Source organism: Methylobacterium sp. C33D (assembly GCF_053345825.1).
This window is the reverse complement of the sequence record NZ_JBKFAV010000010.1, coordinates 56,869-168,928: the sequence shown is the minus strand read 5'-3', so window position 1 is coordinate 168,928 and position 112,060 is coordinate 56,869. Positions and strand designations below refer to the sequence as shown.

At 69.0% G+C, this 112,060-nt stretch carries 104 protein-coding genes, 1 tRNA gene, 1 other RNA gene, 4 pseudogenes and 1 riboswitch (1 of these 111 cut by a window edge); of the genes and pseudogenes, 63 read left to right on the top strand and 47 right to left on the bottom strand.

The window, feature by feature from the left end; genetic code table 11:
• The first annotated feature begins 232 nt into the window (after nt 1–232).
• From ACLBXO_RS10405 to crcB, 9 genes and pseudogenes are all read left to right on the top strand, one after another.
• Nucleotides 233–646 carry a hypothetical protein gene (locus ACLBXO_RS10405; RefSeq protein ID WP_447685332.1) on the top strand — a complete coding sequence of 138 codons (414 nt, stop codon included), beginning with the start codon at nt 233–235 and terminating at the stop codon, nt 644–646.
• A 156-nt stretch (nt 647–802) separates the two neighbouring features.
• The gene (locus ACLBXO_RS10400; protein ID WP_331315587.1) at nt 803–2,098 is read left to right on the top strand and encodes an efflux RND transporter periplasmic adaptor subunit; all 1,296 of its coding nucleotides are present in this window, start codon (nt 803–805) and stop codon (nt 2,096–2,098) included.
• 18 nt (nt 2,099–2,116) lie between these two features.
• The gene (locus tag ACLBXO_RS10395) at nt 2,117–5,275 is read left to right on the top strand and encodes a multidrug efflux RND transporter permease subunit (protein ID WP_447685331.1); all 3,159 of its coding nucleotides are present in this window, start codon (nt 2,117–2,119) and stop codon (nt 5,273–5,275) included.
• A 327-nt stretch (nt 5,276–5,602) separates the two neighbouring features.
• Nucleotides 5,603–7,219 carry an ABC transporter substrate-binding protein gene (locus ACLBXO_RS10390; RefSeq protein WP_331315591.1) on the top strand — a complete coding sequence of 539 codons (1,617 nt, stop codon included), beginning with the start codon at nt 5,603–5,605 and terminating at the stop codon, nt 7,217–7,219.
• Between the two features lie 11 nt (nt 7,220–7,230).
• Complete coding sequence (locus ACLBXO_RS10385; RefSeq protein ID WP_447685330.1) at nt 7,231–8,211, top strand: ABC transporter permease; 981 nt, start codon at nt 7,231–7,233, stop codon at nt 8,209–8,211.
• Between the two features lie 25 nt (nt 8,212–8,236).
• On the top strand, nt 8,237–9,208 hold the full coding sequence (locus tag ACLBXO_RS10380) for an ABC transporter permease (RefSeq protein ID WP_447685329.1): 972 nt from the start codon (nt 8,237–8,239) through the stop codon (nt 9,206–9,208).
• A pseudogene (locus tag ACLBXO_RS10375) lies at nt 9,205–10,179 on the top strand (ABC transporter ATP-binding protein); the annotation flags it as partial. The gene ACLBXO_RS10380 and the pseudogene ACLBXO_RS10375, both read left to right, overlap by 4 nt.
• 122 nt (nt 10,180–10,301) lie before the next feature.
• Nucleotides 10,302–11,282, top strand: coding sequence for an ABC transporter ATP-binding protein (locus ACLBXO_RS10370; protein WP_447685328.1), 981 nt, complete (start codon nt 10,302–10,304; stop codon nt 11,280–11,282).
• A gap of 63 nt (nt 11,283–11,345) precedes the next feature.
• A riboswitch (Fluoride riboswitch) is annotated at nt 11,346–11,407 on the top strand.
• A 79-nt stretch (nt 11,408–11,486) separates the two neighbouring features.
• Nucleotides 11,487–11,918 carry a fluoride efflux transporter CrcB gene (crcB, locus tag ACLBXO_RS10365; protein ID WP_091979684.1) on the top strand — a complete coding sequence of 144 codons (432 nt, stop codon included), beginning with the start codon at nt 11,487–11,489 and terminating at the stop codon, nt 11,916–11,918.
• 37 nt (nt 11,919–11,955) lie between these two features.
• Here the strand turns inward: crcB and ACLBXO_RS10360 are convergent, their stop codons facing one another.
• Together ACLBXO_RS10360 and ACLBXO_RS10355 are read right to left on the bottom strand one after the other, a co-directional pair.
• The gene (locus ACLBXO_RS10360) at nt 11,956–12,399 is read right to left on the bottom strand and encodes an MEKHLA domain-containing protein (RefSeq protein WP_447685327.1); all 444 of its coding nucleotides are present in this window, start codon (nt 12,397–12,399) and stop codon (nt 11,956–11,958) included.
• A 6-nt stretch (nt 12,400–12,405) separates the two neighbouring features.
• On the bottom strand, nt 12,406–13,566 hold the full coding sequence (locus ACLBXO_RS10355; protein WP_447685326.1) for an SMP-30/gluconolactonase/LRE family protein: 1,161 nt from the start codon (nt 13,564–13,566) through the stop codon (nt 12,406–12,408).
• 297 nt (nt 13,567–13,863) lie between these two features.
• Here ACLBXO_RS10355 and ACLBXO_RS10350 point away from each other — a divergent pair, with 297 nt between their 5' ends.
• On the top strand, nt 13,864–14,598 hold the full coding sequence (locus ACLBXO_RS10350; protein WP_331315597.1) for a ParA family protein: 735 nt from the start codon (nt 13,864–13,866) through the stop codon (nt 14,596–14,598).
• 4 nt (nt 14,599–14,602) lie between these two features.
• On the opposite strand, the gene ACLBXO_RS10345 is transcribed toward ACLBXO_RS10350, so the two are convergent.
• Nucleotides 14,603–15,988, bottom strand: a complete 1,386-nt coding sequence (locus ACLBXO_RS10345) for a M20/M25/M40 family metallo-hydrolase (protein WP_447685325.1) — start codon at nt 15,986–15,988, stop codon at nt 14,603–14,605.
• A gap of 280 nt (nt 15,989–16,268) precedes the next feature.
• Here ACLBXO_RS10345 and ACLBXO_RS10340 point away from each other — a divergent pair, with 280 nt between their 5' ends.
• The 5 genes from ACLBXO_RS10340 (at nt 16,269) to ACLBXO_RS10320 (ending at nt 20,989) form a co-directional block, all read left to right on the top strand.
• Nucleotides 16,269–16,793: a (2Fe-2S)-binding protein gene (locus ACLBXO_RS10340; RefSeq protein WP_043074612.1), complete on the top strand. Its 525-nt coding sequence runs from the start codon at nt 16,269–16,271 to the stop codon at nt 16,791–16,793.
• Nucleotides 16,790–17,797 (top strand): FAD binding domain-containing protein, encoded by a 1,008-nt coding sequence (locus tag ACLBXO_RS10335; RefSeq protein ID WP_447685324.1) that lies wholly within the window; start codon nt 16,790–16,792, stop codon nt 17,795–17,797. Before ACLBXO_RS10340 ends, ACLBXO_RS10335 begins: the two co-directional genes overlap by 4 nt.
• A 9-nt stretch (nt 17,798–17,806) precedes the next feature.
• Complete coding sequence (locus ACLBXO_RS10330; protein WP_447685323.1) at nt 17,807–20,089, top strand: xanthine dehydrogenase family protein molybdopterin-binding subunit; 2,283 nt, start codon at nt 17,807–17,809, stop codon at nt 20,087–20,089.
• Between the two features lie 221 nt (nt 20,090–20,310).
• Nucleotides 20,311–20,748 carry an EamA family transporter gene (locus tag ACLBXO_RS10325; protein WP_331315614.1) on the top strand — a complete coding sequence of 146 codons (438 nt, stop codon included), beginning with the start codon at nt 20,311–20,313 and terminating at the stop codon, nt 20,746–20,748.
• Nucleotides 20,749–20,833: 85 nt separating this feature from the next.
• A complete protein-coding gene (locus tag ACLBXO_RS10320) occupies nt 20,834–20,989 on the top strand; it encodes a hypothetical protein (protein WP_331315606.1) in 156 nt (51 codons plus the stop codon).
• 25 nt (nt 20,990–21,014) lie between these two features.
• On the opposite strand, the gene ACLBXO_RS10315 is transcribed toward ACLBXO_RS10320, so the two are convergent.
• The 3 genes from ACLBXO_RS10315 to ACLBXO_RS10305 form a co-directional block, all read right to left on the bottom strand.
• Nucleotides 21,015–21,695: a glutathione S-transferase family protein gene (locus ACLBXO_RS10315; protein ID WP_331315608.1), complete on the bottom strand. Its 681-nt coding sequence runs from the start codon at nt 21,693–21,695 to the stop codon at nt 21,015–21,017.
• 73 nt (nt 21,696–21,768) lie between these two features.
• Complete coding sequence (locus tag ACLBXO_RS10310; RefSeq protein WP_331315610.1) at nt 21,769–23,253, bottom strand: M48 family metalloprotease; 1,485 nt, start codon at nt 23,251–23,253, stop codon at nt 21,769–21,771.
• Between the two features lie 5 nt (nt 23,254–23,258).
• The gene (locus ACLBXO_RS10305; RefSeq protein ID WP_447685322.1) at nt 23,259–24,101 is read right to left on the bottom strand and encodes a pentapeptide repeat-containing protein; all 843 of its coding nucleotides are present in this window, start codon (nt 24,099–24,101) and stop codon (nt 23,259–23,261) included.
• A 575-nt stretch (nt 24,102–24,676) separates the two neighbouring features.
• Between ACLBXO_RS10305 and ACLBXO_RS10300 the strand changes: the two genes are divergently transcribed.
• The 4 genes from ACLBXO_RS10300 (at nt 24,677) to ACLBXO_RS10285 (ending at nt 29,217) form a co-directional block, all read left to right on the top strand.
• Nucleotides 24,677–25,084: a helix-turn-helix domain-containing protein gene (locus ACLBXO_RS10300; protein ID WP_012321411.1), complete on the top strand. Its 408-nt coding sequence runs from the start codon at nt 24,677–24,679 to the stop codon at nt 25,082–25,084.
• Nucleotides 25,085–25,260: 176 nt separating this feature from the next.
• Nucleotides 25,261–26,439 (top strand): methionine adenosyltransferase, encoded by a 1,179-nt coding sequence (metK, locus tag ACLBXO_RS10295; protein WP_020091324.1) that lies wholly within the window; start codon nt 25,261–25,263, stop codon nt 26,437–26,439.
• Between the two features lie 140 nt (nt 26,440–26,579).
• Nucleotides 26,580–27,317 (top strand): tRNA (guanine(46)-N(7))-methyltransferase TrmB, encoded by a 738-nt coding sequence (gene trmB / locus ACLBXO_RS10290; protein ID WP_447685321.1) that lies wholly within the window; start codon nt 26,580–26,582, stop codon nt 27,315–27,317.
• A 184-nt stretch (nt 27,318–27,501) separates the two neighbouring features.
• Nucleotides 27,502–29,217: an HWE histidine kinase domain-containing protein gene (locus ACLBXO_RS10285; protein WP_447685320.1), complete on the top strand. Its 1,716-nt coding sequence runs from the start codon at nt 27,502–27,504 to the stop codon at nt 29,215–29,217.
• A gap of 24 nt (nt 29,218–29,241) precedes the next feature.
• Here ACLBXO_RS10285 and ACLBXO_RS10280 read toward each other — a convergent pair whose 3' ends face one another.
• Nucleotides 29,242–30,093 carry a hypothetical protein gene (locus ACLBXO_RS10280; RefSeq protein ID WP_447685319.1) on the bottom strand — a complete coding sequence of 284 codons (852 nt, stop codon included), beginning with the start codon at nt 30,091–30,093 and terminating at the stop codon, nt 29,242–29,244.
• A 340-nt stretch (nt 30,094–30,433) separates the two neighbouring features.
• On the opposite strand from ACLBXO_RS10280, the gene ACLBXO_RS10275 reads away from it, so the two are divergent.
• The 4 genes from ACLBXO_RS10275 (at nt 30,434) to ACLBXO_RS10260 (ending at nt 34,129) form a co-directional block, all read left to right on the top strand.
• Nucleotides 30,434–31,033: a superoxide dismutase gene (locus ACLBXO_RS10275; protein ID WP_020091320.1), complete on the top strand. Its 600-nt coding sequence runs from the start codon at nt 30,434–30,436 to the stop codon at nt 31,031–31,033.
• A 213-nt stretch (nt 31,034–31,246) separates the two neighbouring features.
• Complete coding sequence (gene murJ / locus ACLBXO_RS10270; protein WP_447685318.1) at nt 31,247–32,773, top strand: murein biosynthesis integral membrane protein MurJ; 1,527 nt, start codon at nt 31,247–31,249, stop codon at nt 32,771–32,773.
• Between the two features lie 70 nt (nt 32,774–32,843).
• Entirely contained in the window at nt 32,844–33,521 is a 678-nt protein-coding gene (locus tag ACLBXO_RS10265; RefSeq protein WP_331315019.1) for a haloacid dehalogenase type II, read from the top strand.
• Between the two features lie 260 nt (nt 33,522–33,781).
• Nucleotides 33,782–34,129: a hypothetical protein gene (locus tag ACLBXO_RS10260; protein ID WP_447685317.1), complete on the top strand. Its 348-nt coding sequence runs from the start codon at nt 33,782–33,784 to the stop codon at nt 34,127–34,129.
• A gap of 55 nt (nt 34,130–34,184) precedes the next feature.
• Here ACLBXO_RS10260 and ACLBXO_RS10255 read toward each other — a convergent pair whose 3' ends face one another.
• From ACLBXO_RS10255 to tlpA, 3 genes are all read right to left on the bottom strand, one after another.
• Nucleotides 34,185–35,942, bottom strand: a complete 1,758-nt coding sequence (locus ACLBXO_RS10255) for a carbamoyltransferase family protein (RefSeq protein ID WP_447685339.1) — start codon at nt 35,940–35,942, stop codon at nt 34,185–34,187.
• Nucleotides 35,943–36,119: 177 nt separating this feature from the next.
• The gene (nhaA, locus tag ACLBXO_RS10250; protein ID WP_447685316.1) at nt 36,120–37,322 is read right to left on the bottom strand and encodes a Na+/H+ antiporter NhaA; all 1,203 of its coding nucleotides are present in this window, start codon (nt 37,320–37,322) and stop codon (nt 36,120–36,122) included.
• Nucleotides 37,323–37,376: 54 nt separating this feature from the next.
• Nucleotides 37,377–38,018, bottom strand: coding sequence for a thiol:disulfide interchange protein TlpA (gene tlpA / locus ACLBXO_RS10245; protein WP_447685315.1), 642 nt, complete (start codon nt 38,016–38,018; stop codon nt 37,377–37,379).
• 42 nt (nt 38,019–38,060) lie between these two features.
• On the opposite strand from tlpA, the gene argH reads away from it, so the two are divergent.
• From argH to ACLBXO_RS10225, 4 genes are all read left to right on the top strand, one after another.
• Nucleotides 38,061–39,440, top strand: a complete 1,380-nt coding sequence (argH, locus tag ACLBXO_RS10240) for an argininosuccinate lyase (protein ID WP_331315028.1) — start codon at nt 38,061–38,063, stop codon at nt 39,438–39,440.
• Between the two features lie 97 nt (nt 39,441–39,537).
• Complete coding sequence (locus ACLBXO_RS10235) at nt 39,538–39,687, top strand: hypothetical protein (protein ID WP_447685314.1); 150 nt, start codon at nt 39,538–39,540, stop codon at nt 39,685–39,687.
• A 146-nt stretch (nt 39,688–39,833) separates the two neighbouring features.
• Entirely contained in the window at nt 39,834–40,115 is a 282-nt protein-coding gene (locus tag ACLBXO_RS10230) for a hypothetical protein (protein ID WP_447685313.1), read from the top strand.
• Nucleotides 40,116–40,223: 108 nt separating this feature from the next.
• A complete protein-coding gene (locus ACLBXO_RS10225) occupies nt 40,224–40,952 on the top strand; it encodes an invasion associated locus b family protein (RefSeq protein ID WP_447685312.1) in 729 nt (242 codons plus the stop codon).
• A gap of 8 nt (nt 40,953–40,960) precedes the next feature.
• On the opposite strand, the gene ACLBXO_RS10220 is transcribed toward ACLBXO_RS10225, so the two are convergent.
• Nucleotides 40,961–41,254, bottom strand: a complete 294-nt coding sequence (locus ACLBXO_RS10220; RefSeq protein WP_447685311.1) for a hypothetical protein — start codon at nt 41,252–41,254, stop codon at nt 40,961–40,963.
• 406 nt (nt 41,255–41,660) lie between these two features.
• The gene (locus ACLBXO_RS10215; RefSeq protein WP_331315566.1) at nt 41,661–42,338 is read right to left on the bottom strand and encodes an HAD family hydrolase; all 678 of its coding nucleotides are present in this window, start codon (nt 42,336–42,338) and stop codon (nt 41,661–41,663) included.
• 192 nt (nt 42,339–42,530) lie between these two features.
• Between ACLBXO_RS10215 and ACLBXO_RS10210 the strand changes: the two genes are divergently transcribed.
• On the top strand, nt 42,531–42,851 hold the full coding sequence (locus tag ACLBXO_RS10210; RefSeq protein ID WP_331315568.1) for a PetM family of cytochrome b6f complex subunit 7: 321 nt from the start codon (nt 42,531–42,533) through the stop codon (nt 42,849–42,851).
• 13 nt (nt 42,852–42,864) lie between these two features.
• On the opposite strand, the gene ACLBXO_RS10205 is transcribed toward ACLBXO_RS10210, so the two are convergent.
• The 3 genes from ACLBXO_RS10205 to mepA form a co-directional block, all read right to left on the bottom strand.
• Entirely contained in the window at nt 42,865–43,359 is a 495-nt protein-coding gene (locus tag ACLBXO_RS10205; protein WP_447685310.1) for a PAS domain-containing protein, read from the bottom strand.
• A gap of 183 nt (nt 43,360–43,542) precedes the next feature.
• Nucleotides 43,543–43,722, bottom strand: coding sequence for a hypothetical protein (locus ACLBXO_RS10200; RefSeq protein WP_447685309.1), 180 nt, complete (start codon nt 43,720–43,722; stop codon nt 43,543–43,545).
• A 115-nt stretch (nt 43,723–43,837) separates the two neighbouring features.
• The gene (gene mepA / locus ACLBXO_RS10195; RefSeq protein WP_331315572.1) at nt 43,838–44,758 is read right to left on the bottom strand and encodes a penicillin-insensitive murein endopeptidase; all 921 of its coding nucleotides are present in this window, start codon (nt 44,756–44,758) and stop codon (nt 43,838–43,840) included.
• A gap of 120 nt (nt 44,759–44,878) precedes the next feature.
• Between mepA and ACLBXO_RS10190 the strand changes: the two genes are divergently transcribed.
• Complete coding sequence (locus ACLBXO_RS10190) at nt 44,879–45,295, top strand: PRC-barrel domain-containing protein (protein WP_447685308.1); 417 nt, start codon at nt 44,879–44,881, stop codon at nt 45,293–45,295.
• A 25-nt stretch (nt 45,296–45,320) separates the two neighbouring features.
• Here the strand turns inward: ACLBXO_RS10190 and ACLBXO_RS10185 are convergent, their stop codons facing one another.
• The 4 genes from ACLBXO_RS10185 to fumC form a co-directional block, all read right to left on the bottom strand.
• Nucleotides 45,321–45,947, bottom strand: coding sequence for a ParB-like protein (locus ACLBXO_RS10185; protein WP_331315575.1), 627 nt, complete (start codon nt 45,945–45,947; stop codon nt 45,321–45,323).
• Between the two features lie 80 nt (nt 45,948–46,027).
• The gene (locus ACLBXO_RS10180; protein ID WP_331315577.1) at nt 46,028–46,252 is read right to left on the bottom strand and encodes a ribbon-helix-helix domain-containing protein; all 225 of its coding nucleotides are present in this window, start codon (nt 46,250–46,252) and stop codon (nt 46,028–46,030) included.
• A 50-nt stretch (nt 46,253–46,302) separates the two neighbouring features.
• Nucleotides 46,303–46,500, bottom strand: coding sequence for a DUF4169 family protein (locus tag ACLBXO_RS10175; protein ID WP_056524383.1), 198 nt, complete (start codon nt 46,498–46,500; stop codon nt 46,303–46,305).
• 62 nt (nt 46,501–46,562) lie between these two features.
• Entirely contained in the window at nt 46,563–47,972 is a 1,410-nt protein-coding gene (gene fumC / locus ACLBXO_RS10170; protein WP_447685307.1) for a class II fumarate hydratase, read from the bottom strand.
• A gap of 134 nt (nt 47,973–48,106) precedes the next feature.
• Between fumC and ACLBXO_RS10165 the strand changes: the two genes are divergently transcribed.
• Nucleotides 48,107–49,495, top strand: a complete 1,389-nt coding sequence (locus tag ACLBXO_RS10165) for a cytochrome P450 (RefSeq protein ID WP_331315579.1) — start codon at nt 48,107–48,109, stop codon at nt 49,493–49,495.
• On the opposite strand, the gene ACLBXO_RS10160 is transcribed toward ACLBXO_RS10165, so the two are convergent.
• The 4 genes from ACLBXO_RS10160 to ssrA form a co-directional block, all read right to left on the bottom strand.
• Entirely contained in the window at nt 49,492–49,626 is a 135-nt protein-coding gene (locus ACLBXO_RS10160; protein WP_280142566.1) for a hypothetical protein, read from the bottom strand. The genes ACLBXO_RS10165 and ACLBXO_RS10160 overlap by 4 nt on opposite strands.
• A gap of 4 nt (nt 49,627–49,630) precedes the next feature.
• Nucleotides 49,631–49,891 carry a hypothetical protein gene (locus tag ACLBXO_RS10155; RefSeq protein ID WP_331315581.1) on the bottom strand — a complete coding sequence of 87 codons (261 nt, stop codon included), beginning with the start codon at nt 49,889–49,891 and terminating at the stop codon, nt 49,631–49,633.
• A 40-nt stretch (nt 49,892–49,931) separates the two neighbouring features.
• Nucleotides 49,932–50,558, bottom strand: a complete 627-nt coding sequence (locus tag ACLBXO_RS10150) for an SspB family protein (RefSeq protein ID WP_447685306.1) — start codon at nt 50,556–50,558, stop codon at nt 49,932–49,934.
• Nucleotides 50,559–50,622: 64 nt separating this feature from the next.
• Nucleotides 50,623–51,004, bottom strand: a transfer-messenger RNA (tmRNA) gene (ssrA, locus tag ACLBXO_RS10145).
• Between ssrA and ACLBXO_RS10140 the strand changes: the two genes are divergently transcribed.
• The 7 genes from ACLBXO_RS10140 (at nt 50,996) to ACLBXO_RS10110 (ending at nt 57,985) form a co-directional block, all read left to right on the top strand.
• Entirely contained in the window at nt 50,996–51,853 is an 858-nt protein-coding gene (locus ACLBXO_RS10140; RefSeq protein ID WP_447685305.1) for a CPBP family intramembrane glutamic endopeptidase, read from the top strand. The genes ssrA and ACLBXO_RS10140 overlap by 9 nt on opposite strands.
• A 118-nt stretch (nt 51,854–51,971) precedes the next feature.
• Entirely contained in the window at nt 51,972–52,766 is a 795-nt protein-coding gene (locus tag ACLBXO_RS10135; RefSeq protein WP_447685304.1) for a thymidylate synthase, read from the top strand.
• Entirely contained in the window at nt 52,763–53,263 is a 501-nt protein-coding gene (locus tag ACLBXO_RS10130) for a dihydrofolate reductase (RefSeq protein WP_447685303.1), read from the top strand. Before ACLBXO_RS10135 ends, ACLBXO_RS10130 begins: the two co-directional genes overlap by 4 nt.
• Before the next feature lie 282 nt (nt 53,264–53,545).
• The gene (gene hflK, locus ACLBXO_RS10125) at nt 53,546–54,733 is read left to right on the top strand and encodes an FtsH protease activity modulator HflK (protein ID WP_447685302.1); all 1,188 of its coding nucleotides are present in this window, start codon (nt 53,546–53,548) and stop codon (nt 54,731–54,733) included.
• Nucleotides 54,730–55,719: a protease modulator HflC gene (gene hflC / locus ACLBXO_RS10120; RefSeq protein WP_447685301.1), complete on the top strand. Its 990-nt coding sequence runs from the start codon at nt 54,730–54,732 to the stop codon at nt 55,717–55,719. The genes hflK and hflC overlap by 4 nt, the downstream gene beginning before the upstream one ends.
• Before the next feature lie 113 nt (nt 55,720–55,832).
• On the top strand, nt 55,833–57,380 hold the full coding sequence (locus ACLBXO_RS10115) for a DegQ family serine endoprotease (RefSeq protein ID WP_447685300.1): 1,548 nt from the start codon (nt 55,833–55,835) through the stop codon (nt 57,378–57,380).
• A 230-nt stretch (nt 57,381–57,610) separates the two neighbouring features.
• Complete coding sequence (locus tag ACLBXO_RS10110) at nt 57,611–57,985, top strand: hypothetical protein (RefSeq protein ID WP_331313154.1); 375 nt, start codon at nt 57,611–57,613, stop codon at nt 57,983–57,985.
• Between the two features lie 4 nt (nt 57,986–57,989).
• Here the strand turns inward: ACLBXO_RS10110 and serB are convergent, their stop codons facing one another.
• A complete protein-coding gene (serB, locus tag ACLBXO_RS10105) occupies nt 57,990–58,883 on the bottom strand; it encodes a phosphoserine phosphatase SerB (protein WP_447685299.1) in 894 nt (297 codons plus the stop codon).
• Nucleotides 58,884–58,897: 14 nt separating this feature from the next.
• Between serB and miaA the strand changes: the two genes are divergently transcribed.
• Nucleotides 58,898–59,824: a tRNA (adenosine(37)-N6)-dimethylallyltransferase MiaA gene (gene miaA, locus ACLBXO_RS10100; protein WP_447685298.1), complete on the top strand. Its 927-nt coding sequence runs from the start codon at nt 58,898–58,900 to the stop codon at nt 59,822–59,824.
• Nucleotides 59,825–59,954: 130 nt separating this feature from the next.
• Here the strand turns inward: miaA and ACLBXO_RS10095 are convergent, their stop codons facing one another.
• Nucleotides 59,955–60,824: an NAD(P)-dependent oxidoreductase gene (locus ACLBXO_RS10095; RefSeq protein ID WP_447685297.1), complete on the bottom strand. Its 870-nt coding sequence runs from the start codon at nt 60,822–60,824 to the stop codon at nt 59,955–59,957.
• 282 nt (nt 60,825–61,106) lie between these two features.
• Between ACLBXO_RS10095 and ACLBXO_RS10090 the strand changes: the two genes are divergently transcribed.
• From ACLBXO_RS10090 to ACLBXO_RS10070, 5 genes are all read left to right on the top strand, one after another.
• Complete coding sequence (locus ACLBXO_RS10090; RefSeq protein ID WP_331313158.1) at nt 61,107–63,167, top strand: carbon starvation CstA family protein; 2,061 nt, start codon at nt 61,107–61,109, stop codon at nt 63,165–63,167.
• Between the two features lie 8 nt (nt 63,168–63,175).
• Complete coding sequence (locus tag ACLBXO_RS10085) at nt 63,176–63,397, top strand: YbdD/YjiX family protein (RefSeq protein ID WP_273561037.1); 222 nt, start codon at nt 63,176–63,178, stop codon at nt 63,395–63,397.
• A gap of 224 nt (nt 63,398–63,621) precedes the next feature.
• Nucleotides 63,622–63,822 carry a DUF3606 domain-containing protein gene (locus ACLBXO_RS10080; RefSeq protein WP_447685296.1) on the top strand — a complete coding sequence of 67 codons (201 nt, stop codon included), beginning with the start codon at nt 63,622–63,624 and terminating at the stop codon, nt 63,820–63,822.
• A gap of 118 nt (nt 63,823–63,940) precedes the next feature.
• Nucleotides 63,941–64,375, top strand: a complete 435-nt coding sequence (locus ACLBXO_RS10075; protein WP_331313160.1) for a tellurite resistance TerB family protein — start codon at nt 63,941–63,943, stop codon at nt 64,373–64,375.
• A 301-nt stretch (nt 64,376–64,676) separates the two neighbouring features.
• Nucleotides 64,677–67,949, top strand: coding sequence for an efflux RND transporter permease subunit (locus ACLBXO_RS10070; protein WP_447685295.1), 3,273 nt, complete (start codon nt 64,677–64,679; stop codon nt 67,947–67,949).
• Nucleotides 67,950–68,097: 148 nt separating this feature from the next.
• On the opposite strand, the gene cynS is transcribed toward ACLBXO_RS10070, so the two are convergent.
• A complete protein-coding gene (cynS, locus tag ACLBXO_RS10065; protein WP_331313162.1) occupies nt 68,098–68,586 on the bottom strand; it encodes a cyanase in 489 nt (162 codons plus the stop codon).
• 307 nt (nt 68,587–68,893) lie between these two features.
• On the opposite strand from cynS, the gene ACLBXO_RS10060 reads away from it, so the two are divergent.
• From ACLBXO_RS10060 to ACLBXO_RS10040, 5 genes are all read left to right on the top strand, one after another.
• Nucleotides 68,894–70,786 carry a sigma 54-interacting transcriptional regulator gene (locus ACLBXO_RS10060; RefSeq protein ID WP_447685294.1) on the top strand — a complete coding sequence of 631 codons (1,893 nt, stop codon included), beginning with the start codon at nt 68,894–68,896 and terminating at the stop codon, nt 70,784–70,786.
• Nucleotides 70,787–70,872: 86 nt separating this feature from the next.
• The gene (locus ACLBXO_RS10055) at nt 70,873–72,153 is read left to right on the top strand and encodes an EAL domain-containing protein (RefSeq protein WP_331313163.1); all 1,281 of its coding nucleotides are present in this window, start codon (nt 70,873–70,875) and stop codon (nt 72,151–72,153) included.
• A gap of 178 nt (nt 72,154–72,331) precedes the next feature.
• Nucleotides 72,332–73,894, top strand: coding sequence for a tRNA (adenosine(37)-N6)-threonylcarbamoyltransferase complex ATPase subunit type 1 TsaE (tsaE, locus tag ACLBXO_RS10050; protein ID WP_331313164.1), 1,563 nt, complete (start codon nt 72,332–72,334; stop codon nt 73,892–73,894).
• 19 nt (nt 73,895–73,913) lie between these two features.
• On the top strand, nt 73,914–74,666 hold the full coding sequence (locus ACLBXO_RS10045) for a nucleotidyltransferase family protein (RefSeq protein WP_447685293.1): 753 nt from the start codon (nt 73,914–73,916) through the stop codon (nt 74,664–74,666).
• Between the two features lie 125 nt (nt 74,667–74,791).
• Nucleotides 74,792–74,868 (top strand) — tRNA-Arg (locus ACLBXO_RS10040).
• A 547-nt stretch (nt 74,869–75,415) separates the two neighbouring features.
• Here ACLBXO_RS10040 and ACLBXO_RS10035 read toward each other — a convergent pair.
• A pseudogene (locus ACLBXO_RS10035) lies at nt 75,416–76,411 on the bottom strand (recombinase family protein); the annotation flags it as partial.
• A gap of 44 nt (nt 76,412–76,455) precedes the next feature.
• The gene (locus ACLBXO_RS10030; protein ID WP_447685292.1) at nt 76,456–76,719 is read right to left on the bottom strand and encodes a hypothetical protein; all 264 of its coding nucleotides are present in this window, start codon (nt 76,717–76,719) and stop codon (nt 76,456–76,458) included.
• Between the two features lie 541 nt (nt 76,720–77,260).
• Here ACLBXO_RS10030 and ACLBXO_RS10025 point away from each other — a divergent pair.
• The 3 genes from ACLBXO_RS10025 to ACLBXO_RS10015 are packed head-to-tail and all read left to right on the top strand — an operon-like array spanning nt 77,261 to nt 78,052.
• On the top strand, nt 77,261–77,581 hold the full coding sequence (locus ACLBXO_RS10025; RefSeq protein WP_182178931.1) for a hypothetical protein: 321 nt from the start codon (nt 77,261–77,263) through the stop codon (nt 77,579–77,581).
• Nucleotides 77,582–77,595: 14 nt separating this feature from the next.
• Nucleotides 77,596–77,805: a hypothetical protein gene (locus ACLBXO_RS10020; protein ID WP_447685291.1), complete on the top strand. Its 210-nt coding sequence runs from the start codon at nt 77,596–77,598 to the stop codon at nt 77,803–77,805.
• Nucleotides 77,806–77,809: 4 nt separating this feature from the next.
• On the top strand, nt 77,810–78,052 hold the full coding sequence (locus tag ACLBXO_RS10015; RefSeq protein WP_447685290.1) for a hypothetical protein: 243 nt from the start codon (nt 77,810–77,812) through the stop codon (nt 78,050–78,052).
• 22 nt (nt 78,053–78,074) lie between these two features.
• Here ACLBXO_RS10015 and ACLBXO_RS10010 read toward each other — a convergent pair whose 3' ends face one another.
• Nucleotides 78,075–78,371, bottom strand: coding sequence for a type II toxin-antitoxin system RelE/ParE family toxin (locus ACLBXO_RS10010; RefSeq protein WP_447685289.1), 297 nt, complete (start codon nt 78,369–78,371; stop codon nt 78,075–78,077).
• A complete protein-coding gene (locus ACLBXO_RS10005; RefSeq protein ID WP_234081712.1) occupies nt 78,361–78,606 on the bottom strand; it encodes a type II toxin-antitoxin system ParD family antitoxin in 246 nt (81 codons plus the stop codon). Before ACLBXO_RS10005 ends, ACLBXO_RS10010 begins: the two co-directional genes overlap by 11 nt.
• 114 nt (nt 78,607–78,720) lie before the next feature.
• Here ACLBXO_RS10005 and ACLBXO_RS10000 point away from each other — a divergent pair, with 114 nt between their 5' ends.
• From ACLBXO_RS10000 to ACLBXO_RS09985, 4 genes are all read left to right on the top strand, one after another.
• Nucleotides 78,721–78,987: a hypothetical protein gene (locus ACLBXO_RS10000; protein ID WP_447685288.1), complete on the top strand. Its 267-nt coding sequence runs from the start codon at nt 78,721–78,723 to the stop codon at nt 78,985–78,987.
• Nucleotides 78,988–79,961: 974 nt separating this feature from the next.
• The gene (locus ACLBXO_RS09995) at nt 79,962–82,124 is read left to right on the top strand and encodes an argonaute/piwi family protein (protein ID WP_447685287.1); all 2,163 of its coding nucleotides are present in this window, start codon (nt 79,962–79,964) and stop codon (nt 82,122–82,124) included.
• Nucleotides 82,121–83,311, top strand: a complete 1,191-nt coding sequence (locus tag ACLBXO_RS09990) for a PD-(D/E)XK nuclease domain-containing protein (protein WP_447685286.1) — start codon at nt 82,121–82,123, stop codon at nt 83,309–83,311. Before ACLBXO_RS09995 ends, ACLBXO_RS09990 begins: the two co-directional genes overlap by 4 nt.
• 32 nt (nt 83,312–83,343) lie before the next feature.
• The gene (locus tag ACLBXO_RS09985) at nt 83,344–84,774 is read left to right on the top strand and encodes a hypothetical protein (protein WP_447685285.1); all 1,431 of its coding nucleotides are present in this window, start codon (nt 83,344–83,346) and stop codon (nt 84,772–84,774) included.
• Nucleotides 84,775–84,784: 10 nt separating this feature from the next.
• On the opposite strand, the gene ACLBXO_RS09980 is transcribed toward ACLBXO_RS09985, so the two are convergent.
• The 8 genes and pseudogenes from ACLBXO_RS09980 to ACLBXO_RS09945 form a co-directional block, all read right to left on the bottom strand.
• Nucleotides 84,785–86,134, bottom strand: coding sequence for a type IV secretory system conjugative DNA transfer family protein (locus tag ACLBXO_RS09980; RefSeq protein WP_447685284.1), 1,350 nt, complete (start codon nt 86,132–86,134; stop codon nt 84,785–84,787).
• Nucleotides 86,131–86,361 (bottom strand): hypothetical protein, encoded by a 231-nt coding sequence (locus ACLBXO_RS09975; protein ID WP_050731945.1) that lies wholly within the window; start codon nt 86,359–86,361, stop codon nt 86,131–86,133. Before ACLBXO_RS09975 ends, ACLBXO_RS09980 begins: the two co-directional genes overlap by 4 nt.
• On the bottom strand, nt 86,358–86,891 hold the full coding sequence (locus tag ACLBXO_RS09970; RefSeq protein WP_447685283.1) for a hypothetical protein: 534 nt from the start codon (nt 86,889–86,891) through the stop codon (nt 86,358–86,360). The genes ACLBXO_RS09975 and ACLBXO_RS09970 overlap by 4 nt, the downstream gene beginning before the upstream one ends.
• Before the next feature lie 20 nt (nt 86,892–86,911).
• Nucleotides 86,912–88,186: a relaxase/mobilization nuclease domain-containing protein gene (locus tag ACLBXO_RS09965; RefSeq protein ID WP_447685282.1), complete on the bottom strand. Its 1,275-nt coding sequence runs from the start codon at nt 88,184–88,186 to the stop codon at nt 86,912–86,914.
• Nucleotides 88,183–88,623 carry a hypothetical protein gene (locus tag ACLBXO_RS09960; protein ID WP_447685281.1) on the bottom strand — a complete coding sequence of 147 codons (441 nt, stop codon included), beginning with the start codon at nt 88,621–88,623 and terminating at the stop codon, nt 88,183–88,185. The genes ACLBXO_RS09965 and ACLBXO_RS09960 overlap by 4 nt, the downstream gene beginning before the upstream one ends.
• A gap of 697 nt (nt 88,624–89,320) precedes the next feature.
• A pseudogene (locus ACLBXO_RS09955) lies at nt 89,321–89,684 on the bottom strand (transposase); the annotation flags it as partial.
• Between the two features lie 3 nt (nt 89,685–89,687).
• Nucleotides 89,688–90,023 (bottom strand): hypothetical protein, encoded by a 336-nt coding sequence (locus ACLBXO_RS09950; RefSeq protein WP_331313166.1) that lies wholly within the window; start codon nt 90,021–90,023, stop codon nt 89,688–89,690.
• A 29-nt stretch (nt 90,024–90,052) separates the two neighbouring features.
• Nucleotides 90,053–90,745: a hypothetical protein gene (locus tag ACLBXO_RS09945; RefSeq protein WP_447685280.1), complete on the bottom strand. Its 693-nt coding sequence runs from the start codon at nt 90,743–90,745 to the stop codon at nt 90,053–90,055.
• Between the two features lie 509 nt (nt 90,746–91,254).
• Between ACLBXO_RS09945 and ACLBXO_RS09940 the strand changes: the two genes are divergently transcribed.
• The 6 genes from ACLBXO_RS09940 to ACLBXO_RS09915 all read left to right on the top strand — a co-directional run bounded on the left by ACLBXO_RS09940 (nt 91,255) and on the right by ACLBXO_RS09915 (nt 95,903).
• Complete coding sequence (locus ACLBXO_RS09940) at nt 91,255–92,109, top strand: hypothetical protein (protein WP_447685279.1); 855 nt, start codon at nt 91,255–91,257, stop codon at nt 92,107–92,109.
• A 117-nt stretch (nt 92,110–92,226) separates the two neighbouring features.
• Complete coding sequence (csgH, locus tag ACLBXO_RS09935; RefSeq protein ID WP_447685278.1) at nt 92,227–92,547, top strand: curli-like amyloid fiber formation chaperone CsgH; 321 nt, start codon at nt 92,227–92,229, stop codon at nt 92,545–92,547.
• 243 nt (nt 92,548–92,790) lie between these two features.
• Nucleotides 92,791–93,363: a hypothetical protein gene (locus tag ACLBXO_RS09930; RefSeq protein ID WP_447685277.1), complete on the top strand. Its 573-nt coding sequence runs from the start codon at nt 92,791–92,793 to the stop codon at nt 93,361–93,363.
• Nucleotides 93,364–93,367: 4 nt separating this feature from the next.
• Nucleotides 93,368–93,862 (top strand): curli assembly protein CsgF, encoded by a 495-nt coding sequence (locus ACLBXO_RS09925; RefSeq protein ID WP_447685276.1) that lies wholly within the window; start codon nt 93,368–93,370, stop codon nt 93,860–93,862.
• A 124-nt stretch (nt 93,863–93,986) separates the two neighbouring features.
• Nucleotides 93,987–94,889 carry a CsgG/HfaB family protein gene (locus ACLBXO_RS09920; protein ID WP_447685275.1) on the top strand — a complete coding sequence of 301 codons (903 nt, stop codon included), beginning with the start codon at nt 93,987–93,989 and terminating at the stop codon, nt 94,887–94,889.
• 6 nt (nt 94,890–94,895) lie between these two features.
• Complete coding sequence (locus ACLBXO_RS09915; RefSeq protein ID WP_447685274.1) at nt 94,896–95,903, top strand: lytic transglycosylase domain-containing protein; 1,008 nt, start codon at nt 94,896–94,898, stop codon at nt 95,901–95,903.
• Here ACLBXO_RS09915 and ACLBXO_RS09910 read toward each other — a convergent pair.
• The gene (locus ACLBXO_RS09910; protein WP_447685273.1) at nt 95,897–96,367 is read right to left on the bottom strand and encodes a hypothetical protein; all 471 of its coding nucleotides are present in this window, start codon (nt 96,365–96,367) and stop codon (nt 95,897–95,899) included. The two genes, ACLBXO_RS09915 and ACLBXO_RS09910, sit on opposite strands and share 7 nt — an antisense overlap.
• 429 nt (nt 96,368–96,796) lie before the next feature.
• Here ACLBXO_RS09910 and ACLBXO_RS09905 point away from each other — a divergent pair.
• Nucleotides 96,797–97,550, top strand: a pseudogene (locus ACLBXO_RS09905) (IS5 family transposase).
• Between the two features lie 457 nt (nt 97,551–98,007).
• On the opposite strand, the gene ACLBXO_RS09900 reads toward ACLBXO_RS09905, so the two are convergent.
• The 8 genes from ACLBXO_RS09900 to ACLBXO_RS09865 form a co-directional block, all read right to left on the bottom strand.
• The gene (locus ACLBXO_RS09900; RefSeq protein WP_447685272.1) at nt 98,008–99,102 is read right to left on the bottom strand and encodes a glycosyltransferase family 2 protein; all 1,095 of its coding nucleotides are present in this window, start codon (nt 99,100–99,102) and stop codon (nt 98,008–98,010) included.
• Nucleotides 99,103–99,536: 434 nt separating this feature from the next.
• Nucleotides 99,537–100,481: a glycoside hydrolase family 16 protein gene (locus tag ACLBXO_RS09895; RefSeq protein WP_447685271.1), complete on the bottom strand. Its 945-nt coding sequence runs from the start codon at nt 100,479–100,481 to the stop codon at nt 99,537–99,539.
• Between the two features lie 145 nt (nt 100,482–100,626).
• Complete coding sequence (locus tag ACLBXO_RS09890) at nt 100,627–103,257, bottom strand: FAD-dependent oxidoreductase (protein ID WP_447685270.1); 2,631 nt, start codon at nt 103,255–103,257, stop codon at nt 100,627–100,629.
• 350 nt (nt 103,258–103,607) lie between these two features.
• Entirely contained in the window at nt 103,608–104,720 is a 1,113-nt protein-coding gene (locus ACLBXO_RS09885) for a glycosyltransferase (RefSeq protein WP_447685269.1), read from the bottom strand.
• 71 nt (nt 104,721–104,791) lie between these two features.
• Nucleotides 104,792–106,456: a Wzz/FepE/Etk N-terminal domain-containing protein gene (locus tag ACLBXO_RS09880; protein ID WP_331313179.1), complete on the bottom strand. Its 1,665-nt coding sequence runs from the start codon at nt 106,454–106,456 to the stop codon at nt 104,792–104,794.
• 1 nt (nt 106,457) lies between these two features.
• On the bottom strand, nt 106,458–108,464 hold the full coding sequence (locus ACLBXO_RS09875; RefSeq protein ID WP_447685268.1) for a glycosyltransferase: 2,007 nt from the start codon (nt 108,462–108,464) through the stop codon (nt 106,458–106,460).
• Nucleotides 108,465–108,734: 270 nt separating this feature from the next.
• Nucleotides 108,735–110,039, bottom strand: a complete 1,305-nt coding sequence (locus tag ACLBXO_RS09870) for a glycosyltransferase (RefSeq protein WP_331313181.1) — start codon at nt 110,037–110,039, stop codon at nt 108,735–108,737.
• Nucleotides 110,036–110,800, bottom strand: coding sequence for an HAD family hydrolase (locus ACLBXO_RS09865; protein ID WP_447685267.1), 765 nt, complete (start codon nt 110,798–110,800; stop codon nt 110,036–110,038). Before ACLBXO_RS09865 ends, ACLBXO_RS09870 begins: the two co-directional genes overlap by 4 nt.
• A 708-nt stretch (nt 110,801–111,508) precedes the next feature.
• Here ACLBXO_RS09865 and ACLBXO_RS09860 point away from each other — a divergent pair.
• Nucleotides 111,509–112,060 carry the 5' portion of a glycosyltransferase family 2 protein gene (locus ACLBXO_RS09860; protein ID WP_447685266.1) on the top strand. It continues 471 nt past the right edge of the window, so 552 of the gene's 1,023 nt are visible here — the first part of the coding sequence; its start codon is at nt 111,509–111,511; its stop codon lies off the right edge, out of view.

Below are 112,060 nucleotides of genomic sequence, written 5' to 3'. Positions count from 1 at the left end.
GCTGGTACTCGCGGACCGTCGTGGACCTGTTCAGCTCTCGGCAGACCTGGGTCGGGCCCGCGCGAGGACCCCCGCGCATCCGGCGAGCCGGCCCGGACTTCACGGCAAGGTTGAGGCCGGGCCGCCGGTACGGACACTTCCGGACGCAGCTGTGTGCCGCGCGCAACACTGGGCGGGTGGCGCGACGCCGTGGGTGATTGCGCGCGGCGACAGCCATGCTTATCTCGGGTCCGTGATCCGATCCGCCGCCTTTCCGGCCCGCCGTGTCGCGGGCCTGCCGGACCGCCTCGCCCGGGGCCTCGTCGCGCTGGCGCTGCTCGTCCTCGCGGCGGCCGCGCTGGTGGCCGCGCCCGCGCAGGCCGAGACCGCGCGGGCGGCGGGCCCGGCCTGCGCCGTCGCGAGCCCGCGCCTGACCATCCTGTCGGGCACACCGGACGCGCAGCCCGAGGCCCAGCGGTCGGTCTTCGGCCGCACCGATCTCTGCGCCGCCGACAGCGAGATCCTCACCGAACTGGGGCTGCCGCGCCCGCCGGTCGACGCGCCGCGCCCCCGTCACACTGTCTCCGCATCGTTCGATTACAGGTCCGACAGCGTGCCGGCCCCGGCGCCGGACGGTTCGCCGCACCGGCCTCCACGCCGGGCCTGACGCGCGCGCCGGCCACGCGGCCGGCAGGAAGGCGCGCCTGTTCTGATCCTCGTCCGACCGGCCTCGTGACCGGTCCCGGGATCCGACTCGACGATGCGCGGGCCCACGCTCCGCGCCAGCCTCAGCAGACGCATGCTTTCAGGAGCGTCGGTAATCGTGACTCGCACTCTGTCCGCCAGAATCCCCTCGTCGTTCCGCGCCTCGGCCCGCGCGACCGTCCTCCTGCCCGCGACCCTGCTCCTGCTGGGCGTCGCCGCCTGCAATCCGAAGCAGGTCGCCGCGCCGGCCCCGCCGGTGCCGGAAGTCGGGTTCGTCAAGGTCGAGCCCCAGGCGATCCCCTACCTGCGCGATCTGCCGGGCCGCGTCGCCCCGATGCGGATCGCCGAGGTCCGGTCCCGGGTCTCCGGGCTCGTGGTCAAGCGGCTCTTCGAGCAGGGCAGCCAGGTCAAGGAGGGCGACATCCTCTACAAGATCGACCCGGCCCCCTACGAGGTCGAGCTCGCCAGCGCCGAGGCGGCCCTCGCCCGCCAGGAGGCCGCCCAGGTGCTCGCCCGCCAGCAGGCCGACCGGCTCGAGCAGCTGCTGTCCCGCGCCACCGCCAGCCAGGCCCAGTACGACGCCGCCTTCGCGGCCAAGAAGCAGGCGGAGGCCGAGGTGGCCGGCGCCAAGGCGACCCGCGACCGCGCGCAGCTCAACCTCGGCTGGACCGACGTGCGCGCGCCGATCACCGGCCGCATCGGCCGGGCGCTGCTCACCGAGGGCACGCTGATCGAGCCGGGCTCCACGGGGGCGCTCGCCACGATCCAGCAGCTCGACCCGATCTACGTCGACATCACCCAGTCGGTCGGCGAGCTGAACCGCCTGCGCCGCGACCTCGCCAGCGGCGAGCTGGCGCGGCTCGAAGACAACACCGCCAACGTCCACCTGATCATGGATGACGGGTCCCTCTACCCGCTGGCGGGCCGGCTGCTGTTCTCGGACGTCACCGCCGACCCGAGCACCGGCCAGGTGACGCTGCGGGTGCAGTTCCCGAACCCGCACGACGAGCTGTTCCCCGGCATGTACGTGCGGGCGCGGATCAAGCAGGGCATCGATTCCGACGCGATCGCGGTGCCGCAGCAGGCGATCCAGCGCACCGACGACGGCCGCGCCGAGGTCTGGATCGTGCGCGCCGACGAGACCGTGATGCGCCAGCCCGTCGAGGTCGGGCCGGTGGTCGGGCAGAACTGGCTGATCCGCTCGGGCCTCAAGGCCGGCGAGCGCGTCATCGTCGACGGCTTCCAGAAGATCACCGTCGGCGCCAAGGTGAAGCCCATCGACCAGACCCCGGTCCACGGCGAGACCGGACCGAAGCACGATGCCGACGAGGCGCCCGACGCTGCGGGCGAGCAGAATCCCGGCGACAAGGCGGAGGTCGCCCCGCGGGCCGCCGCCGTCCAGCAGCGCCACTGAGCCCGGGAGAGCCCGATCATGGCACGCTTCTTCATCGACCGCCCGGTCTTCGCCTGGGTGGTGGCCCTGTTCATCTGCCTCGGCGGCGCGCTGGCCATCCCGAACCTCCCGGTGGCGCAGTATCCGGTGATCGCCCCGCCGCAGATCGCCCTGTCCACGGCCTTTCCCGGCGCCTCCGTGGAGAGCCTCTACGTCGGCACCACCCGGCTCATCGAGGACGAGCTGAACGGGGCCGCCAACATCATGAACTTCGAGTCGACCACCGACTCGTTCGGCTCGGTCAACATCACCGCCACCTTCGAGCCCGGCACCGCCTCGTCGCTCGCCTCCGTGGAGGTGCAGAACCGCCTGAAGCGCGTCGAGGCGCGCCTACCCGCGGAGGTGCGCCAGCAGGGCATCTTGGTCGAGGAGGCCTCGGCCGCGACCCTCAACATCATCACCCTCGTCTCCAAGGACGGGTCGATGGACGAGGTGGGCCTCGGCGACTTCCTCATCCGCAACGTCATCAACGAGATCCGCCGCATCCCGGGCGTCGGGCGCGCGACGCTCTACTCCACCGAGCGGTCGCTCCGGGTCTGGGTCGATCCCGACAAGCTGCGCGGGCTCTCGCTCAACGCCTCGGAGGTCGCGGAGGCGATCCGCAACCAGAATGTCCAGATCGCCTCGGGGGCGGTCGGCGCGCAGCCGAGCCCGATCCGGACGGCGCTGACCATGCCGATCATCGTGAAGGGCCAGCTCGGCACGATCGAGGAGTTCGGCGCCATCGTGCTGCGGGCCAATCCCGACGGCTCGAACGTGCGCCTGCGCGACGTCGCCCGGATCGAGCTCGGCGGCGACGCGTACCAGTTCTCCACGCGCCTGAACGGCGGCCCGGCCGCCGGCATCTCGGTGACCCTCGCCCCCGACGGCAACGCGCTGGAGACCGCGAAGGCGATCCGCGCCAAGATGGTGGAGCTGTCCCAGTTCTTCCCGCCGGACCTGCAGTGGGCCATCCCCTACGACATCACCCCGGCGGTCGAGGCCTCGATCGAGAAGGTGCTGCACACGCTGGTCGAGGCGGTGGTGCTGGTCTTCCTCGTGATGTTCCTGTTCCTGCAGAACATCCGCTACACCCTGATCCCCACCATCGTGGTGCCGATCGCCCTCATGGGCACCGTCACGGTGATGTGGCTCGCGGGCTTCTCGGTGAACGTGCTCACCATGTTCGGCATGGTGCTGGCCATCGGCATCCTGGTCGACGACGCCATCGTGGTGGTGGAGAACGTCGAGCGGATCATGAACGAGGAGGGGCTGCCCCCCAAGGAGGCCACCAAGAAGGCCATGGGGCAGATCACCGGGGCGATCATCGGCATCACCCTGGTGCTGATGGCGGTGTTCGTGCCGATGGCGTTCTTCCCCGGCTCGGTGGGCATCATCTACCGGCAGTTCTCGATCGCCATGGTGACCTCCATCGCGTTCTCGGCGCTGCTCGCCCTGTCGCTGACGCCCGCCCTCTGCGCGACCTTCCTGAAGCCGGTCGCCAAGGGCCACGGCCACGCCAAGGGCGGCGTGTTCGGGATGTTCAACCGGTTCGTCGACCGGGAGACCGCCCGCTACGGCCGCGGCACCGCGGCCTTCATCCGTAAGTCCGGCCGGGTGATGCTGGTCTACCTCGCGCTGGTGGCGGGGACCGCTTACGCCTTCGTCAACCTGCCGGAGGGCTTCCTGCCGGTGGAGGACCAGGGCTTCTTCACGGTCGACATCCAGACGCCGCCCGGCGCCTCCTACAACCGCACCCTGGAGGCGGTCCGCAAGGTCGAGGAGCACCTGCTGGCGCAACCGGGCGTCGCCACCGTGACGATGCTGAACGGCTACTCGTTCTCGGGACAGTCCCCGAGCACCAGCCAGGCCTTCGTCACCCTCAAGCCCTGGTCGCAGCGCGACGCCAAGAACTCGGCCGCCGCCCTCGTCGCCGGGACCAACGCGGCGCTCGCGAGCTACCGCGACGCCACCGTGGATGCCCAGGAACCGCCGCCGGTCGACAACCTCGGCAACGCGGCGGGCTTCTCGTTCCGCCTGCAGGACCGGGCGAACCGCGGCTACGCGGCACTCCTGGGCGCCCAGGAGCAGCTCCTGAAGCTCGCGCAGCAGAGCCCGATCCTCCAGAAGGTCAAGATCGAGGGCCTGCCGCCGACCCCGCAGGCGGAGCTGATCATCGACCGCGAGAAGGCGGCGGCGCTCGGCGTGAAGTTCGAGGACATCAACGCCACGATCCAGCTCAACCTCGGCTCGGTCTACCCGAACGACTTCCCCAACCGGGGCAAGATGCAGCGGGTCTACGTGCAGGCCGAGCAGCTCCAGCGCATGAACGCGTCGGACATCCTCAACTACGCGGTGAAGAACGCCACGGGCACGATGGTGCCGATGTCATCCTTCGCGGAGCTGAAATGGGGCATGGGGCCGAGCCAGATCGTCGGCTACAACGGCTACCAGTCGGTCCGCTTCACCGGCGAGCCGAACCCCGGCTACACGTCGGGCGACGCCATCGCCGAGATGGAGCGGCTGATGCTCCAGCTGCCCAAGGGGTTCGGCTATGCCTGGACCGGACAGTCCTTCCAGGAAAAGCAGGCGGGGAGCCAGGCGAGCCTGCTGCTGGCGCTCTCGGTGCTGATCGTGTTCCTGTGCCTCGCCGCGCTCTACGAGAGCTGGGCGATTCCCGTCTCGGTGATGCTGGTGATCCCGCTCGGCGTGATCGGCGCGTTGGCAGCCGTGTACCTGCGCGGCATGCCCAACGACGTGTACTTCAAGATCGGGCTCATCACGATCATCGGCCTCTCGGCCAAGAACGCGATCCTGATCGTGGAGTTCGCCAAGGACCTCTGGAAGCCCGGGACCTCGGTGGTGCGGGCCGCGGTCGAGGCGTCCACCCTCCGGTTCCGGCCGATCGTGATGACCTCGCTCGCCTTCATCTTCGGCGTGGTGCCGCTCGCCATCGCCACCGGCGCCGCCTCGAAGAGCCAGCAGGCGATCGGCACCGGCGTGATGGGCGGCATGATCACCGCGACCGTGCTGGCGGTGTTCTTCGTGCCGGTCTTCTTCGTCGTCGTCATGCGCCTGTTCCGGCGCAGGGCGGTGGCGGAGGGCGAGGCGGCGGAGGCCGAGACGCGGCACGAGCCGGCGCGGGTGGCGGCGGAGTGAGGGGACCGACGCCGCTACGCAGTGTGCCGATACCAAACCCTTAAAAAAGCAAAGCACGTTCCCTCCCCCTTGTGGGGAGGGGCCAGGGGTGGGGGTGGTTCAGGATCGAGTGTCCCGGTGCCTTCTGCACCACCCCCACCTCCAACTCCTCCCCACAAGGGGGAGGAGAGCACGTGTCGGCCAGCCAAAGGCCGTACCCCCCTGGTCCGAACCTTGCTGTGGGCGCTGCGGTCGCGCCGTTTGCCGACGCGCGGTGGCCGGTCTAATCCTCAACCACCGCTTCCGCGGGACGGCCTGCGCTCAACTTTCACGGTCTCGGAGATCCGCTTGTCCCGTTCAGCCCTGAAGACCCTCGCCCGCGGCGTGTCCGCGGTCGCGGTCGCGACGTTCGCGTTCGCCGCGCTGCCCGCGCAGGCCGCCAACGTCTTCCGCTTCGCCTTCCAGGGTGACCTGAAATCCCTCGATCCGTACTCCCTCAAGGAGAGCTTCACGGAAGGCATGCAGGAAGCGGCCTACGAGCCCCTCGTCACCCTCGACAAGAACCTGAAATTCGCCCCCGCCCTCGCGGAATCCTGGGAGACGCCCGAGCCGACCCGCTGGCGCTTCCACCTGCGCAAGAACGTCAAGTTCCACGACGGCTCGCCCTTCACCGCCGACGACGTGCTCTTCTCGGCCCAGCGCGTCCGCGCCCCGGGCTCGAACTTCACCACCAACGTCCCGGCCGATGCCGAGTTCGTGAAGGTCGACGACTACACGGTCGACATGAAGCTCTCGAAGCCGAACCCCATCGCCATCGCCCAGTTCCCGACCTGGGTGATCATGTCGAAGGCGTGGTCCGAGAAGAACGGCGTCGTGCAGCCGACGCCGCCCAGCGCCACCAGCCCGAGCTACGCCACGCTGCACGAGAACGGCACCGGCCCGTTCGTGATCGCCGAGCACCAGCCCGGCGTGAAGACCGTCTTCAAGAAGTTCGACGGCTACTGGGGCAAGGTCGAATCGAACCTCGACGAGGCGATCCTCACCACCATCGCCAACCCGGCGACCCGCGTCGCGGCGCTCCTCTCCGGCGAGGTCGACTGGATCGACCCCGTGCCGCTCCAGGACCAGCAGCGGGTCAATGCCAGCGGCACCGCCACCGTGATGGCCGGCCCCGAGCTGCGCACGATCTTCCTCGGCATGGACCAGGACCGGGACGAGCTGAAGGATTCGAGCGTCAAGGGCAAGAACCCGTTCAAGGACATCAAGGTGCGCGAGGCCTTCTACCTCGCCATCGACGAGGACACGATCGCCAAGCGCGTGATGCGCGGGCAGGCGGTGCCCTCCGCGCTGATGATCGCCCCGGCCCTCTACGACCGCGCCGCCGAGTTCAAGCGCCCGGCCACCGACCTCAAGAAGGCCAAGGAGCTGATGGCCCAGGCCGGCTACCCGGACGGGTTCTCGCTCACCATGGATTGCCCGAACGACCGCTACGTCAACGACGAGGCGATCTGCCAGGCGGTGGTCTCGATGCTGGCCCGCATCAACGTCAAGGTGAACCTGAACGCCCAGCCGAAGGCCAAGTACTTCGCCAAGGTGCTGGCGCCGGCCTACGACACCTCGTTCTACCTGCTCGGCTGGACCCCGTCCTCGCTCGACAGCCACAACATCCTGTACGAGATCGTCGGCTGCCGGAAGCCCGGCGACAAGTCGGGCCGCGGCGGCTGGAACCTCGCGGGCTACTGCGACCCGAAGATCGACGCGATCGCCGACAAGGTCGAATCCGAGACCGACAAGACCAAGCGCGACGCCCTGATCAAGGACGGCTTCGACGTCCTCAACGCCGACTGGGGCTACATCCCGCTGCACCAGCAGGCGCTGGCCTGGGGCGTGTCCAAGAAGGTCCACCTGACCCAGCGCGCCGACAACCTGCTGCTGCTCTACTGGGTGTCGAAGGACCCGTCGTAGGAGCCCGAGGCGTGCTCGCCTTCCTCCTGCGCCGGGTGATCCAGGCGGCCGCGGTCCTCGCGGTCGTCGGGCTCATCGCCTTCGCGATGTTCCGGTTCGCGGGCGACCCCGTGAACCAGATCGTCGGCCCCGACACCACCGTGGCCGAGCGGGCCCAGATCCGTAAGGATCTCGGCCTCGACGATCCGGTGCTGGTCCAGTTCGCCCGCTACGCCGGCAACGTGGTGCGCGGCCGGTTCGGCATCTCGTACCAGTTCCGGCAGCCCGTCTCGCAGCTGCTCGCCGAGCGCATGCCGGCGACGCTGGAGCTCGCTTTCTGCGCCACGATCTTCGCCCTGGTGGTGGGGATCCTGATGGGGGTCTACTGCGCGCTCTTCCGCGACTCCTGGCTCGCCGGGCTGTTCCAGGCGGTCTCGCTGATCGGGATCAGCCTGCCGACCTTCTTGATCGGCATCCTGCTGATCTACCTGTTCTCGGTGACGCTCGGCTGGCTGCCCTCCTACGGGCGCGGCGACACGGTGCGGCTCGGCTGGTGGACCACCGGCTTCCTGACCGCCTCCGGGCTGAAGGCGCTGATCCTGCCCTCGGTGACGCTCGGCCTGTTCCAGATGACGCTGATCATGCGGCTGGTGCGCGCCGAGATGCTGGAGGTGCTGCGCACCGACTACATCCGCTTCGCCCGGGCGCGCGGGCTCACCACCCGGGCCGTCCACCTGCGGCACGCGCTCAAGAACACGCTGGTGCCGGTGATCACCATCGCGGGCCTCCAGCTCGGCTCGGTCATCGCCTTCTCGATCATCACCGAGACGGTGTTCCAGTGGCCCGGCATGGGCCTGCTCTTCGTCCAGGCCGTGCAGAACGTCGATATCCCGATCATGTCCGCGTACCTGCTGCTCGTCGCGCTGATCTTCGTGACCATCAATCTCGTGGTCGACATCCTCTACACGGTGGTGGACCCGCGCCTGCGGCTGCCCGCCGGGCGAACGGCGTGAGGCAAGTCCCTATGAAGATCTGCCGATGAGCGGATACGACCTCGACGCCGGCGACGCCCCGCCGGTCCCGCTGCCGGAGGCGAAGCCCTCGCGGCTCGCGCGCTGGCGCGATTCCGACCTGCTGGCGAACTTCCTGCGCTCGAAAACCGCCGTGGTGGCGCTGATCGCCACGGTGCTGATGGTCGGCCTCGCCTTCGCGTCGCCGTGGATCGCGCCGCAGAACCCCTACGACCCGGCCCAGCTCGACCTGATCAACTCCAACCTGCCGCCGATCTGGCAGGCGGACGGTCAGGCGCCCTATTATCTCGGCACCGACGACCAGGGCCGGGACGTGCTCTCGGCGGTGCTGTACGGCCTGCGCCTGTCGCTGATCGTCGGCGTGCTCGGGGTGGTGACCTCCGGGATCCTCGGTATCGCGCTGGGCCTGATCGCCGGCTACGCGGGCGGATTCCTCGACACGCTGATCATGCGGGTCGCCGACGTGCAGCTCACCTTCCCGGCGATCCTGATCGCCCTGATGGTGGACGGCGTCGCCAAGGCGAGCTTCGGCAGCGCGCTGGATGTCGGGCCGCTGATCGGGCTGATCGTGGTCTCGATCGGCCTGTCCTTCTGGGTGCAGTACGCCCGCACCGTGCGCTCCTCCGTGATGGTCGAGAAGGGCAAGGACTACGTCCAGGCGGCGCGGCTGATCGGCCTGTCGCCCCCGGTGATCATGGTCCGCCACGTCCTGCCGAACGTCACCGGCCCGGTCTTCGTGATCGCGACGATCAACCTCGCGCTCGCCATCATCACCGAGGCGACCCTGTCGTTCCTCGGCACCGGCCTGCCCGAGACCATGCCGTCGCTCGGCACCCTGATCCGCACCGGCAACCGGTTCCTGTTCTCCGGCGAGTGGTGGATCGTCGCCTTCCCGGGTCTGGCGCTCGCCGGGCTGGTCATCGCCATCAACCTCCTGGGGGATTGGCTGCGCGACGCGCTCAATCCGAAGCTGCAATGACCGAGACCATCCTCTCCGTGCGCGACCTGACGGTCGCCTTCGACACCCGGCGCGGGCCGCTCACCGCCATCGACCGGGTCTCGTTCGACATCGGCCGCGGCGAGATCCTGGGCGTCGTCGGCGAGTCCGGAGCCGGCAAGTCGGTGACCGGTTCGGCGGTGATCGGGCTGATCGACCGGCCCGGCCGGATCGCCGGCGGCGAGATCTCCTTACGCGGCGAGCGCATCGACAACCTCTCCCCGGAGGCGATGCGGCGGGTGCGCGGCCGGCGCATCGGCATGATCTTCCAGGATCCGCTGACCTCGCTGGACCCGCTGTTCCGGGTCGGCGACCAGATCGTCGAGACCCTGCGCACCCACACCGACCTGTCGGCGAAGGCCGCCCGCACCCGCGCCATCGACCTTCTGGCCGAGGTCGGCATCCCGGCGCCGGAGCGGCGGATCGACGGCTACCCGCACGAATTCTCCGGCGGCATGCGCCAGCGGGTGGTGATCGCGCTCGCGCTCGCCGCCGAGCCGGAGCTGATCATCGCCGACGAGCCGACCACGGCGCTGGACGTCTCGGTCCAGGCCCAGATCATCACGCTGCTGAAGCGCCTGTGCCGCGAGCACGGCACCGCGGTGATGCTGGTGACCCACGACATGGGCGTGATCGCCGAGGCCGCCGACCGGGTGGCGGTGATGTATGCCGGGCGCGTCGCCGAGATCGGCCCGGTCGCCTCGGTGATCGCGAAGCCCCACCACCCCTACGCGGTCGGCCTGATGGGGGCGATCCCGACCCTGTCGCAGGAGGCCGACCGGCTCAGCCAGATTCCCGGCGCGATGCCGCGGCTCACCGCCATCCCGAAGGGCTGCGCCTTCAACCCGCGCTGCCCGAAGGTTTTTTCGAGATGCCGCGTCGAGCGGCCTGAGCCGATCCCGGTCGATGCGAGTCGGGTGGCCTGTCACCTGTACGCGTCGGATGCCGCCGCTTTCCCCTCCCCCTTGCGGGGAGGGGTCAGGGGTGGGGGTGGTGCAGACGGCACCGCATCGCTCCATCCTGAACCACCCCCACCCTCGATCCCTCCCCGCAAGGGGGAGGGAAGGATCGCGCGATGACGGCCTACGTCGAAGTCACCGACCTGCGCCGCCGGTTCGACGTCTCGAAGCCCTGGCTCAACCGGGTGATCGAGCGCGAGCCGCGCAAGTTCCTCACGGCGGTCGACCGGGTCGGCTTCGCCATCGAGAAGGGCGAGACCTTCGCGATCGTCGGCGAATCCGGCTCCGGCAAGTCGACGGTGGCGCGGATGGTGGTCGGCCTGCTGCCGCCCTCCGCCGGCGAGGTGACGATCACCGGCGTCTCGATGACCGACCCGCGCCAGGCCGCCGCCCGCAGGCGCCTGCGGTCGCGCATCCAGATGATCTTCCAGGACCCCTACGCGTCCATGAACCCGCGCTGGCGGGTGGGCAAGATCATCGCCGAGCCGATCCGGGCCTTCAACCTGATCCACGGCGAGGGAGCGATCCGCGCCCGGGTCAGCGAGCTGCTCGGACTGGTCGGGCTCCACGCGGACGACGCCCGAAAATACCCGCACGAATTCTCCGGCGGCCAGCGCCAGCGCGTGGCGATCGCCCGGGCGCTCGCGAGCCAGGCCGAGTTCCTGGTGGGTGACGAGCCGACCTCGGCGCTCGACGTCTCGGTGCAGGCGCAGATCCTCAACCTGATGCGCGACCTGCAGGACCGGCTCGGGCTCACCTACCTGTTCATCTCCCACAACCTCGCCGTGGTCCGCCACATGGCGACCCGGGTGGGCGTGATGTATCTCGGCCGCCTCGTCGAGGTCGCCGCCGCCAAGGACCTGTTCGCGACGCCGCGCCATCCCTACACGCGGATGCTCCTCGACGCGGTGCCCGACCTCGCCCATGTCGGCCGCGCCCGGGTGCCGGTCTCCGGCGAGATCCCGAACCCGATCGACCCGCCGCCGGGCTGCACCTTCCACCCGCGCTGCCCGCTCGCCAACGACCGCTGCCGCACCGAGGTGCCGGCGCTCCGCGACGGCGTCGCCTGCCACGCCGTTCAGGAAGGGCGGGCCTGAGGGGCGGTCTCGAGGGGCGGGCCCGGGCGGCCGTTGCGCTCGGCCCGGGCAGGCGCTATGGCCCGTCCCGATGGGGATGGAGTTCCCCGAAACCGCCCGTCAGGGCTGATGACTCCTACCGCGAAACCGGCGGTGGGAGTGCGTCTTGCAAGCACCCGCCGCCACGGCGGGTTTCTCATGCCCGCCCGACGAACTGGAGCGCGCATGTCCTTCACCACCTGCATTCTGGTCATGATCGGCGGTGCCCTCGGCACCCTGGCCCGCTACATCGTCTCGGTGCTGGCGCTGCCCATCAGCCGAGATCTGCCCTGGGGCACGATCCTCATCAACGTGACGGGCTCGTTCATCATCGGCCTGTTCGGCACGCTGACCCTGGCGCATGGCCGCTTCCCGGTCTCCGAGAACGTCCGCCTGTTCGTGATGATCGGGCTCTGCGGCGGCTACACGACCTTCTCGTCGTTCAGCCTCCAGACCCTCGACCTCATGCGGAACGGCGCGGTGGTCCGGGCCATGGTCAACGTGTCCGCCTCGGTGGTGCTCTGCGTCCTCGCGGTCGCGCTCGGCCACGTCGTGGCGGCCCACTGGAACGGCGGCGCCGTGCAGATCGCCCAGGTGAGCATCGAGGAGGACGGCTGACCGGGCGGCGGCCGCCCGCATCGGCGGGGCCCGGCCCTCACGCGTCGCGCCACTGCGCGAAGGTCGCGGCCTGCCCCACCGTCGCGCCGTCGCGGTCGAGTTGCCAGACCACGGCCTCGTCGATCCAGAAGCGCCGGCCGTCCTTGGCGATCCGCAGGCCGCGATAGCCGCGGCTGAAGCCGTCCCGGGTGACCGCGTCGAGGAGCCGCTGCCGCTCGGCCCGCTCGGGAGCCTCGGCCGAGAGCCGCGAGGGCAGGCCGACCAGCTCGTCCCACGCGTAGCCGAAGCAGGCCTGCGCGGTCCGGTTGACGTAGACGAAGCGCGGATCCGCGCCCCCGTCATGGGCGAGCACCGCGAACGGGGCCGCGGCGTAGAGCCAGTCCGCGTCGGCCCCCGCCGGCACCAGGGATTCGCCGAGGCGCCGCGCGTAGCTGCCGGTGAGCAGTGCGAAGAAGTCCGGGTCGCGCGAGAGGTCCGTCATGATCCGCTACAGGACTGGGTCGGCGTCGATGCGCATGCGCAGGATCGCGTAGGGCGGCTGCTGCAGGTCCCGGCCGCGGTTGAATTCCGGCCGCCGGTTGACCTGGGCCGCCGAGATATAGAGCCAACGGTCCGGGGTGATCCAGAACGTGTCGGCCCAGACCAGCCGGTCGTCGGCGGCCAGCACCTCGACGGTGCCGTCCGGCAGGCGCCGGCCGACCGCGTTGTGCTCCTGCAGGCTGAGATAGATCCGGTCCCGGGAATCGGTGGTCAGTCCCCCGGTCATGCCCTTCTCGCCGAGATCCTCGACCGCGGCGGCCACGGCCGCGTCCGCCACGTCCGGGTCGCGCAGGGCCGCGGTCTCGACCGCGTAGAGCCGCCGGCTCATCAGCGGGGCGTAGTAGAGGCGGCGGCCGTCGGGGCTGAGCGCGATGCCGTTGGCGCCGCCCTTCGGGCTCTTCTCGGGCGCGTCGCCCTTCCGCTCCATCACGGGGCGGCGCTCCACGAATTTGACCAAGCCCTCCTCGGACCGCGTGCTGGCGTGGTCCGCGAGGCGCCGCACCACCCGCCCGCTGTCGAGGTCGACCGCCAGGATCGCGCCCGCGCCGGACTGACCCTGGTCGGTGACGTAGGCCAGGGCCCGCCCGTCGCGCACGTCGACCCGCAGGTCGTTCAGGGAGGAATCCGGGCCGATGCCCGCGTCGAGGGGGATCGTCCGGCGGACGCTGTTCCGGCCGATATCGATCGCCAGGATCTTCGCGCCGCCCGGCACCGGCCGGCCCTTGCCCTCGGGCAGGCCGGCATCGAGCACCCAGAGGGTGTCGTCGCGGTCGAAGACGCCGTTGGGGACGTGGAACAGCGACGCCTGCGGCGCCCCCGGATCCGGGCGGTTGGTCGCCGCGTCCGGGTAGGGCTTCACCGACCCGTCGGGCAGCACCTCGCCGAGGGTGACCGGCTCCGCGCCGGTGAAGCGCGGCATCATCACGAAGATCCGGCCGCCACGGGCGATGGCGAGCCCCGTGGGGGTCGAGGGCGCGTCCGCCGCGATCGCGAGCTCCAGCGTCCCCACGGGCCGGCTCGTCGGGGGCGACGGCGTCGCGGCGCGCGCCGCGGGGGCGGCGAGGGCCAGGAGACCGGTTCCGAGCAGGCGGCGGCGGTCGAGGCGCATGGGAATCCTGTCGCGGAGCTTGTCGGGGCGAGGGTCTTGGCGCGCCGCTCAACCTGTGGGGATGCCGGCCCAACGCGCGGGCCCGGCGCACGATCCCGCGATGCGGCCTCGCGGCGGCCTCGCGGCGGCCTCGCGACACCGGGCCCGTGCCTGCGGCGGTCTGGAGCCGCCTCCGGCCGGTCCACAGGTGCCGGGGCGCGACGCTGGCTCCGGCCCACGGCGTCACGCTAAGCACGCACGGGACGGGCGTGCGATTCGGCGCCGCCCGGGCCAGCGATGTGGAGAGGTGGGACACGCATGGATCCCGAAGGATCCGGACCGGCGCCGGACACCGCGCCCCGGTCCGCCGCCGGGCCGCTCCGGGTCCTGGCCCTGGCGGTGCAGAAGGGCGGGACGGGCAAGACCACCCTGGCGGCCTCCCTGGCCGTCGCCGCCGCGGAGGCCGGCGAGCAGGTGACCGCGCTCGATCTCGACCCGCAGGGGTCGCTGGCCGGCTGGGGGGCCCTGCGCAGGACCGACGGCAAGAGCGACGGCAAGAGCGACGGCGACGCCGTCGCGGTCGACCGGGTCCAGCCCTGGGAGATGGGCCAGCTCTCGGAGATCCTCGGCATCCTCGCCGAGCAGGGCACGACGCTCGCCGTCCTCGACACCGCCGGCAGCGCGTCCGGCCTCGCGCCGGCCCTGAAGGACGCCGATTTCGTCCTGATGCCGGTCCGTCCCTCCCGGCTCGACATCGTGGCCGCCCGGCCGACGCTCCAGGCGCTGGTCGGCCTCGGCCTGCGGGAGCGGCTGGCCCTGGTGCTGAACCAGTGCCCGCCGCCGCCCTCGCCGCGCACCAGCGCCTACGCGGCGCAGCTGCGCGCCCTGGGCGTCCTGGCCGAGCCCGGGATCATCCACCGGGTCGACCACCAGGACGCCCTGGCGACCGGGCTCGGCGTCACGGAATTCGCCCCCGGCAGCCAGGCCGCCGAGGAGGTCCGGGCGCTCTGGGCCTGGGTCGACGGGAAGATGCGGGCGGCGCCCGCCCGCTGAGGACTCAGCCCTGGCCGAGGGCCGCGAGGATCCGCGCCCAGGAGCGCGTGCCCTTGTGGAAGCTCGTCAGGTCGTACTTCTCGTTCGGCGAGTGGATCCGGTCGTCGTCGAGCCCGAAGCCGATCAGCAGGGTGTCGCGCCCCAGGATCCGCTTGAAGTCGCCGACGATCGGGATCGAGCCGCCCGCGCCCACCGTCACCGCCGGCACGCCCCACTCGTCCTGCAGCGCCGCCTTGGCGGCCCCGAGCTGCGGCATGTCGAAGGGCAGGCTGATCGCCCGCGAGCCCTTGTAGGTGATGACCTCGACCTGGCAGTCCGCCGGCACCCGCGCGCGCACGAAGGCCTCGAAGCTCTCGGCGAGCCGCTTCGGGTCCTGGTCGTCCACGAGGCGGAACGAGACCTTGGCCGAGGCGGTGGAGGCGATCACCGTCTTGGTGCCCTCGCCGGTATAGCCGCCGATGATGCCGTTGGCGTCGCAGGACGGGCGCGACTGCACGAGCTCGATCGGCATCCGCCCGCGCTCGCCCGCGGGCTCCTTGAGGCCGATCGGCCCGAGCAGCGTCTCGGGCGTCAGGCCGAGGCCGCGCCACTGCTCCAGCACCTCCGGCGGGCGCTCGTGCACACCCTCGTAGAAGCCCGGGATCGTCACGCGCCCGTCCGCGTCGTGCAGGTCGGCGATGATCTTCGACAGAACGTGGATCGGGTTGCGCGCCGCGCCGCCGAAGAAGCCGGAATGCAGGTCGCGGTCGGCGCAGGTGACCTTCACCTCGAAATAGGCGAGCCCGCGCAGCGACGAGGTGATGGCCGGGGTCTTCCGGTCCCACATGCCGGTGTCGCAGACCAGCACCACGTCGCAGCCGAGTCTCTCGCGATTGGCCGCGACCCACTCGGGCAGCCCCTGCGAGCCGCTCTCCTCGGCGCCCTCGATCAGGATGGTGACGCCGCAGGGCAATTCGCCGTGCATGGCGATATAGGCCCGGCAGGCCTCCACGAAGGTCATCACCTGGCCCTTGTCGTCGGAGGCGCCGCGCCCGACGATCACCTTGCCGCCCTGCCCGTCCTCGGCGATGCGCGGCTCGAAGGGCGGCGTCGTCCAGAGATCGAGCGGGTCGACCGGCTGCACGTCGTAGTGGCCGTAGAACAGGACGTGGGGCGCCCCGGGCTTCGGCCTGTGCGCCAGCACGACCGGGTGGAGCGAGGTCTCCTCGACGGAGGTCGCGAAGCCCAGCGCGGTCAGGTCCTGGGCGAGCCAGGCGGCGGCCTCCCGGCACTGGCCGGCATAGGCGGGATCGGTGGAGATCGACGGGATCCGCAGGAAGGCGAACAGCCGCTCCAGGGCGTTCTCCAGGTCCGTGTCGATGTCGTTGAGGATCGCGTCGAGCGCGGCCATCGGGGGCTCCGGGGTGCGGCGTGGACTCTGCGGGAACTCTGCGGGAACGAGGGTTAGCCGAGGCGGGGCCGCGGCGGCAACGTCGGACGGTGCGGCGGGCGGAATTCGGGCCGCACGCGCGGCGCCCTCGCTCACGGGTTGCGAGCGCGCGCGCCGGAACAGGCGCAGATTGGAATGGTTATCGACCGAAAGCTCAGGCCGACGCCCGCCCGTCTCCGGTTGCCGCTTCGGCCGATCCGTTCCCGCCCGGCTCCGGCCGGCCCAGCCCCTGGACGACATCATGCGCCTCGAGACCCAGCCGCCGGTGTCGGCGGACACGCCGATCGGCATCACGCTGACGATCAACGGGCAGCGGCGCGAACTCCGGGTCGCGCCGTGGACCACCCTCCTCGACCTGCTGCGCGAGCGGCTCGACCTCACCGGCACCAAGAAGGGCTGCGACCACGGCCAGTGCGGCGCCTGCACGGTGCTGGTGAACGGCACCCGGGTGAATTCCTGCCTGACGCTGGCGGTGATGAAGGACGGCGCCGAGATCACGACCGTCGAGGGTCTCGCGGCCCTCGGCGACCGGGCGGGCAGCAACGCGCTCCACCCGATCCAGGAGGCGTTCATCGAGCACGACGCCTTCCAGTGCGGCTACTGCACGCCGGGCCAGCTCTGCTCGTCGGTCGGCCTGATGAACGAGGGCCACGCCCACACCCGCGACGAGATCCGCGAGGCGATGAGCGGCAATATCTGCCGCTGCGGCGCCTACACCAACATCGTCGACGCCATCGAGGACGTCATGCAGGGAGGCGCCCGATGAACCGCTTCGACTACGTCCGCGCCGGCACGGTGGCGGAGGCGGTGCAGGCCTTCGGGGCCGGGGCGCGCTTCATCGCCGGCGGCACCAACCTGATCGACCTGATGAAGTACGAGGTCGAGAAGCCGGGCCGGCTGATCGACATCACCCGCCTGCCCCTCGACCGGATCGAGGACAACGGGGACGGTCTCCGGATCGGGGCGCTCGTGACCAACGCCAGGGTCGCGTACGACGATCGGGTCGCGGCCCGGTACCCGCTCCTGCGCAACGCCATCCTGGCCGGCGCCTCGGCGCAGCTGCGCAACGCCGCCTCCACGGGCGGCAACCTGCTCCAGCGGACCCGGTGCTACTATTTCTACGACGTGGCCACGCCCTGCAACAAGCGCGCGCCCGGCTCCGGCTGCCCGGCGATCGGCGGGATGAACCGCATCCACGCGATCTTCGGGACGAGCGAGCACTGCATCGCCACCCACCCCTCCGACATGTGCATCGCGCTGGCCGCCCTGGAGGCCACCGTGCGGGTGAGCGGGCCGCAGGGCGACCGGTCGATCCCGTTCTCCGAGTTCCACCGCCTGCCGGGGGATTCCCCCGAGCGGGACACGAACCTCGCCCCCGGCGAGATCATCGTGTCGGTGGACCTGCCGGAGAGCCGCTTCCCGCAGCACTACACCTACCTGAAGCTGCGCGACCGCCTGTCCTACGCCTTCGCGCTGGTCTCGGTGGCGGCGGCCCTGGAGCTCGACGGCGACCGGGTGAAGACCGCGCGCCTGGCGCTCGGCGGCGTCGCCCACAAGCCCTGGCGCAACCGCGAGGCCGAGGCCCTGCTGGAGGGCAGGCCGGCGACCCGCGAGAGCTTCCAGGCGGCGGCCGACCTGATCGTCGCGGAGGCCAAGCCGCAATCGGAGAACGGCTTCAAGATCGATCTCGCCCGGCGCGCCATCGTGCGCGGCCTCGAGCAGGCCGCCGCCGGCACGCCCCAGTCGCTCAGCGACAAGCGCATCCAGTAGGGCCCGGCCATGACCCAGACCTCAAGCCCCCAGACTTCAAGCCCCCAGACCTTCAGCTCCACCGGCCGCGACACCTTCGTCGGCAGCCCGCGCAGCCGCATCGACGGGCCCGCCAAGGTCACCGGCCTTGCCAAGTACGCGGGCGAGTTCGCCGCGCCCGACCTCGCCTACGGCACCGTGGTGTCGAGCTCGATCGCCAAGGGCCGGATCACCGGCATCGACTCCGCCGAGGCCGAGGCGGTGCCGGGCGTCCTCAAGGTGCTCACCCACGAGAACCGGCCGCGGACCGCGTGGCGGGACAAGAACTTCCAGGATCAGGTGGCGCCCCCAGGCTCGCCGTTCCGCGCGCTCTACGACGACCTGATCGTGTTCAGCGGCCAGCCGGTCGCGCTGGTCGTGGCAGAGGATTTCGAGACCGCGCGCTACGCGGCCTCGCTCGTCCGCGTCAGCTACGCGATGGCGGAGCCCGGGACAGACCTGGAGGCCCTGCGCGGCACCGCCTACGACCCGCCCTACAAGCGCCAGGGCATCAAGCCGCCGCCGGAGCCCTGGGGCGACGCCGACACGGCGTTCGGCAGCGCGCCGGTCCGCGTCCAGGGCGCCTACAGCCTCGCCGACGAGCACCACAACCCGATGGAGCCGCACGCCTCCACGGTGGTGGTCGAGCAGGACGGCACCTACACGGTCTACGACAAGATCCAGGGCGTCTCGAACAGCCACCAGTATCTCACCAACGTCTTCGGCCTGAAGCCCGATCAGGTGCGGGTGCTCAATCCCTATCTCGGCGGCGGCTTCGGCTCGGGCCTGCGCCCGCAGTACCAGCTGTTCCTGGCGATGCTGGCCGCCCAGGAGCTGAAGCGCTCCGTGCGCGTGACCCTGACCCGCGACCAGCTGTGGAGCTTCACCTACCGGTCCGAGGCGCTGCAGACGATCGCGCTCGGCGCCGAGGCGGACGGGAGGCTGACCGCCCTGCGCCACGACGCGGTCCAGGGCACCTCGCAGTACGAGGATTACCAAGAGGTCGTGGTCAACTGGTCGGGCGTCCTCTACCGGTGCGACAACGTCGCCCTCGGCTACCGGCTGGTGAAGCTCGACACGCCGACGCCCGGCGACATGCGCGCCCCCGGCGCGGTGACCGGCGTCTTCGCGATCGAGACCGCGATGGACGAGCTCGCCTACGCGACCGGGCTCGACCCGATCGACCTGCGGCTGAGGAACTACGCCGAGTCCGACGCCACCGCCGAGGGCAAGCCCTTCGGCTCGAAGGAGCTGAGGAGCTGCTTCCGGCAGGGCGCCGAGCGGTTCGGCTGGGCGCGGCGCAGCCCTGAGCCCCGCTCCATGCGCGAGGGGCGGGAGCTGGTCGGCTGGGGGGTCGCCACCGGCATCTGGGAATCGATGATGATGCAGTCGAGCGCCATCGCGACCCTGACGCCGGATGGCCGCCTGACGGTCGGCAACTCCACCGGCGACATCGGCACCGGCACCTACACGATCCTGACGCAGATCGCGGCCGATACGCTGGGCCTGCCGATGGACGCGGTCACCACCAAGCTCGGCGACACCCGCCTGCCGGAGGCCCCGGTCGCCGGCGGCTCGTGGACGGCCGCCTCCTCCGGCACCGCCGTGATGAAGGCCTGCCGCAACGTCGGCGCGCAGGTGTTCAAGCTCGCCCGCGCCATGGAGAACTCGCCGCTGGCCAACGTCGACTTCGACCGCGCCGTGTTCGCGGACGGCCGCATCGCGGTCGCGGGCGATCCGGGCCGCAGCGTGTCGCTCGTCGAGGTGCTGCAGGCGGCGGGCGTCGACAAGGTCGAGGCCGTCGAGGAGGCCGGGCCCGACAAGGACTTCAATCAGAAATACGAGGCCTACACCCATTCGGCGGTCTTCGCCGAGGTGAAGGTCGACGAGGAGCTGGGACAGGTCCGGGTCACCCGCATCGTCTCGGCGATCGCGGCCGGCAAGGTGCTGAACCCGAAGACGGCGCGCAGCCAGATCCTCGGCGGCGTGGTGATGGGGATCGGCTCGGCGCTCGAGGAAGAGTCGATGCTCGACCACCGCATCGGCCGGTTCATGAACCACAACCTCGGCGAGTACCACGTGCCGGTCCACGCCGACATCTACGACATCGACGTGATCTTCGTGGAGGAGGAGGACAAGGCCAACCCGCTGGGCGTGAAGGGGCTCGGCGAGATCGGCATCGTCGGCACCGCGGCGGCGATCGCCAACGCGGTCTTCCACGCCACCGGCAGGCGGGTGCGCGACCTGCCGATCACCGTCGACAAGCTCCTGTGAACCCGAGACCCTCGGGCCGCCGCGCCGGGCGCGCGGCGGCTCTTGCGTGTGATGCCGGGTCCGCGCGGGTCACGCCGGACCGCGCCGTCATCGCGAGCGCAGCGAAGCGACCCGGGGCGGCGCGACATCGTTGAGCGTGGCGCTGTCCGGGTTGCTTCGCTGGGCACGCGAGGACGAGGATGCGTCCAAGGCCCGCGAATAGGGACGGCGTAGGAATGACCGTGAGCCCCCTGCTGGAATCCTGGCGCTTCTGGGCGCTCGCCGCCGCCGGCTTCGCGGCGCTGACCGCGATCCTCGCCAAGATCGGGGTCGCGGGCGTGCCGTCGGACGTCGCGACCTTCGTGCGCACCGCGGTGATCCTGATCTTCGCGGGCGCGATCGTGGTGGCCTCCGGCCAAGCCGGCGGCCTCGCGCAGGTCTCCGGCCGGAGCCTCGTCTTCCTCATCCTGTCGGGGCTCGCCACCGGGGCGTCGTGGCTCTGCTACTTCCGCGCCCTGTCGCTGGGGGACGCCGCCCGCGTCGCGCCGCTCGACAAGCTCAGCGTCGTGCTGGTGGCGATCCTCGGCGCCACCCTGCTCGGCGAGACCCTCAGCCTCGCCGCCTGGGCCGGCGTCGCCCTGATCGCCGCGGGCGCGGCCCTGGTCGCCTCCGGACTGTGAGGTCATGTGAGGTCATGCGCGCTGGCGCACCGATCCCTTAACGCGATGCGCGCATCCTGCGGTTGCCTCGCGAAAGGGGACCGTCATGGAATGGGTTTATCGCGGCTTCGAGACCTCGATGCTCGGTCTCGCTCTCTGTCTCGGACTCGGCGCCTGCCTGATGCTCGGCACCGAGCACCGGCCGGCCGGGACGCTCGCCGTCACCCTGCCGATGCTCACCGTGACCGCCCCCGCGCCCTGAGGCGCGGGGGCGGTCCGGCGCGGCGTCAGGCGGCGCCCCGCACCGCGCGGAACATGAAGCCGCGCGCCTCGGCGTCCATCTCCGCCTTGAAGGCGTGGCGGCCCTTCAGCGCCTCGGCGGCCTGGGCGGCCGGCCGCGCGCTGAGCGCGTCGAGGTGGCGCTTGACGTTGGGCAGCTCCCCGAAGGCGCCCTCGCCGAGGACGAAGGGCACCATCCGGGCCCAGCCCCAGACCGCCATGTCGACGATCGTGTAGGTGTCGCCCAGCACGTAGGTGCGGTCGGCGAGGCGCTGGTCGAGGATGCCCCAGTGCCGGCGCGCCTCGAAGGCGTAGCGCTCGGTGGCGTAGGCGCCCCCGTCCTGCGCGAAGTGGCGGAAATGCACGCACTGGCCGGAGAACGGCCCGATACCGGTGGCCACGAACATGAGCCAGGACAGCATCTCGCCGCGGACCGGCTCGCCCTCCGGCAGGAACCGGCCGGTCTTGCCCGCCAGGTACATCAGGATCGCGTTCGAATCGAACACGGTCACGTCGCCGTCGACGATCGCCGGCACCTTCCCGTTCGGATTGACGGCCGTGTAGGCGGGATCGAACTGCTCGCCCCTGCGGGTATCGACCGGCACCGGCTCGTAGGGCAGCCCCATCTCCTCGAGGCAGAGGGCGACCTTCATGGGGTTGGGGCTGAGATTGTAGAAGAATCGAATCACGGCGCTCTCCCTGAACGACGCGGGCAGGATGTCCGCGCCCGGCGCCGGCACAAGGCGCGGCCGCGCAGGGCGGCTATTCCACGACGATCTTGTAGCCGCGGCCCGGCACCAGCGCGGCGCCCCGCTCCAGCCCGTTGAGGACGAGGAACCGGTCGAGTGCCCGGTCGGGCACCGCCATGCGGCGGGCGAGGTCCTCGGCGCTGGTCGAGGCGGCCTGGACCACCTGAAGCCGCAGGGGGCGCAGGACCGCCTCGTCGGGCGACACGGCGACGAGGGTCGCGGTCCATCGGCGGAACGCCGGGTCGGGGTCGGTGGCGCCCTTGGCGGCCATGATCATCCGGTAGGTCGAGTCGCCGATCCGGATGGCCGCGAGGCGGAAGGTCCACTCCTTCCCCCGCGACAGCGCGAAGGCCGCCGGGTGGCCGGCGACGTCCCGGGTCTCGAAGCCGGCCGGGTCGAAGGCGTCGTTCCAGCTCGCCCTCAGCACCGCCTCGAGGGGCTGGCCGTCCTTGGCCTCGATCTGGTCGAACAGCAGGCGCCGGCCGCCATCCTGGGTGGTCCCGAGCACCGCCGAGCGGGTGTTCTCCAGGGTGAAGCCCTCCGGCACCTCGAACGCGATGCCGAGGCCGGGATGGATGAAGCGGTGCCCGCGCACGGCGCCGTCGCGCGGGTTGTCGCCGTAGGCGAGCCCGTCCACCGCCGCGAGGTAGGCGGCGCGGTCGTCGGTGCCGATGCCCGGCGCGCCGATGCGGCGGGCCGCCCGGGTGACCTGGGTGATGCGCTCGGCCGTGCCCGGATGGGTCGCCAGCATGTCGGGCGCGGCGGCGCTGCCGGCCTTCAGCCCCGTCGAGCGGTTGAGCGCGGCGAGGAAGCGCCCGGCCGCGAACGGGTCGTAGCCGGCCTTGGCGAGGGTGCGCACGCCGGTCGCGTCCGCCTCCAGCTCCTGCTCGCGGGAGAACCGGGCGAGGGCGAAGCGCGACTGGCTCTGCAGCTGCGCGCCGGTATCGGGGTCGTTCAGCACGTCGGCCACGACGCGGCTGACGAGCGCCGAGCGCAGCTCGAGCTCGCTGCGGGCCGTGGCGTGGTTGAGCGTCACGTGGGCCATCTCGTGCGCCAGAACGGCGGCCACCTCGGAGGTGTCGCTCGCCAGGGCCACGAGGCCGCGGGTGACGTAGAGCCGCCCGTTCGGCAGCGCGAAGGCGTTGACCACCGGCGAGTCGAGCAGCGTCACCGTGTAGGCCTGGTCGGGCCGGTCGCTCGCCTTCACGAGGCGGTCGGTCACCTCCGTCAGCATCCGCGTCACGTTGGGGGCCCGGGCCTCGCCCCCGAAGGAGGCCACGAGCTTGAGGTGGTCGGCATCCGCGGCGCGCTCGCGGCCGGTGGTGCGCGGCGCCTCCGCGGGCACCCGCACCACGGCCGGCCGCACGGTGGCCTCGGTCTGATCGGCCACGCAGGCGCCGAGCAGCAGCGCCAGACCGGCCAGCGCCGCCCCTCCGAGCGGGCGCCGGCCCGCCGCGCGGGTCCGCCCCGCGATGATGTGCCCCGTGATCCCGCCCATCGCGATCAGCGCCGCAATCCCCGTTCCCCCTCCGGATCGGCCTCCGGCCGGTCCGCCTCCTCGAGCGTCTCGAGCCCGTCGAGGGCGACCTCCAGGGTCGGGCCGCGCCGGACCTCCAGGAGGCCGCGCACCCGCACGCGCCGGCCTTCGAGCGAGGCCGCACTCAAACCACGGGCGCGCATCATTCGCCAAGTGCGTTTCGATACCGTCACCGTGAGGCCGTCCGTGCCGCGGGCCGCGAAATCCAGATAGGTGCGCGCGCCGCGCTCGCCGACATGGCGGATCCGGCCCTCCGCGACGACGAAGTGCCCGACCCGCGCCCGGAGCGCCGGACCGTCCCCCGCCGCCGGGGGCGCGGCGCCCCAGAGCCCGCGCCCGCGCGCGCGGGCCGCCGCCTCCACGAGGCGCAGGCCGGGCCGGCAGAGCGAATCGGCCTCGTCCGCGTCCGCGTACGCGAGGCCGGCCCCGATGAGGCCGCCCGCCAGGTCCGCGCTGGACTCCGCGTCGGCCTCCGCAACCTGGAGATCGGCCCGCACGCGATCCCACCGGTCGGGCTGTCCCCGGGGAACCACCGTGACCCGGGCGCCCCGCCGGGCCTCGAGCCAGGCCAGCGCGGCGGAGGCGGCCTCCGGCGCGTCCGGCCAGCGCAGCGAGTCCAGCACGGCGCGCAGGCCCGACGCCAGGCGGATCTCCCCGCGGGGGCCGATCCCCGCCACGACCTCGTCGCGGGCCGGCCCGGCCGCGCAGTCGGCGCGGGCGGCGCGCGGCGCGGCCCAGGCCGGACAGGTCGGCGGCGCGGAGAGCGCCGCCAGCGAGGCTGCCAGAATGACCGCCGTGCCCCCCCGCATCGATTCCCCCGCGATCGCGCGGTCCCGACACCGCGGCGCGCCGCCGGGCGCGGTTGGCCTCGGCCGGCGAGAATGCTATGGAGCGCGCGGTCGTCTCCGTAGCTCAGCTGGACAGAGCACAGGTTTCCTAGAAGGTTCAATTGGGCGTCGCGCCGGGAAACCGCGCGGCGGATCCGCTCAAAGTCGGGGAAAGCTTCCGGCATCGACGCACCGCCGTCCGATGCTCTGCCGATCCCGAGCCAAGCCCGCGCGGCGCCCCGGCGTTGAACGGGAAGGTGTAGAGACTAGACGGGCGGCACCTAACGGTTGGATACAGTCCGGCCCACGGTGAAGGGATAGTCCAGGCCACGAACGCGGACCTCCGGGACGCGGCGGCGAAAGCCGAAGTGGTATGAAACCTGGGGTCGCAGGTTCGAGCCCTGCCGGGGACACCAAGTTGTCTCAACACGCAGATCTCGCGGACGCAGAGCCGTGAGCAAATCGTCCACCACGTCGTCCGCCTGCCGGTGACAAGTACCGAGGGCCGCGCTAAGCTTTACCGCCAGGATTCATGGCAGGGGGTGGACGAGCACTTCATGGCGGGCCAGAAGACCGATCAGCGCGACGTCTATGTCGGGCAACGCATCGCCGAGCAACGCCGGAAGGCGTCGCTCACACAGCGCCGCGTCGCGCAGAGCTTCGGTATGTCTGCAGCTCAGCTCCAGAAATACGAGAAGGGGACCAACCGGATCAGCGCCGTCCATCTCGACATCTTCTCGCGGATGACCGGCGTGCCGATGGATTACTTCTTCAAGGGCATGCCCCGGAACGATGACTTCATTGCGCCCGGCTTCAGCGAGCGCGAGCAGTCGACCCTGTCGGAAGCCGGGCTGAAGGGGTTGGCGGAAGTCGTGGGCCGCCACATCACCGAGAACTTCTCCGAGGAGGCGCGCCGCGACGTGGCCGACGCCATCCGGGCCCTCGAGAGCAAGCTCGGCGGCTGAGCCCGGGGCCGGTCCCCGGGGACAGGTCGATCGTTTTTCCGGTCGGTTCGTCCGTTATAGCGGATCCGTTCGTTCCTCCATCTTGACCGGTTCCCGGTCGGGTGCGAGAACCCCGGCCCCATGAAGGGTCAAACGCCGCGATCGCGACGGCGTACCTCTGCAGCCGAGGCCGTCCGATGCCGCGTTCCAACTACCTGTTCACCAGCGAGTCCGTGTCCGAGGGGCACCCCGACAAGGTCTGCGACAGGATCTCGGACACCGTGGTCGACGCCTACCTCGCGGCGATGCCGGAGGCGCGGCTCGGCGTCGAGACGCTCGCCACGACCAACCGCATCGTCATCGCCGGCGAGGTGCGCGGGCCCGACTCGGTGACGTTCAAGGACCTCGAGGCCCTGACCCGCGAGGCCGTGAAGGACATCGGCTACGAGCAGTCGGGCTTCCACTGGAAGAACAACGACGTCGCGATCCACCTGCACGCCCAGTCGGCCGACATCGCCCAGGGCGTGGACGCGGCCGGCAACAAGGACGAGGGCGCGGGCGACCAGGGCATCATGTTCGGCTACGCCGCCGACGAGACGCCCGAGCTGATGCCGGCGCCGATCTTCTACGCGCACAAGATCCTCAAGGACCTCGCCGACGCCCGCAAGGCGAAGCAGGGCGACGCCGCCAAGCTCGGCCCCGACGCCAAGAGCCAGGTCACGGTCCGCTACGAGAACGGCCGCCCGGTCGAGGTCACCCAGATCGTGCTGTCGACCCAGCACCTCGACGAGTCCCTCGACTCCGCCGACGTGCGCGCCATCGTCGAGCCCTACATCCTGAAGGCGCTGCCGCAGGGCTGGGTCAACGAGGGCACGGTCTGGCACGTGAACCCGACCGGCAAGTTCGTGATCGGCGGCCCGGACGGCGATGCCGGCCTCACCGGCCGCAAGATCATCGTCGACACCTACGGCGGGGCGGCCCCGCACGGCGGCGGCGCGTTCTCCGGCAAGGACCCGACGAAGGTCGACCGCTCGGCGGCCTACGCGGCGCGCTACCTCGCCAAGAACGTGGTGGCCGCGGGCCTCGCCAGCCGCGCCACGATCCAGCTCGCCTACGCGATCGGCGTCTCGAAGCCGCTCTCGATCTACGTGGACCTGCACGGCACCGGCACGGTCGACGAGGCCAAGCTCGAGGCCGTTCTGATGGACGCCATGGACCTGTCGCCCCGCGGCATCCGCACGGCGCTCAGCCTGAACAAGCCGATCTACGCGCGCACCTCGGCCTACGGCCATTTCGGCCGCGCCCCCGAGGCCGACGGCGGCTTCTCGTGGGAGCGCACCGACCTCGCCGGCAAGCTGAAATCGGCGCTGGCCTGAGGGCGGTCGCCGCTCGGCCCCGGGACGGCGCGCGGGCGCGGTGTCCCGGCCGGCATCCCGCCGACGCTCCCCGTGTCCGGTCGGGACCCGGGCCGTGGCCGCGATCGGGCCGCGTCTCATCTCCGAGGTAGACTGAGCCGGTGGACACCGACACCCCTGGACGCTCCGATCACCCGGCCGAGGAGCCGGAGCGCGCCTTCTTCGGGCGGCGCAAGGGCAAGCGCCTGCGCGGCCAGCAGGAGCGCCGGCTCGCCGAGCTGCTGCCGGCCCTGCGTGTCGACCTGCCGCCGGGCGACGCGATCCTCGATCCGCGCAAGCTGTTCCCGGCCATGCCGGCGCCGCCCGAGGCGCTCTGGCTGGAGATCGGCTTCGGCGGAGGCGAGCACCTCGCCGCCCAGGCGGCCGCGCATCCGGCCGTCGGCATCATCGGCGCCGAGCCCTTCGTCAACGGCGTGGTCAAGCTGCTGGCGGCGATCGAGGCGCGGGCGCTGCGCAACGTCCGCATCCGCGACGAGGACGTGACCGCCCTGCTGGCGCGCCTGCCGGATGCCTGCCTCGACCGGGTCTACCTGCTCTATCCCGATCCCTGGCCCAAGCGGCGGCAGCGCAAGCGCCGGTTCGTCTCCGACGCGTCCCTCGCCGAGATCGGCCGGGTCCTGAGGGACGGCGGCCTGTTCCGCTTCGCCAGCGACATCGACGACTATGCCGGCTGGACGCTGGTGCGGGCCGCGCGCTGCCCGGTCCTCGCCTGGACGGCGCGGGACGCGCGGGACTGGACGCGGCCGTTCCCGGGCTGGCCCGGCACGCGCTACGAGGCCAAGGCGCTGGAGGCGGGCCGCCGGCCCACCTACCTGGAATTCGTCCGCCGCCCCCGCTGAGGACCCTCGCGGGCGGATCGCGCGGGTGCCCGATCGCCGCAGCCGGTCGCCGCAGGCGGAGCGGGACGCCTTGCCACAGTCACGCTCGGGCGCCATCCTCAGGGCCCGCCGCGGTCCCGGATCGCGGCGGGAGGGGGCCATCTCCGGCGGGAGCGTGCCACGGCGCGTTCGAGGATTCTTCCGAGTGAATGAGAGGGTGGGCCAGGACCCGGCGGCGGAGGACCCGTCTCGCGCCGGCTTCGACGAGGCCGCGGTCGGCCTCGCCGTGCTGTCGGCGGACGGGGCGGGGATCGTCGCCGCCAACCGGGCCCTGCACGATCTCGTCGGCTGGCCGCCCGGCACCCTGCCCGGGCGCGCGGCCGCCGAACTCCTGAACGAGGGGCCGGAGGGTCTCCGGGACGGCCTCCAGGTCTGGCGCCGGGCGGACGGCGCGCCCCTCGACGTGCGGGTCCGGCGCGCGGGCCGGACCCTGGTGGTCGAGACGGTCGACGTGGACGCGGCGGCCCATTCCGAGGCGAACCGCGAGGCCCTGGCGGCCGCCGGGCTCGGGGAATGGCGCTGGGACCGCGCGACCGGCCTGCTCACCCTGTCGCGCCGCGCCGCCCGCATCCTCGGGCGGCCGCCGGGCCGCTCCGTCTCGTGGGAGGAGCTGAAGACCGGCCTGTCGCCGGCTGAACTCGCGCGCCTGAGCGCGCTGATCGCCGAGGCGCACGGGACCGACGAGCCCTACCAGTTCGACACGGCCACGACGGTGGCCGGGCGGACCGTGATCCTGCGCGTGCGGGGGCAGGCCGTGCCGGGCCCCGACGGCGCCCCGGCCGGCATGGTCGGCGTCCTCCAGGACATCACCACGCGGGTCGAGGCCCGGGACGAGATCCTGTCCCGCGACCAGCGCCTGCGGGTCGCCACCACGGTCGCCCGGCTCGGCATCTTCGAGTGGCACATGCTCGAGGACCAGGCGATCTGGGAGAACGAGCACATGTACGAGATCTTCGGGCACGCGCCCGAGGACGGGACGATCGGCAAGACCGAGTTCCTCAACGACATCCTGCACCCGGACGACCGCCCCGCGGTCCGGCGGGCGATCTCCAAGGCGCTGCGGGAGGACGGGGACCTGCACATCAGCGGCCGGATCCGGCGCAAGTCCGACGGCGTCTGGCGCACGATCGACATGGCCGGCCGGTTCGAGCGCGACGCGCCAGGCCGCCTGCCGCGCCGCCTGATCGGCGTCGTCGCGGACGTGACCGACCGCCGGGTCGCGGAGGAGCGCCAGAGCCTGCTGATCCGCGAGCTGCACCACCGGGTGAAGAACACGCTGGCCACCGTCCAGGCCATCGTCGGCTCCACCGCGCGGACGGCGTCGAGCATCGAGAGCTTCTACGAGGCGTTCGTCGGGCGGATCAAATCCCTGGCGCACACGCACTCGGTGCTCACCGAGGACACGTGGCAGACGGCGTCGCTCGCCAACCTCCTGCGCAACGAGCTGAAGCCCTACGCGGAGGTGGCGCCGGACGGCGCCGCCGAGGGCCGCATCAGCCTCGACGGGCCGGCGATCGACCTGCCCTCCGAGATCGCGGTGCCGATCGGCATGGCGATCCACGAGCTCACCACCAACGCGGCGAAGTACGGGGCCCTGTCGAACCGCACCGGCCGGGTGGCGGTGGAATGGTCCCTGGAGCCCGGCGGCCCGGCCGGGATCCTGCGGTTCTCCTGGCGCGAGACCGGCGGGCCGCCGGTCGCGCCGCCGAGCCGCCAGGGCTTCGGCTCGCGCCTGCTGCAGCGCGTCCTGATCACCCAGGTCCAGGCCGAGGTGGCGACCGACTACGCCCCCGGGGGCTTCTCCCTGACCATGCGGGCCCCGATCCCGCCGCGCAACGACAGCCTCAACCCGCTGGTCTGATGCCGGGGCCGCCCGGCCGGAGGATCAGGCCGCGCCGCGGGTCCCGGACTCGCCGCCGCCGTCCACGAAGGCCTTCAGCTCGTCGAGGGACGCGAAGGTGAAGCGGCCCTGCGGCGTCTCCGCCTCGATCGAGCCGTCCTCGAACATCACGTAGGTGTTGCCGCCGGAGGCGTAGCGCCCCACCACGGTGCGCGGGGCGGCCTGCGGGGCCGGCTCGGGTTCGGGGGGCGTGTCGAGGCTCGGGCGCAGGGCCGGCGCCTCCTCCGCGGCCGCCGTCCCGGGCTCGTCCCGCGGGGGCGGCTCGGGGGCGGCGAACAGGTCGTCCTCGGGCGCGATCGCGCGCTCGGTCGGCGCGTCCGTCGCGGTCCGGCGGTCCGCCTCCGGGACGCGGACGGGCGGGACCACGGGCGGCGGCTCCGCCGGAACCGGCTTCGGGACCTCGACTGCGGCGGGCTCCGGGAAGGGGGCGCGGGCCTCGTCGGCCCGGAGCTCCAGGTTCGGCTCGATCCGGGGCCGCTCGGGGTCGAAGGCCGGCTCGACCACCGACGGCACGATGAAGGCGGGCGCCGCCGGGAGGACCGGCGGCAGACGGGTCCGGGCCTCGTCGACGGGGGACAGGGCCGGTTCCGGCGCCGCGGCGGCGGGGACCGGCCGCTCGCCGGCCACGGGCGCGCGGCCGAACGCCCGCTCCACCCGCCGGAAGCCGAGCGCCACGACGCCGAGGCCGAGGAGCACCGCGCCCGACGAGGCCGCGACCGACCCCGCGATCACCATCGCGAGTCCGCTCTCCAGACGCACGTACGGGAAGCCCTGGATCACGGCGGCGCAGCCCCCGATGATCATGGCGGCGGCGAGCGCGAACAGCGCAGCGATCATGTTACTCTCTGACACGGGCCGGCTGACGGCCGGCGCTCAAGGCGTGCCGCACAGTAAGGCCTAGCCGTCATATTGCAAAACTCGGGACCGAGATGTTCGGGAAACCGGAATAGTCGGGATCTCCGCCGGCGATGCCCGGGCCGGCCCGCCCGCGGGTCGCGCCGTCGGCATGCCGATCCGCGATCGGCGGAACTTCCCGCGCCAGTTCCCGCGCCAGTTCCCGCCCCGCGGTGGCGGAACGGCGTTGCCGTCCCGCGGCCACCGACTTACCTAGCGGGCTCTCGACTCGGGAGCCCCCGCCGGGGACGAGGCCGCCCCCTGCTTAGCGGAGATAGACGCGATGACCTTCACCCTGCCGGAACTGCCCTACGCCTACGACGCGCTGGGGCCGTACATGTCGAAGGAGACCCTCGAGTTCCACCACGACAAGCACCACAAGGCCTATGTCGACACGGGCAACAAGCTGCTTGAGGGCACGGATCTCCAGGGCAAGAGCGTCGAGGAGATCGTCAAGGCCGCCTACAACACGAATCAGCCGCTCTTCAACAACGCCGGCCAGCACTACAACCACATCCACTTCTGGCAGTGGATGAAGCCGAACGGCGGCGGCGCGATCCCCGGCGCGCTGGCCAAGAAGATCGACGAGGACCTCGGCGGCGCCGAGAAGTTCAAGGCGGACTTCATCCAGGCGGGCGTCGGCCAGTTCGGCTCGGGCTGGGCGTGGCTCGCCGTCAAGGACGGCAAGCTCGCGATCATGAAGACCCCGAACGGCGAGAACCCGCTGGTGCACGGCGCCAAGCCGATCCTCGGCGTCGACGTGTGGGAGCACTCCTACTACATCGACTACCGCAACCGCCGGCCCGACTACCTGAAGGCGTTCATCGAGAACCTCGTGAACTGGGAGCACGTGGAGAAGATGTACGCCGAGGCGACCCGCTGAGGCGACCCGCTGAGGCTTGCCGCCGGTGCCGCGGATCCTGTGTCCGCGGCACCCTTGAGGTGGCGCACGAAACCGGCTCTTGATGCGCCCGACGCCGGATGACCCGGTGCAGAAGGGTCCGGCCATTTCCCCTCGATCGACTCGCGCGACGCTTCGACCGTGCTCCCGCCCGCCCCCGCCGCGGGGTGAGGGGAGGGGCGAGCGCCCCGCCCGATGATCCGCTCCATCCTGTCCGTCGGCGGCTGGACCCTGGTCTCGCGCGTCACCGGCTTCGCCCGCGACGTGGTGATGGCCGCCGTCATGGGCGCCGGGCCCATGGCCGACGCCTTCGTGGTCGCCTTCCGGCTCCCGAACCATTTCCGCGCGATCTTCGGCGAGGGCGCGTTCAACACCGCCTTCGTGCCGGCCTATGCGGGGCTCGCGGAGGCCGGCGAGCCCGGGGCGGCGCACCGGTTCGCCGACCGCGTCTTCACCCTGATGCTGATCGTGCAGCTCGTGCTGCTCAACCTCGCCCTGCCGGCCATGCCCTGGGTGGTCCACGCCCTGGCGCCGGGCTTCGCCGAGGGCGGCGAGCGCTTCCAGCTCGCCGTGGCGCTGACCCGCATCACCTTCCCGTACCTGCTGTTCATGACCCTGGTGACGCTGCTGTCGGGCATCCTGAACGCCCACCGGCACTTCGCCGTGGCGGCGGGCGCCCCGGTCCTGCTCAACCTCGCCATGCTGGCGGCCCTGGGGGTGAGCTTCCTGTTCCCGAACGCGGCCTACGCCGCCGCCTGGGGCGTCGCGGTCTCGGGCGTGCTCCAGTTCGGCCTGCTGTGGTGGGGCTGCCGCCGGGTCCGCGTGATGCCGGACCTCGCCGTCCCGCGCCTCGATCCCGCGCTCAAGCGCTTCTTCGTCGTGCTCGGGCCCGCGGTGATCGGCTCGGCCGGCTTCCAGATCGCGGCCTTCGCCGACACGATCATCGCGAGCTGGCTGCCCACCGGGGCGGTCTCGGCGCTCTACTACGCCGACCGGCTCTACCAGCTGCCATTCGGCGTCATCGCCATCGCGGCCGGCACCGTGCTGCTGCCGGAGATGAGCCGCCGGATCGCGGCCGGCGACGTGGCGGGCGCCCACGCGGCCCAGAACCGGGCCGCGGGCTTCTCCCTGGCCCTCTCGGCGCCGTTCACGGTGGCGTTCCTGACCATCCCGGGCCTGATCATGGCGGCCCTGTTCCAGCGCGGCGCCTTCAGCGCCGAGGACGCGGCGCGGGCCGCCTCGGTGCTGGCGGCCTACGGCTTCGCCCTGCCGGCCGTCGTGCTGGTGCGCAGCGCCGTCGCGAGCTTCTACGCCCGCCAGGACACCAGGACGCCGCTCTGGGCCTCGCTGACCGCGATCGGCGTCAACGTGGCCCTGAAGCTGTGGCTCACCGGTCCCTACGGCGTCACCGGCCTCGCGCTCGCCACCGCGGTCGCCCAGTGGGTGAACCTGCTGCTACTGCTCGTCCTGGCCAAGCGCCGGGGCTGGACGGAACCGGGGCGCACGCTCGGCCTCACCGTCGCCGGGGTGGCGCTGGCCTGCCTCGGGCTGGCGGCGGTCGCCGTCTACGGCCAGGGTCTCGTCCAGGCGCTGGTGCCGGCCTTCCCGCACGGGCGCGACCTCGTCGTCCTGGCGGTGCTGGGGCTCGCCGGGGCCCTGGTCTACGGCGGCCTGCTGGCCGGCCTGCTGCACCTGTTCGGCCTGCGCCTGCGCCGGGCCTGAGTGACCCGGCCGGGCTCGCCGCCGGGCGGGTTCGGCCCCAGATCGGGCGAGAGACCCAGTGAGGAACGCCATGACCGACGCACCCAATCCCCTCGCGGGCGTGAAGGCCGCGGTGTTCGACGCCTACGGCACGCTGTTCGACGTGAACGCCGCGGTCCAGCGCTACGCCGAGGCGGTGGGGCCGGACGCCGCCCATCTCTCCGAGGTCTGGCGCAACAAGCAGCTCGAGTACAGCTGGACCCTCTCGCTGATGGGCCGGTACGCGGCCTTCTGGGACCTCACCGTGCGGGCCCTCGACTACGCCCTGGCGATCCACCCCAAGGTCGATCCCGGCCTGCGCGAGCGGCTCCTCGACGCCTATCGCGACCTCGAGGCCTACCCCGAGGTCCCGGGCGTGCTGGCGGCCCTGCGCAAGCGCGGCATCCGCACCGCCGTCCTCACCAACGGCAACGCCGCCATGGTCGACCGGGCGGTCGCCTCGGCGGGGCTCGCCGACCATCTCGACGCGGTCCTCTCGGTGGACGACGCGCAGGTGTTCAAGACCCATCCCGACGCCTACCGGATCGCCCTGACCCGGCTGGCGGTGGGGCAGGGCGACGTGCTGTTCTGCTCGTCGAACCGCTGGGACGTGGCGGGGGCGCGGGCCTTCGGGTTCCGGGCCGCCTGGGTCAACCGCAGGGGCCTGCCCGACGAGTACGCGGATCTCGCGCCCACGACGGTCGTCGAGTCCCTCGACGGGCTGCTCTGAGGCGGATCTGCAGCCGCGTCCGGCGCGGGCGTGCCCATTCCGTCCTTGCGAGCGCAGCGAAGCGATCCGGGGACACGCTACGTCCGGGCAAAGCGCGCTGCCCCGGGCTGCTTCGCTGCGCTCGCGAGGACGAGGCGGACAGCGCGCCGTCACGGACCTCCGCCGCGGCTTATCTGGTACACGATCGAATTGGACCGTTTGGCGGATTCTTAATCCTCCCGGTGTTGGATCATCCTCAACACGAACGGGAGAAGTTTCGCGTGTCCTCGAACGGTTCCTTCACGACGATCCGCGCAGGGGCCGCAGCCCTCGCGGTCACCCTGGTGCTCGGGGCGGTCGCCCCGGCCGCCGCCCGCGACCAGACCGGTGCCATCGTCGGCGGCCTCGCGGCCGGCGTCGTCGGCGGCATGGTCGGCAGCGCCCTCGTCAACGGCGCGAACCCGCCGCCGCCGCCCCCGCCGGAGTACCGCCCGCGCCGGGTCGTGGTCGAGGAGCCCGAGACCATCGTGGTGCGCGAGCGCCGCGGCCCGATCTGCCACTACGAGCGCCGCAAGGAGTGGCTCGGCGACGGCGAGTTCACCTACCGCCGCGTCGAAGTCTGCGAGTAAATCGCACGCGCGGCTCTCGGACCGGCGCCGCGTCCCCCGGGGGGCGCGGCGCGTCTCATTTCACCACCAGCCAATCCTCGACCACCAGGGCGTCGAGGCCGGTGGTGTAGAACATCAGGATCGCGTCCTCCGCGCCGTGGAGGATCGGCTTGCCCATCACGTTGAAGCTCGTGTTGAGCAGGATCGGCACGCCGGTGATCTCCGCGAAGGCGCCGATCAGGGCCGCGTAGGCCGGGTTGCGCGCCGCCGTGACGCTCTGGAGCCGGCCGGTTCCGTCCGCGTGGACCACCGCCGGCACGCGGGCGCGGACCGCTTCGCGCCAGACCAGCGTGCGCTCCATGTAGGGGCTGTCGGCGTAATCCTCGAACCAGTCCGGCCCGGCCTCCGCCAGGATCGACGGCGCGAACGGCCGGAACGCCTCCCGGTATTTCACCTTGGCGTTGAGCGCGTCCTTGGCGCCCTCCGGCCGCGGATCGGCCAGGATCGACCGGTTGCCGAGCGCCCGGGGCCCGAATTCCGCCCGGCCCTGCACCCAGCCGACGAGGCCGCCCTCGGCGAGGATCCGCGCCGCCGCGCGGGTCGCCTCCGCGTGGCCGACGCGCCGGGCGCGGGGCTCCTGCTCGGCGAGCCGCTCCATCGCGCCGGTCGGGACCCGGGAGCCCAGATAGGGCGAGAGCGGGCGCTGCGCCGGCGGCGGCCCGGCCCAGTCCGGATGGTCCTCCGCGTAGGCGAGCCAGGCCGCGCCGACCGCGTTGCCGTCGTCCGCCGGGGCCGAGGGCACGTGCAGCCGGGTGAAGCCGGACCGGCCGAGCACCCGGCCGTTGTAGGAGGAGTTCAGCCCGCAGCCGCCCGCGATCACGAGGTTCTCGGACGGCGCCAGCGCGCGGGCTTCCGCCACCAGCGCGTCCATCAGCGTCGCGAACAGGTCCTGGCCGCAGCGGGCGAGGTCGGCCCAGCCGGTCTCCAGGGCGTCGGCCGGGCGGCGCGCGCGGATCTCCGCGGCGACCGCCCGGATCGTCTCCGCGTCGGCGTAGCGCAGGCGGTGGCCCTCGACCGTGCACAGCCGGCCGAGCAGCGCGGCGAGGTCCGGGTCGGGCCGGCCGTAGGGGGCGAGCCCCATGATCTTCCACTCCTCGCCCTTCACCTGGTCGAAGCCGGCGAGGTCGGTGATCAGCCCGTACAGGAAGCCCAGCGAGCCGCGCCCGCGGTGGCGGCGCAGCTCGCTGATCCGGCCGCGCTCCAGGCGGTAGATCGCCGCCGCGCCGGTCTCGCCCATGCCGTCGACCACCAGGGCGGTGGCCGTCTCGAAGGGGCTGCCCCAGAGGCCGTAGGCGGCGTGGCACAGGTGGTGCGGGTAGCGCCGCTGCCCGGCGACCGTCGCCCGGGGCGCCGCGCCGGTGATCCGCGCCTCCTGGTTCAGGGCCAGCAGGGTGCCGTGGCCGGCCCGCTCCTGGGCGCCGTGGAGGTCGGCGATGAACACCCGCTCGGCCTGCTCGGGCACGTAGGAGCGGTTGAGCGCCGTGGTGTGGGCCGCGAGCGCCGTGAGGTCGAAGGCCCCGGCGCCGGCCTGGCCCCGTAGGAAGTCGGTGAATTGCGGGCCCCAGGTGGAGGCGACCACGAGCTCGGAGCCCGGCGGGACGTACGCCTTGAGCAGCGCCGCCATCGCGGACGGGGCGTCCGGCTCGCAGTTCGGCGCGCGCTTGTACTGCAGGGCGCGCTCCGCCGCCTCGGCGAAGAGCAGGGTGCCGTCGGGCCCGACCAGGGCGAGGGCCGGATCGTGGAAGGTGGTGGCGAGGCCGAGATAGAAGCGCATGTCCACGGGGGGTAGCGCATTTTCGCGCCGGACGGAGCCCGGCACGTGCGCGAGGTGCCGTCCTTGCGCCGCCGTCCTTGCGAGCGGAGCGAAGCAATCCAGACGGCGCCACGCTTCCCGATGTTCCGCTGCACCGGATTGCTTCGCTGCGCTCGCAATGACGAAGCGCGCCGCCCGCTAGTGCGGGGCGACGCGGCGCTTCGCCACGAGGAGGATCGCCGCGCCGGCGAGTCCCGACAGGGCCGAGCCCGCGAGCACGCCGAGCTTCACGGCGGTCTCGTGCTGCGGGTCCGGGAAGGCGAGGCCGCCGATGAACAGGCTCATGGTGAAGCCGATGCCGCACAGGACCGCGACCCCGTAGACCTGCCCCCAGCCGGCCCCGGCCGGGCGCTTGGCCCATCCCAGCGCCACCGCCAGCCGCAGGCTCGCGAACACGCCGGCCTGCTTGCCGAGGAACAGCCCGGCCGCGATGCCGAGCGTCACCGGCTGGAGCAGGGCCTCGGGGGTGAGACCGGAGAGGTCCACACCGGCATTGGCGAAGCCGAAGACCGGGACCACCCCGTAGGTGATCCAGGGCGCGAGGGCGTGCTCCAGCCGGTGCAGGGGCGAGTGCGCGTCCTCCGGCCGGCCCGGGCTGACCCGGATCGGGATCGTGAGCGCGAGCAGCACCCCCGCGATCGTCGCGTGGATCCCGGAGCGGAGCACGAGGACCCAGAGCACGAGGCCGAGCAGCCCGTAGGCCGGGAGCCACCCGATCCCCGCCCGGTTGAGGCCGTAGAGGGCGGCCAGCACCAGGGCGGCGAGCCCCAGCATGGTGAGGTCGAGGCCGGAGCTGTAGAACAGCGCGATCACCACCACGGCGCCGAGGTCGTCGACGATGGCGACCGCGCTGAGGAAGATCTTGAGGGAGACCGGCACCCGCGAGCCGAGCAGGGCCAGGACGCCCAGCGCGAAGGCGATGTCGGTGGCGGCCGGGATCGCCCAGCCCCGCAGGGTGCCGGCCCCGAGATTGGCCAGCGCGTAGAGCGCGGCCGGGACCGCCATGCCGCCGAGCGCCGCGAAGCCCGGCAGGACCCGGTCGGGCCAGGTGCGCAGCCGCCCGTCGAGGGCCTCGCGCTTGATCTCCAGGCCGACGAGCAGGAAGAACCCGGCCATCAGGCCGTCGTTGATCCAGTGCTGGACGCTCATCGGCCCGAGGGCGGCGTGGAGGGCGTGCGCGTAGGTGCCCGCGAGCGGCCCGTTGGCGACGACCAGCGCCAGGGCCGCCGCCGCCATCAGGATCAGGCCACCCGCCGCCTCGCCGGCGAGCAGCGTGCGGATGATCGAGAGGGGGCGCGGGCGCCGCCTCTGCGGGATGCTCTCGGGGGTGGGCGACGTCATCGCGGCAGGCCTTGCCGCGCATCGCGCGGGGGCGCAAGCGCCCGGAGGACGATCCTACGACGTCCGACCCAGGGCCGCGCGGATCAGCGCCAGCCCGTCCGGGCTCGACCACGCGGCCGGCCCCTTCATCACCCCGATCGTGCAGCCCTGCGCGTCCACCAGCATCGTGGTCGGGAGGCCGGGCGACTGCGTGTCGCGCTGGACGACCGGCAGCACGCGCCCGCCGGGATCGGCGTAGAAGGCGAGGTCGCGGATGCCCGCCTGCTTCAGCCATTCCGGCGGCTTCTCGAGGTTGCGCGTGTCGACGTTGATGGCGACGACCTGGAAGTCGGGCCCGCCGAGCTGCGCCTGGAGCCGGTCAAGGGCCGGCATCTCGGCCTTGCAGGGCGCGCACCACGTCGCCCAGAGATTGACGAGGAGCAGCCGGCCCCTGAGGTCGGCCAGCCCGGTCTCGGCGCCGTCCGGCCCCTTGAAGCGGATGTCCGGCGCGGGCCGGGCCTGCGGCGGGGCCTGCATGGCGGCGACCTCGCCCTTCGCGGCCGCGTCGACCCGGGCGAGCGCCGGCTCGGCGGCGGCGCAGGGCTGAAGGGCGCCGCCCGTGTTGCCGGGCAGGAGACCGCTCCCGTATAGGGCGAGGCCGAGGACGGCGAGCGCGGCGACGCCCGCGCCGGCCAGGATGGGCGTGCGGCCGGGCATCAGGCTCGGGCCTCGGGACGGTCAGGGCGCGGAAGGATCGACATGAGCAACCGGATGTGGGGCGGCCGCTTCGCGAGCGGCCCGGCGGAGATCATGGAGGAGATCAACGCCTCCATCGGGTTCGACAAGCGCCTCGCGCCCCAGGATATCCGCGGCTCGCTGGCGCATGTGGCGATGCTGGGCCAGGCCGGCATCCTGCCGGCGGAGGATGTGGCCGCGATCGAGGCCGGGCTCAAGTCCGTGCGCGACGAGATCGAGGGCGGCACCTTCGCGTTCAAGCGCGAGCTCGAGGACATCCACATGTCCGTCGAGAGCCGGCTGACCGAGATCGTCGGCCCGGCCGCCGGGCGCCTGCACACGGCGCGCTCGCGCAACGACCAGGTCGCCACCGACATGAAGCTGTGGGTGCGCGACACCCTCGACTCCCTCGACCAGCAGGCCGCCGACCTGCAGCGCGCCCTCAGCCAGGCGGCGCTGAAGCACGCCGGCACCGTGATGCCGGGCTTCACCCATCTCCAGTCGGCCCAGCCGGTGACCTTCGGCCACCACTGCCTCGCCTATGTCGAGATGCTGGCCCGCGACCGCGGGCGGTTCCGCGACGCGAGGGCGCGGCTCAACGAGTGCCCGCTCGGCGCCGCCGCGCTCGCCGGCACCTCCTTCCCGATCGACCGGCACGCCACCGCGGCGGCGCTCGGTTTCGACCGGCCGACCGCCAACTCCCTCGACTCGGTCGCCGACCGCGACTTCGCCCTGGAGGCGCTCGCCGCGGCCTCGATCTGCGCCGTGCACCTGTCGCGCTTCGCCGAGGAACTGGTGGTCTGGACCTCGGCCCAGTTCAACTTCGTGCGGCTGTCGGACGGCTTCACCACCGGCTCGTCGATCATGCCGCAGAAGCGCAACCCCGACGCCGCCGAGCTGGTGCGGGCCAAGAGCGGCCGGATCATCGGCGCGCTGACCGGCCTGCTCGTCGTCATGAAGGGCCTGCCGCTCGCCTACTCGAAGGACATGCAGGAGGACAAGGAGGGCACGTTCGACGCCCTCCAGGCCCTGTCCCTGTGCCTCGCCGCCATGACCGGCATGGTGAAGGACCTGGAGCCCAACGCCGAGGTGCTCGGCCGCGCCGCCGGCTCCGGCTACGCCACCGCCACCGACCTCGCCGACTGGCTGGTGCGCGAGCTCGGCCTGCCGTTCCGGCAGGCGCACCACGTCACCGGCCGCCTCGTCGGCGTCGCCTCGGCCAAGGGCGTCGGGCTCGAGGCGCTGTCGCTGCCCGAGATGCAGGAGGCGGAGCCGCGGATCACCGAGGCGGTCTACGCGGTGCTGGGCGTCGAGAACTCGGTGGCGAGCCGCACCAGCTACGGCGGCACCGCGCCCGACAACGTCCGGCGCCAGGCGCAGGCCTGGATCGAGCGGCTGGGCTGAGCCGCCCGCCCTCGGGGACCGGCGTCGCCCGGCGGATGGCGGAGGGGGCACGACCGCGTCGATTCACGGAGCCGCGCCCGAGATCGGCGTCCGCGACGTGGCCGACGCGGTCTGCAGAGCCCGCCTCCGGAGCGCCGCGGGCGCCCATCCCTCCACGGTGACGGACGCGGAATTCGACCTGTTCGGCCGCCACGTCGTGCCGCCGGCGCCGGAGGACGGGTTCACCGTAGTCGTTCACCGGGCGTAGGGCGGGCCGGGAGATGGATGGTCACGACCGCTCATCCACAGGACCGTTCGAAATTGTGCATTGCAACCCTCGTCCCGCCCGCGCGTTCACCGTCTGGCTAAGTCCGCTCAGCTACAAGCTTCGCCGTCTGGATCGGAGTTCGCAGGATGCCTGTCGAGAGTTGGCTGAACACGGAGGAGGTGCCGGATTTCGCGGCGCACGCCACGGCGATGATCGACGCCGCCCTGACCGGTTCGGGCCTGACGCGCGAGGCCTACTGGGCCGCCGTGCGCAAGGGCTACAACACCCCCTACAACGACCCGCCCCGCAAGCGCGCCGCGCCGGTCCAGCCGAACGCGATCGCGGTGCCCGCCGGCCCGGCTGTCGAGCCGCTGCCGGTTCCGGCCGGCGTCATCGCGGCCCTGGCGACGGAAGCGCGCGCCGTCTGATTGTCGACGGATCCCGCCTCGCCATCTTGCCGACGTTTTACGCAAGCTTCACTAATCCCGAACCCCGGTCCGGCTCCTGACGGAGCCGCCCGTCGTCAGGAAGTGAAGATGGTCCGCGTTCCCCGCTCGCTCCCGGTCGGAGCTCTCGCCCTGCTCGCCTCCGGGCTGGTCACCGGCCTCGTCGGAGGCGTCCTCGGCGGGACCTGCCTGGTCGCGACGGCGGCCCACGCCCAGGACGCGGCGGCGGCCCCGGACGCGGGGGGCGGCGACGCGGCCCCGTCGCGGCGCGTGCGGCGGCACGGCCGCGAGCGGAGCAAGCGCGCCGAGAAGAAGACCGCGACCCCGCCGGGCATGCAGCAGGCCACCCCGGTGGCGATCTTCGGCGACTGGAACGTGTTCGTGAACGGCGACGGCCGCAACAAGCTCTGCTACGCGATCGCGCAGCCGCAGACGCGCTCGCCCAAGACCCTGAAGCGCGACACCGCCTACCTGTTCGTGAGCGTCCGCAAGGGCGAGAACATCCAGAACGAGGTGGCGGTGATGCTGGGCTTCCCGTCGAAGCCCGCGGCCTCCCAGGTCAAGCCCGGCTCCGCGGCCGCGCCGACCGACCCGAGCCTCAACCTGGGCGCCAGCCGCTACGGCCTCGTGGTGAAGGACGGCAATGCCTGGCTGCAGAACCCCGCCGAGGAGGCGCGGGTCGTCTCCGAGATGAGCGCCCGCAACCCGAAGCTGATCATCAAGACCACCTCGCTGCGCGGGAACCCGACGAGCGACGAGTACGCGCTCGGCGGGTTCGCAGAGGCCATGAAGCGCACCCGGGACGAGTGCAGCAAGTAGCGGGCGGGTCAGGCCCGCCGCAGCGCGGACCGGTGCGCCCGGTCGGGGGACCGGGCACTCATGCGGGCACTCATGCGGGCGCGGGCGGCGCGGGTCGCCTGCTCGGCCGTGCGGAACACGGCGCCGTCGAGCCCGTCGAAATCGCGCGCCGACGAGAAGAACCGGACGCCGCGGCCCTCGGGGACGGCGATCCCGGCGGTGATCTCACCGATCTCGATCACCCGGGCGGGTTCGGCCGGCCCGATGGCCGGATCCGCGAGGTCGGGACGGTCGCCGGGCATGGACTCTGCGTGACTGTGCATCGGATTGGGAACTCCCTGGGCCGGCTCGTCGCCGTGCCGGATCGCGGTGGCTGCTGCTGAGAATCGACGGGTTTCAGCGTCGACAGCGCCGGCGGGCGGCGGGGCAGCGGGGTGCGAGCGGGAGCAGGGATCGAAGGGACGATGTGCGAGTGACCATCGGACGTCCTCCAGACTGAAGGACCGCGCGGCGCGGGGCCGGCGCAGTGCTTTAGCGTTTGATCACGCGGCGCAAGCTACGCTTCTCAAAGGACCGCGGCCGGTCCCGTCGAGCGCCCGAGGGGCTCGGCCGAACCGGCACCCTGAAAATGGGCGTGGCGCCGCGCACCGTCAACGGAACGGACTTCCGATTTCGAGGGCCCGCCTGGCAGGAAGCCGGTTCCGGCCGCGCGTCCGAGAGGCGGATCGTTCAGGCCGCCGCGATCACCGCGGCGAGGTCCGAGAAGTCCGAGAAGATCGGGGCCGCGCCGGCCTGCGCGAGCGCGGCGCCCGCCGGGTCGTGCCCCCAGTGGCCGCCGCCGGTGAAGCCCGCGACCCGCATGCCGGCGCTCCGGGCCGCCGTGACGCCGGGGACGCTGTCCTCGATCACGAGGCAGGCCGCCGGTGCGACGCCCATCCGCGCGGCGGCGAACAGGAACAGGTCGGGGAAGGGCTTGCCCCGCGCCACCTGCGCCGAGGAGAAGACGTGGTCGCCGAACAGGGGCAGCAGCCCGGTCAGCGTCAGGGAGTGGCGCAGCCGCACCGGGTCGCTGCTCGACGCGACGCAGACCGGCAGGCCGACGGCGCCGACCGCCTCGGCGACGCCGCGCATCGCCCGCAGCTCCGCGTCGAACAGCGCCAGGGTCTCGGCCTTCACCGCCTCGACGAAGCCGTCGGGCGCGGTGACGCCGTAGTCGCGGGCGACGTGCGCCATGATCGAGGGCATCGCGGTGCCGGTGAAGCGCGCCCGCACGGTGGCGAAGTCGATGTCCGCGCCGATCCGGTTGAGCCCGGCCGTCAGGCAGGCGAGGCTCAGGGGCTCGCTGTCCACCAGGACGCCGTCGCAATCGAAGATCACGAGGCCGAGAGTCGTCGCGCGCGCGTCCAAGGTCGACCGTTCCCGCACGGCCCGCCGCCGCCCGCCGACCCTGTGGCACGGGCCCGAAGGACCGGCAACCGCGCGGATCGACGCTCGTGCCGGGCGCTTGCACCTTGCGGCGCGGCCCCATACTCCCGGGGCGGGCGCGCCCGGGCGCGCCGCTCCGCCTCCCAAGGCCCGTAAGGCTCAGAAGGCCCCGCGATGTTCCGCTTCCTGGCCCGCGTCCTGGGCTTCCTGCTGATGGCCGGCGGCTTCGTCGCGCTGGTCTACGACGGCGCCCGCTCCGTCGCCAACAACGGGCTGCGGGTGACGCCGCTCTCCGACGTGATCGCCACCCTGTTCAAGGACAAGGCCGGCGCCCTGCAGGGCAGCGTCGAGGGGGCGGCGCCCTGGCTCTGGCACATCCTGGGCCTTCCGCTCACCCTGGCGCCGGCCTCCCTGATCGGCCTCGGGCTCGGCGCGGTCCTGCTCTGGCTCGGCCAGCCGGGGCGCGAGCCGATCGGGTTCCTGACGAAGCCCTGATCCCCCCGGCGGCCTAGCGGGCCGCGAGCTTGGCCTCGGCCTCCGCCAGGGCGGCCTTCAGCCGCTCGATCTCGGCGGTCAGCGCGTAGTGCTCGCTGACGTCGAGCTGCGAGGCGAAGAAGTAGACGACCCGGCCCTCTTCATCCCGCACCGGCCCGACGTAGAGGGCGTTCTGGAAGGTCGAGCCGTCCTTGCGGTAGTTGAGGAGGTCGACCCGGACATCCTCCGCCCGCCGAATGGCGTCGCGGAGGCGGTCGACGGCCACCGTCTCCGTGTCGGGCCCCTGCAGGAAGCGGCAATTGCGGCCGACCACCTCCATCCGGGTGTAGCCGGTCAGCTTCAGGAACGCCTCGTTCACGAAGACGATCGGATTGTCGTGCTGGGCCGGATCGGTGATGATCATCGGCATGCGGGTCGCCCGCACGGCGGCCGCGAAGGGATCGCCCCGGTGCGATCCCGCCTTCAGGTCGTCCGGCACGTGGCTCGTGGCGCTCCCGCCCGTCTCCATCCGGATCAGCCCCTCACAACGCCGCGCCGGTCGGCCATCCGACCAGCGTCTCGCGGGGCAACAAGCCGGAATTTGCCCGCGCGGTCCAGTCTCTCGCGGCGCGGTTCGCGGATCGCGGGCGCCGAACGCTGCTCCGGCGGTCCGCCGCCCGCAGGCCCCGGCCGGGGCGGCGCCGCCTGGGCCTCACGGGCTGCGGCTGTCCGGCCGCGTCTGCGGACCCGTCTGCGGGCCCGTGACCGGGGCGCCGGCGGCGGCGCCCCGCAGGGGCGGCGTGCTGTTCGGGCTGCGCAGCACGATCAGCACGCTGCCGAGGACCGAGAGCGCGAGGGCGGTCGCGAGGAGGATGAAGAGCCAGCGGGGCATCCGGGGCCGTTAGCACATCGGGGCCGGTGCGCCGAGCGGCCCGGCCGGCGACGGGCCGCCGCGATCCCGTCGCCCACCCGCGGCAACCGGGCGGATGCGTAGCCGCGGCTCCGGCCTAAGGCGCCTTCAGCACCGCCCGGCAGGCGGCGGGCAGCGCCGCCATGGTCATGGCCGGCTTGGGCTTCGGCGGCGTCTTCGGGGGCTTCGGGTGGAGCACCGCGTCCGAGAACCAGTAGCCGAGGTCGTCGCAGCCGTCGCCCGGCGGCGGCGCGCCCTGGGGCTGGCAATCCTCCTGGCCGGCCGGGCAGGCGAGCCGGATATGGTAGTGGTAATTGTGCCCGTACATCGGGCGCACCTTGGACATCCAGCGGCTGCCCGCGGCGTCGCGGCAGAGGGCCTTCTTGATCGCCGCGTTGACGAAGATGCGCTCCACCTCCGGCTGCTCGGCGGTGAGCTTGATCAGCTGCAGGTGCGTCGGCGTCCAGACCTCGGGATCGATGTCGAGGCGGTCGCGGCGGACCATGTCGGTGGCCGAGGTCTCCTCGCGCTCCGCCCGGCTCATGCGGTGGTCGGGCATCGGGGTCAGCCAGACATCGGCGTCGATGCCGATCTGGTGCGAGGCGTGGCCGGTGATCATCGGGCCGCCCCGGGGCTGGGCCATGTCGCCCACGAGCAGGCCGGGCCAGCCGACCCGGGCGGCCTTCTGCGACAGCCGCTCGATGAAGTCGACGAGGTAGGGCGTGCCCCACATGCGGTTGCGGGACGGGCGCATGACCTGCCAGTTCGGCCCGTCGAGCGGCAGCGCCTCGCCGCCGGCGAAGCAGCCCTTGGCGTAGAAGCCGTAGATGTGGGCCGGTCCGGCGGACGCCTTGGCGACCCGTCCGAACAGGGCCTTGGCGGGCGTCGAGGGCGCGTCCGGGTGCTCCAGGGGCGGCAGCGGCTTCGGATTGACGCTGCCGCGGTCCTGGGCCTGCGCGGCGGCGGGCAGGAGCAGGGCGGCGAGCGCGAGGCTCTGGGCGAAACGCGGCATCGGCATGCGGGGGCTGTTCGTCCGGCTGGAGAGGGCGGGCGCGGGCACCCGCCGGAACGTGGCCCAGGGGCGGGGCGTTTTTCGGGCAGACGGCGCGCGGGGCGCGGAAACGGTCGGGAGTCGGCGATGACGGCCACGGAGACGGGATCGGCGAGCGGTCAGACCGCCGCGGCGAGCCCCAGCGACCGGTCACCCCGCCGCCTGATCGCGAGCGATCGGGTCGTCGGGACGGATGTCCGCCGGCCCGACGGGACCCGGGTCGGACGGATCGAGCGGCTGATGCTCGACAAGGTCTCCGGCCGGGTCGCCTACGCGGTGATGAGCTTCGGCGGATTCCTGGGCCTCGGCGAGGACTTCTACACGCTGCCCTGGTCGGTGCTGCGGTTCGAGCCGCAGCAGGACGCGTACGTGGTCGACATCACCGAGGCGCAGCTGCGCGCCGCCCCCGCCCGCACGCCCGAGGGCACCGATCCGGCCGCGGACGGCGCCTGGGAGGAGCAGATCCACCGCTACTACGACGCGGCGCCCTACTGGGGGATCTAGGCGACGCCGGGCGCGTCATCGGCGCTCAGCGGACCTGGCGGGTCACCGGCCCGCACCAGCCCGGCAGGTAGTCGGCGTCCTTGGACTTGGCCAGCGACATCGCCCGCTCCAGGGCCGAGGAGAAATCGTTCTCGATCCGCTTCTCCTTGATGTTCCGCCGCAGGAAGTCGGCCCAGAGAAACTCGCTGAACGGCGTCGTGTCCTTCGCGAAGCCGCCGGCCCGGCGCAGTTCGCCGGCGAGGCTGCGATAGGGGTCGTCCACCAGGGCGTCGATCGATTTCGGGATGTCGTCGAAGTGCTTGCGCACGCCGTCGGCGTCGTAGGGGTGGGTCCAGGACTTGTGGTCGCAGACCGTCCAGAACGCGTCCTTGTCGAGGTAGTGCAGGTCGGCCACCACAGTGACGAGCACGCTCTCGACGCCCTCCTCGTGCAGGGCGCGGGACAGGTGGTGGTGGTCGATGATGTAGTGGCGCTTCTTCGGCCCGAGCAGCGTCGGGATCATGTGGGCGCCGAGGAATTCCTTCTTCTTCTCGCCGTCGTACTCCCGCCAGCGCCGCCGCTTCTCCGCCACTTCCCGGTAGCCCACCGTCATCTGAGTCGGGCGCAGCTCCGCGATCGGGATGGTCTTGAGCAGCGGCTCTCGGTTGGCCATGGGGTCTCCTTCTGCGTGGATTTGTCACGCGACCGTCACAACCTATTCGGGATCGGGAAACCGGCCAGGGCGCGCGGCGCTCACGTTTCCGGCATCGCGCGGACGGCCTCCAGCACGAACACGCGGATCGCCGAGGACAGGTTCTGGCCGTCGCGGCCGGCGTCGATGTGCCCGATGAGGGCCTGGACCGACTGGCCCCGCGCCTCCGCGATCGACCGCAGGGCCGCCCAGAACGGGTCCTCCAGGGACACGCTGGTCCGGTGGCCGGCGATCATCACGGAGCGCTTGGTGATGCCCGGGCTCATGCGCGATCGGCCGCGCGAGGACGGTGGGGCTGCCGCATCCGGATCTGCTCTCAGTCTGCCGGATCGGGCTCGCCCCGCTCGAGGCGGTGGCCCTCGTGGCGCTCGGTCTCCAGGGCCTTGCGGCGCTGCTGGAGCGTCCTGGCCTTCTTGGGCTGCCCGAAGGCGATGCGGTTGGACTCGGCCTTCGTGTCGGCCTCGGCCCGGGCCTTCGCCTTGCGGACCTGACGCAGGTTGATGATCTCGGCCATGGATCGCCTCCCGGTGTCCCGCGGCCGGCGCGGGCGGACCGCGCCGGCGAGTCTCAGACGAATCAGTCGGCGCTGGGGGCCAGCATGGTCTCCGGCCGGACCACGCGCTCGAACTCCGCCTCGGTCACGTAGCCGAGGCGCAGCGCCTCCTCCTTGAGGGTCGTGCCGTTCTTGTGCGCGGTCTTGGCGATCTCGGCGGCCTTGTCGTAGCCGATCGAGGGGGCGAGCGCGGTCACCAGCATGAGCGAGCGGCTCATCAGGTCGGCGATCTTGTCCTCGTTGGCCTTGATGCCGACGACGCAGTTGTCGGTGAAGCTCACCGCCGCGTCGGCGAGCAGCCGGACCGATTGCAGCACCGCGTTGGCGATCACCGGCTTGAACACGTTGAGCTCGAAATTGCCCTGGGAGCCGGCGAAGCTCACCGTGGTCCCGTTGCCGATCACCTGGGCGCAGACCATCGTCAGGGCCTCGCACTGGGTCGGGTTGACCTTGCCGGGCATGATCGAGGAGCCGGGCTCGTTCTCGGGGAGCGACAGCTCGCCGAGGCCGGAGCGCGGGCCCGAGCCGAGGAAGCGGATGTCCTGGGCGATCTTGAACAGGCCGGCGGCGAGCGCCGAGAGGGCGCCCTGCGTGAACACCAGGGCGTCGTGGGTCGCGAGCGCCTCGAACTTGTTCTCGGCGGAGGTGAAGGGCAGGCCGGTCAGCTCGGCGACCTTGGCGGCGAAGCGCTCGGCGAATTCCGGATGGGCGTTGAGGCCGGTGCCGACCGCCGTGCCGCCCTGGGCGAGCGCCAGAACGCCCGGCAGGGTCGCGGCGACCCGCGAGCCGCCGAGGGCGACCTGCGCGACGTAGCCGGAGAATTCCTGGCCGAGGGAGACCGGCGTCGCGTCCTGCAGGTGGGTGCGGCCGATCTTGACGATCGACTCGAATTCCTTGGCCTTGGCGTCGAGGGCGGCGTGGAGGTGGGAGAGCGCCGGCAGCAGGCGGCCCTGGATCTCCCGCGCCACCGCGATGTGCATGGCGGTGGGGAAGGTGTCGTTGGAGGACTGGCCGCGGTTGCAATGGTCGTTCGGGTGGACCGGCGCCTTGCCGCCGCGCTGGCCGCCGAGCCGCTCGTTGGCGAGGCTCGCGATCACCTCGTTGGCGTTCATGTTCGACTGGGTGCCCGAGCCGGTCTGGTAGATGACGAGCGGGAACTCGTCGTCGTAGCGGCCCTCCACGACCTCGGCGGCCGAGGCCGCGATGGCGTCGGCGAGCTTCGGGTCGAGGGCGCCGAGATCCTTGTTCACCAGGGCGGCGGCCTGCTTCACGACGCCGAGGGCGTGGACGAGCGGCGCCGGCATCCGGTCGGTACCGATCTTGAAGTTCTGGATCGAGCGCTGCGTCTGCGCGCCCCAGTAGCGATGCGCCGGGACCTCGATCGGACCGAAGGTGTCGGACTCGGTGCGGGTGGCGGTCTCGGTGGGCGACATCGTGGCCTCTACGTCTGGTGCAGTGCGGTGCCTACTTAAATGAGGTGCGGGTGAATCGCGATGCCGGTTTTCCCGCCGCGCCGACAAGGGCGGGGCTCTGTTCCCGCCGGACCATGAAGCCGAACTGGGAGCCGATGACCGCCACGATCGACCTGCCCGAGCCCGCCACCCGGTTCCGCCCGACCGTGCCGCCTCCGCTGAAGGAGCCGCTCGGCCTGTTCGAGTTCCTGCGGGCGGCGCGGAAGAACCCGATCACGACCTGGATGGACGCGCATTTCAAGCTGCCGGTCGTGGCGGCCGAGGGCGCGATGGGCCGGATCACCCTGGTGAGCGACCCGGCGCTGATCCGCTACCTGCTGATCGAGAACCCCGACGGCTACCGCAAGGACGACCTCCAGCGCCGGGTCCTGGCCCCGGGGCTCGGCAACGGCCTGCTCAGCGCCGAGGGCGACGAGTGGCGCCTCCAGCGCCGGACGCTGGCGCCGATCTTCAACGCCCGCACGGTCCAGGGCTTCTCCGACGCGATGAACGCCGCCGGGGCGCGGCTCGGCCGCCGCCTCGTCCGCCGCGACGGCAAGCCGGTCGACGTCGCCCTGGAGATGACCCGCGTCACCCTCGACGTGCTGGAGCGGACGATCTTCACGCAGGGGTTGCCGAGCGATCCCGACGCCCTGGGCCGCGCCATCACGCGCTTCCTCGAGGCCGTCGGGCCGATCGACCCCCTCGACGTGTTCGGCGTGCCCGACTTCGTGCCGCGGATCGGCCGCCTGCGGGCGCGGCCCGCGGGGCGCTTCTTCGCCGAGGTCGTCGACGAACTCATCGCCCGGCGCAAGGCTCTGATGGGGCGGGGCGAGGCGCCGCGGGACCTGCTGACGCTGCTGCTCGCCGCGCAGGATCCCGAGACCGGCAACGGGCTCTCGGACCTCGCCGTGAAGGCCAACATCGTCACCTTCATCGCCGCCGGCCACGAGACCACGGCCAATTCCCTGACCTGGGCGCTCTACTGCCTGTCGCAGGATCCCGCCGCGCAGGCGCGGGTCGAGGCCGAGGTCGACGCGGCCGGGCCGGGGGATTTCGCCGTCGAGCGCCTGCCCTTCACCCGGGCGGTGATCGAGGAGGCGATGCGGCTGTTCCCGCCGGTGCCGTTCCTCAGCCGGCAGGCGGTCCGCGACGACCGGCTCGGCCGGATCAAGGTGCCGCGTGGCTCGCTGGTGATGGTGGCGCCCTGGGTGCTCCACCGCCACCAGCGGCTCTGGGACGACCCGGAGGCCTTCGTGCCGGAGCGGTTCCTGCCCGAGAACCGGGACGCGATCCCGCGCTTCGCCTACCTGCCGTTCGGGGCCGGTCCGCGGGTCTGCATCGGCCAGAGCTTCTCGATCCAGGAGGCGGTGATCGTGCTGGCCCACGTGGTCCGGGCGGTGCGCTTCCGGATGCCGGCGGATCACCCGCCGGTCACGCCGCTCCACCGGGTGACGCTCCGGCCGGAGCACGGCTTGCGGATGGGGGCGGCGGCGCGGGGCTAGTCGCCCCGACGCGCCTCGAGCCTGCGCGTGTTGCGGTCGTAGATCCGGCTCGCGATCCAGACACCGACGAAGATCGTCGCCGACATGGCGAGGGCCAGCGCGAGGATCTGGTTGGCATAAGCTTGGGTCATGCGATCAATCCTCCGGACGCAGGAATCTGATCATGATCTGACCCATGAGATGTAGGACGACAGCCGCGATCAGCAAAGTCCAGCCGCCATCGGCGACCAGATCGAGATGCCGCTGGGCGAGGGGATTGATGACCGCGATGCCGATCGTCGCGATGGCTGACGAGTTCAGCAGGGTCGCGGCTAGCTTGAGACCCTCGTTGAAGCGCTTGGCGCGATGCTTCCGCTCACTCGCCGACAGAATCGGCTGCGCGACCGTGTCGTCCACCGCTCGAACCCCCCGGCCGTCGAGTCGGCCAGGGGCGATCTCAGCTCTTCTTGCGGAAGGCGTCCAGGCTCACGACCTCGGCGCCGGCCTCCTCGCCCTCCTTCTTGGCGGCGGGGCGGGGGGCCTTGTCGTCGGCCTTGCCGGCGTCCTTCTCGCCCGCGGCCGCGGGCGCGGGCAGCCCCTTCGGCGCGCCCGCGCCGATCGTGGCGAGCCCGGCGCTCTTGGGCCGCACCTCGCCCGGTTCCGAGCCGGCGCCGCGGGGGCCGGGCTTGGCCGGGGCGGCGTTGGCCTCCTCGGGGGTCTCGCCGGCCTCGCTGAGGTCGAACTTCAGGCCGAACTGCACGGAGGGGTCGAAGAAGCCCGACAGGGCGTCGAACGGCACCAGCAGGCGCTCCGGCACGCCCGAGAAGGACAGGCCGACCTCGAAGGCGTGCTCGGTGACGTTGAGGTCCCAGAACTGGTGCTGCAGGACGATCGTCATGTCCTGCGGGTACTTCTCGCGCAGGGCCTGCGACATCCGCACGCCGGGGGCCTCCGTCCGGAACGAGACGTAGAAATGGTGCTCGCCCATCAGCCCCTCGCGGGCCGCGTCGGTCAGGACCTTGCGCACCACGCCGCGCAGGGCGTCCTGTACCAGGAGGTCGTAGCGGATCAGGTCGTCTGCCATCTGCGGTCGCGCTCTCGCCCGGTCTACCCGGCGCCCCGCCGCGGATGGCCGGACCGAGGACTGAAGTGGAGGCTTCTGTTGCCAGGCGCCTCCGAACCCCGCCTATGCGGAGCTACCCGCTAGGACTTCAGGTCGATATTGGGGACCGCTTACGCGGCCACCGCCACCGGAGCAAAGTTGTCGTTGGCAACTATTGCAAAGGCCCGATAACGGCGGAACCATGCCGAGCGAAAGCTCAACCTTTACGCCCTCGTCGATCCTATTTCGCCCCCGCCGAAGCCCCGGTTCCGATCACGCCCCTTGCGGCAGCATGTCCTGGGCTCGGGTGGAGGCGCCGGGTACCGCCCCCGGGTCCGATAGGTTTATTGCGAAGAACGTTTATCGCCATAGCCGGCCTCGCGACCGGCTCCCGAGATATAGAGGGGATCGGTCCGGTTTTGAAGCCCGATCGTGTCGCGCCGCTGTCTCATTTGGAGCCTCCGGGCGAGGCTGTTGCCGGAAGTGCGCAGTCGCGCGCCGCCGCATCCGACGCGCCGGGGCCCCTCGCGCGGGCCTGGGCCGCGACGTGGCGGCTCGGCGCCCTGGTCGCCCTCGTGGTCGTCTATCTCGGCGCGGCGAGCCTGCTGTCGCTGGCCACGGTGCGGGTCGGCTTCGACCTGTGGCGCGGGATCGACCCGTTCCTGCCCCCCGAGCGGCGCCCGTTCCTCGGCGCGGTGGAGCTCGCCCACCGGGCCTTCGCGATCGACGCCCTGCGCCAGGTCTATCTCGCCGCGCTGGTGGTCGGCGGCGCGTGGTGGCGCGACCGGGACGGCTGGCGGCGGCGCCTCGCCCTCGACCGCGAGCGGCCGAACGGGATGCGGCCGGTCGCGCTGCTGGGCCTCCTGCTGATCTGGCCGGTGCTGCACATCGCCTGGGTCACCGGCACGGCCGAGCTGTTCGGGGCGAGCTTCGGCCAGCACGTGCGGCTGTCGCCGTTCATGAGCCAGGCCGCGGTCGCGGCGTGGCTCGCCTACCTGGCGATCCTGGCGCCGGTGGCCGAGGAGCTGCTGCTGCGCGGCGAGGCCTTCGCCCGCGCCCGGGCGACGGTGGGGCCCGTCGGGGCGATCCTGGTCACCGCGCTCATCTTCGCCGCCGCCCACATCTCGTCCTGGGGGCTCGCCCGGCCGGTCTCGCTGCTGCCCCTCGCCCTGGCGCTGGGCTGGCTGCGCTGGCGCACCGGCCGGCTCTGGCCCGGCATCGCCCTGCACGGCTGGTCGAACCTCGCCCTGGTGACCTACCTGCTCTGGCCGGCGTGAGGGCCTGTCCGGGGGCGCCGGCCGGACGCCGCCCGCGGACCGGCGCCCGGCGCGACGGTGGTGGACAGATCGCGGCGGCGCGCTTGCCGGCCGGCGCGCCGGCGCGCAGGAATGGGCGATGGACGCTTATCACGACCTGCTCCGGCGCATCCTCGACGCGGGCGTCGCCAAGGACGACCGCACCGGCACCGGCACGCTGTCGGTCTTCGGTCACCAGATGCGCTTCGACCTGTCGGCGGGATTCCCGCTGGTCACCACGAAGCGGCTGCACCTGCGCTCGATCATCCACGAGCTGCTCTGGTTCCTGGCGGGCGACACCAACGTGGCCGCGCTGAAGGCGAACGGCGTGACGATCTGGGACGAGTGGGCGGACGCGAACGGCGACCTCGGCCCGGTCTACGGCAAGCAGTGGCGCTCCTGGGAGAAGCCCGGCGGCGGCACGGTCGACCAGATCGCCTGGGTGCTCGACGAGATCCGGCGCAACCCCGAGTCCCGCCGCCTGATCGTCTCGGCCTGGAACCCGGCCGACCTCGACCGGATGGCGCTCGCCCCCTGCCACTGCCTGTTCCAGTTCTACGTCAGCGAGGGGCGGCTCTCCTGCCAGCTCTACCAGCGCTCGGCGGACGCCTTCCTCGGCGTGCCGTTCAACATCGCGAGCTACGCCCTCCTGACCCACATGATCGCCCAGGTGGCCGGCCTCGGGGTCGGCGACTTCGTCCACACCTTCGGCGACGCCCATCTCTACCGGAACCACCTGGAGCAGACCCGCGCCCTCCTGGCCCGGGAGCCGCGCCCGCTGCCGCGGCTGCGGCTCAACCCGGAGGTGCGCGACCTCTTCGCGTTCCGGTACGAGGACATCGCCATCGAGAATTACGACCCGCATCCCGCCATCGCGGCCCCGGTGGCGGTATGAGCCCGGCCGTCTCGCCCATCGTCTCCCTGGTCGCCGCCGTCGCCCGCAACGGCGTGATCGGCCGCGACAACGGGCTCGCCTGGCATCTCTCCAGCGATCTCAAGCGCTTCAAGGCCCTGACCATGGGCAAGCCGATGCTGATGGGGCGGCGCACCTGGGATTCGATCGGCCGGCCCCTGCCGGGGCGCCGCACCCTGGTGCTCACCCGGGATACGGGCTTCCGCGCCGAGGGCGTCGAGACCGTCCACGACTGGGACTCGGCGCTGGCCGCCGCCGGGGCGGAGCTGATGGTGGTCGGCGGCGCCGAGATCTACGCGCTCGCGCTCCCGCACGCCGACCGGCTCCACCTCACCGAGGTCGAGGCGGAGCCCGCCGGCGACGTGCGATTCCCGGCCTTCGACCGCGCCCGCTTCCGGGAGACGTTCCGCGAGGCGCACCCCGCCGGCCCGCGGGACGAGCACGCCTTCGCCTTCGTCGACTGGGAGCGCGCACGCTGAGGCGCGCCGCCGCATTTGCGTTCCGCGCCGGGCATGCCCACCTGCCAGCCTTGACAGCACGGGGCGTGCGCCCGCAGGTGCCTGTCGGGTGCGCGCGCTCACGCCGGGCCTGCACATCCTGCGGGAAGATGCGCGTGCGGGCTCTCGAGGCCTCCAGCCGGGCGCGGTCGCGGTGCGATCGGCCCGAATGGTCGGGACTAGGCGGGCGAGCGTGGCCGTTCAGGCAGGGGGCGCCGGCCGGGATGTGGGCCGGGCGCGGACAGGCAGGAGACGACGGCTAGGATGCCTTGGAGCAATCAGAGCGGCGGCGGGGGGCCCTGGGGCCGGCCCGGCGGCAACGGCGGCGGTCCCTGGGGTGGTGGCGGTGGCGGCGGCGGCAAGACGCCGCCGAACCTCGAGGACCTGCTCCGGCGCGGGCAGGACCGGCTGCGCGGCCTGATCCCGGGCGGCGGCGGCTCGGGCGGCGGCTACGGCGGCGGCGGCTCGACCGGCGTCGGCGGCGGCCGCAGCGCGGCGGTGATCGCCGTCCTGGCCATCGCCATCTGGCTCGCCACCGGCTTCTACACCGTCTACCCCCGCCAGGTCGGCATCGAGACGATCTTCGGCCGCTACGTCGGCACCAAGGGCGAGGGCCTGCGCTACAACTTCCCCTATCCGATCGGCGGGGTGGTGAAGCCGGATGTCGGCTCCCAGAACTCGATCCAGATCGGCTTCCGCTCCGGCCCGAACGGCCAGGGCCGCACCCGCGACGTGCCGGACGAGAGCCTGATGCTCACCGGTGACGAGAACATCGTCGATCTCGACTTCGAGGTGCAGTGGCGGGTCAACCCGCTGAAGGCCTCCGACTTCGTGTTCAACCTCCAGAACCCGGAGGGCACCATCAAGGCGATCTCCGAGAGCGCGATGCGCGAGGTGATCGGCCGCCGCAACATCCAGGCGATCCTCACCAACGAGCAGTCGAGCATCGCCCAGGAGGTGAAGGAGATGGTCCAGAAGGCGCTCGACGAGTACGGCGCCGGCGTGCGCATCGAGGTGGTGCAGCTCGTCTCGGTGAACCCGCCGCCGGAGGTGCGCCCCGCCTTCATCGACGTGAACGCGGCCCAGCAGGACGCCGACACGGCGCAGAACGAGGCCAAGACCTACGCGAGCCGCGAAGTGCCGCAGGCCCGCGGTAAGGCGTCCCAGATCGTCCAGCAGGCCGAGGCCTACCGGACGAAGGCGACCGCCGACGCCACCGGCCAGGCCGCGCGCTTCAGCGAGGTCTACGCCTCCTACAAGGCCGCCCCGGCGATCAGCCGCGAGCGGATCTTCCTGGAGACGATGGAGAAGGTCCTGGGCTCCGTGAACAAGGTGATCATCGACCAGAACGGGACGCAGCCCGGCGCGGCGACCGCGGCCGGCGTGCTGCCGGTGCTGCCGCTCTCCGAGTTCGGCGCCCGCGCCCAGACCCAGACGGGAGCCGCCCGATGAAACAGGCACTCCGCACCGGCCTGATCGCGATCGCGGCGATCGTCGCGATCGGCCTCTACGCCTCGATCTTCACCGTCGGCCAGATGCAGCAGGCCCTCGTCCTGCAGTTCGGCCGCGTCCGCGCCGTCCTCAACGCCACCGGCGAGGACAAGCCCGGCCTCTACTTCAAGGTCCCGTTCATGGAGAACGTGGTCATCTTCGACAAGCGCGTCCTCGACCTCGACCTGCCGGTGCAGACGGTGCTGACCGCCGACCGGCAGAACCTGGAGGTGGACGCCTTCGCCCGCTACCGGATCGTCGATCCGCTGCGCTTCTACCAGGCGGTGGGCAATGTCGGGCTGGCCAACCAGCGGCTCGCGAGCTTCGCCAATTCCGGCCTGCGCAACGTGCTCGCCCGCTCGACCCGCGACGCCATCGTGAAGACCGATCGCGGCCAGCTGATGCACCAGATCCAGGAGGACGTGAACCGGCAGGCCAAGGCGCTCGGCATCGAGATCGTCGACCTGCGCCTCACCCGCGTCGACCTGCCCGCGCAGAACTCGGCCGCCGTCTACCGGCGGATGAAGACCGAGCGCGAGCGCGAGGCCGCCGACATCCGCGCCAACGGCGACCAGATCGCCGCCACGATCCGCGCCAAGGCCGACCGCGAGGTCACGGTGATCCTCGCCGAGGCGACGCAGAAATCCGAGCAGCTGCGCGGACAGGGTGACGCGGACAAGAACCGCATCCTCGCCGACGCGTTCGGCAAGGACGCGGACTTCTTCAGCTTCTACCGCTCGATGCAGGCCTACGAGAGCGGGCTGAAGGGATCCGACACCCGCCTGGTGATCAGCCCGAACACGGACTTCTTCCGCTTCTTCAGCGATCCGCAGGGCCGGGCACCCGCCCCGGCGGCCCGCGGGCCGCGCGGACCGGCCGATCCGAGCGCCACCACCGGGTCGACCACCGGGGCCACGGCCGGCTCCACGGCCGGCACGGCGCGCTGAGGAGGCCCGTTGGCGCCCCGGCGCCCGGGGACTATCGTGCAGGACAACCCGCGGGCGATCGGCCATCGGTCGAGGCCCGCGGGGCCGGAAACGCGTTCTTGAAGAGGTCGACCATGCACCCCGTCGCGAGCGCCCCCGAGGCGCCGTTCGGCCGCGCCCGGGCGCGGCCCCGCTCCCGCGCCCGCGCCCTGATGGCCTCGATCCTGATCGGCGCCTCCGTCAGCGTCTCGGTGGTCGCGGCCGCCCTGCCGGTCCCGGCCCTCGCCAAGGGGCCGGCCTCCCTCGCCGACTTGGCCGAGCAGGTCACCGACGCGGTGGTGAACATCTCCGCGTCCACCACCGTCGAGGCCCGCGCCGGCCGTGCCGGGCCGCAGGTGCCCCCGGGCACCCCGTTCGAGGACCTGTTCGAGGAGTTCTTCAACCGGCGCGGCGGCCGCGGCGGCGGCGGCGAGAGCGACGGGCCGCGCCAGCAGCGCAAGTCGAACTCCCTGGGCTCCGGCTTCATCATCGATTCCGCCGGCCTCGTGGTGACGAACAACCACGTCATCGGCGACGCCAACGACATCCAGGTCATCCTGCACGACGGCACGAAGCTGAAGGCCGAGATCGTCGGCAAGGATTCGAAGATCGACCTCGCGGTCCTGCGGGTGAAGCCCCCGGCCGACCGCACGCTGAAGGCCGTCCCGTTCGGCGATTCCGACAAGATGCGGCCGGGCGACTGGGTCATCGCCATCGGCAACCCGTTCGGGCTCGGCGGCTCGGTCTCGGCCGGCATCGTCTCGGCGCGGGGCCGGAACATCGAGTCCGGACCCTACGACAACTACATCCAGACCGACGCGGCCATCAACAAGGGCAATTCCGGCGGTCCGCTGTTCAACATGGACGGCGAGGTGATCGGCATCAACACGGCGATCCTGTCGCCGACGGGCGGCTCGGTGGGCATCGGCTTCGCGGTCCCGTCGGGCACGGCCAAGCCCGTGATCGACCAGCTCCGCGACTTCGGCGAGGTCCGCCGCGGCTGGCTCGGCGTGCGCATCCAGAACGTGGACGACACCACCGCCGAGGCGCTCAACCTCAAGGGCGGCGCGCGCGGCGCCCTGGTGGCCGGCGTCGACGAGAAGGGACCGGCCAAGACCGCCGGGATCGAGGTCGGCGACGTGATCCTGAAGTTCAACGGCGCGCCCGTGAAGGCCTCGGGCGACCTGCCGCGCATCGTCGCCTCGACCCCGGTGGGCCAGAAGGTCGACGTGGTCGTCATGCGCAAGGGCGAGGAGGTGACGAAGCCGGTCACCCTCGGCCGCCTGGAGGACAGCGACAAGCCGCAGCTCGCCAACCTGCGCCAGCCGGAGCCGGAGAGCGCGACCCGGCAGGCGCTGGGCCTCAACCTCTCCGGCATGACCGACGAGCTGCGCAAGAAGTACGCGATCAAGGACACCGTGAAGGGCGTGGTCGTCACCCGCGTCGACCCGAACTCGACCGCCGCCGACAAGCGGATCCAGCCCGGCGAGGTGATCGTCGAGGTCGGCCAGGAGTCGGTCAGCACCCCCGCGGAGGTGACCAAGCGGATCGACGCCCTCAAGAAGGACGGGCGCAAGTCGGTGCTGCTGCTGGTGGCGGGCGCGACCGGCGACGTGCGCTTCGTGGCCGTCGGCCTCGACTGAGCGGCATCATACCGTTTCCGGTTGAACACTGCGGTCGGGGCAGCCCGCTCCGCTCGCAAAGACGGCGGAACCGGCCTGATCAACCGGAACCGGTATCATCTGCAACATCGAAGGCCGTCGCTCAGCGAGGAGCGGCGGCCTTCGTGCATTCGAAGAGCTCGCATTGACGGGGCGCCGAGGGGCGGCACACTGGTGCCGCGAGTCGGTGCGGCTCGGACGATCCTGGACCCATGACAGCCGTTGCGTTCGACACCCTGAAATTCGCCCGCGCGCTGCGGGAGAAGGCCAAGCTGTCGCCGGAGCAGGCCGAGGGCTTGGCCGACGCGCTGGTCGATGTCTTCGACGGAAATCTCGCCACGAAGGCCGACATTCGTGACGTGCAAGCGGATATTCGGCTTGTCCGCGGCGAGCTGGAGACCTTGAAGGTCCAGACTCACGCCGACATCGAGGCGCTGCGGCTCACGACCAAGGCCGACATCGAAGCCGTCAAGGGCGCCATCGCCTCCGCGAAGGTCGAGACGGTGCGCTGGCTCGTCGGCGCGATCGGCTTTCAGACGCTGGCGGTGCTGGGTGCCGTGGTCGCTCTGACCCGGACGCTCCACTGAGCACTCACCCCGCGAACTCCGCCGCCGCGTAGCCCTGCAGGTACAGGAGCGCGGTGAGGTCGCCGTGCTCGACGCGGACATGCGCCGCGGCCGCGACCGCGGGCTTCGCCCGGAACGCCACGCCGAGGCCGGCCTCGCCCAGCATGGCGAGATCGTTGGCGCCGTCGCCCACGGCGAGCGTGTCTGCCTGACCGAGACCGAGCGTGCTGCGCAACGCCATCAGCGCCGCGCGCTTCTCGGCCTTCCCGACGATCGGGTCCTCCACGCGGCCGGTGAGCCGCCCGTCCGCCACGCCCAGCACGTTGGACCGGTGCTCGTCGAAGCCGATCATCGCGGCGATCGGGCCGGTGAACAGCGTGAAGCCCCCGGAGACCAGGCAGGTCCGGGCGCCGTGCGCCCGCATCGTCCGCACCAGCGTGCGGCCGCCCGGGGTCAGGGTCAGGTGCCCGGCGATCAGTCCGTCGACCGCCCCGACCGGGATGTCCTTCAGGAGCGCGACGCGCTCGCGGAGCGCCGGCTCGAAGGCGATCTCGCCCCGCATCGCCCGCTCGGTGATCGCCGCCACGTGGTCCTTGAGGCCGAGCGTCCCGGCGAGCTCGTCGATGCATTCCTGCTCGATCATGGTGGAATCCATGTCGGCCAGGAACAGGCGCTTGCGCCTGTGGGCGTCGGCGGGCAGCACCGCGACGTCGATCGGCTCGCCCGCCAGCGCCGTCCGCAGCCTGTCGGTGAGGGACGCCGCGGCCGCGGGCTCGGCCGGAACCAGCAGCTCGGCCGCGACCTCGCCGTGCAGGATCCGGGGCTGGTGCTCCGTCCGCAGCACGGCGCGCGCCTCGGCCAGCACCGCGTCGGTGATGGACGGCCGATCCGGGTTTGCTATCAGGACCGCGACCAGCATCGTGGAGTTTCGCCTTGCCGCCAGACCGGGAGGAGGCCGGGGGGCGCCCGGCCGCGATCCTCATCGCAGGGCCCACCGCCTCGGGCAAGTCGGCGCTGGCCGCCCGGCTGGCGGCGCGTCACGGCGGCGCGGTGATCAACACCGATTCCATGCAGGTCTACGCGGACCTGCGCCGCCTGACCGCCCGTCCGGACCCGGACGAGGAGGCGCGGGTCCCCCACCGGCTCTACGGCCACGTCGACGGCGCCGTGAACTACTCCGCGGGGCATTTCTCGCGGGACGCGGCGGCGCTGCTCGCGACGCTCGGCGGGCGCCTGCCGGTCTTCGTGGGCGGCACCGGCCTGTACTTCCGGGCGCTGGAGCGGGGATTCTCGGAGCTGCCGCTCGTGCCCGAGGCGGTGCGGGCACGGGTGCGGGACGCGGCGGAGGGGCGCCCGACCGAGGCGCTGCACGGCGAGCTCGCCCGGCACGATCCCGAGGGGGCCGCCCGCCTGCGCCCGAGCGACCGGATGCGGGTGATGCGCGCCCTGGAGATCTTTCTCGCGACGGGCCGACCGATCGCCAGCTTCTACGGCGACCCGGTGCCCGGCCCGCTGGCCGGATGGAAGTGCCAGAAGATCTTCCTGGCACCCGACCGGGCGGTGCTGCGCGCCCGGATCGACGCCCGCTTCCGGACCATGATCGCCGAGGGGGCGCTGGACGAGGTCGCCCGCCTGCGCGCGCGACGCCTCGACCCGTTGCTGCCGGTGATGCGCGCCCACGGCGTGCCGGGCCTGATCGCCCATCTCGACGGGGCGGTGAGCCTCGAGGACGCGATCGTCCGGGGGCAGGCGGACACGCGGGCCTACGCCAAGCGCCAGTTCACGTGGTTCCGCCACCAGATGGGGGCGGACTGGCGCTGGGTGGATCCGGAATCCGCGGAGGTCGAGGCGCTGTTCTGAGGAGGGCGTCCGGCCCGCCGGGCGCGATCGGCTCGCCCGGTGCCGCGACCGGCGCGGCCCCCTCCCGCACGGGGGAGGGCGCCTGCCGCGTCTCACCCTGGCCCCGAGTCCAGGGTGATGGCCGGAGGCGTCAGCGCTCCAGCCGCGCCACGAGGCTCGACGTGTCCCAGCGGTTGCCGCCCATGGCCTGCACCTCGGCGTAGAACTGGTCGACGAGGGCCGAGACCGGCAGCTTGGCGCCGTTGCGGCGGGCCTCGTCCAGCAGGATGCCCAGGTCCTTGCGCATCCAGTCGACCGCGAAGCCGAAGTCGAACTTCCCCTGGTTCATGGTCTTGCCGCGGTTCTCCATCTGCCAGGAGCCGGCGGCGCCCTTGGAGATCACGTCGAGCACCGCCTCGACGTCGAGGCCGGCCCGCTTGGCGAAGTGGACGCCCTCCGAGAGGCCCTGGACGAGGCCGGCGATGCAGATCTGGTTGACCATCTTGGTGAGCTGGCCGGCGCCGGCCGGGCCCATCAGCCGGCAGGCCCGCGCGAAGGACCCGATCGCGTCCTCGACCTTGGCGTAGGTCGCCGCGTCGCCGCCGCACATCACGGTGAGCACGCCGTTCTCGGCGCCCGCCTGGCCGCCGGAGACCGGCGCGTCGATGAAGCCGAGCCCCTTGGCCTCGGCCGCCGCGGCGAGTTCCCGGGCGACCTCGGCGGAGGCGGTGGTGTGGTCCACGAACACCGCGCCGGGCTTCATGCCGGCCAGCGCCCCGTCGTCGCCCAGCACGACGCTGCGCAGGTCGTCGTCGTTGCCCACGCAGGCGAACACGATCTCGGCGCCCTCGGCGGCCTGCCGGGGCGTGGGCGCGGAGGCGCCGCCGTAGGTCTTCACCCAGGCCTCGGCCTTCGGGGCGGTGCGGTTGTAGACGGTGACGTCGTGGCCACCCTTCTTGGCGAGGTGGCCGGCCATCGGGCCGCCCATGACGCCGAGACCCAGGAATGCGACCTTCGCCATTGTCGTGCGCTCCTCGCAGGCCCGGACCGCGCCGGCACCCTTCCTTCTCCGACGGCGGCGGAGCTCGGCAGCCGGGCCGTGAAGGGGGTCGGGGCCGTGCCGGGGACCCGATGTGACAGATTGGGCGTCGTGCCGCCGCCGACGCTGCATCACAGCTCGGATCGCTTGCGTCAACGGCGGACCAATAGGATAACCCGCCCGTGTAGCCCGGGACCACGAAGTCCCAGCCGGAGCCCCCCGCGCGTGGCCCCGCGCGCGAGGCGTTCGGTCAGGGAGTGGGACATGGGCACGGCGATCGGCAGGCACGGGCCCTGGGCCCTCGTGGGGGCGCTCGGCGCCGCGGCGCTGGCGATCGTGGCGAGCCAGCGCGGCGAGACGATCAACGCCCTCTGGATCGTGGTCGCGGCGGTCTGCGTCTACCTCATCGCCTACCGCTACTACTCGCAGTTCATCGCCGACAAGGTGATGCGCCTCGACCCGAAGCGCGCGACGCCGGCCGTGCGCCACAATGACGGGCTCGACTACGTGCCCACCAACCGCGGCGTCCTGTTCGGCCACCACTTCGCGGCGATCGCGGGCGCGGGCCCGCTGGTCGGCCCGGTGCTCGCCGCGCAGATGGGCTACCTGCCCGGCATGCTCTGGATCCTGGCCGGCGTGGTGCTGGCCGGCGCCGTGCAGGACTTCATGGTCCTGTTCGTGTCGATGCGCCGGGACGGGCGCTCCCTCGGCGAGCTGATCCGGGCCGAGCTTGGCACGATTCCCGGCATCATCGCCCTGTTCGGCACCTTCCTGATCATGGTGATCCTGCTCGCCGTGCTGGCGCTGATCGTCGTGAAGGCGCTGGCCGAGAGCCCCTGGGGCACCTTCACGGTGATGTCGACGATCCCGATCGCCATGCTGATGGGCGTCTATTCCCGCTACATCCGGCCGGGCAAGATCGGCGAGGTCTCGATCCTCGGCTTCGTCCTGCTGATGCTGGCGATCATGGCCGGCGGCTCCGTGGCGGCGAGCCCGGTCTGGGGTCCGGCCTTCACCTTCACCGGCCCGCAGCTCTGCTGGATGCTGATCGGCTACGGCTTCGTGGCCTCGATCCTGCCGGTCTGGCTGCTCCTCGCGCCGCGCGACTACCTGTCGACCTTCCTCAAGATCGGCACCATCGTGGGCCTCGCGCTCGGCATCGCCTTCGTGGCGCCGCACATGCAGATGCCGGCGGTCACCAAGTTCGTCGACGGCACCGGCCCGGTCTGGGCCGGCAGCCTGTTCCCGTTCCTGTTCATCACCATCGCGTGCGGCGCGGTCTCGGGCTTCCACGCCCTGATCTCGTCGGGCACCACCCCGAAGCTGATCGCCAGCGAGTCCGACGCCCGCTTCATCGGCTACGGCGGCATGCTGATGGAATCCTTCGTGGCGATCATGGCGCTGGTCTCGGCCTGCGTGATCGACCCGGGCGTCTACTTCACGATGAACTCGCCGGCCGCCCTGGTCGGCACGACGCCCGAGACGGCCGCCGCCGCGGTCACCAAGCTCGGCTTCGCCACGACGCCGGAGGTCATCACCCAGACCGCCGCCGACGTCGGCGAGCACACGATCATCTCGCGGGCCGGCGGCGCGCCGACGCTCGCGGTCGGCATGGCCCACATCATCTCGTCGGCCATCGGCGGCAAGGCGATGATGGCCTTCTGGTACCACTTCGCGATCCTGTTCGAGGCGCTGTTCATCCTCACGGCCGTGGACGCGGGCACCCGCGCCTGCCGGTTCATGGTGCAGGACCTCGTGGCGCTCGCGGTCCCATCCTTCAAGAACACCACGTCGTGGGGCCCGAGCATCGCGGCGACCGCCATCTCGGTGGGGGCCTGGGGCTACTTCCTGTACCAGGGCGTGACCGACCCGCTCGGCGGCATCAACACCCTGTGGCCGCTCTTCGGTATCTCGAACCAGATGCTGGCCGCGGTGGCGCTGACCCTCTGCACGGTGGTGATCTTCAAGATGAAGCGCGAGCGCTACGCGTTCGTGACCATCATCCCGACCGCGTGGCTGTGCATCTGCACCCTCACGGCCGGCTGGCAGAAGATCTTCTCGGCCGACCCGAAGATCGGCTTCCTGGCCCACGCCCAGCGCTACGCGGCGGCCGCCGCGGAGGGCAAGGTCCTGGCGCCGGCCAAGAACGCCGACCAGATGAGCCAGATCATCCTCAACGACCGCATCGACGCGGTGCTGGCGGCCCTGTTCATCGGCCTCGTCGTCGCCATCGCGGGCTTCGGCATCGCCGCCTGCCTGAAGGCGTGGCGCGCGGATCGCTGGACCGCGCTGGAGACCGAGCCGCACATGGTCCCGGCCGAGTAGGAGGTCCCATGCTGCCGTCGTCGAACCTGCGGGACCGGATCCGGACGCTGTCCAAATGCGTCTGCGACGGCGCCCGGCTGATGGTCGGGCAGGGGGACTACGCGGCCTACGCCGAGCATGTCCGCCGCACCCATCCCGACCAAGCGCCGATGACCGAGGTGGAGTTCTTCCGCAACCGGGAGAACGCCCGCTTCGGGGTCGGCAACACCGCGGGCTTCCGCTGCTGCTGACAGGCGGCCGCTGAGGCCGCTCGTCCTTGCGAGCGGAGCGAAGCGATCCGGGCAGCGCTGCGTCTTCCAACGTCGCGTTGCCCCGGGTCGCTTCGCTGCGCGCGCGATGACGTCGGCGTGTCATCGCCGCGGACCGGGCCCCGCCCGCTGCGCGGACCCGTTTCCCTTCGGCCGGCGTTCTCCACGCCGGAGGGCCGCGGGCCCTCGCCGGATGCGGAAGGCCGATGACCGACGACAGCGCGCAGGACTCGAAGGAACCCCGGGCCGTCAACACCGCCCATGCCTGGGAGCGGGCCTACTGGGCGCGCCGGTTCATGGTCCCGGTGGAGCAGGTCCAGGCCGCCGTGGCGGCGGTCGGCGACGACCCGGCCCGCGTCGCCGCCCATCTCGGGCGGGACTGGCCGGGCCACGAGCCCGCCACCTGAGCCGTCCCGCGAGCCCGCCGCGCGCGCCCTCGTCCTCCGCGATCCCGGGCTTAAGCTCGGCCGGATCTTGACTCGGCCGCCACAATATCCGCCATCTCAGGCCCGACGGGAGGTCGGCATGAGCATTTTCCAGGACGCCATCCTTCGGTTCGGCCGCACGATCATGTCGTACGCGGGCGACGCGGTCTTCCTGCAGGCCGCGGTCTCGTCCGCCGCCAACGTCATCGTGGCGGACGGGGACGTGGGCGAGGAGGAGATCGAGTCGGCGATCAGCGGCATCCGCGCCAACCCGATCCTCGAGAAGTCCTACGACACGCTGCGCGTCGAGCAGGAGCTCTACGAGGCGATCGCCCGGGCCAAGACCCGGGCCGGGCGGCTGGAGAACCTGCGCCACGTCGGCGCCATCGCGGAGCGGCCGATCGAGCAGCGCCAGGACGTGTTCCTGATCGGCGCGGACGTGGCCGATATCGACGGCATCAGCGCGGTCGAGCACAAGGCGCTCGACGAGATCGCCGGGGCGCTGCAGGTCGACAAGTCCGCGCTGCTGCGCTGACCCGGCCGGCGCGGCGCCCGGCAGGCCCGGAGTCGGCGCGCCGGGATCCCGCTCCGGCCCGCCCCCCGCATCCCGATAGTCCGGATGCGCCGCGGAGGCCGCGACGGCGTTCTCCTGCGCGTCCCGCTGACGCGCGTGCCGGGAGGCGGGCGCGACGCGGGGCATGAGGCCCGCCGCGGCCCTGCGGCGACGCGGCCCGTCCTTTGCCTATCCGGACGTGATAGCGAAACATTCCGGGTTTAGCCGGTGAGCCGGTACACAACGCGGAGTTGCCGGCCCTGGGCCGGACGGCGGAGACCGCATGGGCCTCGTCCTCTACGCGCTCAAGTTCCGGATCACGACCTACGTGCTCGCGGTCCTGATGATGCTCGGCGGCGTCGGGGCGATGGTCGTCACCCCGAAGGACGTCCTCCCGGTCGTCGACATCCCGGTCGTCGTGGTGGTCTGGACCTATACCGGACTCTCGGCGCCGGAGATGGAGCAGCGCGTCACGACCTACGCCGAGTACGGCATCTCCAACAACGTCAACAACATCCGCCGCATGGAGTCGACGACGCTCCAGGGTACGGCGGTGCAGCGGATCTACTTCGACCCGTCGGTGAGCCTCGATCTCGCCATCGCCCAGGTGGTGTCCTCGACCAACTCGATCCGCGCCGTGATGCCCCCCGGCACGCAGCCGCCGGTGATCGTGCGCTACTCCGCGTCCTCGGTGCCGGTGATCCAGCTCGCGCTGACCTCGGCCAAGGAGAGCCTCAACCAAGTCTACGACTACGCCCAGTACCGGATCCGCCAGACCCTGGCGCAGGTCCCGGGCTCGACCCTGCCGTCGCCCTTCGGCGGCGCGCCCCGGCAGATCATGGTCGACCTCGACCTCAACGCCCTGCAGGCGCTCGGCCTGACGCCGCTGGACGTCACCAACGCCATGACGGCCCAGAACCTGACCGTGCCGTCCGGCCTCGCCAAGATCGGCGAGCAGCAGTACCCGATCCAGCTCAACGGCACCCCGCCGTCGATCGAGACCCTGAACCTCGCGCCGATCAAGGTGGTGGCCGGCCAGCCCGTGCTGGTGCGCGACGTCGCCTACGTCCGCGACGGCGGCCCGCCGCAGGTCAACGTGGTCGGCGCCGACGGCCAGCAGGCCGTGCTGATGCAGATCATCAAGAACGGCAACGCCTCGACCCTCAACGTGGTCAACAACGTCAAGAAGGCGATGCCGACGATCCGCGCCGCCGCGCCCGAGGGGCTGTCGATCAAGCAGCTGTTCGACCAGTCGGTCTTCGTCTCGAACGCCATCGAGGGCGTGCTGCACGAGGCGCTGACCGCGGCGGCCCTGACGGGGCTGGCCATCCTGCTGTTCCTCGGCTCCTGGCGCTCGACGATCATCGTGCTGATCTCGATCCCGCTCTGCGTCATGACCTCGCTCGCCGTGCTGGCGGCGCTCGGCGAGACCATCAACGTGATGACGCTGGGCGGCCTCGCGCTGGCGGTCGGCATCCTGGTGGACGACGCCACGGTGGCGATTGAGAACACCTACCGGCTGTTCGAGGAGGGCGAGGAGTTCCGCGAGAGCGTGGTCCACGGTGCCGCCGGCATCGCCAAGCCGGCACTGATCTCGACGCTCGCGATCTGCGCGGCCTTCACGGCGGTCTTCGCGCTCACCGACACGCCGAAGTACCTGTTCACCCCGCAGGCGCTCGCGGTCGTGTTCGCGATGCTGACCTCCTACCTGCTGTCGCGCACCCTGGTGCCGCTCCTGATCGACGTGATCGTGGCGCCGGAATACCGGCAGAAGCACGCCAAGGACCGGGATCGGCACGGGGCTCCCCGGCGGGGCCGCATCGCCCGCGCCGTCGGCGTCGTCGGGGCACCGCTCATGCGGCTCGCCGGCTGGGTCCACGGCGGCTTCGAGCGCGGCTTCGCGCGGTTCCACCGGGGCTATGTCGGGCTGCTGCACGCGGTGCTGCGCCACCGGATCGTCACCCTGGGCGCCGTCGGCGGCGTGCTCGGCATGACCGGCGTCCTGTTCGTCTTCGTCGGCCAGGACTACTTCCCGCAGATCGAGGCGAGCCAGATGACCATGCATCTGCGCACCCGCGTCGGCATGCGCATCGAGACCGCCCGGCAGGTCTTCGCCGAGGTCGAGGACACCGTCCGCGAGGTGATCCCGGCGGCCGAGGTCGACCAGATCCTCCAGAACATCGGCCTGCCGTCGAACAACTACAACTTCGCGTTCTCGGACGGCTCGTTCGTCTCGTACAACGACGGGCAGATGCTGATCAGCCTGAAGGAGGGGCACGGCTCGGTGTCGGGCTACACGAAGCGCCTGCGCGACGTGCTGATGAAGCGCTTCCCCGACGTGATCGTCTATTTCCAGCCCGCCGACATGATCACCCAGATCCTGAACTTCGGCGTCCTCACGCCGATCGACGTGCAGGTCTCCGGCCGTCACAAGGAGAAGGACCTGGAGGTCGCCCAGCGCATCGTGCAGCGGCTGAAGCACACGAAGGGCCTCGTCGACGTCCACCTGCAGCAGATCGTCAACGAGCCGCAATTCTACGTCGACGTCGACCGGCGCCTCGCCTCCGAACTCGGGCTGACCGAGCAGCAGGTGGCGCAGAACATGAACATCTCGCTGTCCGGCAGCTACCAGGTCACGCCGAACTTCTGGCCCGACCCGAAGACCGGCATCCCCTACCAGCTCTGGGTGCAGACGCCCGAGTACCGCAACAGCTCGCTCACCGACCTGCGCAACACGCCCATGTTCGTGCGCGCCGCCGCGACCTCCGGCTCCGGCCCCGGGGTGCTGACCCTGCTGTCGAGCCTCGCGGACATCCGGCGGACGCCGACGCAGACCATGATCAGCCACGTCAACATCCAGCCGACCTTCGACATCTTCGCCTCGGTGCAGGACCGGGACCTCGGCTCGGTCGCCGGCGAGATCGACGCGATCGTCGAGGACGAGCAGAAGAACCTCGAGGCACCCGACAAGATCGTCGTCCGCGGCCAGATCGAGAACATGCGCTCGGCCTTCTTCCGCCTGGAGATCGGCCTCGGCATCGCGCTGATCGCCGTCTACCTGCTCATGGCGGTGAACTACCAGAGCTGGGGCGACCCGTTCGTGGTGATCGCCGCCCTGCCGATGGCGTTCTGCGGCATCACCTTCGCGCTGTTCGTGACCGGCACGCCGTTCTCGATCCCGTCGATCTTCGGGGCGATCATGTCGGTGGGCATCGCCTCGGCGAACTCGATCCTGCTCGTCACCTTCGCCAAGGAGCACCGGGAGGAGACCGGGTGCAGCGCCCTGGAGGCGGCGATCACCGCCGGCGAGACCCGGCTGCGCCCGGTGCTGATGACCGCCTTGGCGATGTTCCTGGGGCTCATCCCGATGGCGCTCGGCACCGGCGAGGGCGGCGAGCAGAACGCCGCCCTCGCCCGCGCGGTCATGGGCGGCATCGCCTTCGCGACGCCCGCGACCCTGCTGCTGGTCCCGTTCCTCTACGTGCTGATGCGCGGCGGCCCGGCGCAGCCGGTGCAGGATTACCTGGGGCCGGAGGGGCGACCGGCGACGGCCTAATCGTCAGCCGCGCGGGTCTCTCCTCCCCCTTGCGGGGAGGAGTTGGAGGTGGGGGTGGTGCAGGAGGCACCGCTGCGCCTCATCCTGAACCACCCCCACCCCTGACCCCTCCCCGCAAGGGGGAGGGGAAATGGTCCGTCGAGCCTGCTCACCCCTCCTTGAAGCCGTATTCCGGGGTGTCGTCGTCGTTGCCGTAGTACTTGTACGGCAGGAACTTGCCCGACATGGTGAGCTTCACGCGGTCGCCCTTGTTGTTGGCCTCGCGGGCCATGTCCATGTTGAAGTCGATCGCCGACATGATGCCGTCGCCGAACTCCTCCTGGATCAGCTCCTTGAAGGTCGTGCCGTAGACCATCACCAGCTCGTAGAACCGGTAGATCAACGGGTCGGTGGGCGGCATGGACGGGATCGAGCCGCGATAGGGCGGCTCGTTGAGCATCCGCTCCTCGGCGGCGGTGAGGCCGAAGAGCTCGGCCGCGCGCTTGGCCTGGGCCTTCGGCAGCTTCATCTGGCCCAGGCAGGCCGCGGTGATCAGGAACGGCGACAGCCCGCCGATCTCCTCGTGGATGTGCTTCCAGCTCCAGCCCTTCTCGCGCTTGATGTCGAGAAGCTTCTCGGTGAGGTCTTCGCGCTTCATCGTCGGCTCCCGGAGTTCGATCTGCGATGGGTCCGGTGAGGCCGCGCGGTCCGCGGCCCCACCCACCCGATGCGGGTGCGCGTCCGGATCGCGACCGGTGAGGGGGGACGGTCGCGTCCGGACGCGGACATCCGCCGGGCGTCGTCGCGGCACGCTTTCGGGAGCGGCGCCGGCCGACGGGCGGACAGTCCCCCCTCGGCAAAGGGTGTGCCAGGCGGGGACCCGGGAAAATCGCTCCGTCTGCCAGTGATTTGGCTTGCCGGTTGCCGCTCACGACATCTCGTCGGAAACGAGATATCGTGAGCGGATGACGATATCTCGCGAGTCCCGTGCCGCCGGAACCTTCGGGCCGGTCTTCGAGGCGAGCCCGGATCCGATGCTGGTCCTCGCGCCGGAGGAGGACCGGGTCGCGGACGCCAACCCGGCGGCGGTGCGCCTCCTCGGCTACGGCCGCCCGGCGCTGCGCGGCGCGCGGGCGAGCGCGCTGTTCCCGGGCCAGCTCCCGGCGCTCACGGTCTTCACCGAGGCCGCGCTGGCCAGGGGGCACTGGTGGACGCGCACGCTGGCGCCGCGCGACGCGGCGGGCCGCGACCTGCGGGTCGAGACCGCGGCCTTCCCGCTGCCGGGCGACGCGATGCGCCTCCTCGTGACCCTGGCGGACCCGGACACGCTGCACCGCCGCCAGGTCGACGGCGAGGCCGAGGCCCACATGCGCGCCGGCCTCTCCGAGTGGCAGCGCGTGGAGCGCATCTTCCGCGACATCGAGCGGGGCAACCAGCTCATCCTGCGCGCGGCCGGGGAGGGGATCTACGGCGTCAACGCGGAGGGCGTGACCACCTTCGTCAACCCGGCCGCCGCGCGCATGCTCGGCTGCGAGGCCGCCGACCTCGTCGGCCGGGACATGCACGCCGCCGTGCACCACACCCGCCCGGACGGCAGCCACTACCCCCACCACGACTGCCCGATCTACGCGGCGTTCCGCGACGGGACCGTGCACCAAGTCGATCACGAGGTCTTCTGGCGCGCCGACGGGACCGCCTTCCCGGTCGAGTACACCTCGACGCCGATCCGCGACCGGGGGCGCCTGCTCGGCGCCGTCATCGTGTTCCGCGACATCAGCCAGCGCCGGGAGGCCGAGGCCCGGCTGACGAGCGCGCTCGCCGAGGTCGACTCCCTCCGGGAGCGCCTCGAGCTGGAGAACGCGTACCTCAAGGAGGAGATCCGGGCCGAGCGCCAGCACCAGGGCATCATCGGCCGCTCGCCCGCCATCGCGGCGACGCTCCGGCAGGTCGACCGCGTCGCGGCCACCGACGCCACGGTGCTGATCACCGGCGAGTCCGGCACCGGCAAGGAGCTGATCGCCCGGGCGATCCACGAGGCCAGCCGCCGCAGCGCCCGCCCGATGATCCGCGTCAACTGCGCGGCGATTCCCCGCGAACTGTTCGAGAGCGAGTTCTTCGGCCACGCCAAGGGCAGCTTCACGGGGGCGCTGCGCGACCGGGTCGGCCGGTTCGAACTCGCCGACGGCGGCACGCTGTTCCTCGACGAGGTCGGCGAGATCCCCCTCGACCTTCAGGGCAAGCTGCTGCGCGTCCTGCAGGAGCGCTCGTTCGAGCGGGTCGGTGAGGCGCGCACCCGGGCGGTGGACGTGCGCGTGGTCGCGGCCACCAACCGGGACCTGCGCGCCGAGATCCGGGCGGGCCGCTTCCGGGAGGACCTCTACTTCCGCCTCAACGTCTTCCCGATCCAGGCGCGGCCCCTGCGCGAGCGGCCCGAGGACATCCCGCCGATCGCCCAGCACCTGCTCCGGGTCGCGGCGCGCCGCCTCACCGTGCCGGAGCCGCGCCTCACCGAGGGCGACGTCCGCCGCCTGTGCCGCTACCCCTGGCCCGGCAATGTCCGGGAGCTGGAGAACGTGATCGAGCGGGCGGTGATCCTCTCCGCCCGGGGCCGCCTCCGCCTCGACCTGCCCGACGGGGAGGCGGCCGGGCCCGCCGACGCGGCCGCCCCGGCCGCGCCGCCCGACGGCCGGCCGGCCACTGAGGCCGAGCGCCGGGCGCGCGACCGCGCCGAGATCGTCGCGGCGCTGGCGCTGGCGGGCGGGCGGATCTCCGGGCCGGGCGGTGCGGCCGCGCTCCTCGGCCTGCGGCCGACGACGCTGGCCTCGCGGATCAAGGCTCACGGGATCCCGCGCGGCTGATCCGGCGAGCCCTTGATCCGATCTTAAGATCGCTCCGCCACGATGCGCGCCGGGCTTCCCCGTCGAAGTCGCAGCGTCCCCGGCCGATGCAGGACTTCTCCGATCCCGTCACCCTCCCGGCCGGCGCCGTCCTGTTCGAGGAGGGGGCGATCGGGCACTGCGCCTACCTGATCCTGAGCGGGCGCATCGCGATCTTCCGGCGGCGCGACGGCGGCGATGCCGTGCTTGCCCGGCGCGGCGCCGGCGAGATCTTCGGCGAGATGGCCATCCTCGACGCCCTCCCGCGTTCCGCCGGCGCGCGCGCCGAGGCGGATTGCGTGCTCGTCCCGGTGGACGCGGTGCAGATCCGCCAGAGGCTCGCCGGCGCCGATCCGATCTTGCGCCTCTGCCTGGAGGGGCTCATCGCCCGGTTCCGCGAGACCCTGCCCCGGCTCGGCCCGGCGGTCGCCGAGGGGGCTCCGGTGCCGCCGTCGCCCACCGCCCGCGCCGATTTCGACGCGACGGTCGCGTCGCTCGCGCAGGAGCGCGCCCTGCGGCGGGCCCTGGCCCGGGACGAGTTCGCGCTGTTCCTGCAGCCGATCGTGCGGCTCGCCACCGGGCGGCTCGCCGGCTTCGAGGCCCTGATCCGCTGGCACGATCCCGAGCGCGGGCTCGTGGCGCCCGCGTCCTTCATCCCGGCCGCCGAGGCGAACGGCCAGATCCTGGCGATCACCGCCTGGGTGATCGGCGCGATCGGCCGGATCGTGCCCCGAATCCTGCAGGCTGGCCTGCCCGCGCCCGCCTCCGTCGAGCCGTCCCTGTTCGTGAGCTTCAACGTCACGGCCCAGGATCTCGCCCGCTCGGACATACCGGGCCTCGTCGACGCGATGCTGCGCCGGACCGGCCTCGCGCCCGGCGCCCTCAAGATCGAGGTCACCGAGAGCGCGCTGATGCAGGATCCGGCCGGGGCCGCGGCCGCCCTCGCGCGCTGCCGCGCCGCCGGCCTCGGCATCGCGGTGGACGATTTCGGCACCGGCTACTCCTCGCTCAGCCATCTCAGCACCCTGCCGATCACCACGCTCAAGGTGGACCGGGCCTTCGTCCGGGCGATGCTGGCGGAGCCGCGGGATCGCCGGATCGTCCAGACCATCCTGCGGCTCGCCGAGGAGATCGGGGTGGCGGCGGTCGCGGAGGGCATCGAGGGCCGCGCCGAAGCGGAGGCCCTCGCGGCGATGGGCTGCGCCCTGGGCCAGGGCTACCATTTCGGCCGCCCGATGCCGGAGGTCGACGCCCTCGCGGCGGCGGCGGCCTGGAACGCCGAGGCATGGCGCATTGGGCCGACCCGCGGGGCCGGCCGGGACCGGCCGAGGGTCCGCGCCCAGGCCTGAGGGATTTGCGGGCCCCGGCGCGGTCTTTCGCCGCCTCCGCGAGCGTGGTTTCGATGCACCGGGCTGGCGGGAAGCGCGCGGCTCCGGGCGGAAACGCTTGCATCCGGTGCGTGTTTTCGGACCATGCGTCTTCGGGTCTCGGAGGCGGGCTTTGGGCGGAGACGAGCGGGACGGGCAGATGGCCGAAGGGGCTGCGGGGGCATCCGCGCATCCGGCGCCCTGGGAATTCGTGCTGCCGGAGGAGACGGCCACGGAGGATCTCGGCCTGTTCCTGTCCGAGTTCCTGATGCCCGGGGACGTGGTGGCGCTGTCCGGAGGACTGGGTGGCGGCAAGACCACGCTCGCCCGCGCGATCATCCGCGAACTCGCCGGCGACGCGCGCCTGGAGGTGCCGAGCCCGACCTTCACGCTGATCCAGCCCTACGCGGCCCGCGACGGCCGGCCGATCGTCCACGCCGACCTGTACCGGCTGCGCGACCCCGACGAGTTGGTGGAGCTCGGCTTCGACGAGATGGCCGAGGGCGCGATCACCCTGGTGGAGTGGCCCGACCGGCTGCCGCCCCGCGACGGCCCTGTGCTGACCGTGGACCTGTCGCTGCGGGCGGAGTTCGGCGCCGAGGCGCGTCTCGCCCGGATCGACGGCACCGGCGGCATGCGCGCCCGCCTCGACCGGGCCCGGGCGGTGCGCCGCCTGCTCGACCGCAGCGGCTGGGACATCGCCGAGCGGACCCTGATGCAGGGGGACGCCTCGTCCCGCGCCTACGAGCGCCTGACCAAGCCCGACGGCACCAGCGCCGTGCTGATGATCGCGCCGCCGCGTCCCGACGGGCCGCCGGTGCGGGACGGCAAGCCCTACAGCGCGATCGTGCACCTCGCCGAGAGCGTCCACGCCTTCGTCGCCCTCGACCGGGGCCTGCGGGCGCTCGGCTTCTCGGCCCCGAAGATCTACGGCGAGGACCTGACCGAGGGCCTGCTGATCCTGGAGGATCTCGGCACCGAGCCGGTGATCGAGGGGGGCGCCCCGCGGCCCGAGCGCTACGCCGAGGCCGTGCGCGTGCTGGCCAAGCTCCACGCCAACCCCCTGCCCCCGGTCCTGCCCGTGGCGGAGGGGATCGAGCACAGGCTGCCGCCCTACGACATGGAGGCGCTGCTGTTCGAGGCGGAGCTGATGCCCGAGTGGTACGCCCCGGCGATCCGGAACGTCAGCCTGTCGGCGGAGGCGCGGGCCGCCTTCGTCGATCTGTGGCGGGCGGCCCTCCAGGGCGCGGTCCCGGACCGGCCGACCTGGACCCTGCGCGACTACCATTCCCCGAACCTGATCTGGCTGCCCGAGCGCGACGGGCTGGAGCGGGTCGGGCTGATCGATTTCCAGGACGCCGTCATGGGCCACCCGGCCTACGACGTCGCCTCGCTGCTGCAGGATGCCCGGGTCGATTCCAGCGCGGAGTTCGAGCTGCGGCTGCTCGGCCTCTACGCCCGCGAGCGCCGCGGCCGGGACCCGGCCTTCGATGTCGGCGCCTTCGCCACCGCCTACGCGCTGCTGGCGGCCCAGCGGGCCACCAAGATCCTTGGCATCTTCGCGCGCCTCGACCGGCGCGACGGCAAGCCCGGCTACCTCGCCCACCTGCCGCGCATCGAGGGCTACCTCGCCCGCAACCTCGCCCATCCGGCGCTCTCCGGGCTGCGGGCGTGGCACGCGGACCACCTGCCGGGCTTCGTCGCCCCGGCGCCCGAACCCTGACCACCGGATTCCAGACCGCATGAGCGATCCCAGCCCCGCCGTCAGCCGCGCCTTCGTCCTGGCCGCGGGCCTGGGCAAGCGCATGCGGCCGGTGACCGCCACGGTGCCGAAACCCCTGGTCGAGGTGGCCGGCAAGGCCCTGCTCGACCACGCCCTCGACCGGGTCGCTGAGGCCGGGATCGCCAACGCGGTCGTCAACGTCCACTACCTCGCCGACCTGATCGAGGGGCACCTCGCGCGCCGGGCCGAGGGGGCGGCCCCGGGACCGGCCACGACCGTGTCCGACGAGCGCGCTGCGCTGCTGGAGACGGGCGGCGGCATCCGCAAGGCGCTGCCGCTCCTGGGCGACGCGCCGTTCGTGGTGCTGAACTCGGATTCGTTCTGGCTCGAGGGGCCGGCCTCCAACCTGCGCCGGCTGATCGACACCTGGGACGGGGACCGCATGGACGGCCTGCTGCTGGTGGCGCCGACCGCCACCAGCCTCGGCTACGAGGGCGCCGGGGATTTCGTCATGGATCCGGACGGCCGCCTGGAGCGACGGGGCGAGCGCGCGGTGGCGCCGTTCATCTACGCGGGCGTGGCGATCCTGGCGCCGGGCCTCTTCGTCGACACGCCGGACGGCGCCTTCTCGCTCAACCTGCTGTTCGACCGGGCGATCGGGTCGGGGCGGCTGTTCGGGATGCGGCTCGACGGCCAGTGGCTGCATGTCGGCACGCCGGAGGCGATCCGGGCCGCGGAGGAGCGCGTCCGCGCCAGCGCCCGGGCTCCGTAGGCCGCGGGAGCCCGAGGCGCGCGCACGGGCCACGAAAGTCGTTGCCCGAAGTGTCTTGCCAAGCCGGATCCGACCCTCTAGAAGCCCCTTCACACCGGCGGGCCGAGAGGCCGCCGCCGTGTCAGGCGCCCGTAGCTCAGCTGGATAGAGCACCAGACTACGAATCTGGGGGTCAGAGGTTCGAATCCTTTCGGGCGCGCCATTCCCATTTCACCGCTAAAAACATCCGCTATGACCTTGAACGGCAAGGTCAAATTTGCGGTTCTAAAACCTTCGCCGCGCTTGTAACGAAGCTGGTCGGCGAAGGTCAGTTTGAGCACCGCGCGGCGGTCCTCGATCCGGCCGGTACTCCAAAGACTCCAAGGGCTTGCGACGAACGCCAGGGCGGTTCTAAGTCGCAGATCAAAGCTGCCCTGCGGAGCTGCGCCGGAGGCGATCTTTTCGTTCAGGAGCAGCTTCTCGTTCTCCAGGCGTTGCAGCTTTTCTTCGAGAGCGCGAACGACCGCCGGGACGCTCGTTTCGACGATGCGGTCCACGAGTTGATCGACCTGCTTGTCGATCTGGGCGAGACCCGTCTCAAGCGCCTTTGCCTCGGCAGCCCGATTCTTTTGCTTGCGCGCCCATAGCTCCTTCATCATCGCCGTTGCGGCCTCGAAGAGTTGCGGCCGGGGCTGGGCGTTTTTCAGGATCGCCTCGAACTCACCCTCGATCACATCGCGCCGGATCGCCTTGCCGTAGCTGGCACAGGCTTTCCGGGGGCATTGGTAGTAGGGATGACGCTTGCGCTGGCTGCTGCCGCTCGTGGACCAGCAAGCAGTCAGGGGACCATCGCAGTCGTCGCAGATCACGAAGCCGCGCAGGGGGAAATCGACGCTGAGGTCGGTGCGATAGGTCGAGCGCAGTCCGTTCAGCCGATCTTGGATGCGCTGATGCGTCTCCAGGCTGATGAGAGCTTCGTGGTGACCCTTGCGCCGAGACACGTCCCAATTGGGCGCTTCGACATAGCCCGCATAGATCGGATTGCGGAGCATGTCGCCCACGCGCTGATGGGGAACTTTGCCGTTCTTGGGTTTAGGATAGGAGGGATGCTCCTCCAGGAAGCGGACGACATCGGCTTGGGATTCAAACCGGCCTGAAGCGTAGCCTTCGAGCGCTTCAACGACGATGGCGGCTGCGGGCTCATCGCGGACCAGCACCTTGCCGTTCAAGCCGGAGACGCGGCCGAAGCGATAGCCACTCGGCGCGCAGAAAACGGCGAAGCCGTTCTGGAGACGCGACTTCATGCGGTTCAGCGTCTGCTCGGCGTTGTTGACGCGGTGATAGTCTGCGAACGCGACCGTTACATTCTCCATCAGGCGAGACGAAGAACGTCCATCGAGAACACCCGCAGGCGTCTCCAGCAGCGCGCCGGTATTGGCGATCGCGCGGCGAAGGTCGGCATGGAGATAAAAATCGCGCGTGAAGCGGTCGAGGTGATCGATTAGAATGCGATAGCGGTTCTTTTTATCGCCAGCCACGAAGGCGATCATATCGCGAAGGCCAGGGCGCTGGCTCTCGCTGCCCGTCAGCTTGTCGCGGAACACTTCCACAATCTGGTAGCCGCAGCGGGCGGCATACTCGCGAAGGCGCGTCTCCTGCGAGGCAAGGCCATCGCCCTCACGGTCCTGCTTTTTGCTGGAAATCCGGCAGTAAATCACGGCAAGAGTCGGTTGGCTCGTTGCCCTTCTTGTTGTTCGTGTTGTCATGTGCCGGTCTCCTTTGACTGAATGGGGTCTCCTGTGTCGGTGAACTATTCTACCGGAGCAGAATCATCTTCGATGCGGCCGGTTAGATTAGCGATGATCTGCCCCCAGCTTTCTTGAGGAGCGTCGAGTTCAACGAAGCAGCGCATGATATCCCAAAGCGTCCGGAGCAGCTCGGCTTCTTGGGCTTCGTCGAGGGCAATGCCATCGAGGTAGGGACGGTAAGCGTCCAGATCGAAATCGGCCATCGATACGGTGGCCGCTTCCGTCGTGATCCGCTCAGAAAAGCGGTGTTCGTTGTCCATTGTCATGGCCGTCCTCCTTCTTTGTTGCTGGGCGGGAAGAAGTACATCCTACGCTTAAAGACCGAACATAGCAAGAATATATTCCTAGATTTGGTCTAGGTAGAAACGCTTTGTTATCTCACCCTCAACCGCATATTCGCAAATGACCTAAACGAGGGCCAAGCGGGACCGATAACTGCGAACATATGTTCGCAGCTTACTTAGCTTCACTGCCATATGATTTGCGACGGCGAGAAGCTTTCGCCTTATCTATCTACACTGCCAGACTTAAAAATGGGCTGACTCCCAACGCATTCCCCTCGGGGTATTAGAATGTATGGTCCAAAGGGGCGGACGGACAAGGCTTGCCAGGAAAAAGCCCATTGCTGCAATGACGGAGCGCCTGAGAAAGCTAGTCGGCGGTTCCGGCGCTCTATCCTGACCGGACGCCTACGGCCCTACAGCGCTGGGGGGGCGCGGGCCTCCGGCGTCCTACCGTCGTGACAAAGGGGATTCACAGCGCGGTTTTGCGCGGTAGAATGGGTATCCGACCATAGGAGCGGCCAGAATGACCGCGAAACCGGATCACCAGACCGATGCCGAGGCATGGCCCGGCGGCTGGATCAACTTCTATCAGTACCGGGGCGGACAGCGGCATTACGGCAGCGTCATATCCGCCACGCGCGAGGAAGCCGACGCCGTGCGGGCCGCTTGGTTTGCTCATAGCCTAGAGTGTGCAAAACAGGGGGTTATTCTCGCTTTCTACATCCCGACAGAAGAAAGCTTCAAAATGCTGGCCGACTTTGACCAGCTACCGGACGATAACCCACTCGTCGCGAAGGTGAAAAACTGCAATTTTTCTATTGCTGTCCCTTATGAGCGTCCGTGATGGAACGGAGGGCGATGACCGACGCCGAATTGTTTGAGTCATTCGCAGACTTGCGCATTCTGGCGAGCAATATTCTCGGGTTCCACGTTCTGGCCGAGGATGATACCGCCTCGGAGATTGGCCGTATCATGGCGCAATCGCAGATATATTCCGGTTCGGTCGATCTAGCGAAATTGGTTTGCCGCATCGCCGCAGCTTTACAGGCCCGCACCGAGGAGGGTTGAACGGATGGGCACGCTCCAACCGGATGGACGCGTCCCGCGCTATACCTGGTCGCTCTTATGGGTGAGAAAACGGATCGAGGCGCACCGCAGGGCTGCAGAGTTGGAGAGCGGCCGCCGGGCCGAGTTTCACGCGGCACAAGCCGATCTATGGGACTGGCACAACAGAAGCTTCCTTGACCGCGATGCACCCCTGAATGTCAGGGTTCTCGACTTCTACCGGCCGCCGCCGTCGGAAGCCTCATTCTGATGACAAACCAAAGAGCGCGGAGTCAGATATGACTGTCCGTATCCATCCTCTGATGCAGGATGCGGATGACGTCGATCCCGGCATCCGTCCGCCGGTAAAATATGAAATGCGATCCAACGCGATATTTTAGATATCCGGCTCGAATCTCGACAGGGCGGCCGATCTTCGCGCCGTTGGCCAGTTCGGTCGCCGCGTTGACGATGTCCTGATGATAGCGGTCCGCCTGATCCGCCGACCATTGCCCAACCGTGTACCGCCAGATTTCTTCCAGGTCCGAACGGGCGAGGGGTGTGAACCGGGCGCGGGCGCTATTGCCCATGCTTCGCCCGCATCTCCGTTAGAAAAGCGGGGCTGTCGAGTTCTTCAGCAGGGCCGGACTCTTCGCCAGCGATGAGGGCGGCTTGAAGCGCGGCGACCTTGGCTTCCCGCTCTTCGAGCAAGCGAAGGCCTGCGCGCACCACGTCACTGGCGGAACCGTAGCGGCCGCCCTCAACCTGCCGGTCGATGAACTGGGCGAAGTGGTCTCCAAGCGAGATCGATGTGTTACGTGCCATGCTGATACCTCTACCGCGAGTATATACCAATCTTTGGTACAGGGCGAGGGAAATGCTCGGGGAGTGGCTGGAACGGCAATGGGATCGGATCGTTCGCAGAGCAAAGGAGACCCCATGGCACAGGACGATAGCTTCACCCTCGATCAGGCGATCACGGCACAAAAGGCGCTGCGCTCATCCCTCGGCTTGAAGGAGGAGGTGTTCGAAGCCCCCGAGTTCGTCGGCATGATTAGCGACGAGATCGAGCAGCACCGCAAGGCGGGTAACACCGACCAGGAGATTGCGGCGATCATCAACCAGGCGACCGGCAAGGGCATCACAGCCGAAGCGATTGCAGAGCATTACGCAAGCCCGGAACAGCGTCACCCGCACGGCGGATAGACGGCATCGGCGGAACTTGGCGTGACCCAAAAAGGGTAGTGGGATCGGCCGGAGCTATGTCCGAAAATCGCAGGGCAGGCCGTTACCGCGACGTGCAAGATGTGCGGTGTAGTACACCGCAATCTTGGCAAGGGGACCGCTGCGCGCCCCCGTTGCATCCCCCAAGCAGTGGCGCTCCCTCGGCATCGAGCCTCATCGCACCACAGAAACGTCCGCCGTTTCATCCGTTCAGGAGGAGCGTTCCTGCCCCTCCCGAAACCCACCCAGACCAAGCGCTTCGCCGCTGGACCACGACCAGGAGGAGACTTCGCTCTCCCCTGGACCCCATGACCAAAGGCGTGTGCCGCCCTTGGAACCCTGCACCAGGTTGATCGCACCTGGACACGACCAAGGGCCTTCGTGCCCTGGACCCTGATACTCCCGGTAGCCTACCCCTAGCGGGCGGAACGCGGCCTGCAGTTGATGCGGTAGACTAGTGCATCTCGGGCGGTAGGTGCTTTGGGAACGGCTCTGTTCCCACCGGTTTCGACCTCACCCATCGATCAAAAACGCTCGGCGTCCAGACCCAACGGAACAAACCACATAAATTTAGCAAGGAGTGACTAGCCTGCGCGGGTTGCGACGCCCGGCGACGGAGGAACTCAAGGTTGTGGGCGGCCGTTGGTTCGTGCTTGCCAAAGGTCTGCGAATTCACCTAGCTTATGCTTTATGCCCGTCTCGTACAAATTTGATTCAGTAGGCTCAAAATCTATCAGGTATAGCCTCGCCTGCCGGAAGATTAGTCACCACGGTTGTACCGTGTCCGAGTTGTCGCCTCGTGCCATCAGTAAGAGCTGTTAGGCTGTCAGATGGTTGCGCTAAGGCTTAATGCTGTTCCAATCCATTGCGCCCCAGGTGCGGTAGTCGAAGTTTTTAAATTCCGGTACAGCAAAGAATTACTTGGGGAGCTGAGGACAAGTTACCCAAATAAGTACTTGTTCCGTCGTGCAGGTGCGGACGGGCAGAGTATTTTTGGCGTTCCGCTGATCCGAGATGTCGATAGGATCACTGACTCTACTGAAGAAATCGTTCTATCTGAGCACCCCGCGCTTTTATCAGCCTTGGCGCAAGAAGCCTTGTTTAATTTGTTCGTTAAGCTTGGCCGGCCGGTAGTCCGCCGTTATCCGCTACAACTCCTCTCGCAAAAGCCCGGCAATCTGATTTCAGAGTCCTGGAGCTTGCCTTCGTGGCTGCAAAAACGGGTTGCATGGGATTTGGAAACGCGGCGTGTTCGCTCTCAAGGCGGCAAGCCACTGATCGTTTTACTTGCTGACATGCGTACTAAAAATATCATCGACTGTACATTAGGCGAACTTGGTGAAAGCCGCATCCCAATTATTGGTCGCTACGTGGGCGTCAAGACGGAAATAAAAGACGAGCGCGTCTGGCCGCGTTTGAAGTTGCTGGGAAAAATAAGAGAGCTGAATGGCGAGGAAGCTCTTTTGTCAGACTATGGGATGGGCAGTGGATCGGTCAAACTTTGTGATGCCCACCTCGAACCCCGCAGAGAGAATTTCGATTGGTGCATAAAGCATCTTGCTCCCACAAAGTACGAATCTATAATTTCGGCACTCGCGGAACAGACGAGCGCGATAGCTAGCGGCCCGAAGCGGCTTGAGCAGATAAAGAAGACCTTTGATTATGTTCGGAAACAGCCCATCGAGATTGTTCCAGGTATCAACCTTGAGGTGGGAGAATTAATTGGCGGAGAGAACCAAAAAATCCCCTTGCGGTCTGAAATAATAAAGAAGCCTGTTCTCGTTTTTGATCCGAGCGGCGTCAAAACAGATACTTGGAACGAGCGTGGAATTGATAAGCATGGGCCGTATGATCAGCGAACATTTGCACCCAAGCAGCTAAGGATCGCAGTTATATGTAATCAAGCCGATGAGGGGCGCGTGGAAGCGTTCATGGCAAAGTTTCTCGATGGATTGCCAAGCATATCTGTACGGGACCGAAAGCCTTACGAAAAAGGTTTTATCCGGCGCTTTGCCTTATCTGCACCAAAAGTGCATTTTTTCACGACAAAAGGCGCTTCCTCTGAGGATTATGTTTCCGCATGTCGAGAGGCTTTGAAGTTCGCGGGCGACCAGAATTTCGAGTGGAGCCTTGCGATTGCACAGATTGACGAAGAATTCCACGATCTTCCCGAAAGTTCAAATCCATACTTTGCCATTAAAGCGGCTTTTTTGAAACATCGTGTTCCTATACAAGAAATAACTTTGGAGACTATAAGCAAATCTGATCGGCAGCTTGTTTACATCATGAACAATGTAAGTTTGGCCACCTATGCTAAAATTGGCGGAACACCTTGGCTTCTAAGATCTGCCCCGACCGTTGGCCACGAATTGGTAATCGGATTAGGATCTCAGATAATTAGTACATCGAGATTGTCGGATAAGGAACGTGTGGTCGGTATCACGACAATATTTAGTAGTGATGGACGATATCTTCTCGATGATCGAACTGGCGCTGTACCATACGAGCAGTATGAAGCAGCGCTGGCAGAAACCTTGTCGAGAGCTATCGAGCGCGTAAGAGCAGAAGACAACTGGAGGAGCACGGATTCTGTCCGCCTAATATTTCATGTATTCCAACAGATAAAAGATAGAGAAGCTGAGGCGGTGGGAAAGCTTATAGAAAAGCTCGGATTTTCTGATGTGAAATTTGCCTTCGTACATGTAGTCGATAATCACCCGTTCAGTCTTTTCGATGAACATAATCAGGGTGTTCGCTTTGGGCAAGAAACAAAGGGCGTAATGGCTCCTGAACGTGGGCTGTCAATCTCGCTAAGTGACGATGAACGGTTAGTTTGCTTCACAGGCAGCCACGAAGTTAAACAGGCGTCCCACGGTCTGCCCCGTCCAACATTGCTTAGGCTTCACCGCAATTCAACTTTTCGAGATATGACATACATTTCGAGACAAGCTTATGATTTTTCAAATCATTCATGGCGGATGCTTTCCCCTGCGCCGATGCCAATCACAATTCATTATGCAGAGCTGATCGCTCGCCTTCTCTCTGGCCTGCAAAATACGCCTGGCTGGGATCCTGATATTATGCTTGGTCCAGTCGGCCGGAGTCGATGGTTTCTATGAGTAGCGAAGCGTATGGCTTATCGCTTCTTCAGAACGCAGCCGTAGACGATGCGGAACAGCCACCTCACGCCAGAGCTTTTGCAAGCTGGATTCTTGATAAGACACCGGCCCGGCGCTTGCTCCTGGACACTTTGGCGTCAGAGATCCAGAACAATAAGGGATCGACCAGGTTGAGCGCTCAGGTCGCGGTGCTCGGTTTTGCAGTCAACGCGGACCAACGTTTCAAAGGTGCGTTCGTTGAGGGAGTCGACTGGCTGAAGCAACGCAGATACTTTCAAGCAGGGCGGCCGAGAGGATTCGAATTAGACGGGTTGGGCATACTCGGTGTAGCGATAGGTATCCTTTCCGCGCCTTGTCTCGACTCCTCTGTGGCTTGGATCAAGGAGTTGGTCAGAAACTCACTCGGTGAACTAGACTCGGTTGAGGATTGGAACAGCTCGCTTATCGCTGCTTCAGCAGTACTGCTGGGGCTCCCGACGAACGTTCAGCCTGCGCCGGAGCTGATTATTTCGTTACATGCAAAGGGAATCAGTTCCGCAAAGCTCGAAGATCATGAGAAAGCTTGGCATGAGGCTTTCCGGTTAGATGGATGGGACGGCGAAATGACACGCTCTGCCGCCCGTCTCGCCGCCATCAATTTCGTTGCGGAAGTTATGCCTTCGGTTCGCCTCAAGTCGGCGACCGTCGCAGATTTGATTAGTCTTCTGGAGCGTCTTGATCGCTCATTTAGACATTGGACATGGGAAACTAAAAGTCGAACTCCGAAATCGAGCATCGCGCGGTGGGACGTCGAAAATGAGTATCACGTCCAAAATATTCTCTGGACAATACTTGCTCCTATCTTCCCCGACTTAGATGATGAGGAGTGGCTGAAATCTTTAGGACACCATCATCCACGAGGAGATTTCGCGATACCGTCTCTTAAGACCATTGTTGAGGCAAAATATATGAGGTCGGGGACTGCATTTTCCAAGATAACACAGGAAATTGCAGCGGATGCATCAACTTATTTAGCGCCAGGCAGCGATTATAAGCATCTCGTTGCCGTAATATGGGACGATTGTGCTCGTACGGAGGAGCATGCGGAGCTGCGCGAAGGATTGCTACGTATAAGAGGTGTCGAAGGCGCGATCATCATATCCCGCCCGTCGTTCATGGAGCGCTCTGCAAAGTCGCGCCTAGACTAATTCAATAAACTTAACATCAAGAGAAGAAAAATATGACGAATAGCGTTGTCAAGAAATCAAACGAATTGGTAGATCCGCAAGCGCAGATGCTTGTCGGATTTTTGCAGGAAATGGGGCTTCCGCATGAAAACATAATCGCGGACCAGTCTCAGAGAGCTATTATTGGGGACAATATTCATGGTTTGATCAATAATGTTCCGGCTGATCTCCGCAAGGATGCACGTTATCTCTCAAAATTCGTAATCGGCGCTGGCATAGGTCTATTTGACTATTCGTTGAATGCGGTTTGGAATGAGGTGGTTCTCAATCTTCGGAAAAAGGCTGTCATGTACGGCCTCGACATTTTCTTCGACGGTGCTGTTGGAGGAAGTAAAGCAAGGGAATTTTATAGTACCGAAGATGATCTAGCTTCGCTGAAAGACTCTGTGCTTTTAGACACCTGTAGGAAACTGGAGCTAATATCAGATACAACATACAAAAAACTCAAGCACATTCTTGAGATGCGTAATGATACGGGTATTTCTCATCCAACAAATTACAACAGCAATGCTTACGAGCTGCTCGGTTATCTGCAAAATTGTATTCAGGATGTTTTGCATGATAATCCGACCGAGGCGGCCCTTCAAGTTCAGGCATTCATTAAAAATTTGAAGACTACCGTTACCCCTCTCGACAATACCACCCAGCAGGGAGTTGAGAAGCGGATCAATGAACTTCCAAGCCATCTTTGTGGGAGTATGTTGCGCACCGTGTTTGGCATATATGTCAGTGCAGACACAGACCCCGTAGTGAGAAAAAACATCTCGCTGATTGCCCCTGCTATCTGGCAGGCCTGTCATGACGAGGCGAAATATAAGCTCGGGATCGTTCTCGAGGGATACAATGTCAATCTACATCAAGATAAGCACAAGCTTGGACAGCAATTTTTCGACATCGTTGGTGGAAACCAATTTAGATCGCCCAGTGAACGGGTTATCATTGTAGACGAACTGATCACTCAGCTTCACCAGAAGCATAACGGTTGGGACAATTTCCATCATGAGCCGCCGGTGGCGGCGCAGTTGCATTCCTATGTTCCAGACCAGGCGTCAATATTCGATAATTTGGCGATGAGGCTGTTCAAGGTCGTCCTGATGTGCCGCATTGGCCGTGGCGTAAACTACAACAGTGGGGTTTCGCCCGGGGGAGCGAGATATTACGAAGCTATTTTGGCTATCGCTGGCGACAAGTATGCAGTTCACGTTATCGCTTCCCTTTCACACTACGAAATTCGGGCTAAGCTTGGAAATACGCTTTGTAGAAGTCACGCCAAGAGATGTCTGGAAATAGTTCGCGGGAGCGTAATTAATGCGCGTTTAATTGAGGCGCTCGATTATTTGATGGCAAATATTGAAACCAGTCCTAATTGTGTTGATAGTACGGAACTTAAGCGGTTGACGGCAGGATATATCAAGTGGAGTTAGTCTTGATCCGTTATTCAACGCTGCGAAGCATATGTCGAAGCTCCGGCCGTCGCCAGAACTCCGGCATTTCAACGACGTAAAAGCCCCAGTCCCTAGCGTCTAGCAGCGCATTGTCGCTGGTAGACGCGCTCCGGATATCCTCGACTTGCAGAAGGGGACGAGCCTGCTCGACAAGATTGTCACCGGAGCCATTCACCTGGTTCGAGTTCACGTTGAAGCCGCGCACCATCACCGACGTTTTGCCAGAGCGGTGCTCAATCTCTTTGAGCGTGTCGCTGTCCGGTAAGCCGCGATAAAGCGTGTGTGCGACAGCCTTCTTCCAGATGCGCGCCGTCTCCCGTCCATAGCGGGTTTCGATCTGCGCCGCTGCGTTCTGAAACACGCCGAGGAAGTTGATGCCGCCCTGGCGGTAGAGGGTCAGCACCTCGTAAAAATTCGAGACGTACAGCTGCCCCCATTCCTCGCCGACGACGAGGGCGCGGAGCGGGCCTTGCGCATCGGCAAAGCGCTCGATCACGGCGGCCGTCATCGCGCCGACGAAGGTCCGGCTGGTCTCGGAGCGCGCCGAGCCGATCAGGAAGAGGGCAGTGCGCTCGCGCTTCATATCGGCCGGATCGAAGGTGTTTCGGCTTGTGAGGTCACGCGCAGCCATTCCCGGCTGGAAGCCTTGCAGCCGCTCGACGATCAGCGAGGCATAAGCGTTCCATTGGTCTGGCGAGCTGGTCAGCCCAGCGACGAGGCGGCACATACCGGCTTCGTCTTGCATCCGCCGGTCTGACGCCCAGAGCAGCAGATCGTCAGCGATCTCCTCGCGCGGACGCCCCCAAAAATCCCACAGGCCACCGGGCGAGCAGGACCAGCGCTCGGACGGGTAGAGGGCTGTCACCTTGTTGTAGAGCGTGAAGAAGGTGCGGACGCCCTGGCTCACCCAGCGGTTCTTCAAGTCCGGGTCCTGCGGCACCAGAAAGCTCGCAGCGTCATAGGCTGCCTCACCGACAATGCCGCGAAGGGCTGGGTTGGCCGCTGTCTCCAGGAGACGCGTGTTAATGTTGTAGCTTTCGGATGGGTAGCCGTGGTGGTTGCCCGCGTTGATGAACCGGACATGGTAGCCCTGGCGTTTGAGCGTCACCCACGACACCCAGGCGAGTTCGCCATCCTTCGGGTCGGTGATGATCTTGGTGATATGGTCGGTGCGGGGCGAGACGAGGTTTACGCCCAGGAAGCGAGTGAGCTTGCCCTTTCCGGCCTGAGCATCAATCGCAACCGGCTCGGTGCCGCTGTAAACGAGCGGCCATCCGTCGATGAATCCGAGTTCGATCCCCCGGCGGATGTTTTGGTAGGTGCGGGCCGGAACGCTCATAGCAGTCCCGACCGGATGAGCGCTTCAAGGTCATTCAGCTTGGCGTTCCCGAGCTGGCCGCTCGGGTTCGCATCGAGCATCTGGCGAAGGCGGGCGGCCGCAACAGCCTCTGCCCGCGCTCTTGCAATCCGCGCCTGCTCGGCATCCTCCCAGGCGAGGCGCTGGGCTGCCTGAGATTCGAGGCTGAACAGAAATTGATGGATTTCGACGAGATTGCGCAGGCTCATTTGCGCAGCTCCTCTTCATCGTCCCAGGTGGCGAACTGGAATGGCTCGCGCTCAGTCCGGCGCTGGTGTTCGGCGTGCTCTGAAGGAAGCGGCTCAATAGTCTGAGCTGTCCTGACAGGCTGCGAAGGGAGCAGCGCCTGCATGGCAGCAGCCGACTGCGCGGCTTCGGCCTTTGCTTTCTCGATGTGATAGGTGGCGACCACCGAACCGAGAGCGTAGCCGCCAATCGGCAGATAGATCACCCAATCTGCCCTGATCGGGACACCGAATAGGCCAGACGCGAAGAAGGCGAACGAAGGGACGAGACAAGCCCCGATCAACCCGCGCCGGACGAACGCGCGCGCATCCTCGGGCGTGAGCGTTTCACCGCAAAATTGAATCGGCTTGTTCCAAGCCATGAAGCACACGACGGTTAGAACAAAGGATGCGAAGGCCAGAAGCGCGAAGATGAACGCGCCCGCGATCATCGCGCCTGCTGCGACAAAGCCAATCGCCATAGCTGCGCCGCTGTTGTCATTGTTGTTCGCCATCACCGCCTCCTATTAAGGAGCTATCGCTCCAGGCTCAGCCCGAGAGACATCTCGCGCTTGCGGGCTGTCCCAGGATCAAGACCGCGCGAGAATTTGAAGAAGCGTCCAAGCTCACGCCGCAATTCCAGCAGCTCTTCAGCTTGGCGCTTTCGTAAGGATTTGAATTCGACCTGGAGTCGGGCGCGCTCTTCGCGCTGCCGATCAACCAGCTGTTGGCGCTCTTGCGCCTGCCGTTCGCGGCTTGCTTTCGCTTCCGCTTCGTTCTGAGCGCGGACTTTTTGATATTGACCGGTGATGCGGTGCCATAGGCCGCGCAAACCTTTGGGTAGTCTCTCCGCCCGTGCCTTCGTCTCGGCGTCCCAGGTCCGCTTTTGATCCTGGTCGAGCTTCGCGCGCCTATCGCGGTGGCGATGGGTCATTTCCATCTTGGCGTGGGCGAGCGTCGCGGCCGACTTTTGGAACTTGGTTTGCGACTCCGCGACGTGGCGCTTGATCGCCGGAGTCATCCGCTCGGCCAGCACCTTGCGGGTGGCCTCGACGGAGGGAAGCGCATCGCCATCACCAAGCCGCGCTTTCACATCCTTGGTTTTGAGACCGAGGACACGGGGGAGCGAATGCACTTCGCCGTCATGGTCGATGATGACATGGCCGCGACGGTCGCCGCGCGCCATGAAGCAGCCATGCTCTTCCAGCGCGCGGGAGAAGGCAGCGGGGCTATCCGATGCCTGCCAGCAGGATTGAACGGCTGCCTTGAGCCAGCGCGGGTCTTGCCCCTGGCGCTTGGCCTGCTGCCATTCGGCCAGGGTGAAGTTGAGCGGATCGCGCATCCCGTCGCGCGCGATACCGCGCGGCATGTCCCAGCCATGTTCGAGGTAGAGATCGCGCGAGAGACCGATGAGCTTCTTCTTGAAGTAGCTCATCGGCCGCGCTGTCATGGTGGCCGCGTCGATGCGGCTCCAAGCAGCATGAGCGTGGCTGCGGCCCTCTTTCTCGTGGAAGACGATGACGCGCGGCTGCCCTTGCAGACCGAGGCGCTTCTCAGCCTCGTCGATGGCGCTGACAAACTGCGCCTCTGTGACGGACGCGCTCTCCGGCGGGCTGAGTGAGAGAGAAAAGAGATACTGCTTGCACTTCGTCCCGCGCGAGATCGCCTCGGCTTCCTTGAACGCGCCGCGCAGATTGTCGGAAGCGAACTCGCGCAACTCGTGGACACGCACATGCTCGTTGTCGTCCGGCCGCATGAGGTGGGCGGCCAAGTCCTGACCGCCGCCGCGCTGCGAGCCTTTCAAGATCATGGCTGCGCCTCCGGCTTCAGGCCGAGGGCGATCAGCAGCAGGCGGCGAATCTCGTGGAGGTCGGCGAGTGCCTGAACCAGGGCGGCTTCGGTTTCTTCCGTCGCCGGGAGCGAGCCGGTGTTCGCCGCATGGGCAAGTTGGTTTAGATTGCTGAAAACCCGCGAGCGGCCGAGCAGGGCGATAAGCTGGGCCAGCACCTTCCGGTCGGCAATCGAGATTCCGCTTTTGCGGACTCTGGCCGGGACCGGCTCACCCAGAACCTTGGCGCGGATGTAGGTGCCGAGCGGAGCGCCCGCGGCCTCACAAGCCAGGCGGGCGCGCTCGGCCTCCGAGAGCCGCAGGCTGAAGGGTGCCGGTACCTTGGCCTTCCTGATTCGGCGGGATTTAGCGGGGGGCGGGGCTGCCGCTTCGGTCTCGAAGGTGCTGCCTAGGGACATGGCGGCACCTGCAAGTCATGGGACTTGCGGTGCTCCAGGAAGGCGTTCCACTGCGCCAGCGTGTCGAACAATTCGTTCGAAACGCTGCTGGGCGGGCGCGCCATACATATCAAGTATTTACATAGAAAATCTGCGTGTCGTGCTTCCCGGGAAACCAAATTGGGAAGCGCATGGGAAGCGTTGCGCCGTTGAGACCTCCCAGGGGTTTTTGCGCCCAGGGCTGATTTTTGGCTCAGGTTTACGCTCATGGTACACGCTTCCGAGTTCCTCACGCTGGTAGGCGTTAAGCCCGCTCACCGGCCAAAAATCCCTCTGTAATTTTTCCGCGGCATGGCTTCCGCAGAAAAAGAACCGGTGGTGGGGGTATCGGCAAGGTTGCTTATATGCCGGGCACGTCGGCGCGATTGTGGAGCGCGACCACCGTTTTAGTAGCGGGCCATGGTTCCATCGGCGGGGCGTGGGGCTAAATCGCGGAAGGGGACCCTCGCGCGGCAGGACAGGCGAGTCCGAGTCCGAGGCGCTGGTCGTTCGCGAGATTACCGCGCCGTGCCGAAGTTGCCGAGCGGCAAGGGGCGACGCGTGCTGCTCTTGCGGCCGTTTCCCCCGTGAGCCTCGGCCACTCCCTCGGGGGCGGCCCTCTTTCAAGCCTGGGCCATGCTCGCCCCAGCGCCCGCTTGACCTGCACCACCGACCACGCGCCCAAGGCCAGGACACCGGCTTGCCGCAGGGCCGTGTCGCAGGCCGAGAACAGCACCTCGATCGCAGGATGACGCGCGATCTCGGCCCGGGTGAGCGCCTCGCGGAAGGTCCAGGTCGTCTTGGCGTCCGGCACCGGATCGGACAGCCGCAGACCGAGGAAGCGCATGAACGAGAGCCGACCCTCGATCAGGATTGGGTCACGCTCGTCCGACAGCGAGTGGCTGGCCTGAAGGATCAGCACCTTGAACATGACCACGAGGTCGAACGGTGGGCGACCGCCCTTCGACCCGTCCGGGCACGGCACGGGCGAGGTCGTCCCGGTACAGCTCGCAGCCGACGATGTGGCTCAACCGCTCCAGCGCGCCTCACTCGAGCTCGATGACGTTCCGGGAGGACGGCTGGGCACTGCGCAGGGATGGCCCGCGGTTGCTGAGGAAATCGCCCGGCGGCGCGGTCGCTGGCTTCGCGGCGGGCGCGCCGCGCACGGACTGCGCCGGCTGTTCGGGCCGGTCGATCGAGGCCGGGTTCGCGACCGGCGGCAGCGGCGTGACGACGCGCCCCTCCGCCTGATCGAGGCAGCGCCGCAGGGCACCGGGATCGGGCAACAGCGTGCAGTCGTTCACCGAGAGCGGGCTTGGCTGGGCGCGGGCCGCCGTCGCGCCTGCCGCGAGGAGCGCGAGCGCGCCGAAGGCGGTTCGCACCGCGCGTCCCCGCGTCAGCGGTCCGGGGTTCATGGCTGCGCCTGCCGGATCCGCGGATTGACCTGTCGGACCTCGATCTCGCTCGGCTCCGACGGCAGCAGCTTGCGCGGGGCGGCCGTCCCGGTGCGGGCGGCCTGCTGCTGCGCCTGGGGCGACACCGGTTGCGGCGCCGGCGCGCTGGCCCGGCCCTGCTGCGCCGGCTGCGCGGGCGCGTCCGCCTTGTCGAGCCGGCCGAGCCGCACCCGCACGTACTCGACCGACCGCTTGGCCGCGTCGAACCCGCACTCGTAGGTCACCCGCACCCACTCCTTGGCGGGACTGAGGAAGCGGATCGAGTCGCCCCGGTAGCGGACCACCGTGGCGCCGCCCTCGGGCGCCTCGGCCTGCTGGAAGATCTTGGCGAAGGGCCGGGAGACCCACTCGAAATCCGTCGGCGCCTGTGCCTCGATCCGCGGCGCGCAGATCTGCGAGGCGAGTTCGTTGTTGGCGCGCACGCAGGTGGCGTCGCAGCCCGGAGCGGCGGGGGCGGGCTGCCCCGTCCCGGGATTGGCAGTGTTGGCCTGCATCGGCGCGGCCTGCGCGGGCGCCGGCTGGGCCGCTGCCGGTTGAGGCGGCGGCGTGGGAGCCGCCGCAGATTGTGCCCCGGCCGACAGGATCCCGGCCGACCATACGGTCGCGGCGGCGAGCAGGATCTGCACGCGCGATGGCCCGCGCTGCCTCATCGTAGCCTCCCAATCAACACTCGGCGCAGACGGTTTCCGCCTTGCGCAGACATCGACCGCTCCGTCGCCCTCGAACCCGCGGGCTCACACCCGAGGAATCGCGCCGCAGACGACCATTCAGAACGGTCTTGCTTGCTCAATAGAATACCACTTTCGGCGATGACTGATGTGTCCAATTTAACACGCATATAGCTGCCCGCGAACCGGGTGGCGAAAACTGCCTAATCCGATCCGGGACACCGATTCCTGAGATCGTTAACGCGCCGTCTTAAATGATTGAGAGATTTCAGTTTTCTCCGGGACGTTTGACAGACCAAGTCGCGACTTTGTCGCATGAGATCTGATGAGAAATTCCGACAATTGTATTTTTTGTCTCAACCGGCGCTTGACACTCGTCTCCGGCTTATGGATACGCTTAACAAGCCGTTAAGGCGCCGCGGCGACAGAGCGACCGCGATGGCATAGATTGTGTTCAAAAGAACACATAAAATAGAAGAGGGAGTGTATCTATGTTCAAATCAGTTGTTCTGGCTTCCGTGGCCGTCGCTAGCCTGACCGCCTTCGCGGCCGGCGCCTCGGCGCAGCAGATCACGCCACAGCTTGGCTACGGAACCACTGCGAACGAAGCCTTTTTGGTTCAACGTGGGACCGGAAACAATTCTACCATCGATCAGACCGGTGGGACCAATCTGAAGGCGGGGTCTCTTAACAACCAAGTCGATCTGTCGGCCACCAACATGTATACTGGCTACGCGGATTCGCAGTTTGAGGCTGCCAATACGATGGTTCAGAGAGGTGACTACAACACCCTCAACGTGACGCAGGGCAATACGAACAACCAGGTCATTACAGTCGCCAACAACGTTACCCGCAGCGATTTCAACTTGGGTGCGGACAAAGGCTCGTTTCAGTTCGGCACTGGAAACACGGTGAATGCGAATCAGCAGGGCCAGAACGGACTGGTCCAGTTCCAGCAGAATGGCGGCAACAACAATGCCTCGCTGACGGTGGATAATGGTGCTGATCGTACTTACGCAGGAACATTCCAGGCAGGAAATTCCAATACCGCGGCGATTCACCAGTACGGGAACGCAAGCAACGCTTACGGTGTCATTGTCCAGTCTGGCAATTCGAATAAGGGGTACATTGATCAGTATGGCACGACCAACTATGCTGCCCTACTGCAGGTTGGCGACAACAACACCGCTGCAATCGCGCAGGCTGGGCAAGCTGGCGTCGGCGCGTTCGGTTATCAGAACGGCAACGGCAACAGCGGCTCAGTCACTCAGAACGGCGGACACTTTGCGAACGCCGGTTTTGCGCAAATCGGCAACAGCAACGGTGTGACAATCCGGCAGCGCTAAGCAGGCTCTCCAACTCGGCTTCTGGCCTGAAACATATGGAAGGGGCGATCTTGTTGGGAGCGCCCCTTCTTGCGCCAAATCGCAGTTACACAGTCTATCGCGGACGCAACGCCGATCATGCCCAGCTTCGCCGTTGACTCCCCTATTCTGTGCCGGGTGATCGAGAACCGCTCGGCCGACATCGCGCGCTTGGCCCTCCGCATCGAGGCGTCCCGCGGAACCGCGGGTCGATACAACCTGATCGTACGCAAGACCGACCCGGCCGGCACTGCCACCATGCAGCAGGGCGGCGGCTTCGACATCGCCGAGGGCGACGTCCGCGAGGTCGGCAAGCTGACCATCAGCGTCCGGCCGGACGGCCACCTGAGCGTCGACGCTTCCGTGCAGGTGGACGGCCGCAAGATCGGCTGCGCCTACGACAGCACGCAGGACCTGTGAGACGCCGTTCGAGCCCTGAAGAGCGGCAGTTCGAGCGACCTCAATTTCTCTGATGAGATGAGCGACCGCGGCTCCATTGACATTGACTCACACGAGAGGCAGCCGCAGCGGGTCTCCATCCTCGACCGGTGTGTCCAATTCACCACATATCAGTAGTGGTCACGTGTGGATAAGCCTTGTTACTGTACATCCGTGTGAGACATTGATTTAAGGTAGCCCAAAATGGGCCTAGGGAGGCATATGATGCGCCGTACGCGTCGCAGCCGCGCTGCAGGTCGAGCGCTGCTCGTTGCCGTCCCGCTCGCCGTCGCGAGTGCGGCCGGCTCAGCGACGGCGCAGGACCGCGTCGCGATCGAGCAGATCCAGGCGGCCGCCCAGCGCGCCGCCGGCGCTCCGGGGCGGGGGATCCAGGAGAGCGACTACATCCTCGGCAACCAGCCCGGCATCCTGTTGCTCAACCCGAGCGGCCCGCCCCAGTCGGCGCAGGCCAACCAGGCCCGGGCCCTGCAGATCGGATCGGGCAATACCGGTACGATCGACATGTCGGGCTACGCGAACGTGGCGATCCAGAGCGTCATCGGCTCGCGCAACACGGTGACCCAGCAGCAGACCGGGTCCTACAACCAGTCGACCGTATCGGTCTTCGGCCAGTCCAACACGATCGGGACCCGGCAGGACGGCAGCGGCGCGGCGGCGACCATCACGGTCCGCGGCGACAACAACGCCATCTCGGCGCAGCAGCAAGGGACCAACCCCACGCCGATCAGCATCACGCGGGTCGGCAACGGCCCCAGCGTCTCGGTCACCCAGAGGTAGTCCCATGCGCCAGTCCCGTCTCCTCGGGCCGCTCGTCTGCGGCTGGGCTCTCCTCGCCGTCGCGGGCGCCCAGGCGGGCAGCCTCGTCTACCAGCCGGTCAACCCGTCCTTCGGAGGAAGTCCGCTGAACGGCGCCTGGCTGCAGGCCGAGGCCGCGGCCCAGAACGACGCGCAGCGGTCGGCTCAGCGCGAGCAGCAGCTGTTCTCGGCCAACCAGAGCGCCGCCAACACCAAGACTCCGGGCCAGATCTTCGCCCAGCAATTGCAGACGCAGATCTACAGCTCGCTGGCCAACCAGATCACGCAGGCGCTCTTCGGCGAGAACGCGCAGCAGAGTGGCAGCTACAGCTTCGGCGGATCGCAGGTGACCTTCCAGCGCCTGGGCGGCAACATCCAGCTTCAGATCTTCGACGGCCAGTCGACCACCACCATCGTCGTCCCGGCGACCGCGGCCGTGGGCGGCTCGAGTGGCGCGACGCCGCTCTTGGGCGCGCCCTGAGCGCGGCGCGCAGCGATGATCGTCGAGCATCGAAGGCGGAGCCGGCTCCGCCCTCCTCCGGCGCCCGCCCCGGCGGGCGCGCGGGAGGCCGGAGCGCCGAAGCGGAACGGAGACGGGGTGGCCCGTGTATAGCATTCTGAAGAGCCTGGCCGCCGCCGCCCTGCTCTGCGCGGGTGTGGCCGCCTGCGCCCCGTGGGAGCGCGAGCTGCTCGCGCAGGCGCCCGTGGTGACGCCGCCCTCTCCCACCGATCTCAATCTCGAGACGCTGCCGCCGCCGACCCGCAAGATCGACATCGCGATTTACAATTTCCCGGACCTGACCGGCCAGAACAAGCCGAACGACAACATCGCCGAGTATTCCCGCGCCGTCACCCAGGGCGGCGGCGCCTTCGTGGTCGACGCGCTGCGGCGCGCCGGGCGGGGCCAGTGGTTCTCGGTGGTCGAGCGCACCGGCCTCGCCAACCTGCTGCAGGAGCGGCAGCTGATCCGGGCGACCCGCCAGGAATTCGAGGGCACGGACGCGAAGCCGCTGCCGCCGATCCGCTTCGCGGGTCTGATCGTCGAGGGCGGCATCATCGGCTACGACGCCAACACGGTCACGGGCGGCGCCGGCGCCAACCTCCTGGGTATCGGCGGCGACACCAAGTACCGGCGCGACGAGGTGACGGTGGCGATGCGCATCGTCTCCGTGCAGAGCGGCGAGGTGCTCAACAGCGTCACGGTGACGAAGACGATCTACTCGGTCGCCCTCAACGCCAACGCCTACCGCTACGTCGCGGTGGCCAAGCTGCTCCAGGTCGAGGCGGGCGTGACCCGGAACGAGCCGACCCAGATGGCGGTGCGCGAGGCGATCGACCTCGCCGTCTACGCGACGATCATCGAGGGCAGCCGCAAGAAGCTGTGGCGCTTCCGCGACCCGGTGCTCGGCACCCGCCTCGTGGACGAGTATCTCGCCCGCGATCGGCCGACGCCCCTCGAGGTTCCGGGACCGACGGTGGCGTCGGGCCCGCTGGTGGTGAAGTCCTGATCGATCATGGACCGGCCCGTCGCACCGACGCACATGTTCGGCCGCCGCCCGAGCGGTAAGCGGGGTACGCTGGCCCTGTGCCTCGTCGTGTCCGCCGCCCTGACGCCGGTGATCGCACCGCGGGCTTCCAGCACGGCCCGGAGCCCAGCGATCCCGGAGATCGCCGCCCTCAAGCCGTTCGCGCCGATCGCGGCGCCGCCGCCACTCGGACTGCCGGACGGGCCCGCGGACGGACCGGCGTCACCGATCATCGCGCCGGTGAACGCCGACCTGATGATTCTGGGCCGCGGCGCGTTCCGGCCGATCGAGGCGACCGCCCTGCTATTCCCGCAGGCCGGGGACGGGATGCGCGCCCTGATCACCGCCGCGGCTGCCGCCAACGGCCTGCCCGGCGACTTCTTCCTGCGCCTGCTGCGTCAGGAGAGCGGCCTCAACCCCAACGCCGTGAGCCCGGTGGGGGCGCTCGGCATCGCCCAGTTCATGCCGGGCACCGCCGCGGAGCGCGGCCTGCGCAACCCGTTCGATCCGCTGGAGGCGATCCCGAAATCGGCCGAGCTGCTGCGGGAACACAGGGTGCGCTTCGGCAATCTCGGATTGGCCGCGGCGGCCTACAACGCCGGGCCGCAGCGGGTGCGCGGCTGGCTCGAGGGTCGCTCGGGCCTGCCCACCGAGACGCGCGACTACGTGGTCCGGATCACCGGCCGCACCGTCGAGGAATGGGCGGCGGAGAGCGGCCGGTCCTTCCTGAGCGCCCCGTCGCTCTTCTCGAACCCTCGCAGTCTCGGCGCTGGCGCCGGCTGGCCCGTCGATTCGTCGGCGCGGCCTTCACCCCTGTTCGGGGCGCGGCCGGTCGCGCGCAGCGTGGCGGCTGCGAGCGACCGGTCAGCCAAGCCGGCTGCCAAGCGGGGTGCTGAGCGCCTGTCGGCCCAGTCGCAGCAACCGCGATCCGAGCAGGCCCTCTGTGCGGTCCTGAACGGCCAGGGACGCACCTGTCTGGTCCAGGCGGTCTACTGAGCGGGCGCCAGCTGCTCGACCTGGACGGCCTGGGCCGGCGTGGCCGGCCGGCGACTCTGCCGAAGCTTGCGCCGCTTCCCGCGCCGGGACACGCCGGTCGCCGGGATCGGGCCCGCCGCGTCGAGCAGGGATTGGTCGATCACGGGCGGCTGCTGAAAGGCCGCGGGCCGCGGGCCGGGCGCGAGGCGCTGGCCTTCGTAGAGCTCGATGCAATCGCGGAGCGCCGTCGGGTCGCGGATGAAGGTACAGTCGTTGACGTTCGGGACGGGGGCACCTTGTGCCAGGACGCCCGTGGCGCACGAGAAGGATGCGACGCCGAGCACGACCACCCTCAATCTCCATCCCGGCATGACGAACCTCGCGGGCGTGTAGGCGAGGCGCCGCACCGGCGCGAACCCACATTCATTGACACCTAACAGAACAATGGCTCGATCAACCAGTTCCGAACTGCTGATTTCCGCCACACAGCCGCGCATCAGATCAAATTTCGAGGCTTCTGCCGATCATCTGCGCCCGGCCGATGCCGTCTCATCCTGCTCGGTGCATCGCCGACATATGTGGAGAGCGCCCTCGATCGCGCCGCCCTGAGCGCGAGCTCGGAATGGGCTGACAGCCGGAGGGTGAACGACAGGTGCGCCCCGCTGATGACGGAGCCCTCGGCCGTTACGCCGGAGCAGATAGAACGGAACCGATGTTGACCCGAGCGGTCAAGCGCGGCGACCGTACGGACTCAAGGATAAGGATCCGTTCGTCCGGAACATGTCCAAGTGATGAGGAATGGCGGGTCATTCCTACCAATTATCTCGGATGATTTTGGACCGTTTTAGCGTCCGGCCCCATGAAGGTGGCGCGGACGGCTCGAGTGTGATTCACGGCTCCTGCGGGAGGGGCCGATGGATCAGTTCTGGCTGACGGACGAGCAGTTCGCGAAGATCGCACCGCTTCTGCCGAACGACACGCGGGGCAAGGAGCGCGTGGACGACCGACGCGTGATCAGCGGCATCGTCCATGTCCTGAAGTCCGGCGGACGTTGGACGGACGCACAGCGCGATCTCTACGGGCCGAAGAAGACCCTCTACAATCGCTTCGTGCGCTGGGCGGCCAAGGGGGTCTGGGTCGGCTTGTTTGAGACGTTGGCCCAGGCCGGCGGACCGCCCTCGCAGGTGCTGATCGACTCCACGGCCGTGAAGGCGCACCGCTGCGCTGCAGGGGGCAAAGGGGGGAGCAGAGCCAGGCCATCGGCCGCTCGCGAGGCGGGCGCACGACCAAGATCCACGCCCTCACGGACCGCTTCTGCCGCCCGCTCGCCTTCCTGCTGACCGGCGGACAGGCCGCCGACTGCAAGGCCGGCGCGCACTTGCTCGAACGCCTACCGACTTGCCGCGTCGTGCTGGCCGACAAGGCTACGACAGCGATGCCATCCGCCGGCAGATCGAGGCGGCCGGGGCCGCGCCCAACATCCCGCCCAAGGTCAACCGCCGCTGGAAGCCGTGCTTCTCGCCCGCGCTCTATCGCGGGCGCAACGCCATCGAGCGCATGTTCGGCCGTCTGAAGGACTTCCGCCGCATCGCCACCCGCTACGACCGTCTGGCGACCAACTATCTCGCCGCCGTCTGCCTCGCCGCCACCGTCAGATACTGGTTATGAGTCCGGACGCTAAGCTACGTAGCAGCGGGGCCTCAAAACTTATCGAGCCACCACAATGACATAAGTGTTCGCATTTTTGTTCGAACTGGCGCGCCATTCCCTTCGGTTTCTTGCGGTTCAGGCTGGATTCGTCACGTCGAGTGCTGCATCGGCGTCAGGGTCGACGAATCCTCGTGTTGGCACTTCATCCTGCTGATTTGGCCCTCCGCACCTGCGCACCCGGTCTGTCCGTCACTTGCTCCGGGATCGGATCGATCAGCATTTCAGGGCCTGCACTGATCATGACGCTTCCTAGTCGCGCCCTTCGCGCGGTCCGGAGCAAAGCGGCGCTCGCCCATTTTGAAGCCGGTCTTCCCTGCAGCGTATCTGCGTTGATGGTACTGAAGATGGTACCGCGGCCGCGTCCGCCACTCTCGCGTCGCGGTCCATCGATCGGGCGGGCGCAGGGGCAAGGCGGTCAGCGTGGACTGCCGTGAACGGGTGAGCGGGGAGGCGATCGCTGCCCGACGGTCAGGGCCTGCACGCTCGCAAAAGATGAGACGAGGCGCGCGATAACAAAGCGCCATGAATTGATGAATCGGACATTGATCGCGTTTGGCAAAGCGGGAGCGATCAGGATCGCGACAGCCGTTGCTGTTCGCCTGAGCGGGCTGTACCAAGATGGGAGCTGCCTGATCGCGTCCACCGCTGTCCTGAACGGAACCCGTTTCCCCAAGATGATGTCTTGATTTATCTGATTAATATTGTAAAAATACATCGATTGAGGTTCTTCGACACGGTCATCTAAGTTGTTTTGTCGCAGCACCGATTTGAGGTGGGTGACACGATCGCTGAATCGGCGTTTATGCTTCTCGAGAAGCGCCAGTGAAAGTCCGTTCTGAACTCCAGATTTGTTCTTGCCATGTATTCGATAGCATCCGAGCGGCCGGTTCAGGCTGACGATGTCCCCAAAGAAGGGGGCCGCTGTGAGGATGACGCCATCGACGGCTGTATCGTAGGACGCGTGTCGCAGCAAAGTGCAGACATCTCTCCTGAATACATTGCCAGATGTCGGCGGCGAGACGTATGTGCCGGATTTATTTACATGCGCCTGGAACTTATCGCGTTCACGTCCCGCCGGGAAAACGGGAAACGCGGGTGCGATCACGGCGCCAGTCTCGTTGATCCGCACCAATTGGAACTGGATTTTAGAAATGCCCGAATCTAATGTATTCACGATCGTGTCTAGAGATCCGGGCAAAAGTTGATCATCGGCATCGAGAAACAGAACAAAGGGCGCGGTCGTCTTCTCAAGTCCTAGAAGGCAGGCGCTGACCTGTCCCCCATTCTCTTTTCGGAACGCGCGAACACCACTCCTCTGTATTATTGACCAAGACCCGTCGGTCGATCCATCGTCTATGACGACAACTTCACAATCGCGATTGTTCTGGGAAATGACGCTCTGAATTGCGGATTGGATATAGCGTTCATAATTGAAGCAATTGATGATGACTGCCAAGGCCGGTGGCCTTGTGCCTGTCGGTTCTTTCGCTACAGCCGCATCGCTGCTCATGAATTTTTCGCAAGATCAAAACCGCAATGCATCGACGCGACCGATCTTTCTGCCGCAGAGCGGCTCTCGCCAGTAAATATATAGCGTACATTTCAGATCAGATTTCGACGGATTTGTAAACCTCGGCCGCCGTGGAAATCTGATTATAGCTCGAACGTTTTTCAGGCGCCTCTATTCCGCGCCCAAGCCGGGGATAGGAACAGTATCGGTGCGCGTGATGGCAAGAGTCCATCCCGTCCTTCGCGCCGCGAAGCATCTTTGGCTGATGTGCGGACGAAGTGCCCTGAACCGATCGGGCGCATGAACGGCGCCGCGTCTGACCGACAGTCGCGATTCGTCGCGCGCCGATGCGCTTCGCATCGCTGCCGCCACAGAGTCAGATTGTAGGCACGCCTCCCGGCACCGTCGCGGCCGCGCCCGGCTTGCCCATGTGGCTACTCGTACACGCGAAAATAGTCGACGCGCATATGGACGAGCTTCTGATCCTCGGTCAGCTGGGGCGCCGGGACGTCCGTCCGTAACGCCAGTGTGAGAAGCGGCCAGAAGACGTCCCCAGTCTGCGCCATTTCCGACGCGCGGGTGAGCGGCCAAATATTTATCTGATTTGTTTTAGGATTGACGATGGGCTTGCGTTCGAAGAAAGGAATGCATTTGCCGTCTTGGATCAGCGCGCCGTAGCGGCAGTACCGTTCGGTCATGTCGATGGGGGTGGGCACGCCTGTCCCTTCGTTGTGCTCGCCCGGCTGTCCCCATTCATGCAGGTAAGCGCCGTAGAGCTTCGGCTCGAAGCCCTTGTGCTCGACGATATCAACCTCTATGCTGCGCTTAGCATTGGTTATCCCGTCTCGGTTGAGAAGCCAGAAGGCTGGCCATGTCAGCGGATGCCGTGGAAATCTCATCCGCGCTTCGAAATAGCCTCGGCGCCAGCCAACCGATACGACGCCGCTCCGGCTCCCGGTTTGCAAATTTCCGGAGATCCACTGATAGTCGGGTATGTTGTTGCCATAGTAGTTCACGACGCTCATATGACGTCCGATGTACTTTGCGGAAATCTGGAGGGCCGTGCCTCCCTCGGCATCCGGATCCCCGACGATCTCGTAGGGCTTGAATCCTTCCGCCCCGGCGAGGGGTGCGAAAGCGGAGCGGCCGTAGAATCCGGACGGACCCGTCGTGGCCTTCGGCCCCCCATTCCAGATCCGTCCGTTGATCTCCGCGAACGGCTCATCGAACACGAGCGCGCGGCCTTGCGTCGGATCCGCGGAAACGTCGATCGCCGCGCTCGCGCGGCCGGTAGGCAACAGGGATGCCGCCGCGCAGATCGGCAGATCCCGGAAGCACGATTTCAGCAGATCGCGGCGGATCCAGCGAGATTTGATCATGGCTCAAACTCCGAGTTGCGGCGTGGTCCGTGCTGGAAGACGTCGCGGCAGCGACGCCGTTGTCACTTCGAGACCGTGATCTGAATCGTGATCTGAGGCGCGCGGTTGCGCCGCGGCGCGCCGCCGGAAGTGAGGCTGACCGCTCTCAGGTCCGTGTTCGCTCCTGTGTCTCCGCGCGCAGGACCTCCAGCGCCGTGGCGCGGGCTTGGGCCATCCCGTAGCGGTGACGATACCCGGCCTGCCTCAGACGATCGTTGGGGAAGCGCATGCGCCACAGCGGATTGCGCAGGGGCAATGTCCGGTTGCGCAGGAAATCGTGGAGCCAGTCGACGATGGCGGGCATCGGGATGACGCGGAATCGGCGATCGTGGCTGATCGCGAACGCGCGTCGCATGAAGTCACCGATCCGCGCATCGCGCGTCTCGTGATCGGAGAGATTGAAGACCTGGACCTGGCCGGCGGGCCAAACCCCGCTCAGGGACTGCGTCATCGTCCAGATCGCCGCGTCAGTGACGTCCCGGACGTAGACGTGATGGGAGGGCCGATGCGCTGCGAAGAGGCGTTTCGAGAGCCCCCAGTCGCGCAGGCCGATGAGATTGTGGAGGTCGACCACGACTGTCGGTCGCAGGATCACGTAGGGAAGGGTCGCGGCGACCCGCGAGATGGCTTCCTCGCCGGCGAGCTTGGTTCGACCATAGGCGCGAACGTAGTCGAGAGCCCAGTACTCAGATTTGACGTCGACGCTGCTGGTGAGCACCGGGGCCGTCTCCGTCATGGTCCGCGAGCGGCCGCTGCCATAGACGGAGACGGTGCTCATGTAGCAGAAGGCCCTGACGCCTTCCTGCTCCGCGGCTTCGGCCAGGCGCCGCGTCGCCTCGACATTGATGGCCTGCATCCGGTCCTGCTTCCCGAGCTCGGCGGCGAGATGCATGACGGCCTGGCAGCCGCGGAGAAGGCCGGCGTAATCCTGATCCGCCGTGAAATCGAAGGTCCGCCATTCGACCCGACCCGTGCGCGGCTGCGCCTCGGTCAGCGGCCGGGACGTGACGGCCCGGACTGGGTAGCCGCGTTCCAGGAGGTCCTCCACCAGGATGCGGCCGATCCGCCCCGTCGCCCCCGTCACCAGGACGCGCAGATCCGCCGGGACGGGCGGAGACGCACGGAGGTCGGCGACCACCGTGTCGCGCTGCCCTCGGCCCTTCAGCGTGTCGGCGAGACGTATCGCCAGGGCGACGATCATCTGCGTGGGATTGCAGTGGCCTCCCGTCGGGAACACGGAGCTTCCCGTGACGTACAGTCCGTCGATCCCGTGAACCTGACCCTGCGCATCGACCACGCCCTTGGTGGCATCGTCGGACATGCGGGTGGTGCCGGTTGGATGCGCGACGTCGACGAAGCTGAGTGGGATCGGCGCCTCGTCGCGCACCCACTCCGCCAGCACGGGCGCGGGCAGGCCCAGGCGGGCGAATTCGGAGACGACGAGCCGCGCCGTCTCACGCATCGTGCGGCCCTCATCTTCGTGACTGCGCCAGTCGATCAGCGGCAGCCGGCTGCCCAAGTGGTCCCGCTGATCGGAGAGCATGACCCGGCTGTCGGGATCCGGCCGCTGCTCGACCATGCATTCGAGGCTCAGCTCGGAGAGCTTCCGCGGAAAGCCGTTGCGGGCGATGAAGTGATCACGGCAGCCGCGTAGGAGCAGCGGCAGGTTCGACACCAGCGTCACGATGTCCTTCGCGCGCGGCTTACCGACCAGCATCCTCCGGATCGCGTCGCCCGGGTCGTCCGGAGCGAGCGTCTCGCCGAGCCAGACCGCGCAGTTCAGGAGCTGGCGGCTTCGTTGAATGCCCGGGCTCAGGCGGAGCCCGCCTCGGAACAGCCGATCCGCGATGGTGTAGCGGCCGAACCGTCGCTGCAGCGCGCGCGACCGGTGGACGTCGAACTGCGCGACCGGCCCGCGCAGATGATCCATGAGGTAGCGGCCCACGAGGTCGGCCTTGTTCCCGAGGCCGCCCGGGATCTGATGATCGGAGGCGAGGAGAAGCCGCGCATTCTCGATCCCGCCGGCACAGAGGACGACACGGCGCGCCGGCAGCGCGACGGTCGCGCCATCGGGCGCCGCGACCTGCACGCCCTGGACCCGGTCCCCCGCGTCCGTCACGTCGATCGCGACGACGGTGGCGCCGCTGATCAGCGTGACGTTCGCCCCCAGTTTCTCGTCCAGGTTCCGCCCGAAGCGCGTGTACTCAAACGGGTAGGATTCCGCATCGTCGCGGCTGAACTGCCAGAAGAAGGGCATGAGCATCTGTGGATCCGGCTCGGACCAAGCCGGCTGCGAACCGAACAGCTCCCAGAAGCGCGCGTCGCTGAAATGGTTGCCGTAGGCGAGCCCGAGATACTTGGCGGTCCGCTCGAGATAGGGATCGAGCGCGTCGCGTTGGAACGGCCATCCGCTCTCCGGTACCCAGGGGCGCCGTTCGAAGTCGATGGCGTCGAAAGGCGCGCACCGGCCGCCCCAGGTGTGAGAGCTGCCGCCCACGACCCGGTTCCGGACCGCCCACTGCGTGGCGCGCGGTCGCCCGATATTCACGATGGCATCCAGCGCGTCCGCACGCTCCGTCCGGTCAGGGCCGCCGCTCTCGAGCAGCGCAATCCTCAGGCCGCTGCCGGACAACTCGCGGGCCAGGGTGCTCCCGGCCGGGCCCGTTCCGACAATGCAGACATCGTAAGCCGCATCCAGGAGATTCTCGATGTCACGTGCGGTACGCAGCTGGATCACGGTGGGCGGCTCCCGGGCTCAGTTCGTCGACGAGATCGTCGCGCAAACGGTCGATGCGCGGCGATAAGCTGTCAAAACGTCGGTGAGTGGCCTATCTTCGCGGTCCTTTGCTGCAAACAACGGGTCATTGCATTCGGAAATGCCGGTACGAAGCGGCTGTGTGCCAGGGATCGATCCGCCTGCTTCCGGGCGCGATGGATGCGCGCGGTCCCGAGGACAGTGGTCCATGATGGTCCGCGTCGCGGTCCGGGCGTCGATCGTCGCTGATGCGGTTCTCAGATGCGACGGACGTCTCACGACAAGGACCGACGATGCGCGGGGCCGCTGCTCGGCCAGGGGCAGACCGAGGTTCAGCATGCCGATTGCCGGATCGCGTCAGCGTGGATGTGCACGACCCTTTCGACGCTGTATTGGTCAATGTGGTTCTTCCTGAACTCGGAGAACGACCGTTCCAGCTCGATATTGTCGCAGTAGTACTCCATGGATTTGACGAGTCCGTCCTCGTCGTCGGGCGCGATCAGGCGCCCGAGGCGTTGATCGACCAAGATGTCGCTGGGACCGAATTCACAATCGGTGGATATGACCGGCAGCCCGCACCGCAGGGCTTCGCAGATGGCCAGCGACCAGCCCTCCCATCGAGACGTCGCGACGAAGACGTCGCTGAGGTAGAGCGCGCGCTGTGGGTCGTCCGGGTAATGGACGAGCCGGACGACGTCGGACAGGCCGAGCGTCCGAATCTGCTCGGCCAGCGCCGCTTTGTCAGATCCATGGCCGACCAGGTTGAGGCGCACGTTCCTGCGCCGCTCGTACAGTCTCGCGAATGCGCGAATCAGAAGGTCCTGACCTTTCTGGAAGGCGTAGCGTCCGACGTTCACGAAGGTGATGACGCCGGACTCGGGCCGCATGTCGGCGCCCGGAGCTTCGAAGTGCCGGACCGGATTGGGAACCCAATACATCGGACGCCTGCAATCGAAATCGGCTTCGAACGCTCTGAGCTGCCGCGGTGAAGTCCCGAAAACGGAGGCGATTCGTGGAAGGACATAATATTTCAGGACAAAGAACTTGAGTTTCGATTTCAGGCTGCCGGCTTCGCGCCGCGGGTTGCCGTGCAGATGCATCGTGATCCGCTGCGGAATACCCAGCCGGGCCAGCCAGAAGACGACGGTCGGCTCGATCTGCGGCACGATGATCAGATCGTAGCGCCCTCCTCTGCTCACCTCCCGAAAGATCCGCATCAGGTGCAGGCGCGAGGTGACCGGCCGGAAGATGCTTCTGTACGGTCGCGGCTCGGATGGATAATTCTCGTGTTGCGTCACGCGCAGCACGTCGACGGCGAACTCCGTGCCGCACTTCTGCGCGAGTTCTGCGCCGATCGTGTCGACCACCCGCTCGATGCCGGCGAAGACGGAGGTCCCAGGTTGTAGATAGAGGATCTGGAACGTCTCACGATCTCCGGCCGGCATCCAAACCAACTCCTCCCGTTCAGAGCCCCGACGATCCGGGCGCGGATCCGTCGACGATCCCGTGGCCCGCATCACGCGCGATTGAGAACGGCGCCGATCACGTTCGCGCCGGCACCGATCAGGCCGTTCACCGCGTCCGACAGCTCGTCGACGGTGGTCTGCCCGGCCTCGGCGACGATCACCACGACATCCGCCCGGCGGGCCGCGACGCGGGACTCGGCCGAGACGGAGAGCGGCGGCAGGTCGAGGATGACGTAGCCGCCCCGGCGCATCTGGTCGATGACGCTCTGGAAGACGGAGGAACTCAGCGACACGCCGGTGCCGACCGCCGTGTACGGCGACCGCGACGGCAGGACGGAGACGCCTCCGAAATCCACGAACTTGGCCAAAGCCAGATGGCTCGGATTGATGATCAGGTCGGCGAGACTCGCGCCGACGCCGGCCTTCGAATCCGGGGTCAGGAAGAAAGTCCCGGCGCCGTGAATATTCGTGTCGATCAGCCGCGCGGTCCGACCGCCTTCCTGTAGCAGGCGCGCCAGGCTCAGACCGATCAGGGTCGTGCCCGTGCGCGGCGTGCAGCCGACCAGGGCGATGACCCAGTCGGACTCGTGACCGCGCGCCGAGAGCGCCAGCTGGATCGACGTCCGCAGGTCGCGGACACCCGTGGAGAATTTGACGTTGAGGAACCACGGCGCGTTGACGTTGCGCAGATCCACGGTCTCGCGGCGCCCGTCGGCGGTCTTGCGCAGGACCTCGGGCATCACGGCGAGGCAGGGAAGGCCGGCCCGCTGGACGAGATCCTGCGAAGTCCGGATCCGGCGGTCGAAGGCCTGCAGCAGCGCCACGGCCAGCAATCCGCCCACGAGGCCGATCATCGCGCCGAGCCCGAGGATCAGGGTCTTCCGCGGGGCCGAGGGCTTGAGGGGCTGCAGCGCCGCGCCGATCACCCGCGCGTCGGCATCGGGCGTCGGCGCGTCCGGCAGCGTGCCCTCGGTGACGGCCGCCGCCGCGGACCGGGCCTGAGAAGCGAGGGCGTTGACGCGGCCCTGGAGGAACTCGGCGCCATTCTTGGCGGCGTCGGCCTTGGCCGCGATGGATTGCAGGAGATAGGCCGAGACGGCGGCGTTCGCGATGCGCCGCGCCAGGTTCGGATCTCTGGACGTGTACGAGACTTCAACAACGTACGATTGGCCCACCCGCCGGACGCTAAATCGCTCGGCGAAATTCTCGAACTTCCGCTGCTGCAGGATGGCCGCCGTCGACGGCGGGGCGGTCCGCAGCCCCGACAACTCCGAGGCATTCGGGCCCGGCTCTTTCGGGCTCTCGGTATCTGGAGCGCCGAATTCCGGATTGTTCGCGAGCTGGAGACTGTTGAAGACGTTCGCCAGCAGGCGTTCCGAGCGGAGAACCTGGAGCTCGCTCTCGGCGCGGCCCACATCGAGGCTCGGCAAGAGGGCGCCGTCGGAGGAGCCCGAGCCCACCGGGCGGCGCGGCTCGAGCAGGAGCACCGCGGTCGCCGTGTAGGAGGGGGTCGCGGTCACGGTGTAGAGCGCCGCGCAGCCGATGCAGAAGACCACCCAGATGGCCACCGCCAACTTGTGCCGGCGGGCCGCCTTGAGGGCCGCCGAGATGACGGCCAGCGGGCCGTCCTGCACGCCGACGGACATTGGTTCCGGAAAGTGGGTGACCGGTTGGGATTGGTCGGGCGGGATCCGGCCGGTGTTGTGAATGTTCATCTCACGCTTTCCGCCGGATCTGCAGGGCCCGCTCGGGTTCCAGCCGTCCCAGGAGCACGTCCGCGGCGCCGCGCAGATTGCCGCGCAGCCGGCCGCGCCGGTCGATGAACGGCTCGGGAGCCGGGAAGCGCGTCACGTTGCTGAGAACGTTGCGGGAGATCTGACCGAAGACTTGGGATAAGGTCATCGTGCCTTTTTGCAGCATGTACAAGGGGTTGACGATCTGGGAATAGCCGAGTCGATCGCCCGAGATACGGCCGCCCTTCACGCCCATATGGACGCCGCGGGCCTCCATGCATTTGACAAGCCGGCCGCCCTTGGCCGCCAGGGCCGCGCCGAAATCGCGGTCCTCGAGCCAGCCGTACAGGACGAGCCGCTCGTCGAATCGCAGCGCGCCGACGGCCGAGCGACGGAACGCCATGTTGCAGCCGTACGGGCTGAAGGCCTCGATCGGCGCCGCCGGCTCGACCGGACCCAGTGCGGCGAGCATCCGGTCGACCTCGGTGAAACTCAGCCCAGGCCCCTTGATGCCGTCCGCGATGACGTCGCCCGTCAGGCCGACGATGTCCGGCTCGTCGTGAAAGCGCTGCGCGGCCGCGGCGAGCCAGCCGGATTCCGGGACGAAGTCATCGTCGAAGAAGACTACGATATCGATCGCCTCGGGCAGCGCCGCGAGGGCGGCGTTCCTCTGGGTGGCGAGGCCGGGACGCCCCGTGACCACCGTCACGCCGGGCCACGCCGCCGCCTCGCCGGCGTCGTCCGGGGTGACGCACGAGATCAGGATGGCGGCGGGCTTCAGCGTCTGCCGATCCAGGATCCGCCTGAGAGTGCCGGTCACGACTTCGGGGCGGCCCAGCGTCGCGATGGCGACCGCGATGCTGGGCGGGGACGGCGCCGCCGCGGATCGCGCGACCGGCCGCGCCGTCGGCGCGCGCATGAGATCGAGGTAGCCCTGCGCCGAGGTCTCCCACGAGAAGAGCGCCGCTTGATCGCGACCGCGGCCGATCAGGTCCGATCGGAGGTCCGGGCTCGCGGCCAGGGCGCGGATCTGGGCGATCCAACGGTCCGGCCGGTCCGGCGGTGCGAGCAGGGCCGCCGACCCGCAGATCTCCGGCAGACTCGCGCGGTCGGTCGAAACGACGGGGCAGCCGCGCGCCATCGCTTCCAGGGCCGGTAGCCCGAACCCCTCCGTGAGAGAGGGGAAGGCCAGGCACAGGGCGCGCTCCATCAGGTAGGCGAGGTCGTGGTCGGTCACGAAGCCGAGGTGGCGGACGTTCTCGCCGCGCTGCAGATCCTCGGCGGCGTAGATGGTGGCCTGGCCGCCCGCCACCACGAGGTCGAGCCCGAGTTCGCCCAAGCTGGGCGCCAGTCTGAGCAGCAGATCGAGGTTCTTGTGGCGGGCGCGGGACCCGAGGGCCAGCACGAAGGGCCGTTCCAGGCCGTCGGCGTCCCGGTCCAGGCCCGCCGGTGCCCGGACGGCCTGTCGCGGGTCCCAGGCGTGCACGTGCTCGTGCCCGTTCGGGAGGACGACGATGTCGGAGGCCCTCACGGAGAGATGGTCCGCGATCTGACCGGCGGAGAATGTCGAGACGGTGGCGATCCGCGCGGCACGGCGGGCCAGGAGCGGCTGGAGTGTCCTGTAGAAGGCCCGGAAGGACGCGCTGTAGCTCTCCGGTGCGTTGAACACGTTCGCGTCGTGGATGCAGACGACCTGATCCGCCTTCAGCGCGGGGGCGGTGTTGCAGAGGTTGAGCAGTCGACCGGGCCACGCGCGCGGCAGCACGAGTTGCTCCCAGACATGTCCGCCCGCGGGGCCGGCAGTGCGGAGCGGCGTGCCCGCGAGCAGGGGATCATCCGCGCCGGGCACGGACAGCAAGGGGGCGCTCTCGCCCTGGGCAGCCAGGGCCGCGCTCATCGCCCGGGTGACGTTCATCGCGTAGCGCTGAACACCGGTCATCGGCTGGGTGAGGAACCGACCGTTGATTCCGAACGATCCGACTGCCGTCATGCCGTCGCTCTACTCCCGTCGCAGCCCAGGTTCGCCGATCGAATGCGAGAACAAGAGTGTTCCACCTCTCGCGAGAGCGGCGCGGTCGGGCCCGCGATACCAGGGGGTGGGATCACGCACATCCCCGTTCGCACGCAGAAGTCCCGTATGTAATATATGCAAAAAATCACGGCGCTAATTATTTTATAGCCAGCGCTTAGACTTTCTACAAGAAAATCCGAGTGCAGAAACGGTGGCCCAAGCGCTGCATTCGACGACACGCCGGAGACCTCAGTTCGCACCCGAAGCCTGCCGGCGCCACAGAAGCGGCTCCGCGCGCGCCTCGCGCGCCGATTCGGGGCCGCGCTGGAGACGAGTCGTGGCTTCCCTGTGGAGGGCGCGTCCGGCGTAGACGGCCTCGATCACGGGAAGCAGCAGGCGGCCGGCCCGGGGAAAGCAGCGGAGAAGCGCGCCTTCGCGCCAGAGACTGTCGCGGATCTGCTGCACCGGCCGGGTCGGCCCGGGCGCGGCGTACTGCGCGCTCAACTCCACGCGGCCGAAATCCCGGGATCTGCCGCCGAGGCTCAAGGTCGCGACGGCCCGGTCATCCGGCCAGATGACCGCCCTCTTCAGGGCAGTCCACGCCCGCGCGGCATCGTCCGGGATCACCGGCACGCTCTCGGGGCCGAGGCCGTCGATGTGGGCCAGGACGCCGGCGAAGAGGTCCGGCCGCGTCGACGCGATCCGCGCCTCCCAGCCGTCTTCCTGGAGATTGGCCCGCGGCGGCGATCCCGAGGCGGCCTGGGCGAAGGTGCGGACGCTCGGCAGATCCGGTTCCAGGCAGTCCTCGATCAGGTGCCAGAAGCGCAGCACCGACGTGCGGGCGTCCCAGGGCTTGTACCAGTCGCTCTCGACACTCAGGCCGAGGGTCCGGCGGAAATGCGGTGTGGCGAGGCGCTTGTAGTTGCAGCGGGCGAACTGGAGCCCGGACCATGTCCGCTCCGGCAACCCCTCCTGGAGCATGCGGACCGTGCTGCCGTAGAGCCCGGTATCGATCAGCACGCAGTGGCGCGCCGGACCCGCGCAGGCATCGAGATGCGCGCGGAACCGGGTATCCTGCCGGGCGACCGCGGCACGAAGTCGGGCCACGCCGGGCTCCTTGCCGGCCAGCAGCGCGGTGAATGTCGCCTCCTCGAAGGGGGCATCCCAGGACGCCGGCAGTCCCAGATCGTCGCGTTGCGCCAGCGCCGCCGCGATCTCCGCCATCGACCGGCCGCTGAACTCCCGGCCGAGCTCGGAGAGAACGCCGGGGCTCGGCGGATCGAACGCCGTGCGGGCGGCCACGAGGCGCGAGACCATCAGGGCCGCGTGCGGGACGTTCTCTGGCAGGCCGGTTTGCCGGAGGAATCGCTCGTAGACGAGTTGCAGGCGCAGGCCGCCCCGCGCGCAGAACAGGAGCACGGTCCTGTCCGGCGCGAGGAAGCGTTCCACGAGCCAGAGGTTCAGGCAGAACTCGGCGAGGATCGGGCCCAGGACGCGCTGCCCGAACGCGACCGCGTCGTCGCCCGCGGCGCGTGCGGCGTCGGTGGCGCTCACGGCCCGGCCCTCCTGGCCCCGCCCCGTGCGGCGCGGATCCAGTGTCGATGCATCACGCGGGCGCGGACGGCATCCAGGCGGCGACGCAGCACCACGTGGCGTGGGCGGAGCAACTGTGCCGTGCGCAGGCCCGCGGCGGCGGCCATGGTCACGTCCGCCAGCGTGTCATCGCCGAGGTGGAGGATCTCGGCAGGGGCGACCTTCTCGCTCCGGAGAACGACATCGAAGAGGGCCCGTGTCCGCTTGGTCGCGTCGTGATCGGCGCTGGTGTAGATATGGGCGACGGGATGACCGGGGGCCAGCGTGTCCAGCAGATGCGCGATCGTCTCGCCGCGGTGGTAGGTATCGCTCACCGCGATGATCCTGCCCCCGGCCTGCGCCCGCCGCTTCAGCCACGTCATCAGCCGGGTGTTCGCGCGCAACTGGGCGAGCTCGACCGTGATCTCGGCCCGGTGCAGGAGCTCCGCGGCGCGATCCTCGAGGCTGAGGACCCGCGTCATGGCCGCGAGCATGTCGGCGAAGCGCACGTCGCCCGAAGGATTGGCCAAGTCGAGCGCGCGGTAAGCCGCCCGCTGGACTTGCAGGCGCGCGGCGTAGATCGCGCCCGGGCGGCGCGCCGTGCCGTGCTCCGCCGCGAGCAGCTGCGACGCGACCGTCGCGATATCGTGGAAGCGGCAGCGCTCCGACCGGTGATCGCGATAGAGCAGCGTGTCGAAGACGTCGCAGGATACGATTCGGGTCGCCGTCTCGGGTAGGTGCATGATGGCTAGATCTCTCCCGATCGGTGGCGATCGAACCTGATATCAGGCCGCGGGGCCGCGTCCGGCATGTCCCTTCCGCGATGACGGTGCCGTGTCGGCGCGACGCCGCACGCGATGTCCGTGCCCTGCCCAGTATAACAATAATCTGTCCCGTCGGACATGAATGAAGACGTGCTGCCGCAGCCATAAGCATTGACGAGGCGGCAACGCACCCCCGGAAAGGCGGGTTGACCGGCCCGCCCGAGGAGCCCGTCCTCCGGAGGCAAGGGCCCTTACGAAGCCTGCAAGCGTCCAGCAAGACCGCCGTTTGGTGGAGGCGCGGGGATCAAAGGTGCACCCGCTTCCTCGGAGGTGGGTGGGCGGCCCGCCGTCGCCGGCCGCGACGGATCGACCGACATGCTTGACGTCCCTGGATGACACCGCGATCTCTCCGCCGGTCGGGCTCCGCAGAACTCCGTCGGCGCTGGTCTCGGCCGATAGGGATGGTCGTCGGCCAATCTGCGATCACGGAGAATTGATTTCAATCCCTGTTTCAATGTCAAACGGTCGGGTATTCAGTAAAAAATGCGGCTATTGGGTGGGTTTTCGCCGATATTTTGAGGCATTGATTGTGGATTTCAATGGGTTGCCGTGCTAGCCACCTCGCGACGGGCGCTCGATGCGGTGAGATACGGGAGCGCGGAGCGGCGAGCGAGAAAGACATCTGTCGTGATCACGGATCCTAAACTCGCGGTCATCATTACGTGCTTCAACTACGCAAATTTCATTGGTCGAGCGATCAAGAGTGTCGTCGATCAGTGCAACGACTCTTGTGAGATCGTTGTGATCGACGATGGGTCGACGGACGACTCGTGGTCAATCATCGAGCGGTCTGGCATCACCGCGTTTCGGATCCCGAACGGTGGCCAGAGGGCGGCCTGCCTCTACGGATTGGCCAAGACACGGGCCCCGTTCCTGCTGTTTCTCGATGCGGATGACGAGCTCCTGCCGGGCGCTCTAGACCGCATTCTGTCGGAGCTGGACCCGAGCGTCGCCAAACTTCAGTTTTGCCTGCGGTGCGTCGATTCGACGGGGGCGGTCCTGGCAGACCCTTACCCCGCGCTCGAGGCGTTCCGCGGGCAGGACCGAACTGTCAACGACATCCTGCGGTCCGGAGTCTACCAGACCCCGCCCACGTCCGGGAACGTGTTCCGTCGCGACGTCTGCGGCCTGCTCGATCAATGTGACTACGACCAGGCTGTCGACGGTGTAATCCTGCTG

Coding starts and splice junctions, on each gene's coding strand:
- ACLBXO_RS10370 (WP_447685328.1), top strand. CDS start 10,302: ATGACGGCCTACGTCGAAGTCACCGACCTGCGCCGCCGGTTCGACGTC.
- tsaE (WP_331313164.1), top strand. CDS start 72,332: ATGGCCGAAGGGGCTGCGGGGGCATCCGCGCATCCGGCGCCCTGGGAA.
- hflK (WP_447685302.1), top strand. CDS start 53,546: ATGCCTTGGAGCAATCAGAGCGGCGGCGGGGGGCCCTGGGGCCGGCCC.
- ACLBXO_RS10320 (WP_331315606.1), top strand. CDS start 20,834: ATGGAATGGGTTTATCGCGGCTTCGAGACCTCGATGCTCGGTCTCGCT.
- ACLBXO_RS10150 (WP_447685306.1), bottom strand. CDS start 50,558: ATGGCAGACGACCTGATCCGCTACGACCTCCTGGTACAGGACGCCCTG.
- ACLBXO_RS09960 (WP_447685281.1), bottom strand. CDS start 88,623: ATGTCCCTAGGCAGCACCTTCGAGACCGAAGCGGCAGCCCCGCCCCCC.
- ACLBXO_RS10115 (WP_447685300.1), top strand. CDS start 55,833: ATGCACCCCGTCGCGAGCGCCCCCGAGGCGCCGTTCGGCCGCGCCCGG.
- ACLBXO_RS10360 (WP_447685327.1), bottom strand. CDS start 12,399: ATGACGGACCTCTCGCGCGACCCGGACTTCTTCGCACTGCTCACCGGC.
- ACLBXO_RS10005 (WP_234081712.1), bottom strand. CDS start 78,606: ATGGCACGTAACACATCGATCTCGCTTGGAGACCACTTCGCCCAGTTC.
- ACLBXO_RS10060 (WP_447685294.1), top strand. CDS start 68,894: ATGACGATATCTCGCGAGTCCCGTGCCGCCGGAACCTTCGGGCCGGTC.
- ACLBXO_RS10015 (WP_447685290.1), top strand. CDS start 77,810: ATGGGCACGCTCCAACCGGATGGACGCGTCCCGCGCTATACCTGGTCG.
- ACLBXO_RS10220 (WP_447685311.1), bottom strand. CDS start 41,254: ATGCACAGTCACGCAGAGTCCATGCCCGGCGACCGTCCCGACCTCGCG.
- ACLBXO_RS10305 (WP_447685322.1), bottom strand. CDS start 24,101: ATGCGGGGGGGCACGGCGGTCATTCTGGCAGCCTCGCTGGCGGCGCTC.
- ACLBXO_RS10335 (WP_447685324.1), top strand. CDS start 16,790: ATGAACCGCTTCGACTACGTCCGCGCCGGCACGGTGGCGGAGGCGGTG.
- ACLBXO_RS10000 (WP_447685288.1), top strand. CDS start 78,721: ATGGCACAGGACGATAGCTTCACCCTCGATCAGGCGATCACGGCACAA.
- crcB (WP_091979684.1), top strand. CDS start 11,487: ATGTCCTTCACCACCTGCATTCTGGTCATGATCGGCGGTGCCCTCGGC.
- ACLBXO_RS10355 (WP_447685326.1), bottom strand. CDS start 13,566: ATGCGCCTCGACCGCCGCCGCCTGCTCGGAACCGGTCTCCTGGCCCTC.
- ACLBXO_RS09900 (WP_447685272.1), bottom strand. CDS start 99,102: ATGAGCAGCGATGCGGCTGTAGCGAAAGAACCGACAGGCACAAGGCCA.
- ACLBXO_RS10230 (WP_447685313.1), top strand. CDS start 39,834: ATGCCTGTCGAGAGTTGGCTGAACACGGAGGAGGTGCCGGATTTCGCG.
- ACLBXO_RS10165 (WP_331315579.1), top strand. CDS start 48,107: ATGACCGCCACGATCGACCTGCCCGAGCCCGCCACCCGGTTCCGCCCG.
- ACLBXO_RS10255 (WP_447685339.1), bottom strand. CDS start 35,942: ATGCGCTTCTATCTCGGCCTCGCCACCACCTTCCACGATCCGGCCCTC.
- ACLBXO_RS10310 (WP_331315610.1), bottom strand. CDS start 23,253: ATGGGCGGGATCACGGGGCACATCATCGCGGGGCGGACCCGCGCGGCG.
- ACLBXO_RS10085 (WP_273561037.1), top strand. CDS start 63,176: ATGCTGCCGTCGTCGAACCTGCGGGACCGGATCCGGACGCTGTCCAAA.
- ACLBXO_RS10075 (WP_331313160.1), top strand. CDS start 63,941: ATGAGCATTTTCCAGGACGCCATCCTTCGGTTCGGCCGCACGATCATG.
- ACLBXO_RS09980 (WP_447685284.1), bottom strand. CDS start 86,134: ATGAGCGTTCCGGCCCGCACCTACCAAAACATCCGCCGGGGGATCGAA.
- ACLBXO_RS10080 (WP_447685296.1), top strand. CDS start 63,622: ATGACCGACGACAGCGCGCAGGACTCGAAGGAACCCCGGGCCGTCAAC.
- ACLBXO_RS10025 (WP_182178931.1), top strand. CDS start 77,261: ATGACCGCGAAACCGGATCACCAGACCGATGCCGAGGCATGGCCCGGC.
- ACLBXO_RS10070 (WP_447685295.1), top strand. CDS start 64,677: ATGGGCCTCGTCCTCTACGCGCTCAAGTTCCGGATCACGACCTACGTG.
- csgH (WP_447685278.1), top strand. CDS start 92,227: ATGCCCAGCTTCGCCGTTGACTCCCCTATTCTGTGCCGGGTGATCGAG.
- ACLBXO_RS10200 (WP_447685309.1), bottom strand. CDS start 43,722: ATGCCCCGCTGGCTCTTCATCCTCCTCGCGACCGCCCTCGCGCTCTCG.
- ACLBXO_RS10300 (WP_012321411.1), top strand. CDS start 24,677: ATGGCGGGCCAGAAGACCGATCAGCGCGACGTCTATGTCGGGCAACGC.
- ACLBXO_RS10090 (WP_331313158.1), top strand. CDS start 61,107: ATGGGCACGGCGATCGGCAGGCACGGGCCCTGGGCCCTCGTGGGGGCG.
- tlpA (WP_447685315.1), bottom strand. CDS start 38,018: ATGCCCGGCCGCACGCCCATCCTGGCCGGCGCGGGCGTCGCCGCGCTC.
- ACLBXO_RS09915 (WP_447685274.1), top strand. CDS start 94,896: ATGGACCGGCCCGTCGCACCGACGCACATGTTCGGCCGCCGCCCGAGC.
- ACLBXO_RS09925 (WP_447685276.1), top strand. CDS start 93,368: ATGCGCCAGTCCCGTCTCCTCGGGCCGCTCGTCTGCGGCTGGGCTCTC.
- ACLBXO_RS10345 (WP_447685325.1), bottom strand. CDS start 15,988: ATGGCCGCGCTCGACGCGATCCTCAACGACATCGACACGGACCTGGAG.
- ACLBXO_RS09970 (WP_447685283.1), bottom strand. CDS start 86,891: ATGGCGAACAACAATGACAACAGCGGCGCAGCTATGGCGATTGGCTTT.
- ACLBXO_RS09990 (WP_447685286.1), top strand. CDS start 82,121: ATGAGTAGCGAAGCGTATGGCTTATCGCTTCTTCAGAACGCAGCCGTA.
- serB (WP_447685299.1), bottom strand. CDS start 58,883: ATGCTGGTCGCGGTCCTGATAGCAAACCCGGATCGGCCGTCCATCACC.
- murJ (WP_447685318.1), top strand. CDS start 31,247: ATGATCCGCTCCATCCTGTCCGTCGGCGGCTGGACCCTGGTCTCGCGC.
- ACLBXO_RS10275 (WP_020091320.1), top strand. CDS start 30,434: ATGACCTTCACCCTGCCGGAACTGCCCTACGCCTACGACGCGCTGGGG.
- ACLBXO_RS10350 (WP_331315597.1), top strand. CDS start 13,864: ATGGATCCCGAAGGATCCGGACCGGCGCCGGACACCGCGCCCCGGTCC.
- ACLBXO_RS09865 (WP_447685267.1), bottom strand. CDS start 110,800: ATGCACCTACCCGAGACGGCGACCCGAATCGTATCCTGCGACGTCTTC.
- ACLBXO_RS10175 (WP_056524383.1), bottom strand. CDS start 46,500: ATGGCCGAGATCATCAACCTGCGTCAGGTCCGCAAGGCGAAGGCCCGG.
- ACLBXO_RS10395 (WP_447685331.1), top strand. CDS start 2,117: ATGGCACGCTTCTTCATCGACCGCCCGGTCTTCGCCTGGGTGGTGGCC.
- ACLBXO_RS10330 (WP_447685323.1), top strand. CDS start 17,807: ATGACCCAGACCTCAAGCCCCCAGACTTCAAGCCCCCAGACCTTCAGC.
- ACLBXO_RS10130 (WP_447685303.1), top strand. CDS start 52,763: ATGAGCCCGGCCGTCTCGCCCATCGTCTCCCTGGTCGCCGCCGTCGCC.
- ACLBXO_RS09880 (WP_331313179.1), bottom strand. CDS start 106,456: ATGAACATTCACAACACCGGCCGGATCCCGCCCGACCAATCCCAACCG.
- mepA (WP_331315572.1), bottom strand. CDS start 44,758: ATGCCGATGCCGCGTTTCGCCCAGAGCCTCGCGCTCGCCGCCCTGCTC.
- ACLBXO_RS10045 (WP_447685293.1), top strand. CDS start 73,914: ATGAGCGATCCCAGCCCCGCCGTCAGCCGCGCCTTCGTCCTGGCCGCG.
- ACLBXO_RS10135 (WP_447685304.1), top strand. CDS start 51,972: ATGGACGCTTATCACGACCTGCTCCGGCGCATCCTCGACGCGGGCGTC.
- ACLBXO_RS10225 (WP_447685312.1), top strand. CDS start 40,224: ATGGTCCGCGTTCCCCGCTCGCTCCCGGTCGGAGCTCTCGCCCTGCTC.
- ACLBXO_RS10180 (WP_331315577.1), bottom strand. CDS start 46,252: ATGAGCCCGGGCATCACCAAGCGCTCCGTGATGATCGCCGGCCACCGG.
- ACLBXO_RS10185 (WP_331315575.1), bottom strand. CDS start 45,947: ATGGCCAACCGAGAGCCGCTGCTCAAGACCATCCCGATCGCGGAGCTG.
- ACLBXO_RS09975 (WP_050731945.1), bottom strand. CDS start 86,361: ATGAGCCTGCGCAATCTCGTCGAAATCCATCAATTTCTGTTCAGCCTC.
- ACLBXO_RS09945 (WP_447685280.1), bottom strand. CDS start 90,745: ATGAGGCAGCGCGGGCCATCGCGCGTGCAGATCCTGCTCGCCGCCGCG.
- ACLBXO_RS10095 (WP_447685297.1), bottom strand. CDS start 60,824: ATGGCGAAGGTCGCATTCCTGGGTCTCGGCGTCATGGGCGGCCCGATG.
- cynS (WP_331313162.1), bottom strand. CDS start 68,586: ATGAAGCGCGAAGACCTCACCGAGAAGCTTCTCGACATCAAGCGCGAG.
- metK (WP_020091324.1), top strand. CDS start 25,261: ATGCCGCGTTCCAACTACCTGTTCACCAGCGAGTCCGTGTCCGAGGGG.
- ACLBXO_RS10380 (WP_447685329.1), top strand. CDS start 8,237: ATGAGCGGATACGACCTCGACGCCGGCGACGCCCCGCCGGTCCCGCTG.
- ACLBXO_RS10020 (WP_447685291.1), top strand. CDS start 77,596: ATGACCGACGCCGAATTGTTTGAGTCATTCGCAGACTTGCGCATTCTG.
- hflC (WP_447685301.1), top strand. CDS start 54,730: ATGAAACAGGCACTCCGCACCGGCCTGATCGCGATCGCGGCGATCGTC.
- nhaA (WP_447685316.1), bottom strand. CDS start 37,322: ATGACGTCGCCCACCCCCGAGAGCATCCCGCAGAGGCGGCGCCCGCGC.
- ACLBXO_RS10160 (WP_280142566.1), bottom strand. CDS start 49,626: ATGACCCAAGCTTATGCCAACCAGATCCTCGCGCTGGCCCTCGCCATG.
- ACLBXO_RS10205 (WP_447685310.1), bottom strand. CDS start 43,359: ATGGAGACGGGCGGGAGCGCCACGAGCCACGTGCCGGACGACCTGAAG.
- ACLBXO_RS09940 (WP_447685279.1), top strand. CDS start 91,255: ATGTTCAAATCAGTTGTTCTGGCTTCCGTGGCCGTCGCTAGCCTGACC.
- ACLBXO_RS10010 (WP_447685289.1), bottom strand. CDS start 78,371: ATGGGCAATAGCGCCCGCGCCCGGTTCACACCCCTCGCCCGTTCGGAC.
- ACLBXO_RS09895 (WP_447685271.1), bottom strand. CDS start 100,481: ATGATCAAATCTCGCTGGATCCGCCGCGATCTGCTGAAATCGTGCTTC.
- ACLBXO_RS09875 (WP_447685268.1), bottom strand. CDS start 108,464: ATGACGGCAGTCGGATCGTTCGGAATCAACGGTCGGTTCCTCACCCAG.
- fumC (WP_447685307.1), bottom strand. CDS start 47,972: ATGTCGCCCACCGAGACCGCCACCCGCACCGAGTCCGACACCTTCGGT.
- ACLBXO_RS10280 (WP_447685319.1), bottom strand. CDS start 30,093: ATGATCGCTGCGCTGTTCGCGCTCGCCGCCGCCATGATCATCGGGGGC.
- ACLBXO_RS10110 (WP_331313154.1), top strand. CDS start 57,611: ATGACAGCCGTTGCGTTCGACACCCTGAAATTCGCCCGCGCGCTGCGG.
- ACLBXO_RS10190 (WP_447685308.1), top strand. CDS start 44,879: ATGACGGCCACGGAGACGGGATCGGCGAGCGGTCAGACCGCCGCGGCG.
- ACLBXO_RS09965 (WP_447685282.1), bottom strand. CDS start 88,186: ATGATCTTGAAAGGCTCGCAGCGCGGCGGCGGTCAGGACTTGGCCGCC.
- argH (WP_331315028.1), top strand. CDS start 38,061: ATGAGCAACCGGATGTGGGGCGGCCGCTTCGCGAGCGGCCCGGCGGAG.
- ACLBXO_RS10210 (WP_331315568.1), top strand. CDS start 42,531: ATGTTCCGCTTCCTGGCCCGCGTCCTGGGCTTCCTGCTGATGGCCGGC.
- ACLBXO_RS09985 (WP_447685285.1), top strand. CDS start 83,344: ATGACGAATAGCGTTGTCAAGAAATCAAACGAATTGGTAGATCCGCAA.
- ACLBXO_RS10055 (WP_331313163.1), top strand. CDS start 70,873: ATGCAGGACTTCTCCGATCCCGTCACCCTCCCGGCCGGCGCCGTCCTG.
- ACLBXO_RS10030 (WP_447685292.1), bottom strand. CDS start 76,719: ATGACAATGGACAACGAACACCGCTTTTCTGAGCGGATCACGACGGAA.
- ACLBXO_RS09885 (WP_447685269.1), bottom strand. CDS start 104,720: ATGCCGGCCGGAGATCGTGAGACGTTCCAGATCCTCTATCTACAACCT.
- ACLBXO_RS10265 (WP_331315019.1), top strand. CDS start 32,844: ATGACCGACGCACCCAATCCCCTCGCGGGCGTGAAGGCCGCGGTGTTC.
- ACLBXO_RS10340 (WP_043074612.1), top strand. CDS start 16,269: ATGCGCCTCGAGACCCAGCCGCCGGTGTCGGCGGACACGCCGATCGGC.
- ACLBXO_RS09930 (WP_447685277.1), top strand. CDS start 92,791: ATGCGCCGTACGCGTCGCAGCCGCGCTGCAGGTCGAGCGCTGCTCGTT.